The organism is Variovorax sp. GW821-FHT09B01, from assembly GCF_059418345.1.
In genome coordinates this window covers 1014514-1126522 of sequence record NZ_JBWKPQ010000001.1, presented here as the reverse complement: position 1 = coordinate 1126522, position 112009 = coordinate 1014514, and the positions used below count along the sequence as shown (strand labels likewise).

Here is a 112009-nt window from a genome sequence, read left to right as displayed (position 1 = left end):
GGAGCGCATCGCGCAGACGCCTTCGCTGTCGGGCAGCGACGTGCTCTGAAGCGCGTGCGGCTCAGGCCAGCGCCTTGAGCTGGAAGCCCGGCGCCCGCGCTTCTTCCTCGCTCAGCGCCACGCCCTTGGCCAGCAGCCGGCGCGCCAGCATGTGATCGCCCGCGCGGTTGAGGGTCTCGACCGCCGCGAGGCGTCCTTCGCGGATGCACAGCACGGTGGCGGCCGATGAAGCCGCATCGCGCAGCACCACGTGCGCGTCGTCGGCCGCGCGCAGCCCGGCGATCTGCAGCCTGAGTTCGCCCTGGTCGCTCCAGAACCATGGCACCGGGCCATGCGCCACCGTCTTGCCCGCGAGCCGCGCCGCCACGCTGCGCGCCTGGTCGCCGGCGTTCTGCACCGACTCGAGCCGGATCGGGCGGCCGCTGACAGGGTCGGGAAAGGCCGCCACGTCGCCGATGGCCGAGATCGCCGGATCGGAACTCAGCAGCTGCGCATCGACGCGGATGCCGTTGTCGACCGCGAGCCCGGCCTGCGCCGCGAGCTGCGTGCGCGGCTCGGCGCCGATGCCCACCACCACGAGGTCGGCCGGCAACGTCTCGCCGTCGGCGGTGCGCACCGCCGCGATCCGGCCTTCATGGCCCTCCAGCGCCGTCACGCCGCAGCCGAAGCGCAGCCGCGTGCCGCGGCCCTCGTGCGAGGCCGCCACGGCCTGCGCGCTGTGCGGCGAGGCGGCCCGCGCCAGCGCGCGATCGGCCACGTCGAGCACCGTCACGTCCAGGCCCAGGGCACGCGCCACCGAGGCGAACTCGAGCCCGATGAAGCCGGCGCCGACCACCACCGCGCGCCGGCTGTCCGCCAGCCGCTCGCGCAGCCGGTCGGCATCGGCCAGCGTCTGCAGGCTCATCACGCCCTCGAGTTCCGCACCCTCGACGCGCATGCGGCGCGGGCTCGATCCGGTGGCGATCACGAGATGGTCGTAGGCGATCGCCTGGCCCGACGTCAGCACCACGCGCTGCGCGGCGCGATCGATCAGCTCGACGCGGCCCTGCAGGCGCTGCACGCGCTGTTCCTCGAAGAAGCGCTCGGGGCGGAAGTGCAGGTCGCTCGCGCTCGCCTTCGCGAGCAGGTAGGCCTTCGACAGCGGCGGCCGCTGGTAGGGCAGGCTGGCCTCGTCGCCGACCAGCACGATGGCGCCCTCGAAGCCTTCCTGGCGCAGCGAGGCGCAGCACTGGAAGCCCGCATGGCCCGCGCCGACGATCACGACCTGCTGCATGGCGCGCGCATCGAGGTGGGGAAGAAGAGGGTGCGCACGCGCGTCCATGCGCTGCGATGCCGTGCGGCGTCGGGCCGCTTTTCAGGCGCGCTCGGGGCCTGGAGCGAGGGCCGGCCGCCGTCGGGCGCGTCGGTGTCGAGCTTGTAAGGGATCAGCCATTCCATCTGCGTGTCTCCTGCAGCGCGATGGTGGGCTCGGAGGGGCGGCTTGTCTGTCCCCGCTATAGGGGACGTGTGCGGCGCCTGGTGAGGATCTACTTGATTCGAAGGATGCCAAGGAACGGGCCCGTCTCAATACTTCCGCCGCAGAGCACCCGGAGGGGGCTTCAACTCACGCCTCGAGGCGGATAGGAGATCGAAAGCATGAGAACCCTGCAACATATCCGTCGCTGCGCATTCGCAGCGGCTGCGCTCGGGCTCGCTCTGTCGGCTGCGCTGGCCCAGTCGGCTGCGCCGGAATTTCCGGCGGAGGCCGTGTCACTGACGCCCGAGACGCTCAAGGGCCTCAACGGCAAGAAGTTCGTGGGCACGCGCGTGGACGGCACGGGCTGGACGATGGACTTCGGCCCCGACGACTACTTCCGGCTGGCGTACCGGCGCGGCGGCACCGGTGCCGGACCAGGTGGAGGCATCTTCGACGGCACGGTCCGGCTCGATGGCACGAAGCTCTGCCAGGACATGCGCAAGGCCCTCGAAAGCCGGTGCAACGAGGTGCGGGTGAAAGGCAACGAGCTGTTCTATCAGCGGGGCTCCAACGGCGAGATCGTGGTTCTCACGGCACAGTGAGATCCGATCCCGCTGGCCTGCGGTCCGGCGCACGGGGGCGCTGCTGCGTGACCAGGTTGCAGCGGCGCATGCACCGATGCGAAAACCCCGCCGGTCCTGGTCGCTGAATTCCTCGAGTCCCGGACGGCGATACAGCGCGATCGCCGTCGACGGTGCCGCCGAGGGCGCCGATCCCTCGTCCACGCTCGAGTGGGTCGAACTGCTCGCATCTCTCTTTCGACACCTCGGCAGTTTGGCCTGCCAGGCCAACCGAATCCAGTGGCCCCAGCAGGATGGCCGACCGCAAATGTCGGCAACGTCCCACGGATCGGGCCGCCGGGCGGGGGAATACTCCCCGGTCCAGCCGAGGGGGAACCGGCACGAACCCACTGTCCGAGAGAACAAAACACATGCCAGATCCCGCCGCCGAGTGGCTGTCCATCGCCAACCTGTCGGACGCCGATCACCGGCAGATGATCGATGCGGTCACCGACTACGCGATCTTCTTCCTCGATCCCGACGGCATGGTGCTGAGCTGGAATGCCGGTGCGCGGCTCGTCAGCGGCTACGAAGGTTCCGAGATCCTCGGGCGCCATGTCTCGATGCTCTATCCGGCCGAAGCGCAGCAGCGCGACGGGCCGCGCCAGGAGCTCGCGCAGGCACGCGAGGCGGGCCATTTCGAGGACGAGGGCTGGCGCGTGCGCAAGGACGGCACGCGCTTCTGGGCCAGCGTGGTCATCACGCGGCTCACCGGGCCCGACGGCACGGTGCGCGGCTTCTCCAAGATCACGCGCGACCTCAGCGAGCGGCGCCTGCAGGACGAACTGCTGCGCGCGAGCGAGGAGCGCTTCCGGCTGCTGGTCGAGGGCGTGAAGGACTATGCGATCTTCATGCTCGACCCCGCGGGCCACGTGATCAGCTGGAACGCGGGCGCGCAGAAGAACAAGGGCTACGAGGCGGCCGAGATCATCGGCCGGCACTTCTCGACCTTCTATCCGCCCGACGTGGCCGCCAGCGGCTGGCCCGCGCAGGAGCTGCGCAACGCGCTGCGCGACGGCCGCTTCGAGGACGAGGGCTGGCGCGTGCGCAAGGACGGCAGCCGCTTCTGGGCCAGCGTGGTCATCACGGCGCTGTACGACGCGGCGGGGCACCACAAGGGCTTCGCCAAGGTCACGCGCGACCTCAGCGAGCGCCGGCGTATCACCGCGCTGGAGGACGAGGGACGCCGCATGGCCACCTTCCTCGCGATGCTCGGGCACGAGCTGCGCAACCCGCTCGCGCCGATCTCGAATGCGCTCGAGCTGCTCAAGCGCGAGAAGATCGAGTCGCGCATCTTCAACAGCACGCGCGACATCATCGACCGGCAACTGCGGCAGATGACCCGGCTGATCGACGACCTGCTCGACGTCGGCCGCATCACCAGCGGCAAGATCCACCTCGAGGCCAAGCCGGTGCGGCTGCGCGACGTGATTCACGACGCGGTCGAGACGGTGCGTCCGCTGGTCGCGCTGAAGTCGCAGGTGCTCGAGCTGCAGGTCGATGGCGCCGACCCCTGGGTCACGGGCGACCGGGCGCGGCTGGTGCAGGTGGTCAGCAACCTGGTGCACAACGCCGCCAAGTTCACCGACAACGGCGGGCGCATCGAGCTGCGGCTCGGCGCCGGCCCCACCGCGCCCGGCGTCGCGGGCGCCAGCCCGATCGAGGCCGAGATCGTGGTGCGCGACACCGGCCCGGGCATCGCGCCGCAGGACGTCCACCGCATCTTCGACCTGTTCGTGCAGGGCGAGCAGGACGCCGCGCGTTCCAAGGGCGGGCTCGGCCTCGGACTGAGCCTGGTGCAGCAGCTGGTCGCGCTGCATGGCGGCCGGGTCAGCGTGTTCAGCAGCGGGCGCGCGGGCGAGGGCAGCGAATTCATCGTCAACTTGGCGGCCGTGGCCGAGCCGCTCGCGGGCGAGGGAACATCGGGCCGGGCGCCCGGCGAACGGCTGGTGCTGGTGGTCGACGACAACCAGGATGCCGCCGAGACCATGGCGCTGCTGATGGACGCGCTGGGCTATGCCAGCGCGGTCGTGCACGACGGCTTCGCGGCGATCGAGGCGGTCAAGACCGGCCGGCCCGACGTCGTGCTGCTCGACATCGGCCTGCCCGGCATCGATGGCCACGAGGTCGCGCGCCGGCTGCGCGCCGAACTGGTCGACCCGCCCGCGCTGATCGCCGTGACCGGCTACGGCCAGCCCAGCGACCGCGACACCAGCTTCGAGACCGGCTTCCTCGGGCACCTGACCAAGCCGGTGGACGTGGACCGGCTGGCGCGGATGCTGGAGCGGCTGTTCCAGGAGGAGCGGCCAGGGAGCACGACAGGCTGAGCCCGGCGCCTCGTCGGACGGCTCAAGGCGGTGGCTTGTAGCCCCGCGGCTTGCCGCGCACCATGAGTTCGCACACGGCCCAGACGATGGCCTGCCCGGTGGAGTGCTGGAGCGCGGGTTCCATGGCGGCCTCGGCCTCCGAGGGGGGGCGCACCATGCGTCGAACCACCGGTCCCTGGCTGGCACGTCCCGCGTAGCTCACGATGCTTTGGTCCGCGAGGCGTTCGCGCTGGCAATCGATCCGCGTGATCCGGACGTCGGACCCATAGGCACGACCGTCGGCGGTCCGATGTTCCTGTCCATAGTCGAACAGCAGGCTCGCGACGACATGACCGCCCGGCTCCCGCGCGGGGCCGTTCACGTCGAGGTAGATGTTGTCGCCATCCGGTGTCGGGTTGCCGACGCGGCGCCAATCGGTGGCAAGCGCATGGGGCACGGTGCAGGCGCAGGCGAGGGCCAGCGCGATGTGGCGCAGCCGGGTCGGTGAGTTCATCGCATCCTCCTGCGCGTCTTTTCTTCTCGGGGTTCCGCGGGGTCTGTCGCGCTCGAGCACCGGCCCTCAGCCGCCGCGCTTCACCAGCGTCATGAACTCCAGCCCCTGGACCTTGCTGGAGCGCATGTCGAACATCGACAGCACCGACTGCCCGAGCAGCGGCAGGCAGTCGGCGCAGGTGATGGCCTGCACGTTCTTGAGCTCGAAGCGGCCGATGCGGATGGCATCGATCACGATCGCCTTGGCGACGACCCGGCGGCCGTCGGCGGTGAACATCCTGACGCTCGGATCGACGACGCGGTAGGCCACCTTCGATTGCCGCAGCGTCTCTTCCGCCAGCGACAGCCGCGTGGCGCCGGTGTCGACCATGAAGGCCATGGCCTTGGCGTCGCCGAGGTTGACCGGCGCGAAGAAGTGCCCGCCGTAGGCCGGCAGGCGCAGGCCGGCGCGCTCCGGGGCCGCGGCGCCGCCGCCCTGGTCGATGGCGGTCTCGATGGCGATGCGCTGGCCCGCGAAATAGAGCGGGCTGCCGCGCGCCTGGGCCTGACTGTCGTAGGCCTGCAGCAGCGACAGGGCTTCGTAGGGCCGGCCGGCCGCGACCAGCAGGCGCGCGAGCCTGGCGCGCACGTCCACCAGCGCGGGCTGCGCCGCCAGCGCCTTGTAGGACCACGCGATGGCCTCCTCGCCGCGGCCCAGCTTCGAGAGGCTGTCGGCATGGAAGGCGAACAGGTCGTAGGCGCCTTCGCCGAGCGCTTCCGCGCGCTCGAAGTTCTCGACCGCCTGCTGGTGCTTGCCGCGCCGCGCCTGCGCCATGCCGAGGTTGGCGAGGCCGAGGGTATCGCCGGGCAGCAGGCGCACGTAGTCCTGCCAGTTGGCTTCCTCGCAGGCCAGGTCGGCTTCGCGCGCGCAGCGCCCGGCCTGGCGCCGGAAGTCCTCGGCGGTGAGGTTGTCCTTGTTGAGCCAGCGCTGCCAGTAGCCGCGGGTGGTGGCGATGCTCGCGAAGGACACGGCCGCCAGCACGAGGCAGGTCCAGGCGAAAACCTTGACGCCGCGGCGCTGGCTGAAGCGGTGGTCCCAGAGCGAGCAGAGCAGCACCACGACGAAGGGCCAGAGCAGGGCGCCCAGCGCGGTGCCGATGCGGAACGCGGGGGACATCGCTTCCGAGCGTCCGAAGAACAGCGTGGTGGCCTCGAGCGCCGCCAGCGAGAGGGCCGCCAGGCCCCACAGCAGCGGACCGGCCTTGCGCCCGCGCTCGCGGTCGTCGCGCAGGAAGCCCGGCTCCCAGCCGGGGGCCGCGGCTGCGATGTCTCCCGTCCACTGCGGTTCGCGCCGCGATCCCGTGTGCTCGTCCATGAGGTCCTCCCGAGGCACCGGCGTTGTGTGCGTGTTCCCGCGCGAGCGGGGGCCGGTTGCCGCAAAAATGTGTCGGAAAGTATACCTAGCCGGGGTGTCGCGGGCCTGGCATCGCGCCGGGCCCGAGCGGCCGGCGGTGGCGCGATCCGCGCCGAGAATCCCCGCATGGACCTGCTCAAGACCTTCGCCCTCTTCGTCGCCACGGCCCTGGCCGAGATCGTGGGCTGCTACCTGCCCTATCTCTGGCTGCGCCAGGGCCATTCGGCCTGGCTGCTGCTGCCCGCGGCGGTCTCGCTGGCGCTGTTCGCCTGGCTGCTGACCCTGCACCCGACCGCGGCGGGCCGGGTGTACGCGGCCTACGGCGGGGTCTACATCGGCGTGGCGGTGCTGTGGCTCTGGGCGGTCGACAAGGTGCAGCCGAGCGTGACCGACTGGGTCGGCGTGGGGGTCAGCCTGCTCGGCATGTTCATCATCATGGCCGGGCCGCGGCTGGCGCGCTGACGACTGGCAGGGGCATCGGATCGGCTGTAGATTCGGCTTTCGCTATGTCGAGTGGAATATGGCGAAATCCTGTTTCGCGGATGGCGGTCATACGCCGAAGCGGATCGCGCCAGCCGGGACCGCCGCGCAGAATGCCGGCCTGTCGCCTGCTGATCACCGAGGAACCCCGATGAGCCTGGATGCCGTTGTGCCCGTGGAGCCGCGCCGCGCCGCGAGCGAAAGTCCGAATCCGCCGGCAAGCGCGCTGCTGCACGTGCTCGGCGGCGTGCCGCGGCCGGCCGCGTTCGCGCGCGAGGCGCTCGAGCGCATGGCGCGCCACGACCTCGGCCCGACCCAGGTGCTGTGCTATTCGGGCCGCGCCGTGGCGCAGGTCGACAGCTATGCGGGCGCGCGGCTGGTCGACGTGCTCGATGCCTGCGGCTTTTCCGAGCGGCCGCGCTCGGAGCTCAAGCGCTGCGTGGTGGTTGCGCTCGGCGACGACGGCTACCAGGCCATCTTCAGCTGGAACGAGCTTTACAACAGCCCCATCGGCGAGAAGGCGCTGGTCTTGTATGAGAAGAACGGTGGCCCGCTCGAGCCGCACCTGGGCGCGCTGTGCCTGATCTCGGCCAACGACGCGCGCCTCGGGCCGCGCCATCTGCGCGGGCTGTCGCAGATCGCCGTGAAGATGCCCTGAGCCCCGGCCTGGAGCCCGGTCGCCGGGAGCGTCGACAATAGGCCCCAAGATTCAGGACAGGAGCTCCCCCATGAAAAACGTCACCATCCCCCCCGGTATCGGCGTGCGCAACGACGGCCCCTTCGTGCTGTTCGGCGGCGTCAACGTGCTCGAGTCGAAGGACCTGGCGCTGCGCACCGCCGAGGAGTTCGTGCGCGTCACCGGCAAGCTCGGCATTCCCTACGTGTTCAAGGGAAGCTTCGACAAGGCCAACCGCTCGTCGATCCACTCGTACCGCGGCCCCGGCCTCGACGAGGGCCTGCGCATCCTGCAGGAGGTCAAGTCGGCCTTCGGCGTGCCGGTGCTGACCGACGTCCACGAGCCGGCCCAGGCCGCACCGGTGGCCGAGGTGGTCGACGTGCTGCAGCTGCCGGCCTTCCTCGCGCGCCAGACCGACCTGGTGGTGGCGCTCGCCAGGACCGGCCGCGTCATCAACATCAAGAAGCCGCAGTTCCTGAGCCCGAGCCAGATGTTCAACATCGTCGAGAAGTTCAGGGAAGCGGGCAACGACCAGATCATCCTGTGCGACCGCGGCACCTGCTTCGGCTACGACAACCTGGTGGTCGACATGCTGGGCTTCGGCGTGATGAAGAAGACCACGGGCGACCTGCCCGTGATCTTCGACGTGACCCATGCGCTGCAGCAGCGCGAGGCCGGCGCCGCCGCCTCGGGCGGCCGCCGCGAGCAGCTCGTGGACCTCGCGCGCGCCGGCATGGCGCTGGGCCTCGCGGGCCTGTTCATCGAGGCCCACCCCGATCCGGCCCAGGCCAAGTGCGACGGACCGAGCGCGCTGCCGCTGCACCAGCTCGAGCCCTTGATGGCACAGCTCAAGTCGCTCGACGATCTCGTGAAGTCGTTCCCCGTCCTGAAGATCTAGCTTTCTTCAGACCGTCATGCGGGGCTGCGAGCATCCCCGCATGTTCGGCCCTCTCATCTCCATCGCGCTGACGGTGGAACAGCACGACACGAGCGAGTACTACTGGGTGCTGCTCGAATCGTTCGACGGTTCGCCCGAGTACGAGCGCCTGCTCGAAGCCGCGGCGGGATTCCCCACCTACCTCGATGCGCTCCAGGCCGGCTTTGCCGTGCTCAAGGGCCTGTCGGAAGACCTCGCGGTCGGTCCGCGCGACGACCGGCGGGCGCGGTATTTCTAGCGCTCAGCGCCGGACGTAGCGCGTGGCCGTGAGCGCCTCGGAGACTCCCGAGGTCTTGTGGTCGACGTAGCCGCGCTCGCGCAGCACCTGCCGGATCGCGCTGTCGCCGATGGAGGCGCCGCGCCCCTTGGGATGGACGATTCAGAGTCCGGGGCAGGGCAGCGCGGCATGCGCCTCGAGCGTGGCCGCGAGCTCTGCGTCGCTGCGGACCACGGCCACGACCGAATGGGCGGCCGCCGCGTCGTCGGTGCGCGCGCCGCGCAGCGCTTCGGTCAGCGCCGCATCGTCGACGCGGCCGAGCACGAACGCGGGCTGCGCCGGTCCCACGCCGAGCTTGGACGCGAGCGAGGGCGGCGGCGTGGCGATCTTCGTGGCCCAGCGCTGGCTCTCGGTGTCGCCGAGCGCCAGCGCGACCGCTTCGCCGTTCGCCTCGAAGCGCAGCTCGCCGGCCGTGGCCTGCACCTGCGCCAAGGCCGCGATCGCATAGCGGCGCTTGATGGCGCCGCGCAGGATCAGCTCGGTCGATTCGAGCAGGGCCTTGACCTCCGCCGATTCGTCGCCGACGCGCGCCTGGCAGGTCGCTTCACGTCCCATGTTCTGTCTCCATCCTCGTCTCCTGCGGTGGTGGGCGACGCATTATCCGGATGCGGGCCCGGGAGGCTGTGGGCATTTTCGAGAGGACAATCGCGGGAGCTCCCCCGACACCACCCCACGACCATGCCCCGCCTCGACGACCCCCTCCACGACGCCGAAATCGGCTCCCGCGACAGCACGCTCGACACCACCCGGATCGACGACGTGCGCATCGGCGCCGTGCGCCCGCTCATGACCCCCGCGCTGCTGCAGGAGCGCGTGCCCGTGCGCGACAACACCCTGGCGCTGGTCGAGGGCGCCCGCGCCGCGATCGCCGACGTGCTGCACGGCCGCGACGACCGGCTGGTGGTGGTGGTCGGCCCGTGCTCGATCCATGACCACGACCAGGCCATCGAATACGCGCAGCGCCTCAAGAAGGTGGCCGATTCGCTGCAGGACGACCTGCTGATCGTGATGCGCGCCTACTTCGAGAAGCCGCGCACCACCGTGGGCTGGAAGGGCTACATCAACGACCCGCACCTCGACGGCAGCTTCGCCATCAACGAGGGCCTGGAGCGCGCGCGGCGCCTGCTGCTCGAGCTGACCACGCTGGGCCTGCCGACCGGCACCGAGTTCCTCGACCTGCTGAGCCCGCAGTTCATCGCCGACCTGATCGCCTGGGGCGCCATCGGCGCGCGCACCACCGAGAGCCAGAGCCACCGGCAACTGGCCTCGGGCCTGAGCTGCCCCGTCGGTTTCAAGAACGGCACCGACGGCAGCGTCAAGGTCGCGGCCGATGCCATCCTCGCGGCCCGCGCGCCGCATGCCTTCATGGGCATGACCAAGATGGGCATGGCGGCGATCTTCGAAACCCGCGGCAACGACGACTGCCACGTGATCCTGCGCGGCGGCAAGGCGCCCAACTATTCGGCCGCCGATGTCGAGTCCAGCTCCCAGGCGCTGCTGGCCAACGGCCTGCGGCCGCAGGTCATGATCGACGTCTCGCACGGCAACAGCAGCAAGCAGCACCAGCGCCAGATCGTGGTGGCCGAGGACGTCGCGGCACAGATCGCGGGCGGCGAGCGGCGCATCACCGGCCTCATGATCGAGAGCCATCTCGAGGAAGGGCGGCAGGACCTCCAGCCCGGCGCGGCGCTCAAGCACGGCGTGTCGATCACCGATGCCTGCATCGGCTTCGCGCAGACGGTGCCGGTGCTCGAGGGGCTGGCTTCGGCGGTGAAGGCGCGGCGGCGGTTGGCGAAGGGTTGAGGGGATCCGGGCGCGTTGCCTGTCTGCAGTCTCGTTCGCACCTTGCATCCAGAAAACCGCGGGAGGAACCGTGCGCTTCGTCTTCGTCTTTCTGCTCGTCCTGCTGGGCGCCTGTCACAGCGCGCCTCGGGTCGAAGCGAGAAACTTCGAACTGAACCTGGCCGAGAACTGGATCGATACCGAGGTGCGTGGCGAGGGCGTGTGGAGCTTCATCTCGAAGGAGCCGCTGGCGTCTCTGGTGATTTCCGAGCACCTGGTCTCCGTGCGCGAGGGGCAGATCTACGCGGTCGCGGCCGGCGTGGTCCGCGAGCGGAAAAAGCTCGAACGCCAGGTGAGGGGCGGCCGCACGATCCATTTTCTCGACGACTCCGTCCGGATGAACGAGGACGAGACATCGGCGGAAATCTCCTATCTCGGTCGCATCGAGGGGAGCGATGAATACATCCACTACATCGGGTATGTCTCCCGCTTCCGCATCCACGGTTTCTGGGTGTCGGTGGAGACGTCCGACCCGCAGGCCGCCACGGCCGTTCTTGCGACGGTGTTGAAAGGCTTGAAGAGCAAGCCGTCCTAGGCAGGGAGTGCCGCCTCGACCGGTCGAGGCGGCATGCCATGATCCGCCAGGAAGAAGGGGTGGCTTCATGGAATGTCTAGAGGGAATCCGGATGGATCGACGACAACTGCTCATCGGCATCGCCGCGCTGCCTGTCGCCGCGTGGGCGGCGCCGCAGGGGGAATACGCTTTCGTGGACGCGAAGTCGCTGGCGCGTGTCGGCGAACCGCGGCGCGTGAAGCTGGCCGAGTCGATCGCATGGTCCCGCTCGAGCAAGAACACCGAGTACGGCCTGCTCGCGGGGGACTACGCGTACCTCGCCGACTTCGACGGCGGACGGCTGTTCTTCGGCAGCGACGCGTCCACCTACATGCGATCGCCCCGTGGCGAATACTTGCTCGCGCCCGGCGGGCTGTGGCTCGGCAACGGAGCCGCGCGGTCGCGCTTCCTCATCGTTCAGCGCGCCGATACCTTGCGCCGGGGCTCGAGCCTGGCGGCGGTGCAGGAGGCCACGCCGGGTTCGCCATGGCTTCCGCCCGGCCTGGCGCTGCTCGATGCCCTGACGCAATGGGCCAGCGAGGGCGTGGTCATGCTGCTGCCCGAGATCGAGGACGCGAAGGTGGAGGCGTCGCTTCGCGCGGCCTTCGAGTCCTGACCTCACGCCGCATGCCTTCATGGGCATGACCAAGATAGACGCGAGCAGCCGATATGCTCGCTCTTCTTTCTAGGGGAGTGATGGATGGGAGAAACCTGCCGCGTCTACGGCTATCTGGCCGAAGCAATGAATCCGGAAAGCGGTGGCGTGCCCTGGGAGGATCAGGTCGTCGCGATTCGGAGGTACAACGAAGCAGTCATCGAAAGTCTGCCTGCGCAGGACGACTGGCCCCCGTTGAGTCGCGGGATGTTCTCATTTCCTCCGGTGACAGATTTCATGGTTGCCTATGGGGGAAGGATGATCCATTTCGCGGCCGGGTTGAAGAAGGCCGACCATGAAGTCGATCGGTGGCTCGACAAGTTCGAACGCCTGATACATCGCTTGTACTGTGATCGCGTACGACTCCATATCGAGTTCGCCTGGAGCAACGCGCGCACCATGTCTTGGGACCAGAAGCGCAGATCCGTCTATGTGTTCGATGAAAACTCGCCACCTGCAATCGAATGGGAATTCAATACGTCAATGACGCCCAGCGAGCTCGAGATGCGGTGGCCGAATGGATACTCCCGCATGCAGAAGGAGTACTCGATAGGGTACGAACGAGCGAATACCTTGTTGCCTCTGATTGCATTCCTGGTCGTCGATCTTGGCCCGCAGCGGATTGAAGCAATGAAAGCCATCCGGTCCGTCTTCCATCTCAAGTATTCTGAAATCAAGGAATCGCCTTCGACGGCACCTCTCGTCGTTCGACCCCTCTTCGATCGGTTGAGCCCAGGTTTTCCGGATTCCCTGCTCCAGCTCCTGCTCAGGCTGAAGCAGTTGGGAGCATCTGCGAAGGTCTATCAACTGCCCGACGGCAAACGAGCGGATCGCTATCAGACCTTTCACGAGCTGCCTGTCGACCGCATTCAGGAGCTCATCCAGGACTCGAAAGTGCGCCAGGGAGGTCGCTGATATGGAACCTCGCAATCGCTCGATCCCGGCGGAGTGGCCCTTCGACCAACCCCGGAACTGCGCGACGATCTTCTCGAAGAGCGTCCTGGACCGGAGCCGTCCGATCCTGCGGGTTTCGCACGGCGACGATGACCACGGATGGCAGTTCCTGGACGGTGTGAGCGAAGCGATCGAGGACGTGGCGCTGGCGGGGCTCGGCCATGTCCTCGACATCGATCCGTCGATCGTCGAACTCGCCGACCTCGAACCCGGCTTTCAGGCCACGCGCGAGCGGCCCGGCGCGAACTGGGTCATCGAGAAGACGCCGCCGGACGAGGGCTGAGCCTTCGGCGGCGCTGCCTGGCTACCCGGCCAGTTCGACCGCGTCGGCGCGCTTGCCACCGGCCGGCGCGCCCTTCGAGAACGCATGGCTGCCAAGCCCCCGTGCGGTGACGAGGTGCGCGGCCCCGCCCTGCCCATTCACATCGACCAGGAACTCCGAGCTGAGCACCGGCGCGCCGCAGAAATCGAAGATGCCGTGGTCGATCTGCGTGCGCATCGCCTTGTCGTAGCCGTGCCGCGCATAGGTGCCGCCGTCCGCGCCGCCGATGCCGATCAGGTGGATCGGGAGGTGGCCGAGCCGCTTGCCGAGCGAGCCGTCGGGCCGCTCGTCGTAGGCCCAGCCGTTGGAGAACACGCGGTCGATCCAGCCCTTGAGCTGGCCCGGAAACGACCACCAGTAGACGGGATAGACGAGCACCAGCGCGTCGGCGCGGTCGATGCGTTGCTGCTCGCGCAGCACGTCGGCCGGCAGCGGCGCCTGCAGCAGGTAGGCGGTGGCGTCGGCCTGGCTGAAGGCCGGCTGGAAACCCTCCGCGGCGAGGTCGGCGATCTCGGTGCTGTGGTCGCCGGAGGCCTCGACGCCCTCGGCGAACGAGCGCGCGACGGCGTGCGTGAGCGACTGCGGGGAGGGATGGCTGACGACGATGAGGGCATGCATGGGGGTGGTTCCTTTGAAGCTGGGTGTAAACTACCTTTAGTAGTCTACGCTTCGTAGGTTACCTTTGGTAGTTTAAGGATGTCAAGCAACCCGACGAAACCGGCCGTGCAAGTCGCGGCGAAGAAGCGCCTGCCCAAGGAGGAACGCAACCGCCAGCTGCTGGACGTGGCGTGGTCCATCGTGCGCGGCGAAGGCACCGACGCGCTCACGCTGGGCTACCTGGCCGAGCGCGCGGGCGTGACCAAGCCCGTGGTCTACGACCATTTCGGCACGCGCACCGGGCTGCTCGGCGTGCTCTACGAGGAGTACGACGGCCGGCAGCACGCGCTGATGGACGAGGCCCTGCGGGTGGCGGCCCGGTCGCTGCCGGCCGTGGCCAAGGTGATCGCCGCCACCTACCTCAACTGCGTGATGGAGATGGGCCGCGAGATGCCGGGCGTGAGCGCCGCGCTGGCCGGCTCGCCCGAGCTCGATGCGCTGAAGAAGGAGCACGAGGCGTTGTTCCTCGCCAAGTGCCGCGATGCGCTGCAGCCCTTTGCCAAGCAGCCGCTCGCGCTGGCGGGCATGCGCGCGATGCTGGGGACGGCGGAGGCCGTGTCGTTCGCGGCGGCCGCGGGCGAGATCGAGCCGGCGGATGCGGAGCACGAGATCTACGACGCCATCGTGCGGATCGCGCGCAGGACCTGAGCCGCTCGCGCCGGCGCCCGCTCAGTCCTCTTCGAACACCGACGAGGCCTCGAGCCAGAAGCCCCCGATCATCCCGACCGTGAGGGCCCCGATGGCGCACCACAGGCTCAGGAAGGTGTGGATGTTGTAGTGCCCGGGACGTTGCGCCAGCGCGGCCGACAGCTCGGGCTCGACGATTCCGCCGAGGCCGCGCGCGGCCGCGAAGTCGAAGCCGGCGGCGCCGAGGAAATGGACCGCCACCAGCAGCGGCAGCATCGTGATGAACGGCAGCCAGGCACCGCGCACCTTGCGCCACGCCAGCAGGTAGGCGGCCAACAGCAGCACCGCGCCCACCACGATCGTGCCCAGCACCACGGGGCGTCGGGTCAGCGGCAGCAGCCAGGGCCAGAGCCACTGCAGCGGATAGAGCGGCCATTCCGCGTTCGGCGCCAGCCCGCCCGGCCGCGCGAAGGCCTGCCAGCCCAGCGCGAGCGTGGCGCGCCCCACCAGCGCCGAGGCACAGGCCACCGCCGCGATGCCGAGGCAGGCGATGCGCAGCGGCGAGCTGCGCGGTTGCGGCCACACATGCGGGGGCAGGGCGGGCATCGGCGGATCGCCCACGCGCCATGAGCGCGTCGTGATGATCACCGAGGCACGCGGGGTGGCCAGCTCGCCGCGCACCAGCCAGTCGGTCGCCAGCACCGCGAGCGCGAAGGCCATCGCGGCCGTGAGCCAGGCGCAGGCACCGGGCATCTCGACGAAGCCGAACGGCGTGAGCATCGGCAGCTCGCCATAGACGAGCCCGGCGCAGCCGTAGGCCAGCATGATCGGAACGCAGAAGATCAGGGCCGCGCGCGTCAGCAGCACGTCGCTGCGGGCCGGCTCGTCGCGCAGTGACTGGAGGCGCGACCATGCGCGGGTCAGGCTCATCGATCCCATCTTCGTCGGAGTGGTCGGGGCCTCGGCCGAGGCCCCTTTGGCGTCGACGTTAGCACGCCGCTTCGCCGTGCCCGGCCCTGAATCTAGGAGCACCCCGAGCTCGGCAGCTTGCGCACGATCAGCCGCGCCGCATCCACCGTCGTATCGCTGCGCAAGGCGCTGCCGAATGCCAAGAGGTAAGCAGTGATGGCGGCCTCCACCGCTTCGCCAGGACGGCACGCCGGGAGGTCCATGCGGCTGCAGAAATCCGCTGCTGCGTTCGGCATCGGGTTGTCGCGAACCATGTCCGACACATGGCTCAGGGCGAAGCGCGGCAGCGCCTGGGTCAAGGTCAACCAGCGTCGCACCACCTCGATCCGCGCGACGCGCTCGTAGGCCTCGTGGTCGGCGGGCGTCAGTTGCTCGAAGAACCGCGGGGCCAGCGTTTCGCCGGCCTGGGACACGGCGCGGAGCAAGGGCTCGTCCGCGGGTGTTTCGGCAGGCACGAGGCTGATGTTGCGCAGGCGCGCGGCTGCGCCGGGAGCCAGCGTCTCCAGCGTCGCGTCGACTTCCGCCCGCAGGCCCTGCGCGTCGGCCAGTCGCCCCACCCGTGCCAGCGGCCAGCCCCAGTAGCGCCCGGAGTTGACCTCGACGATCGCGTCGCTCGCCTTGACCAGCGCGACCTCGACTTCGTGCAGCGCCAGGCCCCGTTGAATCTGCGCCGAGCCGCGCACGGCGTCCCAGGACGCGAGCTCGTCGGCATTGAACACGTGCGTCGCCAGGACCGGCAGCACGTTCCGCAGCGCCACCGAGTAGGGTTCGGGCGGCAGGTCGGTGTGACCCTCGCCTGTCATCCAGTGGAAGACCTCGGTGCTGGCCGTGACCATCGCGGGCGCGGGTCGTTCGGGAAAGCGGGGATCGAACGCGGTGCAGCGTCCCAGCAGCAGCGTGCGTCGCGCATTCTCGTGCGCGACCAGCCAGACATCGATGCCGAGCGCGATGTTCTCGATCCAGGCGGCAGACCCGGCGAGGCCATGAGGCACCTGCACGGACAGGGCCTGTGCGCGCGAAGCACCGGGCAGCAGCGCGCCTGCGAGCAGCAGCATCGCCAAGGCCTTGCGAACGGGCGCCCGCACGATCGAGCGGCGCGCCGTGGCGCCGGCCGATGACAGGGTGGCGTGCTTCTTCATCTGTTTGGGGGGGCGCGCATGACGACGCGCGTTCGTTCGGGGGGCGTCATGGCGAACGGCAATGCTCGCCAGCGACGGATCACGGCGACACGATATCGCAAGCAGCGACGCAGCCGCCGGCCTGGCGCTTCATGAAATTTTCATGACAAAGCGCAGTCCGCCCCGCCCCGGACCGTCTTGTCTTCGAGGCCAGCCCCATCCGCGCGCCTCGACCCTGTTCGTCGGCGCATCGTGCGGCTGGGCCCACCTTGCTCCTGAAAGACCGCCATGACCGTTTCGTCCGCCAGACCCTCGCCGCGTGCCGCCGGAGCGAGCACGCGGACGTGGCGCTTCTGCGCGGCATTGGCCGTCGCGCTCGCGGGGCTCGCGTTCGGCGGGCCGTTGCAGGCGGCGATGCCATGGCCGAGCTCGGGGCTCGCGGAGCTGGTCAAGAGCTACGGGCCGGCCGTGGTCCACATCGGCGTGGAGCGGCCTTCGGCGCCGGCGCGCCGCCTCAGCGACCGCTGGCTGCTGCTGGTGCCCGGCGCGCAGCCGCAGCCCGCGGAGACCGACCAGGCCAGCCTGGGCACGGGCTTTCTCATCAGCGCCGACGGGCTGATCCTGACCAACGCACACGTGGTGGCGCGCGGCACGCAGATCACGGTGAAGCTGCCGGACCGGCGCGAGTTCCGCGCGCGCCTGGTCGGGCTCGACGCGGTGGCCGACGTGGCCTTGCTCAAGATCGATGCGAGCGGCCTGCCCACGGTGCGCATCGGCGAGCCCTCGAGCGTGGAGCCGGGCGACGGCGTGGTGGCGATCGGTTCGCCCTACGGCTTCGGCAACTCGGTGACGGCCGGCATCGTGAGCGCGAAGGGGCGCCTGCTGCCGGGCGCGGAGTACATGCAGTTCCTGCAGACCGACGTGCCGATCAACCCCGGCAATTCGGGCGGGCCGCTGTTCAATCTGCGCGGCGAGGTGATCGGGATCAATTCGCGCATCTACAGCCGCAGCGGCGGTTACCAGGGCCTCTCGTTCGCGATTCCGATCGACGCGGCCATGCGCATCAAGGACCAGCTGCTGGCCACCGGCAAGGTCACGCGCGGGCGCATCGGCGTGTCGGTGCAGGAGGTGGGGCAGGCGCTGGCCGACACCTTCCGCCTGCCGCGCCCGGCCGGCGCGCTGGTGAACTACGTGGAGCCGCGCGGCGCGGCCGAGACCGGCGGGCTGAGGCCGGGCGACGTGATCCTGGCGGTGCAGGGCCGCGAGGTGGTGCAGGCGGCCGATGCGCTGGGCTTCATCGCCGAACAGACGCCGGGCGACAGCGTGCGCCTGATGGTGTGGCGCGATCGCACGGAGCAGGTGCTCGAGGTGCGCGTCGACGGCTTCGAGACGCCGCCGCTGGCCACCGGCGCCGCGAGCGCGCCGTCGCGGCTGGGCTTCGCGGTGCGCCCGCTGGCACCGGCCGAGCGGCAACTGCTGCGCGTGGAGGGCGGCCTGCTGGTGCAGCGCGTGAACGCGGCGGCCTCGCGCGCGGGGGTGCAGCCGGGCGACCTGATCCTCGCGCTCAACGGCCAGCCCATCGACAGCGCCGAGGCGCTGGCGCAGCAGCTCGACACGGCCGACGGCACGGCGGCGCTGCTGGTGCAGCGCGCGGGCACGCGCATCTTCGTGCCGATCTGCACCCGCGCGGGCGAGCCGCGCTGCGGGTGAGCGGGAAGGGCGGGAAGGGCGGGAAGGGCGGCGCTGCGTGAAATTTTCGTGACAAACAACAGGTGCGCGGCGCCTCGACCGTTCTGGCACAGAGCCTTCACGACCGCCCGCCCATGACCGAGCCCCAGCCCCTCCCGTTCGCGCTTTTCCGCCAGCCCGCGCCCGGCTGCCTTCGCGCGCGGGCGGCATGGTGAGCGGCATCCGCGCGTGCCGCGGGCGCGGCGCTGTCACCCGAAGGTCATCCCGCCTGCCTAGCATCCGCCGCGCAACTCCTCACGGTGGACCCTTCGCAGATGCACACGCTCGCCGGCGCGCCCGGGCCGCTCCGCCGCGCACGGCCAGCCCCTGCCTTTCACGCCCGCCGTCTTCTGCTCGCGTGCTGGCTGGCCGTCATGGGCCTGTGCGTGGCCGCGGGCGCGGCGCGGGCCGAGGCCGTGCCAACGCTGTTCGACCTGCCGGGCGGTCCGCTCAAGGACGCGCTGGCGCGCTACGACGCGGCGACGCGCATGTCGGTGTTCTTCCCGTCCGAGCTGGTCGAGGGCCGCAGCGCCGCGCCGGTGCGCGGCCGCATGGCGCCCGAGCAGGCGCTGCATCGGCTGCTCGAAGGCAGCGGGCTGGTCGCGCGGCTGGTCGCGCCCGAGGCCTTCGTGCTGCAACCCGCGGGGCCGGACGACGCCGTGCCGCCCGAGCCCGTGCCGGCCGTTGCCGTCGAGCGCGGCTACGAGCAACTGCTGGAGTCGCGGCTGCTGCGCGCGCTGTGCGAGCGCGGCGACCTCGCGCTCGGCAGCTACCGCCTGGCGCTGCGCGTGCAGGTCGACGCCGGTGGCCGTGCCGCCCAGGTGCGGCTGCTCGACAGCACCGGCGACCGGGTACGCGACGGCACCATCGTCGAGACGCTGCGCGGTGTCGATGTGGGGCAGGCGCCGGCCGATCCGGCGCGGCCCTTCGTGCTGCTGCTGCGTGCGCGCACGGCCGACGCGGCGCCGGTGTGCCCGGGCACCGGCCGGACCGCGGCGCCATGAGCGCCGCCACGGGCCTGGCATGAGCGCCAACAGCCTCGGGGCGCTGCGCGAGCTGCTGACCCAGCGCTACGACGAGTTCAAGCGTCGCCTGACCTGGCGCCTGGGCTCGGTCGAGCTGGCGAGCGATGCGCTGCACGACACCTGGGTGCGGCTCGACGAGCGCAAGGAATCGTCGGGCCCGCTGGCCAATCCGGCGGCCTACCTGATGCGCATGGCGGTCAACGTCGCGCTCGACCGCATCGAGCGCGACGGGCGCTACATGAGCGCCGACGACATGGGCGCGCTGATGGACGAGCTGGTCGATCCGGCCCCCGGCCCCGACGAGGTGGCCGCGGCGCGCGACGAGATCGAGGCGCTGGTGCGGGTCATCGACGGCATGCCGCCGCGCCGGCGCGCGATCTTTCTCGCGGTGCGCGTGGACGAGCTGTCCAACCAGGCCGCGGCGGCCCGCTTCGGCGTGTCGGCGCGGCTGATCGGCCTGGAGCTCAAGCGTGCGCACGAGCATTGCATGGCGCACGGGAACAGGGAAAAAAAATGAAAAGCGTGCCGATTCCGTTCGCGCCGGCGGTCTAGTGGGTGAAGCCTTGCCGAACATGACACATCCCGGATCGATGCCCCCGCGCGAAACGACCGACGCCATCGAGCGCCAGGCGATCGCCTGGATGAGCCAGGTCGCGGCCGGTCGCATGACGCAGGCCGACGGCGCGGCGATGCGGCGCTGGTGCGAGGCCGACCCCGCGCACCGTGCCGCGCTGGCCGCGGCGCGCCGCCAGTGGACGCTGTTGGGTGCCGCGGGGCAACTGGTGGCCGCTCGCGCGCCGTCCGCGTCGCAGCCGTCGACGACCCCGCGCGCGCAGCGCGAACCGCGCTTTGCCCCGGGCCGGCGCGCGCTGTTCGGCGGCGCGCTGGGCTTCACGGCCGTGGCCGCCGCGGCCATGGTGCATCCGCCGCTGGGCCTGTGGCCTTCGCTGGGCGAGCTGCGCGCCGACCACCGCACGGGCATCGGCGAGCGCCGCAAGGTGACGCTGGCCGAGGGCGTGACGGTCGAACTCAACACGCGCTCGGGCATCGTGGTGCGCGAAGGCCGCGTGCCGCTGCAGGAGATCGAGCTGATCGCCGGCGAGGCGGCCATCGAGGTGCGGGACGCGCGCATCCGCACCGTGGTCGAAGCGGGGGCGGGCCGGCTCACGGCCCGGCCCGGACCGCTGGGCCCGCATGCGCTGTTCGCGCTGCGGCGCCAGGGCGCGCGCGTGGTCGTGGTCTGCCTCGAGGGCCGGCTCGAGGTGGCGCATGCCGCGGGCGGCGTGCTGCTCGAGGCGCACCAGCAGCTGGACTGGAACGAGCGCGCGCACGGGCCGGTCGCGACGCTCGCGGGCGCGGAGCTCGCGCGGCGCGTGGCCTGGCGCGAGGGCTACCTGCGCTTCGTCGACACGCCGCTGGGCGAAGTGATCGACGAGATCAACCGCTACCGCCCCGGCCAGGTCGTGCTGCTCGACGGGCAGCTGGCGGCGCGCCAGATGACGGGGCGCTTCCAGATCGGCGGGCTGGACCTGGCCATCGTGCAGATGAAGCAGTCGCTGGGCCTGAAGGTGCGTTCGCTGCCCGGCGGCGTGGTGCTGCTGGGCTGAAGCGGCGACGCGACGAGGGCCCGCCGCGCTGTCACGAAAGCTTCAAAAGAAAAGCTTGCCGATCGCGCGCTGCCCGGCGGTCTAGTCAAGGAGCGCTGTCGACCTGGAGGTCGCGGCGCGCAGGACTCGAACTGCGGCATTCACCTGACTGGATCGGCATCACATGAACACGCGTATTTCTCTCGGCGGCCAGCGTGCGGGCGCTCCCACTTTCTCGCTGCGGTTGAAGCCGCTGGCGCATGCGCTCGCGGCGATGCTCGCCGCGGGCGGCGTCATGCAGGGCGCGCACGCGCAGCGGGCCTTCGGGCCGGCCTGGTTCGCCAGCAAGAACGTGGCGCAGAGCATGGCTGCGGCCACGGGACGCATGCCCGACGGCACGCCCGCCGCGTCGCTGACGAACCCGCTCGCGCTGCAGCAGCGCGACAACGCCCAGCTGCGGCGCTCGATGGACAACCTGAACCTGGCCGCGCGCGGCATCGCGGCGCAGCAGGCGGCCCAGGACGCGGCGCGCCAGGCGGCGCTCGACGGCGGCTCGGACATTCCCGAGGGCCTGGCCGATGGCGGCCTGAAGGTCGACACGAACAGCCTCACGGCCGGCTGGCTCAACGCGCGCGCACCGGTGCAGACCGTGGCGAGCGGACGCACCGTGGTCGGCATCGAGCAGACCGACGAGAAGGCGATATTGAACTGGGAGAGCTTCAACGTCGGCCGCAACACCACGGTGCAGTTCGACCAGAAGGGTGGAGCAAAGCCCGACGGCAGCAATGCATGGATCGCGCTGAACCGCATCAACGACCCGAGCGGCCGGCCGAGCCGGATCGCGGGCCAGATCAAGGCCGACGGGTCGGTCTACCTGATCAACCGCAACGGCATCGTCTTCACCGGCTCGAGCCAGGTCAACACGCGCACGCTGGTGGCCTCGAGCCTCGCGCTGTCGGACAAGCAGTTCAACCTCGGCATCAACAACGCGCAGGTGTTCAAGGACGCCACGGGCCAGGCCAACGACTTCGCGATCCCGCAGTTCGGCGCCTTCGCCTCGGCCGCGCCCGACATCTACGGCAGCTACGTGCCCGGCAACGGCACGGCGCCCGACCGGCTCGGCGGCGTCGACCGCTTCGACCCGGGCGCGGCGCCCGGCGCGGTGCAGGTGCAGGCCGGCGCTCGGCTCGAGGTGGCGAGCGGCGGCAAGGTGATGCTGTTCGCGCCCAAGGTCCACAACGCCGGGCGCATCTCGGCGCCCGACGGACAGGTGATCCTCGCGGCCGGCGAGAACGTCTTCCTCAACACGGTCCGGAACACCACCGCCAACGGCACCATCGACGCCAACGCCATCCGCGGCCTCGACGTGGCCGCCGCGGCCGCGCCGGGCTGGGCCATGCCGTGGGCCTTCGTGAGCAGCGCCATCCGCACCGGCACCGATCCGTTCAACCCCGGCTTCGTCGAGGCCATCGCCCAGCACGTGCTGCCCGAGATGGCCGCGCGCGCCGAGGCGGTCGGCTACGACGTGACCAACAGCGGTATCGTGCAGTCCGAACGCGGCAACATCACGCTGCAGGCGCGCGACGTGCACCAGAACGGCGTGGCGCTGGCGACCACCGCGCTCAACAACCGCAGCGGCTCGATCCTGCTGCGCGCCTGGGGCCAGGGCACGCACATCTACGTCAACGACGACCCCAGCAACATCCTGCTGAGCTGGCAGGCCGGCACGCTGACGCTGGGCCAGGGCAGTGTCACGCGCATCCTGCCCGATGCCTCCGACACCAGCGAGATCGAGACCACCGCGCTGGCCACGCGCTACAAGCCGGGCGCCATCGGGCTGTACGGCCGGCTGATCGACGTGCAGGCCGGCGCGGGCGTGCTCGTGCCCTCGGGCACGATCAGCGTGGAGTCGGCTGCCAACCCGCTGCCGACCCAACTGCCGGGCTACCGGCCCGACAGCCTGGGCGACGGCAGCCGCATCTACATCGACAGCGGCGCCTACCTGAGCGTGGCCGGCCTGCAGGGCGCGGCGGTGCCGATGGCGCGCAACTTCATCGAGGCCGAGCTGCGCATCAACGAGCTGCGCGACTCGCCGCTGCTGCTGAACGCATGGGTGCGCGGCAAGAAGGTGATCGTCGACCGCCGCGCCAGCGGCGTGTTCGAGGACGGCCCGATGGCCGGCGTGCTGTGGGTCAAGGACGCGGCGGGCAACTACCTGCCCGGCAGCTGGGCCGGTACGCCACTGGGCGACGTGACCGGCTGGGTCGGCGTGGGCATGACCGACCTGAACGAGCTGTCGACGGACGCCGGCCGCATCACGATGCGCGCGGGCGGCTCGGTCATCACCCGCGCGGGCTCGCTGCTCGACGTGTCGGGCGGCTCGGTGCGCTACACCGACGGCCTCAACACCGCCACCAAGCTCATGGGCGCCGACGGCCGGGTCTACACCATGGACCGCGCGCTGCCCGACGGCAGCTACACCGGCATCGCCGGGCGCTACACCGACGGCCATGCGCGCTGGGGCGTGTCCGACAGCTGGAGCAGCGCGGTGATCGGGCGCGACAGCGTCGAGGCCGGCTACACCGAGGGCCGCAAGGCCGGCGCGGTGCAGATCTTCGCGGGCAGCGCGATGGTGCTGGAAGGCGACTACGCGGGCGGCGTGGTGGTGGGCGACCGGCAGCAGAAGCAGCCGACGAAGAACGCGGGCGGCGAACTGCAACTCGGTGGCGGCAGCGTCGAGGACCGACCGTGGTCGCCCAACCGCATCGTGATCGCCCGCGACCCGCACCGGCTCGAGGCCGCCTTCCAGGCCGGCTCGACGCTGGACAGCGCCTACGAGGCCCAGCCCGACCCCGAGGCCGCCAACCAGGCGATCGGCAAGGTCACCTTTTTGTCGGACGAGGTGCTCAGCCGCTCGGGCATGGGCCGCATCGTGCTCAACATCTCGGGCGACTACGGCTTCGTGCTGGAGTCCGGCGCCTCGCTCGACCTGTCGCCGGGCGCCACCTTCATCGCCAGCGGCGGCGACCGCTCGACCAATCCGATGCGCATCGACGGCGCCATCCGCGCGCCGGGCGGCAGCATCGTGCTCGGCACCATGGACGGCCCGCTGACCCTGGGCGCCGAGGCCCGGCTCGACGTCGGTGGCCAGTGGATCAACGCCTGGCGCGACGGCATGGCGCCCGCGCGCTGGGCCATGGATGGCGGCGCCATCGCGCTGCAGGTGGGCGAGCTGCGGGTCGACCCGGCCGCGGTGCTCGACGTGTCGGGCGGCGGCCGCGTCGACCGCGCGAAGAACGGCCTGCCGGGGCTGCGCGTGGGCAATGCCGGCTCGCTCACGCTGAGCGGGCTGACGGACAAGACCGACCTGTCGACCTTCGACATCCGCGCCTATGCCGCGGGCTCGGCCGGACGGCTGGTGCTCGAAACCAAGGCCAATGTGCAGATCGGCGGCACGGCGCCCGTGCCGGTCGAACCTGTTGAACCCGCCGAGCCCGACGCCCCGGCGGCACCGGGCGTGCTGGTGCTTCCCGCCACGCTGTACGCCGACCGCGGCTTCGGCGACGTCACGGTGCGGGTGACCGCCGCAGAGGGCGGTCGCATCGCCGTGCCGCAGGACATCGGCGTGTCGCAGTCCGTGAAGGGCATCGACCTGAGCGCCTTCGGCTACCGCGAGCTGGCGACCGGCGCGCGGCTGGCCAGCCTGGCACCTGTGGGCGAGCTGCGGCTCGAGGAACGTCTGCAGCGCGCACCCGCCTCGCTGAGGCTCGCGGTCGACAGCGGCTCGATCGACGTCGGCGCCGGTGCCGTGCTGCGCACCGACGTCGGCGGCGCGCTCACGCTGTCCGCCGTGGCGGGCGCGCTCACGGTGAGCGGCACGCTGGAGGCGCCCGCGGGGCGCATCGAACTCAACGGCAAGTCGATCGCGCTGGCCTCGGGCGCGCAGCTGCTGGCGCGCGGCGTGCCGGTGATCCGGCCCGATGCGCGCGGCTGGCGCACGGGCGAAGTGCTGCCGGGCGGCGACATCGTGCTGAGCAACGGCGTGACGGGCGCGGCCCTGGCGCTGGACCCGGGCGCGCGCATCGACGTCTCGGGCGCCAGCGGCGAGTTCGACGAGCCGACCTACCGGCGCTTCGGCGGCGCCGAGGTGCGCAGCGTGGTGCGCGACAGCGACGGCGGCAGCATCCGCCTGTTCGGTGCCGGCGTGGTGGGCTCGACGATGGTCGGCAAGGCCGGTGGCCCCACGGCCGTGGGCGGCTCGCTGTCGATCGTCGATGCCGGCGGCGAATCGGGCGGCGACCCGGTCGTGCTGCCGGGGCGCTCCTACTACTGGCGCGACCCCGTGACGGGCGCGATCAAGAGCTCGGCCTCCTACGCCAGCATTCCCGACCTCGACCTGTTCGACGAGTACGGCACCGAGCCGCTCAAGCTGACGGCCGCGATGCGCCTCGCGATCCTGGGCCTCAAGACCCAGGTGCAGACGGGCATGGAGGTGGTGGTGGACCTCGATGCGCCCGGCTCGGGCGGCATGAAGAATCCGTCCGAGGTGAACCCCGCCATCAGCGCCGCGGTGGTCAGCCTGCTCAACCGCTACTTCTATTCCGACGCGGCGGCCAGCAAGCACATCGTGATTCCCGATATCCAGGTCGCGCCGACCATCCGCATCGCGGCCGGCTCGCTGGGCGCGGGTGGCTTCGACACGGTCTCGCTGCAGTCGGGCACGATCACGCTGGGCAACGGCGTGGACCTCGGCGTGCGCGGCGCGCTCAACCTCATGGGCACGCTGACCAACGGCGCCACGGGCGGCAGCGCCCGGCTGTCGGCACCGCGCATCACGCTCGAAGCGCGCGCGCCCTACACCGCCGCGCAGTGGACCGACGCGGCAAAGCTGGGCGGGCAACTGACGCTCGAGGCCCGCCTGCTCGAGGTGGGGCGCGACGCGCTGGATGGCGCGGCGGGCACGCGCATCGCGGGCTTCGCGAACACGCTGCTGCAGGCCGACGAGATCCGCCTCGGCGCCGCGGTGCCGAGCCAGATCAACACCACGGACAGCCTGCGCGTGGGCCTCGACGTCGACGGCCAACTGGTGCTGCGGGCCGGCCAGGTCTACCCGGCCACGGCCACCACGGCGGTCATCCGCGCGGGCCAGTCGATCGCCATCGAGCGCCTGGGCGACGCGGGCGCGCCCGCGCTCTCGGCCGGCGGCACGCTGCGGCTGGAGGCGCCGGTGATCGACCAGAACGGCGTGCTGCGCGCGCCCTTCGGCGCCATCGCGCTCGAAGCCAGCGAGCGCCTGACCCTGGGCACCGACAGCCTGACCTCGGTGTCGGGCCGGGGCCTGGTGGTGCCCTACGGCACGCTGTCCAACGACGAGCACTGGCAGGACCCGACGCAGCGGCTGAACACCGCGCTGCCCTCCGACAGCGCGCTGGTCGCGCCGCCCGAGAAGCGCATCGCGATGAAGGCGCCCAACGTCGATCTCGCCAAGGGGGCGGTGGTCGACATCGCCGGCGGCGGCGACCTGTACGCCTGGGAGTTCGTGCCGGGCCCCGGCGGCTCGCACGACGTGCTGGCCACGCCGGGCATGTACGCGGTGCTGCCGGGCTACGGCAGCACCCCGCCGCCCAGCGGCACGGCGGCCGGCGAGCGCGTGTGGCTCGCGGGCGGCGGCGGCCTGGCCGCCGGCTGGTACACGCTGCTGCCCGCGCGCTACGCCATGCTGCCCGGCGCCTTCGCCGTGCAGACCACGGGCACGCCGTGGGCCGGCCCGGTGGCGGCCGGCGCGGTGGCGCCCGACGGCAGCATCCTCATGCAGGGCAAGGGCGGCAACGCGCTCGGCGGCAGGCAGGACAGCGTGGCCTCCGCATGGCGCGTGATGTCGGGCGCCACGCTGCGCCAGTACACCGAATACAACGAGGCCTTCGCCAACGACTTCTTCGCGTCCGACGCCTTCAAGCTGACGCAGTACCGCCTGAGCGGGCAGGACGTCGTCACGCCGCGGCTGCCGCGCGACGGCGGCGCGGTGGTGTTCGACGCCACGCAGCGCCTGACGCTGGACGGCACGCTGCGCTCGGCGCCCGACGCCGGCGGGCGCGGCGGGCTGGTCGACATCGCGGGCAGCCGCATCGCCATCGTCGGCGCGGCGCAGGACGCGGGCACGCTGCGCGCCGACGGCTACCTGGTGATCGACGCGGCCAGCCTGTCGGGCTTCGGCGCCGGCAGCCTGCTGGTGGGCGGCACGCGCACCGGCGACCCGCTGGGCACGCGCGTCGACGTGACAGCCACCGACATCGTGCTGCGCAACGGCGCGGACTCGGCGCTGACAGGCCCCGAGATCATCCTGGCGGCCACCGACCGGGTGGCGATCGACGCCGGCAGCGTGCTGCGAGCGGTTGGCAATGCCGGCAGCGGCACCAGCGACCTCGTGATGACGCCGCGGCAGGCCGCGGTCTACGACACCAAGGGCACGCCGGGCGTGGGCGACGACGTGCTGCTGACGCCCTCGCGCGACTGGGGCGCGCTGGTGCGCGTGGCCAACGGCGAGGCCATCGCGGTGCGGCGCGAGAACGTCGACATCGGCACCGGCGGGCTGGTCGGCATCGGCGCGGGGGCCGTGCTCGAGGGCGGCGCGGCGCTGCTGATCGATGCCACGCGCACCACCGAGCTCGCGAGCTCGGCGCGCATCGCCGGGCGCGCGCTGTCGGTGTCCTCGGGCCGCGTCGGCTTCGGCGGCGGCACCGAGGGGCTGGTGCTCGACGCCGCGGCGCTGGCGCAACTGGCCAACTCCGAGCGCCTCACGCTGCGCAGCTATTCGAACTTCGACTTCTACCGTTCCGTCGACCTGGGCGCGTCGGGGCTGCGCGCCCTGACGCTCGACGGCGCGGGCTTCGCGGGCCATGGCAACGGCGACATCGTCATCCGCGGCGATGCGATCGCGCTGGTCAATACCCTGGGTGCCGCCACGGCGGGCGGCACGGGCGGCGGCAGCTTCACGCTCGACGCCGGCACGCTGACCCTGGGCGCGGGCCAGAAGACCGTCTCGGGCTTCGCCGACGTGACGCTGGCGGGGCGCGGCCAGATCGTGGCCGAGGGCACGGGCGGCATCGACGTCGGCGCCAGCGCGCTCACCCTGCGCACGCCGCTGCTCACCGGGCGCGGCGGCGCGGCGCAATCGATCGTCACCACTGGCGCGCTGCGGGCACTGGACGGCGAGGGCGCGCCGGACGACCGCTCCGCGCAGGGCCTGCAGGCCAGCCTGGGCTCGCGCCTGAGCCTCAGCGGCGGCAGCGTGCGCTTCGCCACCCGCGCGGTGGCGCTCGGCGGCAGCGTCGACATGACGGCCACGGCCGGCGACGTGGTGCTGGCCGAGGGCGCGCGGGTCGACGTGGGCGGCTTCGCGAAGCAGTTCTTCGACATGGCGGAATATGCGGACGCGGGCCGCATCGGACTGTCGGCCGTGGGCGGCGACGTGCGCCTGGAGACCGGCAGCCGCCTCGACCTCGCGGCGCATGCCGCCGGCGGCAGCGCCGGCACGCTGACGCTGGCCGCCTCGGGCGGCGGCACCGTCGTGCTCGACGGCGCCATCGCCGCGCAGGCCGGCACGGGCGGCCATGCGGGCGCGTTCTCGCTCGACATCGCCGCGCTGCCCGATTTCGCGGGCTTCAGCCAGCGCCTGAACGAGGCCGGCTTCAACCGCTCGCGCCAGTTCCGCATCCGCCAGGGCGACGTGGTGCTCGCGGGCACGACCACGGTGGAGGACTTCGGCCTCACCACCGACCAGGGCCGCATCGACATCGTCGGCACGGTCGACGCGCGTGCCGCCTACGGGGGCGCGATCCGCATCACCGGCGGCAACGGCGTGGCGATGCAGCAGGGCGCGCGCCTGCTCGCGGGCGCCACCACCGAGTTGGGCAGCGGTCGGGTCACGCTCGAGGCCGCGGGCGGGCAGCTCGACCTGCGCGGCGGCGCGATCGACGTGGCTGGCGGCGACGCCGGCGCGGTGCGGCTGCGTGCGCAACGCAACGCCGCCAACACCGACCTGGCCGTGACCCGGCTGGCGCTCGAGGTGACCGGTGCGCGCTCGAGCGTGCTCGAAGGCGTGCGCAGCTACGACAGCGACCGCGTCGATGCCGTCAAGGCCGAGGCCGTCGCCGATGCCAATGCCTTCGCGGCCGGCGCCGACGCCGTGCGCGCGCGCCTGGGCACCGGCATGGCCGTGATGCCCGGCATCGAGATCCGCAGCGCGGGCGACCTCGTGCTCGGCAGCGACTGGAACCTGATGAGCGACTTCGCCGGCGCGCGCGAAGGCAGCCTCACGCTGCGCGCGGGCGGCAACCTGATCGTCGGCGGCCACCTGAGCGACGGCTTCGACCGGGCCGACCGCAGCGGCGTGCTGCAGGCACCGGCCTCGTGGAACCTGCGCCTGGTCGCGGGCGGCGACCTCGACTCGGCCAACGGGCTCGCGCTCAAGCCGCTGGCGGCGCTGGCCGCGGGGCAGGGCAACATCGTGGTGGGCAGCGCCAACACCAGCACCGACCCGGCCGTCGACAACGGCGCGGGCAAGCTGATCCGCACCGGCAGCGGCGACATCGAGGTGCGCGCCGGGCGCGACCTGACGCTGGCGCACAAGGACTCGGTGATCTACACCGCGGGCCGCAAGGACACCACGGCCTGGAGCGACTTCACCACCGCCCGCGCCGACGCGAGCTACGGCGTGGGCGGCGGCAACCTCGACATCGACGCGCACGGCAGCATCAGCGCGCAGCTGTCGGGCCAGCGCTTCACCCAGTGGCTCAACCGGCAGGGCAACCTCGACCGCAACCTGGCGTTCGGCCAATACAGCCTGGAGAACGGCTACGTCGACGGCCAGCCGGTTCCGATCATGGAGCGCGCGCAGCAGTCGAGTTGGTGGATCAACTACGGCGAGTTCCAGCAGGGCGTGGCCGCCTTCGGCGGCGGCAACGTCAAGGTGCGCGCGGGCGGCGACCTCGGCAACCTGGTGGTCGCGCTGACCAGCAACATGCGCATGCGCGGCGGCCGCACGCCGGGCGATGCGATGCGGATGGAGGTGCGCAACGGCGGCGCGATGACGGTGGACGCCGGCGGCGCCATCCGCGGCGGCCAGTACTACGTGGCGCGCGGCGCGGGCGAGATCACGGCCGGCGAGACCGCGGTCGGCTTCGACGTGACGGTCGCCAGGTCGGGCGCGCAGACCCAGGTGTTCCCGATCGCGCCGGTGCTCGCGCTCGGCGATGCGACGCTGAGCCTGCGCACCGCCGGCGACCTGCGCCTGCAGTCGGTGATCGATCCGCTGCTGGTGCGCTATGGCGACGGCTACGTGCCCGACAGCCCCAGTGGCCGGATGCGCGACTACGGTGCCTACATGAGCGGCTACACCGAGCGCAGCGCGCTCAGCCTGGCCTCGGCCGGCGGCGACGTGACGCTGGTCAACCAGGCCGTGTTCGCCTTCCGCGACCTGGTGCTGACCGATGCGACCACGCCCGCGGACGGCCTGGTCGGCATGGGTGCCAACCGCTACCCGGCATCGACGCACGCGGTGGCGATGAACGGCTCGCTCGATCTGCAGGGCCCGATGTACGTGATGCCCGGCAGCAGCAACGACGTGCGCCTGATGGCGCAGAAGGACGTGCGCTTCGACAACCGCAACTTCAGCGCGCTGATGGCCGTGGGGCGGGCCGAGTTCAACAGCACCTACCAGAACGAGCCGTACGCCGAGGTGGTGATGGCGCGCGCCACGCCCGCCACCATCCCGACGGCCTTCGCGCCGCTGGGCGGCCTGTACGGCGTGCAGATGGAGGCGCTGCTGCGCAACGACATCGGCGCCTACTTCCAGGGCACCCGGCAGGACTTCTATCAGAAGGAGGGCAACCCCGATCGCCTGGCGCTGGCGGGCGACTACGAGCCCAGCCGCATCTACGCGGCCGGCGGCTCGATCCTGGGCGCCGACGTGATGGCCAGCGAGCAGACCTGGCTGCGCGCCGGCACCGACATCCGCGGCGTGCGCCTGAGCGCGCGCAACGTGCATGCGAGCGACACCACCCTGCTGGAGGCCGGCAACGACATCCTGGCGATGACCTATGTGCGCACGCCCTATGCCTTCACCGACAACACCGGCAACGTGTCGGTGCAGGGCGCCGGCGCGCTGGTGCTGTCGGCCGGGCGCGACGTGTATGCCGACGACCTGAAGATCCAGACCCTGGGCAACCAGCGCTACGACGGCGCCAACCGCCCGGCCTTGCTGACGCAGGTCAACGGCCTGCCCGAGCAGGGCGCTTCGATCACCGTGATGGCGGGCATGAACCGGCCCGCGGCCTACGAGGCATTCAGCGCCGCCTACCTCGATCCGTCGAAGGTGGCGTCCATGCCCGAGTACCTGAAGGTGCGCGGCGACGACGGCAGCGTGCTGCCGCTGTACCTGAGCGACCTGGCCGAGACCCGTGCCGGCGGCCAGCAGAAGGTGGTGCGGCGCGGCCTGGTGTCGTACATGCTCGACATGACCGGCGAGAAGCTCGCGCCGCTCGAGGCCTGGGCCCGCTTCCAGGCCCTGCCCGAACTCGCGCGCCAGCAGTTCCTGCGCCAGGTCTACCTGCTCGAGCTGCGCGAGGCGGGCCGCGACCAGAACGAGCCCGGCGTGGAAGGCCTGCCGCGCAACGGCGGCTACAACCGCGGCTACGCGGCCATCGCCACGCTGTTCCCGGGCAGCGACTGGCAGGGCAACGTGGCGGCCAACAAGCTGATGCTGCGCACCATGGCCGGCGGCGACATCGACGTGCTCACGCCCGGCGGCGGGCTGCAGGTGGCGGCGCTGGGCGCCACCGTGCCCGACGGCTACGGCCTGGTCACGCTGGCCTCGGGCCACATCGGCATCTTCGCGAAGGACGACGTCACGGTGAACCGCTCGCGCATCCTGTCCTTCGTACCCGCGGCGACCGACCGCGGCAGCGACCAGATCCTCTGGTCGAGCGTGGGCGACATCGATGCCGGCAAGGGCTCGAAGACCGTGCGCGTGCCCTCGGCCGCCGAGGTCGTCACCGACCTCGACGGCGTGACCGTGGTGCGCGAGAAGTCCGACATGAGCGGCAGCGGCATCGGCACCGTGGGCGACGGCGACGTCGACCTGGTGGCACCGAAGGGCACGGTCAACGCCGGCGACGCCGGCGTGCGCGTGGCGGGCAACCTCAACATCGCGGCGCTGCAGGTGCTCAATGCCGACAACATCCAGGTCAAGGGCGAGTCCAGGGGCCTGCCGGTGGTCGTGGCCGTGAACATCGGCGCGCTCACGAGCGCGAGCGCCGCGGCGTCGCAGGCCGCCATGGCCGCGCAGGACGTGGTGCAGCGCGAGCGCGCCGCCGGCCGCCAGGCCCTGCCCTCGGTCTTCACCGTGCGGGTGCTCGGCTTCGGCAACGAGCCCCTGCCCGCGAACGAAGCCCCGCGGCGCGACGACAAGGCGGCCGGCGACGGCGGCCGCGGTGCCTTGCAGGTGGTCGGGCAGATGGCGCTGGACGCCGCTCAGCTGGACCAGCTGACGCCGGTCGAGCGGCGCAACCTGATGCGGCGCTGAGATGCGACGTGGAGGGCGGGGCGCGGCGTTCAGGGCGCGCCGCGCGGCGCCGGCTCGAACGCCGGCGGATCGAAAGCCGTGATCGCCGGCACCTCGCCGCGCCACAACGCCACCTCCACGCGCGCGCTCTGCGCCGCGCACCCTTGCGCCAGCTTCGAGCTGCCGACGTCGGGCGTCACCACGTTCGGATTGCCATGCTTCTCGAGGCTGCCCGGTGCCTGCGCATCGAGCGGGTCGTACCAGGCACCGGTGGCGATCTGCGCCACGCCAGGCCGCACATCGTCGGACAGCACGGCGCCCGCGAGGAAGGCGCCGCGCGCATTGAAGACGCGCACCACGTCGCCGGCCGCGATGCCGCGCTCGCGCGCATCCTGGGCATTGAGCGTGATCGGTTCGCGGCCCGCGATCTTCGAGGCGCGGCTCAGTGCGCCATGGTCGTACTGGCTGTGCAGGCGCGTCGCGGGCTGGTTCGACAGCAGCTGGATCGGCCCCTCCGGCGCCCCGGGCTCGAACCAGCGGGCATGGCCCGGGCAATCGTCGTAGCCGAAGCCCGCGATGCGCTCGGAGTACAGCTCGATGCGGCCCGAGGGCGTGGGCAGGGCATGCGCGAGGGGGTCGGCGCGAAAGGGCGCGAGCAGCACCACCGGTTCGTTCGCCACCGCGTTCGTGCGGCCGATGTCGATGCGGCCGATCTCCCAGAAGGCATCGAACGCAGGCAGCACCAGCCCGGCGGCCTCGGCACGCGGCCGCGAGCTTTCGTACAGATGCCGCAGCCATTCGCGCGCATCGCGGCCCTCGGTGTAGGCCGGCGCGATGTCCAGCCGCTCGGCGAGCTGCGAGAGGATCGTGTAGTCGTCGCGCGCCTCGCCCACCGGTGCGATGGCCGCATGCATCGCGACCATGAAGCGCTCGCTGCCCGCGCTGCCGATGTCGTCGCGCTCCAGCGTGGTGGTGGCGGGCAGCACGATGTCGGAGTGGCGGGCCTGCGCGGTCCAGTACTGCTCGTGCGTGATCACGGTCTCGGGCCGGCGCCAGGCCTCGAGGGTGCGGTTGAGGTCCTGGTGGTGGTGGAACACGTTGCCGCCGGCCCAGTACACGAGGCGGATGTGTGGGTAGTGGTGCCGGCCGCCGTTGTAGTCGAAGGGCGCGCCGGGGTTCAGCAGCATGTCGGCGATGCGCGCGACCGGAATGAAGTCGGCCACCGGGTTCACGCCCTGCGGCAGCCGCGCGCCCGAGAAGCTGCCGTGGCCGCTGCCGATGTAGTTCATGCAGCCGTAGCCCAGGCCGAAGCCGCCGCCCGGCAGGCCGATCTGCCCGAGCAGGGTGGCCAGCGTGACGGTCATCCAGAACGGCTGCTCGCCATGCCGCGCGCGCTGCAGCGAATAGGTGCAGTTCACCAGCGTGCGGCTGCGCGCCATGCGGCGTGCGAGCGTGGCGATGGCTTCGGCCGCGATGCCGCAGCGCTCGGCGGCCCAGGCCGGTGTCTTGGGCACGCCGTCGGCGTGGCCCAGGATGTAGTCGCGCACCTGGTCGAAGCCGACCGCGTGGCTGCGGCAGAAGGCCTCGTCGTGCAGGCCCTCGTCGATCAGCACGAAGGCCAGGCCCAGCATCAGCGCGGTGTCGGTGCCGGGGCGCAGCGGCAGCCATTCGGCAGCGGACACGGCGTCGAGGTCGGCGCGCACCGGGCTGAGGTTGACGAAGCGCGTGCGGCCCGAAGCCGCCATGCGCCGCAGCGCCGGCGCCACGCCGTGGTCGCTCGCGCCGCCGGGGCTCACCTGCGTGTTGCGCAGCGGCAGGCCGCCGAAGGCCACGAACAGCTCGCAGTGCTGTTCGAGCACGTCCCAGCTCGTGTGGTTCTGCAGCAGCGCGTCCATGCCGTCGACGATGTGCGGCAGCAGCACGCGGCCGGCGCCGAGGCTGTAGCTGTCCTTGCTGTGGACGTAGCCGCCGAAGGCGTTGAGAAAGCGGTGCAGCTGGCTCTGCGCATGGTGGAAGCGGCCCGCGCTCGACCAGCCGTAGCTGCCGCCGTAGATGGCCCGGTTGCCATGCGCCTGCTTCACGCGTTGCAGCTCCTGCGCCACGAGGTCGAGCGCCTCGTCCCACGGCAGCTCGACGAAGGCCTCGCGTCCGCGCCGGTCGCCGCTGCGGTGCCGCGTGGCGTCATCGAGGAAGCCGCGGCGCACCGCGGGGCGCCGCACGCGCGTGGGCGAATCGACCGCGCCGACCATCGAGGCGCCGATGGGCGAGGGCGCCGCGTCCCATTCGGCGGGCCGCATGGCCACGAGGCGGCCGTGCTCGACCACGGGGCGGTACACGCCCCAGTGGGTGGATGTCAGCGGCATGGGCCGGAACTCCGCGCGGGCCTCACAGCCGCGCGAGGTAGTCCGTGACCTTGGCCTTCTGCGGCAGGATCTTGCGCTCCGACAGCCAGTCGGAGGCCTTCTGGAATTCCTGGATGAACTTCGCGTCCTGCACGCCGCGCACGTCCCAGCGGCGCTTGAGCTTGACCAGGGTGTCGCGCACCGCATCGCTGTAGCCGGCGTCCTGCTGGTTCAGCGTCTCGGCCTCCACCGGATGCTCGCTGATCCACTTCGCCTCGGCCGCGTAGGCCGCGTTCACGGCGCGCACGATGGCCACGTTCTCCTCGGCGAACTTGCGGTGCGTGACGTAGGAGTTGAAGTCGATCAGGAAGTCGAGGTCGCGGCCCTCGAAGAAGACGTCGTGCGCCTTGTACTCGGTGCGCGCGATGTCCACGCCCGGGCTCCACATCGACCAGGCGTCGATCTTGCCCTGCGCGAAGGCCGGGCCGGCGTCGGGCGGATTGAGGTAGACGAACTTGACCTTGCTGCGGTCGATGTTGTGCTTCTCGAGCGCGGCCACGAGCAGGAACTCGCCGAGGCCCGAGCGGTTGACCGCGACCGACTTGCCCACCAGGTCCTGCACCTTGTCGATGCCCGAGCCGTCCTTGGCGATGATCGCGGTGCTGCGCGGCTCGACGATGGCGAACTGCGTGAACACCAGCGGCGAGCCCGCGAGCATGGCGGCCAGCGCGGGCGTGGTGCTGCCGCCGAAGCCGAAGTCGGCGCTGCCGCCGGTCACGGCCTGCAGCGAGGGCGCATGGTTGGGGAAGGGGCCGATCCACTGCACCTTGATGCCGTCCTTGGCGAGCAGCTTCTCGAACTCGCCGCGGTTCTTCGCCAGCGCGGGCAGGCCGCCGCGGCCCCAGGTGAGGCGCACGGTGTCGGTGTTGCGCGTGGCCTTGGCTGGGCTGGCGGCCTGCGCCTGGGCCAGGCCCGTGGCCAGAGCGCCGGCGCCGACGACGGCGGTCTGCAGGAAGCTGCGGCGCGAGGCCGCGGAGAACGAGGAGGTCATGGAGAGAGAAGGCCGGTGAGAAAGGAAAACGATGAAATAGGTTCAGGCGGGCACGCTGTCGGCCGCCACGCCGAGCTCGGCCAGCAGCGCCTCGCGCAGTGCCGTCGCATCGGGATGCGTGCGCCTGGCATTGGCCTCGGGCGACACGGCGTACTCGCTCGCGATCGCGCCGTCGCGCATCACGAGCACGCGGTCGGCCAGCGCCACCGCCTCGTCGACGTCGTGCGTGACCAGCAGCACGCCGGGCCGGTGCCGGCGCACGAGTTCCTTCACCAGGCCATGCATGCGGATGCGCGTGAGCGCGTCGAGCGCGGCGAAGGGTTCGTCGAGCAGCAGCAGCCGGGGCTCGCGCACCAATGCGCGCGCCAGCGCCACGCGCTGCGCCTGGCCGCCCGAGAGATTGCGCGGCCAGTCGTCGAGCCGGTCGCCGAGGCCGACCTCGGCCAGCGCAGCTTGAGCGAGCGCCTTGCCGGTGGCCTCGTCGAGGCCCAGCGAGACATTGCGCCAGAGCGAATCCCACGGCAGCAGCCGGTGTTCCTGGAACACCACCGCGGGCTGGCGCGGTCCGTCGATGCGCCCGCCGTCGATGGCATCGAGGCCGGCGAGCGCGCGCAGCAGCGTGGTCTTGCCGCAGCCGCTCTCGCCGAGCAGCGCGACGAATTCGCCGCGCGCGATGCGCAGGTCGAGGCCGCCGATCACGGTGCGCTCGCCATAGCGGCGCTGCAGGCCGTGCACGACGACGGCGGGGGCCTCGGGTTGCGATGCCGGAGCGCTCATCGACGCGTTCATCGACGTTCTCCGGCGGCGTAGTTGGGATGCCAGGCCAGCAGCCGGCGCTCGAGCAGCCGCGCCACCGCATCCGAGGCCACGCCGATGGTGGCGTAGACCACGATGGTCAGCACGATCACGTCGGTGCGCAGGAACTCGCGCGCATCCATCGCGAGGTAGCCGATGCCCGAGCTGGTGGCGATGGTCTCGGCGATCACCAGCGCGAGCCAGGCCACCGCGAGCGCATAGCGCACGCCCGCGAGGATCGAGGGCAGCGCGCCCGGCAGCACGATGCGCCGGATCAGCGTGGCATTGCTCAGGCCCGTCACGCGGCCGAGCTCGAGCAGCTTGGGATCGACCTGCCGGATGCCCAGCACGGTGTTGATGTAGATCGGGAACATCACGCCCAGCGACACCAGGAAGATCTTGCCGCCCTCGTCCACGCCGAACCAGACGATCACCAGCGGCAGCATGGCGAGGAAGGGAATGGCACGGATCATCTGGATGCTGCGGTCGAACAGCGCCTCGGCCAGCCGTGAGAAGCCCACCACCGTGCCGAGCGCGAAGCCGATCGAGCCGCCGATCACGAAGCCGGTGGCCGCGCGCAGCAGGCTGGTGCCCATGTCGCTGATCAGCCGCCCTTCCTGGATCAGGCCCCAGGCCGTGGCCGCCACCTTGCTGGGCGCGGGCAGCACGTGGATCGAGAGATAGCCGCCGCGCGCCGCCAGCTCCCACACCACCAGCACCAGGGCCGGCACCAGCCAGGAGATCAGCAGCAGCTGGTTGCGCGACAGCACGCGTGGCGCGCGGCGCGGCGGCAAGGGCTTGGCGGCCGGCTCGACGGCAGCGGGTGCCGTGGGCAGCGGGAGGTTGTCGAAGACGTGAGACATCGAGGCGAGGCTTTCCATGAGGGTCCCCGTGAGTCGGGAGCCGGCGCAGGCTAGCGTGCGCCCACCTGCGGGCCAAAGAACAAAAACGGATCAACGTATGCGGATTCCGTGCTTGCATTGCGCGCCCGAGGGCCAAGACTGGGGGCGCCCGTCCCCGGGGCAGCGCGTTTGCCCGTTGGTAACCCCACGCCGTGAGGCGGTTTATTCTTCCCACCATGACCCTGCTGCTTGACACCACCTTTCCCCGCACGCTGGTGCAACTGGTCGAACGCTTCGGCGCCCACCCGGTCACGCGCATCGAAGCCTGGCTGTTCGAGGACGCGCCCATGCGCCGCGCCGCCGAGCAGGCGCTCGCCGCGGCGGGCGTGCAGGCCGTGCTGCGCAGCGCCTACAAGCCGCTGGTGCATTTCTTTCTCGAGGAGTTCGAGGGCGATGGGGCGACCTCGATCGAGGTCCGCACGCCCGCGGGCCAGGGCCAGCGCTTTCGCCTCGAGGCCTATCCGCTGGCCGGCCTGCTCGGCGAGGGCGTCGCGCTGCGTTTCACCGAAGGCGAGCTGCCCGGCGAGCACCTCGTGACGGCCGGCGCGCGGCAGTGGCGCGTGTTCGCGCCCAACGATGCCACCGCCTCGCCCTGCGGCTGGCTGCGCGTCTGGGACGGCGACGCGCTGGTGCACGACGCCGCGCTGCCCACCGAGTTCGAGGCCGCCTGCGCGGCCGCGCTCGATGCGGTGCGCGGGCATGCCTGGCCCGACACGCTGCCGCTGTTCGACACGCTCGAGATCGCGATCGCCACCACCGGCATCGAACGCCGGCTGCCCTTCGGCGAGGAGACGATCGACACCTTCGAGGCGCTGCACGAGGACTGCTACTACGGTGCGCTCGAGTTCTTCAAGGCGCGCGCCGGCCTCGACGATGCCGACCGCACGCTGCAGCCCGGCCACATCGTGCCGCTGATCTCGCGCAGCGAGGACGACACGCGGGTCACGGTGCGGCTGGCCGCGCATCGGCGGGTCGACCCGCCCGTCGACACCGCCCTGGTGCTCGACAGCGCCGACCGCTCGCTGGCCCCGGTCGAGGTCGAGGCCGCGATGGCGCGCCTGCCCGGCGAGCGCTTCGGCGTGACCTCGTTCCAGAGCCGCCCGGTCGCGGGCCTGCATGTGCGCGGCACGCTGCCGGGCCTGGTGGTCACGGCCGGCCAGCATGCGAACGAGAGTTCGGGCGTGGTCGGTGCCCTGCGCGCGGCACCGCTGCTCAATGCGCTGCCCGGCGCGCACTATGCGCTGGTCGCGCTCGAAAACCCCGACGGCGCGGCGCTGCATCACCGGCTGCAGCAGGCCGACCCCACGCACATGGCGCATGCCGCGCGCTACACCGCGCTGGGCGACGACCTCGAGGCGCGCACGAAGCCGCCGTTCGGCGAGAAGGCGCCGCGGCTCGAGGCGATCGCGCGCACCGGCGCGCGCCTGCACCTGAGCCTGCACGGCTATCCGGCGCACGAATGGACGCGCCCGCGCGCCGGCTACGTGCCGCGCGGCAGCGAGCTGTGGACGGTGCCCAAGGGCTTCTTCCTGATCCTGCGCCAGCACCGGGGCCACGACGGCCTGCGCTTCCTCGATGCGCTCACGAAGGAACTGCAGTCGGGTTCGGCCGAGCTGGCCGCGTTCAATGCGCTGCAGCAGCGCATGTGGCATGCCCACGTCGGCGAGCTGCCGTTCGCGCCCATCAACGGCATCCCCTGCATGGTGATCACCGACGAGCGCTCGACCGTGCCGTTCACGCTGATCAGCGAGTTCCCCGACGAGACCGTGCGCGGCGCGGCCTTCCGGCTCGCGCACACGACGCAGATGCGGACCGTGCTGGCGGCGGCTCGGCTGTACTGGGACGGGCTGCTGGATTGAGCGGATGAAAGGCGCGGGAGCGCTCCATGCGCGCTGAGCGAGATAGCTTCTGCGAAAACTTTCGTTAGCCGCGAAGCCCTGAGCTTCGAAGATCGGCGCTGCCCGTGCACGGGTGTTCGCCCGGGCCTGCACGGCCGGCGCCGCGCGCGCCGACTCCTTGTCCTTTCTTCCAGGCGCGGATTCGTCCGCGCGGCTTTCTCACGTTCCTTTCCGTCGTCATGAAGATCTCCCTTGCCCTTGCTTCCCCGCGGCGCGCGCTGCCGCGCATCCTCCAGGCCGGCCTGCTCGCGGCCTGCGGCATGAACCTCGCGCTGGCCGCCGACACGCCGCGCCAGGGCGGCGAGGTGGTCTTCGGCGTGACCACCGATCCGATCTGCTTCAACCCGCACCGCTCGACGCAGCAGAACTCCTACATCCTGATCCGCAACTACATCGACTCGCTGGTCGCCAAGGGCAAGGGCGGCAAGTTCCTGCCCTGGCTGGCGCAGGAGTGGAGCGTCTCGCCCGACGGCAAGACCTATGCCTTCAAGCTCAAGCCGGGCCTGCAGTTCCATGACGGCACGCCGCTCGACGCGGCGGCCGTGAAGTTCAACTTCGACTTCGTGCGCGACACCAAGAACACCAATGCCGCCGGCGAGCTGCTCAAGTCGGTGGAGCGTGTGCAGGTGGTGTCGGCCAGTGAGGTGCGGCTGCAGTTGGCCCGGCCCGACTCGGGCCTGCTCGAATCGATCGCCAGCGTGCGGCTGGGCCTGATCTCGCCGAAGTCCCTGCAGTCGGGCGACGACCTGTGCGGCGGCGGCCCGGCCATCGCGGGCAGCGGTCCCTTCCTGTTCCAGAACTATGTGCGCGGCCAGTCGGCCGGCTTCGCGCGCAACCCGCGCTACCAGTGGGCGCCCGGCTATGCGGCGCACCAGGGACCGGCCTGGGTGGACCGCGTGACGGTGCGCTTCCTGCCCGAGTACGCGGTGCGCGCGGGCGCGCTGAGCTCGGGCCAGGTCGACGTGATCGAGGGCGTGCAGCCCACCGACGTGGGCCTGTTCAAGGACCAGCCGGGCTTCCAGTTCCTGGTCGGACCCGCGGGCGCGCAGACCTCGTTCACCCTCAACGTCAACTACACGATCCCGCCGGCCACCGACGTGCGCGTGCGCCGCGCGCTGCGCGACGGCGCCGACATCGACGCGCTGGTCAAGAGCGTCTACCGCGGCACCTACCGCCGCGCCTGGTCGAACATCGGCCCCGACAGCTTCTTCTACAACAAGGCGCTCGAAGGAAGCTGGGGCAACAACCCGGCCGCGGCCAACAAGCTGCTCGACGAAGCGGGCTGGACCGGCCGCGACGCCGAGGGCTTCCGCACCAAGGACGGCCAGCGCCTGACCATCGAGGTCGGCTATCCGCAGCCCTTCGTGCGCGACAACCGCGACGTGCTGATCCAGGGCCTGCAGGCGCAGCTGCGCAAGAACCTGGGCTTCGACCTGCGGCTGCGCTTCGTCACCGGCGGCGAGTGGGCGCAGCAGCTGCAGAAGGGCTCGTGGAGCATCTACCCCAACACCTACCTGCCGGCCGACGCGGCGCAGGAGCTGCAGGGCAACATCGGCGAGAGCGGCTTCATCCGCGCGGTGGCCGACAAGGGCGACAGGACGCTGTTCGGCTACATCAACGACGCGCTGGCTTCCACGAATCTCGAGGAGAAGAAGAAGCTGGTCGACGCGGCGCAGCGCCACGCGGTGGACCAGGGCATCATCGTGCCGCTGTTCTCGGCCAACTACCAGCTCGCGGCCAAGAGCCGGGTGCGCGGCCTGTCGTTCGAGACGCAGCTCGACTCGCCGTCGAACTTCCACGACGTGTGGCTGTCGGAGCGCTGAGCCCGTCATGTGGCGACTGGTGATCTCGCGGCTGGGCGCCGGCCTGCTGGTGGCGTGGGGCAGCGCCACCGCGGCCTTCCTGGCCCTGCATGCGCTGCCGGGCCGGGTCGAGGACATCCTGGCCGGCGACCTCGACTACCCGGGCCTGCGCGAGGCCATCGCGGCCGAGTGGGGGTTGGACCGCCCGCTGTGGGAGCAGTACCTGGGTTTCCTGGCGCGCATCGCCAGCGGCGACTTCGGCACCTCGTACGAGCTGCGCCAGCCGGTGGCGCGCGTGGTGATGGCGCAGCTGTGGCCCACGGTCGAGCTCGCGCTCGCGGCCGGCGTGCTGGCACTGCTGTTCGCGGTGGTGGTGGCCACGCTGACCTCGGGCCGCGGGCGTATCGCGCGCGCGGCGGCCTCCACGCTGGAGCTGGTGTTCGCCTCCACGCCGGTGTTCTGGCTCGGCATCCTGCTGCTGATGGCCTTCTCGTTCACGCTGCGCTGGTTCCCGGTTTCGGGCGCGGCCGACTGGCGCGCGCTGGTGCTGCCGGCGACCGCGCTGGCGCTGCCGACCGCGGGCCTGCTGGCGCAGGTGCTGCGCGAGGCGATGGAGCGCGCGCTCGAGCAGCCCTTCGTGGTCACGGTGCGCGCGCGCGGCCTGGGCGAGCTGCGGCTGCGCCTGCGGCACGTGCTGCGGCATGCGGCGCTGCCGGTGGTCACGCTCGGCGGCTGGATCATCGGCGGCCTGCTCGGCGGCGCCGTCATCACCGAGAAGGTGTTCGGCCGGCCCGGCCTGGGCACGGTCACGCTCAACGCGGTGCTGAGCCAGGACGCGCCCGTGGTGCTCGCGGTGGTGCTGCTGGCGGCCTTCATCCACGTCGCGGCGTCCACCCTGCTGGACCTGCTCTATGCACTGATCGATCCGAGGCTCAAGGCATCATGACTTCCGCATCCGAGACCGTCGCGCTGCCCGCGGGCAGCGCACCCGCGTCGAGCGCGCCGCGCCGGCGCCTGCCGCCGCTCGCGGTGCTGCTGTCGGCGCTGTTCGTCGCGCTGCTGGTGATCGCCACCGTCGCGCCGCGCTGGCTGGCGCCGCTCGATCCGCTCGAGGGCGACTTTCTCGCGGTGCTGCAGCCGCCGGGCGCCGAGCATCCCTTCGGCACCGACCGGCTCGGCCGCGACGTGCTGTCGCGCACCGTGCATGGCGCGCGCTACTCGCTGTTCATCGGCATCGGCGGCACGGCGATCTCGGTGCTGGCGGGCGTGCTGCTGGGCCTGGTGGCGGGGCAGAAGCAATGGCTGCTCGACGAGGGGCTGTCGCGGCTGTTCGACGTGATCTCGTCCTTTCCGGGCGTGCTGCTGGCGATGCTGGTGGTGGTGTTCCTCGGCCCGGGGCTGGCCAACATCGCGCTCGCGGTCGGCATCGCGGGCATTCCGAAGTTCGCGCGCGTGGTGCGCGCGCAGACGCGCATCGTGCGCCAGGCCGACTACGTGACCCATGCCTACATCTACGGCCGCAGCCGCGCCCAGGTGTTCTTCGGCCACCTGCTGCCCAACGTGCTGGTGGCGGTGCCCGTGACCGCCACCGTCTACGTGGGATCGACCGTGCTCGCGGCCTCGGGCCTGAGCTTCCTGGGCCTCGGCCCGCAGCCGCCCACGCCCGAGTGGGGCGTGATGCTGGCCGAGAGCCGCGACGTGCTGCGCGTGGCCTGGTGGCCCGGCGTGTTCCCGGGCGCGGCCATCACGCTCACGGTGATCTCGTTCACCGTGCTCGGCCACCATCTGCAGCGGCGCTTCGAGGGGAGGCTGGCATGAGCGATGTTCCGCTGGTCGACGTGGAAGGCCTCACGGTCCGCTTCGACACGCCCGCGGGCGAGCGCACCGTGGTCGAGGCGCTCGACCTGCGCATCGCGCGCGGCGAATGCGTGGCGCTGGTCGGCGAGTCGGGCTCGGGCAAGAGCGTGACCGCGCGCAGCCTGCTCGCGCTCGCGGGGCCGGGCGCGCGCGTGAACGCGCGCAGATTCCTGATCGACGGGCGCGACGCGAACCGCTTCGATGCCACCGACTGGCGCCGCCTGCGCGGCACCTTCGCGGGGCTGGTGATGCAGGACGCGCTGGTGTCGCTCGATCCGCTGCGCCCCATCGGCCGCGAGGTCGGCGAGGTGCTCGAGCATCACGGCCTGCTGCGCGGCCGCACCGCGGTGCGCCGGCGCGTGCTGGAAACGCTCGCGCGCGTGGGCATGCCCGATCCCGAACGCCGCATCGGCCAGTACGCGCACCAGCTCTCGGGCGGCTTGCGCCAACGCGCGCTGATCGCGGCCGCGATCGCGGGCCTGCCGCCGCTGATCGTGGCCGACGAGCCCACCACCGCGCTCGACGCGGCGCTGCAGAAGCAGGTGATCGAGGTACTGGCGCGGCGCGTTCGCGACGAAGGCAGCGGCCTGCTGCTGATCAGCCACGACCTGTCGGCGGTAGCGGGCATCGCCGACCGCGTGCTCGTGATGCGCCATGGCCGCGTGCTCGAGCAAGGCCCGGTGCGCGACGTGCTGTCGAGCCCGCGCCATGGCTACACCCGGCAGCTGATCGCGGCCGTGCCCTCGACCTCCTCGCGCGGCAGCCGGCTGTCGTCGGCGCGCTTCGAGGCGGCGGGCGAGGGCCCCGAGGCGCGGCTGCGCATCGTGCGCGAGCCGCTGCCGCCACGCACGCCCGTGCCGGCCGCGCAGGCGCCGGTGCTCGAGGTCCAGGGCATCGGCAAGCGCTTCGCGGTGCGGCGCGGGCTGGGTCCGCGCGAGGACTTCGTGGCGCTCGAGGACCTGTCGTTCTCGATCGCGGCCGGCGAGGTGCTCGGCCTGGTCGGCGAATCGGGCTCGGGCAAGTCCACCTGCGCGAAGATCGTGCTCGGCCTGCTCGAGCCCGACGCGGGCGCGGTGCGGCTGCTGGGCCAGCCGTGGTCGGGCATCTCCGAGGCCGCGCGCCGGCCGCTGCGGCCGCGGCTGCAGTACATCCCGCAGGACCCGTTGAGCAGCTTCGATCCGCGCTACCGCGTGTCGCAGGTGATCGCCGAGAACCTGCAGGGCCTGCCGCGCGCCGAGGTGGGCGCGCGCATCGCGGCGCTGCTGCAGCAGGTAGGGTTGGCGCCCGAGCTGGCCGAGCGCTTTCCGCGTTCGCTCTCGGGCGGCCAGCGCCAGCGCGTGGCGATCGCGCGCGCGCTCGCGGCGCAGCCCGCGCTGATCGTCTGCGACGAACCGGTGTCGGCGCTCGACGTTTCGGTACAGGCCCAGGTCATCGACCTGATCGCCGAGCTGCAGTCGCGCCTGGGCACGGCGCTGCTGTTCATCTCGCACGACATCAACCTCGTGCGCCACGTGGCCGACCGCGTGCTGGTGCTCAACCGCGGGCGGCTGGTCGAGCAGGGGCCGGTGGAGGAGGTGCTGTCGCGGCCCGCGCATGAGTACACGCGTTCGCTGCTGGCCGCGGTGCCCGAGCCGCTGGCCGCCTAAAGCGGGCGCTCAGGCCAGCACATCGACCGTCAGGAATTTCGCGAACCGCGCCGGATCGGTGCTCTTCTTGAGCACCCCCACCTGCTTGAGATCGACCGCATAGCTCTCGATCTCCTTCGCGAGGTCGAAGCGCCTGGCGTGGTGCGTGTAGCCGATGGTCGAGAGGATGCTGCCGAGGTCCTGTTGCGCCACCTTCGGGAACAGCTTGCTCACCGCGCGCCCGGCCTCGTTGGGGTTCTCGGCGATGAAGTCCGCGGCCTGGTGCAGCGATCGCACCACGGCCGCCACCTGCTGCGGATTGCGCTTCACCAGTTCGCCGCGCGCCGCGACGATGCAGCACAGCCGGTCCTTGAAGTCGCCCTTGAGGATGTTGGCGATCTCGAGGTAGGCGCCGGGGTTGCGCTTCTCGATCAGGTAGAGGTTCGGGTCCGAGTCGGCGATGACGTCGATCTCGCCCTTCTTCTGCGCGATGTCGAGCTGGTCGGCCGGGAACACGCGCCACTGCACGTCCTGGTCGGGGTTCACGCCGCGCCGCGCCAGCGCGGTCGAGAAGAACTGGCGCCCATAGCCCGCGGGACTCGAGACACCGATGGTCTTGCCCTTCACGGCCTCGATGCTCGCGATGCCCGAGGTTTTGGGCGCGAGCACGCGGATGCAGCCCGCATGCGCGGTGCCGACCACCTTCACGTCGAAGCCCGCTTCCAGCGGCTTGAGCCAGGCATGGATCAGGCCCAGCGAGATGTCGGCCTTGCCGGTGGCGATCGATTCGAGCACCTGGTCGACCGCGCCCGCGAAATTGATGATCTCCACCTTCACGTTGTTCTTCGTGAAGTAGCCGAGTTCATTGGCGACCACGATCGGGCTCAGGCACAGGCCGGTGCCGGTCCACGAGAGCGTGATCGGCTTGTCGTTGTCGGCGCCCCAGGCGCGGCGGCCCAGCAGGCCGAGGCCGGCGGCGCCGAGCGCGGCGGCGGCACCGCGCACCAGCGTGCGGCGGCTCGGCGGAAGCGGGAGGGAAGGCAGCGAAGCGGTCATCGAAGGAACTCCAGGCAGGGTGACATGCGAAGCCGTCGACCGTATCGGCGGGCCTGCGCCACGGCAACGTCGGAATGCGCATGTGCAAGCGCGTCGGCGGCGCGCGGCGCGGATCGATCCGCGCCTTCGTCGCGCAGCGAGATTGCTTGTGCGAAAACTTTCCTTTTCCGCCATGGCGCGGCCTTCGAAGATCGGCCGCAGCAAAAAACCGGCAACCGAAAAGAGAAAGCCATGCACACACGCAGTGTTCTTCGCGCCCTCGGCGCACTCGTCCTCGCCTCGACCGCGCTCTGGTCGCAGACCGCGGCCCTTGCCCAATCGCCGACCCTGCGCGTGGGCGTGCGCGGCGGCGTCGACGAGGAGATCTGGGAAGTGGTCACCAAGGTCGCCAGGCGCAACGGACTCGAGGTCAAGCCGGTGGTCATCACCGGCTCGGCCAGCCCCAACGAGGCGCTCAACAACGGCGACCTCGAGGCCAACTCGTTCCAGCACATTCCCTTCCTCAACGACCAGGTCAAGCAGCGCGGCTACAAGCTGGTCAGCGTGGGCAACACCTACATCTCGCCGATCGCCTTCTATTCGAAGAAGCACAAGGCCTTCAAGGACCTGCCCGACGGCGCCAAGCTCGGCATCCCCGACGACCCGAGCAACCAGACGCGCGCGCTGGTCGTGCTGCGCGACCAGGGCGTGCTCACCCTGCGCGAGGGCTTCGATCCCTTCAAGGGCACCGCCACGCTGGCCGACGTGACCGGCTACAGGAAGAAGGTGCAGCTGGTGGAGGCCGCCTCGGTGGTGCTCGCGCGCTCGCTCGAGGACGTGGACGCCTCGGCCATCGTCAACACCTTCGCCTACCAGGCCGGCCTGATCGCCACGCGCGACGGCCTCGCGGTCGAGAAGAAGGAGAACAACCCCTACGTCAACATCATCGTGGTGCGCGAGAAGGACAAGAACGCGGCCTGGGTCAAGCCGCTGGTCCAGGCCTACCAGTCGGAGGAAGTGCGCCAGTTCATCCAGACGCGGTACCAGGGTTCGGTACTGCCCGTCTTCTGAGCGCCGCGACGACGCCGGCACCGGCGCCGGCCCACATCGTCTTCGAGCAGGTCTCCAAGAGTTACGCGGGCGCGGCCGGCACGGTGGCGGCGCTCGAGGCGGTCTCGTTCGCCGTCGAGCGCGGCGAAGTCTTCGGCATCATCGGGCGCAGCGGCGCGGGCAAGTCCACGCTGCTGCGCACCATCAATGCGCTCGAGGCCGCGAGCGGCGGCACGGTGCGCGTCGACGGCGTGGACGTGGGCGGCCTCGACGAGGACGGCTTGGTCGCGCTGCGTCGGCGCATCGGCATGATCTTCCAGCACTTCAACCTGCTGTCGGCCAAGACCGTGCGCGACAACGTCGCGCTGCCGCTCAAGGTGGCGGGCGTGGAGCCGCGGCGCATCCGCGAGCGCGTGGACGAGCTGCTCGAGCTCGTGGGCCTGGCCGACAAGGCCGATGCCTGGCCGGCGCAGCTCTCGGGCGGGCAGAAGCAGCGCGTGGGCATTGCGCGCGCGCTGGTGCACCGGCCGCAGATCCTGCTGTGCGACGAGGCGACCTCGGCGCTCGATCCCGAGACCACGCAGTCGATCCTCGCGCTGCTGCGCGACATCAACCGGCGCTTCGGCCTCACGGTGGTGCTGATCACGCACGACATGGCCGTGATCCGCGAGGTCTGCGACCGCGTGCTGGTGCTCGACCGCGGCCGCCTCGTCGAGCTGGGCGAGGTGTGGCGCGTGTTCGGCAAGCCGCGGGCCGAGGCCACGCGCGCGCTGCTGCAGCCGCTGCTGCACGACCTGCCGGGCGACCTTGCCGCGGCGCTGGTGCCCGACGTCGAAGGCCTCGGAGGCATCCCGGACCGGCCGGCCCTGCGGGTGCTGAGCCTGGGCTTCGACGGTGCCGCGCGGCCGCGGGGCCTGCCCTTCGAGGCACTGGCCGCGCTCGGCCCCGGCGCGACCTGGCTGCATGGCGGGCTCGACCGCATCCGCGGCCATGCGCAGGGCCGGCTGCTGGTGGCCGTGCCGGTGGGCGCGGATCCTTCTTTCGACATCGACGCCGCGCGCCAGGCGCTCGCGGCCGACCGCATCGAGGTCCTGGGCTATGTCCACGCCGCAGATTGACAAGTACGTCCAGGCCTTCTTCCAGACGCTGCTGATGGTGGGCATCTCGGCCTTCATCGCGATCGTGCTGGGGCTGGTGCTCGCGGTGGTGCTCACGGTGACGGCGCCGCGCAACCTCTATCCGCGGCCGCGCTTCCACAAGGCGCTGTCGATCGCGGTGAACGTCTGCCGCGCGATCCCGTTCATCATCCTGCTGATCGCGCTGCTGCCGGTCACGCGCTTCGTGGTCGGCACCACGCTCGGCACCTGGGCCGCCGTGGTACCGCTGGCGGCCAACCTGATCCCGTTCTATGCGCGCATCGCGCAGGTCAGCCTCAACGACGTCGACGCGGGCCTGGTCGAGGCCGCGCGCGCCATGGGCTGCCGGCGCTGGCACATCGTGCGCCACGTGCTGCTGCCCGAGGCGCTGCCCGGGATCATCGGCGGCATGACGGTCAGCGTGATCGCGATGGTCAATGCCTCCGCCATGGCGGGCGCGGTGGGCGCGGGCGGCCTCGGCGACCTGGCGATCCGCTACGGCTACGAGCGCTACGAGACGCGCGTGATGTTCGAGGTGATCGTGATCCTGATCGCGCTGGTGTCGGCGATCCAGTTCGTCGGCGAGTGGCTGGCGCGGCGCGTCGACCATCGGCGCTGAACGCGCGCCGCATATCCATGCTCCGGAATGTTCTAAGCGAACGGAGCCCAGCTCGGCATCATGCGTGCAGCCGCCGCGGCAGGCGTCGCCGTTCTCCGATCCTGCGTTCCGGCCCGCCCCCGCTTTCCGCTTCCTCTTCTCCACCGCAGGCCGCCATCCCGTGTCCTCTTCTTCCGCTCCCCAGGGCACGCCATCGGCGGCCGATCCCTTCGCCGAGGACTTCGGCATCTTCACCGAGCCGGTGCTCGCGCTCGCGAACACCCTGGCCGCCAGCGCCGCCGAACGCGACCGCGCGGGCGGCACGGCACTGGTCGAACGCGCGCTGCTGCGCCGCAGCGGCCTGCTCACGCTCGCGATCCCCGCGGCCCATGGCGGCCAGCAGGCGGCCTGGCCGCTGATCTTCCGCATCCTGCGCCGGCTCGCGCAGGCCGACAGCTCGCTCGCGCACCTGTTCGGCTTCCAGCACCTGCAGGTGGCGAGCGTGCTGCTGTTCGGTTCCGAGGCGCAGCAGGCGCGCTTCCTCGGCGAGGCGGTGGAGAAGCGCTGGTTCTGGGGCAATGCCGTGAATGCGCGCGACACCCGGCTGCAGGCGGTGCGCACCGACGACGGCATCGAGATCGACGGCGTGAAGGGCTTCTGCTCGGGCGCCCCGGACTCCGACGTGCTCAACGTCTCGGTGGTGCTCGGCCCCGAGCCGACCGACCGGTTGTTCGCCGTGGTGCCGACCTCGCGCGCGGGCATCACGGTGCTCGGCGACTGGGACAACATGGGCCAGCGCCAGACCGACAGCGGCAACGTCGAGTTCCGGCGCGTGCGCATCGCGCACGACGAGATCCTCGGCCCGCCCGGCGTGGCCTCGAGCCCGCGCGCCACGCTGCGCAACCTGATCGGCCAGATCGTGCTGACCGAGATCTACCTCGGCAATGCCTTCGGTGCGTTGCGCGCCGCCATCGAGCACCTGCGCGCCCACACCCAGCCCTGGCCCATGGCCGGCGTGGATCGCGCCGAGGACGACCGGCTGCTGCAGCTGCGCGCGGGCGAGATGTGGTCGGCGCTGCAGGCCGCTACGGCGCTGTCGAACCAGACCAACGAACGCTTCCAGCAGGCCTGGGAGCAGGGCTTCGCGCTCACGGCCGACAGCCGCGGGGCGCTCGCGATCGACGTGGCCGCCGCGCGCACGCAGGCCGCGCGCACGGCGCTGCACGTCACCTCACAGATCTTCGAGCTGGTGGGCGCGCGCGGCACCGCCTCGAAGCACAACCTCGACCGCTACTGGCGCAACGTGCGCGTGCACACGCTGCACGACCCGCTCGACTACCGGCACCAGGGCATCGGCGCCTGGCTGCTGGCGGGGGACGTGCCCAATCCCTACGGCTATGGCTGAAGCCGGGCGGCGGACCGCCCGCCGCGTTCAGCTCTTGCCGACGCGATAGAAGGTCGGCGGCGGCGTGCCGTTGACCGCGAAGGCGCCGACCTGGCGCTCGCGGTAGACGCGCGGGTTGTGTGAGGAGATGGTGCGCGCGTTGCGCCAGTAGCGGTCCAGCCCGTGCGTGCGCAGCGTGGCCGAGGCGCCGAGTGCGTCGAACAGCTCGGTGCTCGCGTCGAGTACCAGGCGCGTGACGACCGAGACCGCCTGGTCCACCTCCACGTGCGCGGCGGCCGCGGCGGCGGCGCGCGCGTCGTCGGGCAGCGCGCCGTCGAGGTGCGCATCGTGCGCGCGCTGCAGCGCGCCGGCCGCCTGCAGCACGATCGCGCTCGCGCCATAGGCCGCGCTGCGGCCGCGGCCCACCACCTGCAGGATCTGCGGATCGTCGGACACGCGCGCGGCATTGCCGTGGCTGTAGCTGCGGTCGCGCTCGCGCACGCGCTGCGCGAGGTCGTCGCTCGAGGCGCGCGCGATGCCGGCCAGCGAGGCCAGGTGCACGGTCTGGAAATAGGGCGAGGCGTAGGGAAAGCGCAGCTTGCTCGGGTTGACCCACAGCGGATCGATCGCCACGTCCTCGAAGGTGGCGGTGCCGCTCGCGGTGAGCGCCTGGCCGAAGCCGTCCCAGTCGTCGAGCACCTGCACGCCCGCGGCCTGGCGCGGCACCGAGATCATCGTGGGCTGGCCTTCGTCGTCGTCGGCCACGGCGTTGATCCAGTCGGCGAACAGCGAACCGGTGGTGTAGAACTTGCGCCCGTCGAGCCGCAGCCCGCGCGGCGTGGCGCGCAGCCGGGTCGAGAAGGCGCCGACCTTGGCGTCGCCGGTCTCCGAGAAGCCCGAGCCCACGAGCTCGCCCGCGGCGAGCCGCTCGAGCCAGTGCGTGCGCCATGGCGACTCGGGTGCGAGCAGCACGTCCTCGGTGAAGCCGAAGTGCGCGCGCAGGGCGTTGACCACGTTGGTGTCGGCCGCGCCGAGCTCGGTCAGCAGCGCGAACAGCTCGACCAGGCTGGCGTCCGCGCCGCCGCGCTCGACCGGCAGGCGCAGCCGCGCGAAGCCGGCCTCGCGCAGCCAGCCGATCTCCTCGTGCGGCAGCTGGTGCGCGAGGTCGCGCGCCACCGCGCCCTCGCGGATGCGCGCGAACACGGCGCGGAACGGCTGCGCGAGTTCTTCGTAGCGCGCGCTGGGCGGTGCGCCCCAGGGATGGTCGATGGCGGAGGTGGGGAGCGTCATGCGGGGGAAGAGAGAAGAGGGGGAGGGGGAAGGCCGGCGCGATTCTGGGACGCGCATCGGCCGCGCGGAACGAACGATTGCGCACATCCATATGCGGCCCATATGCGGCTTCTCCCATGGCCGCCGCGCATGCCTGCCATGCGCGCTGTGCACCCCGTACGGCGCATAGACGAAGTTCGCAGAAGCACATGCGAAAGTCGAGGTTCACGCGCCGCGCACGGCGCGCAGAATGGCCGCAGCCCTAGTCTGCACACGCGCAGCCCGCCGGCCGCGCCATCCATCCCATGCCCCAAACCCCCCTCAAGATCGTCGCCCTGTCCGGCGGCCTGCAACGCCCCTCGCGCACCCTGGTGCTGGTCGAGGAGCTGATCGAAGGCATCGCCCAGGCGATCCCGGTCGAGAGCCGCGTGATCGAGATCGGCAACCTGGTGCCGCAGTTCGGCGCGGTGCTCTACCGCCCGCAACTGCCGGCCGCGGTCGAGGAAGCCCTCGTGGCCCTTGAGTCGGCCGACCTGGTGATCGCCGCCAGCCCCGTGTTCCGCGGCGCCTACAGCGGCCTGTTCAAGCACTTCCTCGACTTCGTGCACCACGATGCGCTGATCGACAAGCCGGTGCTGCTGGCCGCGACCGGCGGCAGCGAGCGCCATGCGCTGGTGATCGACCACCAGCTGCGGCCGCTGTTCAGCTTCTTCCAGTCGCACACGCTGCCGATCGGCGTCTACGCCACCGACCGCGATTTCGAGAACTACCAGGTGCACAGCGAACTGCTGCGCGCGCGCATCGCGCTGGCGGTCTCGCGCGCGCTGCCGGTGCTGCGGCAACTGCAGCCGCAGGCCGAGCGCGCCGCCGCGCCGCGGCCGCAGCTGCACGCCGTGGCCTGAAGCCGGGCCCCGGCGAGCAACTGCGGCCGCCGGAGGTCAATGCACCTTCGGAAAGCCGTGGCGCTCGGCCAGCAGCGCGAGGATGCGGCGCGTGTCGGTCACGAAGCGCAAGGCGCCGAGCGACTGCGCGTCGGCCGGTGCCGGCGGCTCGTCGCCGAACACCAGCACCGGCAGGCTCTGGTGCGCCTCGTCGAGCACCGCCACCACGGCCGCGCGCGGGCGCGGGAACGGCAGCCGGTGCACCTCGAGGCGCGCGGCCTGTTCGGGCGCCGAGGCCAGCAGCCCCTCGATGGGCAGGCCGTCGGGGCAAACGAAGGCATCGCCCGGGTGCTTGTCGTCGGTGAAGCCTGCCTCGAGCAGGAAGAGTCGGTCGCGGCTCATGCGAGAAATCCTTTGGAAGTCGGTGAAATGAAGAACCCAACGATGGAGCGAAGCCGCTCGCGGGCGAACGAAGAAAAGCACATGTGCATATCCGCATCGCGCGCTTGCGTTCCGGCGCCGGAGGCAGGGCGATGAGCGCGGACACGAGTGGTGCGGGCGCGCGCCGCCAGATGCACCTGGGCGCCTTCTTCTTCGGCGTGGGCCATCACCTCGCGGCCTGGCGCCATCCCGACGTGGACCCGGGCGCCGCGAGCCGCATCGAGGCGCTGCGCGAATGGACGCGCATCGCCGAGGCCGCGAAGTTCGACGCCATCTTCTTCGCCGACAACGTCGGCCTGCCCGGACCGCCCGACGCGGTGGTGGCGAAGAACGCGCTGTGGTATCCGCTCGATCCGCTGGTCACGCTGGCGGCGCTGTCGCAGTCGACCACGCACATCGGGCTGGTGGCGACCGTGTCGGCCACCTACCTGCCGCCCTACCACCTGGCGCGCAAGTACGCCTCGCTCGACCAGGTCAGCGGCGGGCGCAGCGGCTGGAACCTCGTGACCTCGGGCAGCGATTTCGAGGCGCGCAGCTTCGGGCTGCCGCAGCAGTTCGCGCATGCGCACCGCTATGCGCGTGCCCACGAGTACGTGAAGATCGTCAAGGGCCTGTGGGACACCTGGGAGGACGATGCCTTCGTGCACGACAAGGCGGCCAACCGCTTCTTCGATCCCGCGAAGCTGCACCGCGTGGCGCACGAGGGCGAGCACTTCACGCTGCATGGCGGGCTGCAGACGCCGCGCGCGCCGCAGGGCTATCCGGTGCTGGTGCAGGCCGGCTCGTCGGGCGACGGCCAGGACCTTGCGGCGGCCACGGCCGAGGTGGTGTTCACGGCCCAGCAGACGCCCGAGGATGCGCGTGCCTTCTACGCCGGCCTCAAGGCGCGGCTGGCCGCGCACGGACGCGGCCCCGATTCGCTCAAGATCCTGCCGGGCATCTCGCCCTTCGTCGGGCGCAGCCAGCAGGAGGCGCAGGAGAAGTTCGAGCAGCTGCAGGGCCTGATCGACCCGGTGCTCGGCGTCGGGCTGCTGTCGACCTTCCTCGGCAACGTCGACCTCTCGGGCTACGCGGTCGACGATCCGTTTCCGCAGGACCTGCCGGTCACCGAGGGCTGGAAGAGCCGCCAGGCGCTGTTCTCGGAGATGGCGCGCCGCGACGGCCTGTCGATCCGCCAGCTCTACGAGAAGGTGGCGGGTGCGCGCGGCCACTGGACCGTGGTCGGCACGCCCGAAGCTATTGCCGACCAGCTCGAGCACTGGTTCAGCACCGGCGCGGCCGACGGCTTCAACGTGCTCGCGCCGACGCTGCCGCATGGCCTGCGCGATTTCGCGCAGCTCGTGATTCCCGAGCTGCAGCGGCGCGGGCTGTTCCGCACCGAATACACCGGCCGCACGCTGCGCGAGCACCTGGGGCTCGCGCGGCCCGCGCATCCGGCGGCCGTGCCCGCATCGATTTCTTCCCACCGACACGCCCACGCATGAGCGAACCCACCGAATTTCTCTGGTACGTCCCCAACCAGGTCGTGGCCGGCCATCGCGGCGATGCCGCCGTCGAGGGCCACAACAGCCTCGACACGCTGACCCGCCATGCCCTGGCGCTCGAGGCGCACGGCTGGAAGGGCGCGCTGCTCGGCGCCGGCTGGGGCCGGCCCGACACCTTCACGGTGGCGACCGCGCTGGCCGCGCGCACCACCAGTTTCGAGCCGCTGATCGCGATCCGCCCCGGCTACTGGCGGCCCGCGCAGTTCGCCGCTGCAGCGGCCACGCTCGACCACCTGAGCGGCGGCCGCGTGCGCATCAACATCGTCTCGGGCAAGGACCAGCTCGCGGCCTATGGCGACAGCGAGGGCGACCCCGCGCAGCGCTATGCGCGCACGCGCGAGTTCATCCACCTGGTGCGCCGGCTCTGGACCGAGGAGGGCGTGACCTACCGCGGCGAGCACTTCGGCGTGGAGAACGCCACCGTGCAGCCGCGCATCGAGGTGCGTGGCGCGCGGCGCCATCCGACGATCTATTTCGGCGGCGCCTCCGAGGCGGCCGAGCGCGTGTCGGCGACCGAGGCCGACGTGCAGCTGTTCTGGGGCGAGCCGCGCGACGGCATCGAGGAACGCATCGAGCGGTTGAAGGCGCTGAGCCGCAGCCTCGACCGCGATCTTCCGCCGCTGCGCTTCGGCCTGCGGGTCACGACGCTGGTGCGCGACACCACCGAGGAGGCCTGGGCCGATGCCGAGGCCAAGGTGGCGCAGATGGCGCGCGGCGCGGCGCCCGGCGAGCCCGACCGCGCGCAGGCCGTGGGCCAGCGCCGGCTGCTGCAGCTGCACGAGCGCGGCGAGGTGCTAGACGACAACCTCTACACCACGCCCGGCAAATACGGCGGCGGCGGTGCCGCCACCACCTGGCTCGTGGGTTCGGCACAGGACGTCGCGCGCTCGCTGCGCAAGTACCAGGCGCTGGGCATCACGCACTTCGTGCTGTCCGACACGCCCTACCTCGACGAAATCCGCCGGCAGGGCGAGCAGCTGCTGCCGCTGCTGCGCGATGCCGCGGCATAACCAACCCTTCTTCATCGCCATGACCTCTGCTTCTTCCAATGGGCCCGGCCCGCGCTTCGGCATCTGGGCGCTGGTGCACGGCAGCCGCGCCGCGCTGCAGGACCCCGACGAACCCTACGACGCCTCGTGGCGGCGCAACCGCGCGCTGGTGCTCGAGGCCGAGCGGCTCGGTTTCGATTCGGTGCTGGTGGCGCAGCACACGGTCAATCCGCACGATGGCGAGAGCGCGCAGCTCGAGGCCTGGACGGCGGCCGCGGCGCTGGCCGCGCTGACTTCGCGCATCGAGATCATCGCGGCCATCAAGCCCTACCTCTATCACCCGGCGGTGCTCGCGAAGATGGCGCTGGGCATCGAGGAGATCAGCGGCGGGCGCTTCGCCATCAACCTCGTCAATGCCTGGAACCGGCCCGAGCTCGAGCGCGCCGGCATTCCTTTCGCCGAGCACGATGCGCGCTATGCCTATGGCCGCGAATGGATCGAGGTGGTGGAGTCGCTGCTGCGCGGCGAGCGCACGCGCTTCGCGGGCGAGCATTTCAGGCTCGACGACTACCGGCTGAGTCCGGCGGGCCTGCACCGCGCGCGGCCGCGCATCTACGTGGGCGGCGAATCGGAGCCGGCGCGCGCGCTGGTGGCCGATCGCGGCGACACCTGGTTCATCAACGGCCAGCCGCTGGCCGACGTGCAGGCGCTGATCGCCGACCTGCGGCGCCGCGAGCGACCGGCCGGCTGGGCGCCGTTGCAGTTCGGGCTCTCGGCCTTCGTGGTCGCGCGCGAGACCGACGAGGAGGCGCGCGCCGAGCATGCGCGGCTGCTCGCGCTCGCGGCGCTCGACGCGCCGCTGCGCGCGGCCAACAAGCCCCACATCGATCCCAAGGCCGTGATGTTCCAGACCGCGCAGAAGTCGCCGCGCGTGGGCTCGAACGGCGGCACCGCGGCCGAGCTCGTGGGCAGCTACGACAGCGTGGCGCGCCGCATCGAGGCCTTCCACGCGGCGGGCATCGAGCTGTTCATGCTCCAGTTCCAGCCCTTCGAAGCGGAGATGCGCCGCTTCGCCGATCATGTGCTGCCGCGCGTGGCCGGCGCGGCCGCGCGATCGTTCGCGGATGCCGCCCTGGCCTGAGAGCGTCCATTTCGAGAAAGAGAAGCGTCCCATGTCCATCGCATCTTCCGCCGCCATGGCCGGCCGTCACTCGGACCGGCGCCGCGCGCTGCTGCTGGGCCTGGCCGCGGCCGCCGTCGCGCCCGCTGCCGTGGGCGCGACCGATCCCGCGCTCGCCGCGCTGCAGTCGGCGATCGACGGCCCGCAGCGCAGCGCGGCCAACCGCGCGCGCGATGGTGCGCGGCATCCGCTCGAGACGCTGTCCTTCTTCGGCCTGCGGCCCGAATGGTCGGTGGTCGAGATCGCGCCGGGCGGCGGCTGGTACACCGAGATCCTCGCGCCCTTCCTGAAAGCCCGCGGCCGCCTCTACGCGGCCCATGCGCCGGCCGACGGCACGCCCGAGCAGCAGCGTGCCCGCGCGGCCTTCGCGAAGAAGCTCGCGGACGATCCCGCCCACTACGGTCGCGTGGTGCTCGGCACTTTGCCCACCGACCGCTTCACCGACATCCATCCGCCCGGTGGTGCCGACGCGGTGCTGACCTTCCGCAACATCCACAACTGGATCGCCGACGGCCATTTCGACGAGACCTTGCGCGCCTTCTTCGACGTGCTCAAGCCCGGTGGCGTGCTCGGCGTGGAGGAGCACCGCGCGCTGCCCGGCACGTCGTTGGCACGGACCATCGACAGCGGCTACGTGGCGCAGGACTTCGTGATCGCGCGCGCCCGCGCGGCCGGCTTCGTGTTCGACGGCGAGAGCGAGATCAACGCCAATCCGCGCGACACGCACGACCATGCGAACGGCGTCTGGGCGTTGCCGCCGACCCTGCGCGGGGGCGACGTGGAGCGCGCGAAGTACCTTGCCATCGGCGAATCGGACCGCATGACGCTGCGCTTCGTGAAGCCGGGGCGCGGGTCGGCGCGCGCCTAGGAAACGCGCGCAGCGATTCGACGAAGGGCGTGGGGCCGCCCTTCTTGTCGTCGCCGGCACCCACTGAAACCTCTTGCGGCGTTCTCTTACAAGAGAAACAGCGGCCGGGCTTACGCGGCGACGATGCGGTGCGTCACCATGAAGTCCCCTTCGGTTTTCGCATGGAGCCTCCCCATGAACCTCACCAGACTCGCCGTCGCAGCGGCCCTCGCCGCGGTTTCCATGTCAGCGGCTCTCGCGCAGAACCCGGCACCCCCGACGCCGGCGCCGGCAGGCGGGGTCGCCGCGACATCCAATGCGCAAGGTGGATTGACTTCCGATGAATGGATCGCCGCAGGCGCGGGCGTCGCCATGTTTGCCGCAGCCATCAGCGGCAACAACGGCAATTCGGGCGGCGGCTTCGGCCTGATCCCCGGAACCGGGACCACCGGCACGACGGGAACGACGGGGCGCTGAGCGCGAGGCGTTCGCAGCAGCTCAAGATTCGGCCTGTCCGGCCCCTTCGGCAATCTTGTAGAGCAGCCGCAAAAACGTCTCCCGATCCTCCGCGCCGAGGCCGGCGCACACCTCTTCGTCGATCGAGCGCAAGACCTGCCGACCCGGTTCGAGCAGTGCCTCGGCATGGGCGGTCAGCATGACGAGGCTGCTGCGCCAGTTGTCGGGCGAAGGCTCGCGGCGTATCAACCCGTCGCGCTCCATGCGCGCCAGCAACTGCGCCATGGTCGGCTGCTCGACGCCGGCGATCACGGCCAGTTCCTTCTGCGTGAGCTTCGCGCCGTCCTTCAAGGCGACGAGCACGGGCAACTGCGCCGTCTTGATGCCGAGCGGCGACAGCCGCAGTTCGACCAGGCGATGGATCATCCTCGCGACGCGACTGAGCGCCAGCGTCGGCATGGCCCGCGGTTGCCACGCTTCAGCCATCGATGGCACCTCTTGACATAGCATCCTATCTCTTTAACATAGGAGGCTATGTTATCAACGAAATCGATCCCATGAAAGCGCCACGCATTGCCATCGTCGGTGCCGGCCCGGGCGGGCTTTGCGCAGCGAACCTCCTGCATCGCGCGGGGTGGCCGGTCACGGTCTTCGAGGGCGATGCGGCGTTCGATGCGCGCGACCAGGGCGGCACGCTCGATCTTCATCCCGACGGCGGGCAACTGGCCTTGGCCAAGGCTGGCCTGCTCGAGGATTTCCTCGCGGTGGCGCGCCATGAGGACCAGGGGCAACGGGTGCTCGACCACGCGACCGGCGCGGTGCTGCGCGAGGAGATCCCCGAAGAGGGCACTGGAGACCGGCCCGAGATCGATCGCGTGCTGCTGCGCCAATTGCTGTTGCGGCCGCTGGGCGAGGGCGTGGTGCGATGGGGCGAACCCGTCGACGCGGTGCTGAGCGATGACAGCGGCGCTCATTTCCTGCGGCTGCGCGACGAGGTCGCAGGGCCCTTCGACCTCGTGATCGGTGCCGATGGTGCATGGTCGCGGGTGCGCTCGGCGCTGGCCGAGCAGCAGCCCACCTACACGGGCGTCACCTTCGTGGAGCTGTGGTTCTCCCAGGTGGACGAGCGGCACGCGGCGCTGAGCGAGCGGGTCGGGCGTGGATCGGTGTTCTCGCTGCACGACGGCGCGGGCCTCTTCGCGCAGCGCAATGGCGGCGGGGCGATCCGCGTCTACGCCGCCTTCCGCAGCCGTGAGTCGGACACCGATCGTCCGGACAAGGCACTCGCCGGCATCACCCTGGCCGAGCTGCGCACGCGCTTCGAAGGATGGTCGCCCGCCTTGCTCGACTTCATCGACAAGGCCGACCGGATCGCCGCCATCCGTCCGATCGTCGCGCTGCCGGTCGACTTCCGCTGGACGCACAAGCCCGGGCTCACGCTGCTCGGCGATGCGGCGCACGTGATGCCGCCGATGGGGGAGGGCGTGAACCTCGCGATGCTCGACGCCGCGGAACTGGCCGAGTCGCTGATCGGCGCCGCCGATTGGCGCCAAGCGACCGCAGCGTACGAACTCGCCATGCTGGAGCGAAGCAACAGGATCGCGAGCGAAACCCGCGAGGCCTTCGCGCAGTGGTTCTCCGCCGAGGGCGCACAGAGCCTGCTGGCGCACATGGACCAAAGGCGCGCGGGGGAGTGAGAGAGACCCCGCGCGCAAGCGCGCCTCAGGTGCGCAGCGCCGTCACCTCGATCTCGATCTTCATGCGCGGATCGGCCAGCCCCGCCGAGATCATCATCGCCGCGGGGCGCACCTCGCCGAAGTACTTGCGCAGCACCGGCCAGCAGGCCTCGAACTCGGCGCCGTCGGGCAGCACGTAGGTCACGCGCACCACGTCGCGCAGGCTGGCACCGGCTTCCTGCAGCGCCGCCTCGATGTTCTTCAGGCATTGCTCCGCCTGTTCGACCACGTCGTCCGAGATGGTCATGGTGGTGTAGTCGAAGCCCGTGGTGCCCGAGACGAACACCCAGTCGCCCGCGACGACGGCGCGCGAATAGCCGATCTGTTGTTCGAAGGTGGAGCCGGAGCTGATGAGCTTTCTGGTCATGGGGGCCTTTGCGAAATTGGTGGGTGGGGGCCGGGGACGGCGGCTCGACTCTACCGGCCGGGGACCAGGCCCGTTTTCCGCCGGGCTCGTCATCCTCTAAAATGAGAACCATTCTTATTAATCCGATGTCCCCCGTTCCCCGGGGCACCGGCCAGAGGTTCTCTTGGCGTTCACCGAAGCCGCATCCGCTCAGCCCGTCGAAGTCCTGTACAGCGACCACCATGGTTGGCTGCGCGGCTGGCTGCGCAAGCGCCTGGGCAATGCCTTCGACGCGGCCGACATCGCGCACGACACCTACCTGCGCATCCTCTCGACCGGCCGCGTGCCGCAGCCCGAGGAGTCGCGCCGCCACCTGACGCAGATCGCCAATGGCCTGGTGATCGACCTGTACCGGCGCCGGCAGATCGAGGCCGCCTACCTCGAGGCCATCGCCTGCATGCCCGCGGCGCTGGCACCCTCGGAGGAGGAACGCGCGCTCGCGGTCGAGGCGCTGGTCGAGGTCGACACCATCCTGCACGGCCTGCCGGCCAAGGCGCGCACGGCCTTGCTGCTGTGCAGGCTCGAGGGGCTGAGCTACCGCGAGATCGCGCAGCGGCTGAATGTCAGCGTCTCCTCGGTCGAGAAGTACGTCGCGGCCGGCCTGCAGGCCTGCTACCGGGTGATGCATGGCTGACGTGCGCATGAACCCGAGCCCCGCGCTGCCGGGTCCGCTCGATCCCGCGGTGGTGCGGCGCGCGGCCGAATGGATGGCGCGGCTCTGGTCGAGCGAGGCCAGCGACCAGGACCGTGCCGCTTGCGAGCACTGGCGCGCCCAGCACCCCGACCATGAACGCGCCTGGAACCGGCTGCAGTCCTTCGAGGACAAGCTCCATGCCCTGCCGCGCGAAGCCGCGCGCCACGCGCTGCGCGAGCCGGTGCGCACCGGTCGCCGCCGCGCGCTGCAATTGCTGGGGCTGACGGCCGCCGTCGGCGGCATCGCCGCGGCACTGCGCGGCACCGAGACCTGGCAGCTCGCCGCGTCCGACCACAGCACGCGCACCGGCGAGATCCGCGAGATCGCGCTGCCCGACGGCACGCGCGTGGTGCTGGGCACGGCCACCGCCATCGACCTGCGCTTCGACGCGCACGAACGCCGACTGGTGCTGCGCGCCGGCGAGATCCTGGTGACCACCGCCCCCGATCCCGCCGGCGCGCACCGCCCGTTCCGCGTCCACAGCCGGCAGGGCAGCGTGGAGGCGCTGGGCACGCGCTTCATCGTGCGACAGGAGGCCGAGGCCTCGCGCGTGGCCGTGTTCGAGGGCGCGGTGGCGGTGCGGCCGGCGCGCGCGCCCGAGGCCATGGTGCGCGTGGGCGCGGGGCAGGGCACCGTGTTCTTCGCCGACCGTGCGCAGGCCCCCGATGCCGTGGCCGACAGCGCGGCCGCCTGGACCCGCGGCGTGCTGGTAGCCGAGGACATGCGCGTCGCCGATTTCGTCGCCGAGCTGGCGCGCTACCGGCCCGGCGTGCTGCGCTGCGATCCCGAGGTGGCCGAGCTGCGCGTGACCGGCGTGTTCTCGCTGCGCGACACCGACCGCGCGCTCGAGAACCTCGCGCTCGCGCTGCCGGTGTCGGCCGCCTACCGCACGCGCTACTGGGTCACGGTGCGGGCCCGGTAGGCGGGCCGACGCCCGTGCCTGCGAACGGCGGCCGAAACTTTTTTCGTTTTTTTGCGTTGCCGCTTGAGGTTCCGCCTTTCTCGTCCGGAAGACATGGGAGCACCAGACATCTTCCGAACTGAAAGGACCCCCGTCATGGCGAAACGCCTCCCGCAGCGCCCCCTCCCTCCACGCAGTCCGAGGCGCACCGCCCCGATGACCGCGCCGAGCCGCCTCGCGGCCGCGCTCTGGATGGGGCTCGCGCTCGGCGCGACGACCGTCGGCCTCGCGCAGGCCCAGCCCGCGGGCCAAGCCGCGGCCGATGCCAGGCGCGGCTTCAACATTCCCGCCGGCCCGCTCGATCGCGCGCTCGGCAGTTTCGCGAGCGCCGCGGGCGTCGAGCTGTCGGTCGATGCCAGCCTGCTGCGCGGCCGCAGCAGCGCCGGCCTGGCGGGCAGCTTCACGGTGCGCGAAGGCTTCGCCGAGCTGCTGCGTGGCCATGGCCTGCAGGCCGTGCGCCAGGCCAACGGCAGCTTCACGCTCGATGTGGCACCCCCGCCGCCAGCGCCGACCGGGGCGGGCGAGGTGCAGGCCGGCCACGGCATGCTGCCCGAGGTGCGCGTGCACGACAGCGCGCCACCCGAGACCGCCACCGGCCCGGTGGTCGGCTATGTCGCGAAGCGCAGCGCCAGCGGCACCAAGACCGATGCCTCGCTGCTGGAGACGCCGCAGCTCGTGAACGTGGTGACGCGCACGCAGATGGACGACCAAGGCGCGCGCACCGTGGCCGAGGCGCTGCGCTACACGGCCGGCGTGCTGGCCGAGCCCAATGGCTTCGACGTGCGCTACGACTGGAACTACATCCGCGGCTTCAACACCTTCGGCACCCAGTGGCTCGACGGCCTGCCGCTGCCCGGCGACCCGGCCAGCTATGCGGTGCCGCGCATTCCGGGCTATGCGCTCGAGCGCGTGGAGGTGGTCAAGGGGCCGGCCTCGGTGCTCTACGGCAAGGCCATTCCCGGTGGCCTGGTGAACCAGGTGACGAAGCGGCCGCAGGCGGTCGCGCAGCGCGAGGTGCGGCTGTCGGCCACCCACTTCGGCGGCGCCGAGCTCGCCACCGACCTCACGGGGCCGCTCGACGAGGACGGCAAGTTGCTCTACCGGCTGATCGCGCTGCGGCGCGACGCGCACACGCAGGTCGACCTGGAGCGCGACCGCCAGACCATGATCGCGCCCAGCCTTACCTGGCGGCCGTCGGCCGATACCTCACTCACCGTGCAGGCCCACTACCAGAAGGACGATCCGCGCATGAGCCCGCGCTTCTACCCGGTGGTGGGCTCGCATGTGCCGAGCCCGTTGTTCGGCTACATCCCGCGCAGCCTGTACCTGGGCGAGCCGTCGACCGACAGCTTCAACCGCAGCTACAAGTCACTGGGCTACGGCTTCGAGCACCGCTTCAACGACACGGTCTCGGTGCGCCAGAACCTGCGCTACGGCCATGCCGCGCAGGACATGTTCCTGGTGCGCGTGCATCCCTTCAATGCCTACCGGCCCGACGGCCACACGCTCAACCGCGTCTCGGCGATCTCCGACGACGACATCCGCTCGCTCTCCGTCGACACCCAGCTCGAGGCGCGCCTGCGCACCGGCCCGCTCGCGCACACGCTGCTGGCCGGCGTCGACCACCTGCGCGGCAAGCTGTCCTTCAACTTCGCCAACAGCGCCATCGGCGTGCCGCCGCTCGACGTGCTGAACCCGGTCTACGGCCTGCCGGTCACGCGGCCGACCAGCTACACCAACTCGACCTTCCAGGCGGTGCGCCAGACCGGGCTGTACCTGCAGGACCAGATCCGCTGGGGCCGCGCCATCGCCACGCTGGGCCTGCGCCACGACCGCTCGTCCATAGACACCACCAACCGCATGCTGGCCTCGCGGCCGGTGGTGCCGACCGACGATGCCGCGACCACCGGCCGCATCGGCCTGGGCTACGTGTTCGACAACGGCGTCGCGCCCTATGCGAGCTATTCCACTTCGTTCCTGCCGGTCACCGGCGTGGACCGCTACAACCAGCCGTTCCGCGCGCAGAAGGGCCGGCAGTTCGAGCTCGGCCTGAAGTACGAGCCGACCGGCGGCTGGGGCTTCATGACCGCGTCGCTCTACCAGAACGACCTCGAGAACAGCCTCACGCCCGACCCGATGGACTCGCAGCGCTCGGTGCAGTCGGGCCGCCAGCGCCTGCGCGGCCTCGAGCTCGAGGCCAAGGCCGAGCTCACGAAGCGGCTCAGCATGATCGCGGCCTACTCGTACACCGACTCCGAGGTGCGCAGCAGCAACGACCGCAACCAGTTGGGCCGCCCCACGCTGCGCACGCCGCGGCACCAGGCCTCGGCCTGGCTCGACTACCGCTTCGAGAGCGTGCCCGGCCTGCAGGCCGGCATCGGCGCGCGCTACATGTCGGCCTACGACACCGCCGGCACCTACGACCCCTACCTGCGCGTGCCCGCGCTGTTCCTGTGGGACCTCGGCGCCTCCTACGACCTCGGCCTGCTCGGCGATGCCTGGAAGGGCGCGCGGCTGCGCCTGACGGTGGCCAACGTGTCGGACCGGCGCTATGTCTCGCACTGCCTGATGCTGGCCGGCTCGCCCTGCAACTACGGCGCGCGCCGCACCGCCACCGCCACGCTCTCGTACGCCTGGTGATGGCGGTGCTCGCGGGTCTTTGCACGGTGCTCGGCGCGCTGTGCGTGTACCGGGCCGCGCCGCACCAGCGGCTCGGCGGCGCCGTATCGAGGCCGCGCGCGTGGCGCGGCATCGGTGGCGTGCTGGTCGCGCTCGGTGCGTGGCTGTTCTGCCGCGCGCTGCAGCCGGCCGCCGGCCTCTTCAGCGCGCTCACGCTCGTGATGTGCGCGTGGATCGCGCTGCCGTACGTCACCGCGCTGCGGCGCTCGCCGAGCGAGGGCCGCCATGGCGCGCGCTGAGGACCGGAGCGGCGCGACCTGGTGCGCTCTCGCGCTCGCGGGCGCGCTGCCCGGCTTCGCGCTCGCGATCGCGCTGTCGGGCCTGTTCGCCTGGCTCGGGCCGGGCGGCATGGCGCCGCTCAACAAGTACCAGTTCAACATGTGGATCGTGCCGCCGCTGTGGCTGGGCATCTGCTCGGCGGTGTTCATGTTCCGCTCGGCCCTGCGTGCCTGGGCCTGGCTGGGTGGCGCCACGGCCGTGGCGGGCGCGATGGTGTTCGCCATCCGCCATCTCTCGGGCTGAGCCATGCGCGCCGACACCCTTCGCACCTACAAGACGGTTCACACCTGGACCGGCATCGTCGCGGGCCTCGCGCTCTTCATCGCCTTCTATGCCGGCGCCCTGACCATGTTCAAGGGCCCGCTCAACCGCTGGGCCACGCCGCCCGCCGTGGCGGCGGCGCAGTCGCCGGACGCAGACGCGCTGATCGCGCAGACGCTGGCCGCGCGGCCCGATGCGCGTGCCGATTTCACCTTGCATCGGGCGCGCCACGGCGCGCCCGAGCGCGTCGCGTGGAAGGCGCGCGGCGAGGAGAGTGGCTGGAGCGCCAGCTTCGCGCCCGACGGCACGCTGCGCATCGCACCTGACGCGCCAGCTGGCCTCGGCCAGTTCATCGACGTGGTGCACCGCACCGTCGCGCTGCCGGTCGACCTCGAGACCGGCACGCTGGTCATGGCCATCGTCAGCGCGCTCTATGCGCTGGCGATCGTCTCGGGCGTGGTCGTGCTGTGGCCGACGCTGGTGAAGGACTTCTTCGCCTTGCGCGTCGGGCGCAACCTCAAGCGCATGTGGCTCGACGCGCACAACGTGATCGGCATCGTGAGCCTGCCGTTCCATCTGGTCATGGCGCTGAGCGCGGTGGTGTTCGGCATGCACGACCTGATCTACGACGCGCAGAAGGCCGTGGTCTACGGCGAGCCACGCTTCGAGCAGATCTGGAAGGCCAGCGGCCCCTTCAGCGCGATCCGCCCCGATCCCGCGTCGGCCGCGCTGCTGCCGCTGCCCGCGCTCGAGGCGCGCGTGCGCGCGCAGGCCGAGGGCTTCGTGCCGCACACGCTGCGCTTCCGTGGTGCCGGCACGGCCGGTGCCGCGGTCTGGATCGCGGGCGACATGCCGTGCTGCATGACGCGCCAGGCGCAGGGTTCGTTCGTGCTGGTGAGCGCGGTCGACGGCCAGCTGCTGCACACCGAGTACCTGGCGGGGCAGCAATCGGGCTGGATGGCCTCGGTGTCGGCCTTCTTCGCGCTGCATTTCGGCGCCTACGGCGGTGGCACGGTGCGCTGGGCCTACTTCTTCCTCGGGCTGGCCGGGGCCTTTCTCTTCTATTCGGGCAACCTGCTGTGGGTGGAGTCGCGCCGGCGGGCCGAGCGCGGCGGGGTGCCCGTCGAGCAACGCCGCTCGAGCCGGTGGATGGCCGCGGGCACGGTCGGCGTGTCGCTGGGCTGCGTGGCGGCGCTGTCGCTCACGGTGGCGGCCGAGAAGTGGCTGTGGGCCTGGCAGGGCGAGGTGCTGGCGCCATGGCGCGAGCATGTCTATCGCGCGGTGTTCCTGGGCAGCGTGGCCTGGGCCTTCCTGCGCGGCGCTTCGCGGGGCGCCGTCGAGCTGCTCTGGCTGGCCGCGGCCGCGGCCTTGGCAGTGCCGCTGACCAGCATCGCCGGGTGGCTGCTGCCGTCCTCGGGGTTGTGGCTGCGCGCCGATGCGCTGGGCGTGGACGCCGTCGCGCTGCTCGGCGCTGGTGCCTTTGCCTGGATGGCGCTGCACACGGCGCGCCGCGTGCGCGAGGGGCCGGCGGACAGCGTCTGGGCGGCGCCTGCACCTCGGCCGGCAGGCTGAGCCCGGAACGCGCTCGCGCCGGGCGCGGCGACGGCGCGCTTTCCGCAGGCCCGCCACGCCGCTGTCCGACAAGCCCGGCATGCCCCCAAACTGTAAATTCCTGTGTCAGCGAACCGGATTCTTCGGTTATTTTCCCTGCCGACCCGGCGGGGCCCGGTCGCGACAACGAGGAGCAAACGCGTGAGGCATTGGTGGCTGGCGGCGGGTCTTTCAGTGGCGGGCAGCCTGGCATGGGCGCAGCCCGCATGGTTCACCGTGGTCGGCGATCCGCTCGACAAGGCGGCCGACACGGTTCAGGTCGACCCCAACCGCATCGCGGCACCGCCGCCCGCGGAAGGCGAGGCAGCGCCCGAGAAGCCGCTGATCGAGATGAACGTGCGCGTGAACCGCTCGGGCCCGCGCTTCAACTGGGACCGCGTCCCCTACCGCTCGTACGAATCGCGCGTGGTCTTCGACTGCCATGCGAAGAGCGCGACCTATGTGCAGGCGCGTTTCTATGCCGAGCCGCTGTGGCGCGGCGAGCCGCACCAGGTCGCCGATTACAGCGCGGCACCCAAGCCGATGCGTTTTCTCGACATGACGCCGAATCCGACGGCGCGGATCGTGCGGGCGGCTTGCCGGATGCGGGCGAGTTGAGCCAAAGAAAAAGGCGGCCGATGGGCCGCCTGTGCGAGGGTGAGGGGCCCCGGCTTACTTCGCCGTAGGCATCACGAACTCCGCCCCCTTCGGCGTGCTCTCGGGCCAGCGCTGCATGATCGACTTCTGCTTGGTATAGAAGCGCACGCCTTCCTCGCCATAGGCGTGCATGTCGCCGAACAGCGAGCGCTTCCAGCCGCCGAAGCCGTGCCAGGCCATCGGCACCGGGATCGGCACGTTGATGCCGACCATGCCGACCTGGATGCGGCGGCCGAATTCGCGTGCCACGTTGCCGTCGCGGGTGAAGCAGCTCACGCCGTTGCCGAATTCGTGGTCATTGACGAGGTCGATGGCGTCCTTGAAGTTGGCGACGCGCACGCACGACAGCACCGGGCCGAAGATCTCTTCCTTGTAGATGCGCATCTCGGGCGTGACGTGGTCGAACAGGGTGCCGCCCATCCAGAAGCCGTCGTCGCAGCCCTTGCCGGCCTTGGCGCCGTCGAACTGGCGGCCATCGACCAGCAGCTTCGCGCCTTCCTTCTCGCCCTGGGCGATGTAGCCGGTGATGCGCTCGTGCGCGGCGCGCGTGACGATCGGGCCCATCTCGGCCTCGAGGTTCTCGCCGTCGAGCACCTTCAGGGTCTTGGTGCGCTCGATCAGCTTCGGCATGATCTTCTCGGCCGCGTCGCCCACCAGCACCGCCACGCTGATCGCCATGCAGCGCTCGCCGGCCGAGCCGTAGCCCGCGCCGATCAGCGCGTCGACGGCCTGGTCGATGTCGGCGTCGGGCATCACCACCATGTGGTTCTTGGCGCCGCCCAGGGCCTGCACGCGCTTGCCGTGGCGCGCGCCGGTCTCGTAGATGTAGTTGGCGATCGGGGTCGAACCCACGAAGCTCACGGCCTTGACGTCGGGATGCTCGAGCAGCGCGTCGACCGCGGCCTTGTCGCCCTGCACCACGTTGAACACGCCGTCGGGCAGGCCGGCCTGCTTGAGCAGCTCGGCGATGCGCAGCGAGGGGCTCGGGTCGGTCGGGCTGGGCTTGAGGATGAAGGTGTTGCCCGCGGCGATCGCCACCGGGAACATCCACATCGGCACCATCACCGGGAAGTTGAAGGGCGTGATGCCCGCGACCACGCCCAGCGGCTGGCGCAGGGTCCAGTTGTCGATGCCGGTCGAGACCTGGTCGGTGAAGTCGCCCTTGAGCAGCTGCGGAATGCCGCAGGCGAACTCGACGATGTCGATGCCGCGGCTGACCTCGCCCTGCGCGTCGGTGAACACCTTGCCGTGCTCGGCGGTGATCAGGTGGGCCAGCTCGTCCTTGTGCTCGTTGAGCAGCTGCAGGAACTTGAACATCACGCGGGCGCGGCGGATCGGCGGCGTGTCGGCCCAGGCCGGGAAGGCGGCCTGCGCGGCGGCCACGGCGGCGGCGACCTGGCTGGCGTCGGCCAGGCCGGCGCGGCCGGTGACGGCGCCGGTGGCGGGGTTGGTCACGTCCTGCGTGCGGCCCGAGGTGTTGGCGACGGCCTGGCCGGCGATGTAATGGTCGATGGACTGGATGGGCATGGTGCGTGTCTCTCGTGTGAAAGGAGGCGGGAATGCGAAGGAATGTGGGGGGGGTCGAGGGCCAGTTTAGGCAGCGCGGTCGTCCTCGCCTAGACGCGAAGCTTGAACTTATTGTTTGCAATAGTGAACAATGGATCCATGAAGACCCAAAATATCGAGTCGCTCTGGACCCACCTGCACTGGCTCACGGTGCTGGCGCAGCAGGGCAGCTTCACGGCGGCGGCGCTGCGGCTCAACGTGAGCAAGGCGGCCATGAGCCAGCGCATCGCCGAGCTCGAGCGCGCGGCCGGCGCCTCGCTGGTGCAGCGCACCACGCGCAGCGTGCGGCTCACCGAGGCCGGCCAGCGGCTGGTGGAAGACATGCGCGGGCCCTTCGAGCAGATCGCCCACAGCTTCGAGGGCGTGCGCGACCTGGCCGGCGTGCCGCGCGGGCTGGTGCGCGTCACGGCGCCGGTGGCGCTGGCGCGCCAGCAGCTGGTGCCGCGGCTCGCGGCCTTCCTGCGCGCGCAGCCCGAGGTGCGCATCGAGCTCGACATGTCGGACCGCCTGAGCTCGCTCGCGATGGAGGGCTTCGACCTCGCGATCCGCCACACGGCCGCGCCGCCCGACACCCACGTCGCCTGGACCCTGTGCGACACCCGCTCGGTGCTGGTCGCGAGCCGCGCCTATCTGCGCCGCCGCGGCACGCCGCGCGAACCGCAGGCGCTGGCCGAGCACGACTGCCTGCACTACCCGCGCGCGCAGGAAACGCCGACCTGGCATTTCGAGGCGCGCGCCGCGGCCTCGAAGGCGGCGGTGCAGCGCATCACGGTGCCGGTGTCGGGGCCGCTGGTGGCCAACAACAGCGAGGCGCTGCGCGACGCGGCCGTGAGCGGCCTGGGCATCGCGCTGGTGCCCGACTTCAGCGCCCAGTCGGCGCTGCAGTCGGGCAAGCTGCAGGAGGTGCTGCCGCAATGGCGCTCGGTCGGTGCCTTCGGCGAGAAGCTCTATGCGATCCGTCCCTATGCCACCCATGTGCCGCGCGCTGTGGCCGTGTTCGTGGCCTGGCTGCGCGAGACGCTGGCCGAGGGCTTCGACGCGTGATCGAAGCACCGACAATGCAACGCCACGGCGCAGGCGCGCCGCACCTCCCTCTCTTCTCATGACACGTTTTCTTCACACGGCCGACTGGCAGATCGGCCGCCAGTTCGCGAGCTTCGACCCCGAGCACGCGCCGATCCTTGCCGAGGCGCGCATCGCCGTGGTCGAGCGCCTCGCAGCGCTCGCGCTCGAGCACCGGGTCGACGCGGTGCTGGTCGCGGGCGACGTGTTCGATGCCCAGACCGTGTCCGAGCGCACGCTGCGCCGGCTGTTCAATGCACTCGCCGCCTATTCCGGCCCCTGGCTGCTGATCCCCGGCAACCACGACGCCGCGCTGGCCGAGAGCGTGTGGACGCGCGCGCAGCGCCTGGGCGCGGTGCCGGCCCACGTGCACCTGCTGCTCGCGCCCGAGCTGCGCCTGTTCGAGGCCCAGGGCTTCGCGGTGCTGCCCGCGCCGCTCGCGCAGCGCCACACCTACAACGACCTCACGGCCTGGTTCGACGAGGCCGACACGCCCGCGGGCCTGCTGCGCATCGGCCTCGCGCACGGCAGCGTGCAGGGCCTGCTGTCGGAGGACATCGATTCGGCCAACCCGATCGCGCCCGAGCGCGCGGCGAGCGCGCGGCTCGACTACCTCGCGCTCGGCGACTGGCACGGCTGCAAGCGCATCGACGCGCGCACCTGGTACGCGGGCACGCCCGAGCCCGACCGCTTCAAGGACAACGGCTCGGGCCAGGCGCTGCTGGTCGAGATCGACGCGCCCGGTGCCGAGCCGTGTGTCACGCAGCTGCAGGTCGGCCGCTTCCGCTGGCAGGCCATCGCCGGCGTGCTGCAGGTCGCGAGCGATGCCGATGCGCTCGAAGCGCAGCTCGAGGGGCTCGATGCGCACGACGTGGTCGACCTGCGCGTGCAGGGCCGCATCGACCTCGCGGGGCTGCAGCGGCTGCAGGCCGCGATCGGCCGCGCGGAGGCGCGCGCGCGCCACCTGCAGGCCGACCTGTCGGCGCTGCGGCTCGAGCCCACCGACGAGGACATCGCCGGCCTGCGCGCCGACGGCTACCTCGGGGAGGTGATGCAGGAGCTGCGCGAGGCCCAGGCCGGCGCGGACCCGGCGCAGGCGCGCATCGCGCAGGACGCGCTGGCGCTGCTCGCGGCCGAACTCGCGCGCGGCGCGGCGGAGGGGGCCCGGCCATGAAGCTGCAGATCACCCGCTTGCGCGTCGAGCAGCTGCGGCGCTTTCGCGCGCCGTTCGAACTCGATGGCTTCGAGCCCGGCCTCAACATCGTCACGGCCGCCAACGAGGCCGGCAAGAGCACGCTGGTGCGTGCCATCCGCGCGGCCTTCTTCGAGCGCCACCGTTCCACCCAGGTCGAGGACCTGCGCCCCTGGGGCGAGGGCACGGGCGCCGCGCCGCAGGTCGAGCTCGACTTCCTGCTCGACGGCCAGCCGCACCGGCTCATGAAGAGCTTCCTTGCGAAGAAGCGCTGCGTGCTCGATGCCGGCGCGCGCAGCCTCGAGGGCACCGAGGCCGAGGACCACCTGGCGCAGCTGTTCGGCTTCTCGTTCGCGGCCAAGGGCGCGAGCCGGCCCGAGAACTGGGGCATTCCGGGTCTGCTGTGGGTGGAGCAGGGACGTGGCCAGGAACTCGACGTGAGCCATGCGCGCGATCACCTGCACGATGCGCTGCGCGACCCGGCCGGCGATGCCGCGGCGCCGCTGGCCGCGAGCGGCGGCGATGCGCTGCTCGACAGCCTGCGCGCGCAGCGCGACGAGCTGCTGACCTCGACCGGCAAGCCGCGCGCCGCCTATGCCGAGGTCATCGAGCAGGCCGCCGCGCTGCAGGCGCAGCGCGCCGCGCTCGATGCGCAGATCACCACCTACCGCGAGCAGGTCGACCAGCTCGCGCTGATGCGCCAGCAGCACCAGGCCGACGAGACGGCCCGGCCCTGGGACGGCCTGCGTGAGGAACTGCAAGCCGCGCAGACGCGCAACGAGTCACTGCAGGCCGGCCAGGCGCAATTGCTTGGCGACCGCGCGCGGCTGCGGCAGCTGCAGGAGACGCGCGACCTGCTCGCCAAGGCGCTCGAAGGCCTGGCGCAGCAGCAGGCGACCGCGCAGGCGCGCGAGCGGGCCGCCGAGGAGGCCGAGCGCCAACTGCGCGAGAGCGACGAGGCCGTGGCCCAGGCGCGCACGCAGGCCGATGCGGCGCAACGGCGCGTCGATGCAGCGCGCGAGGCCTGGCGCGCGGCGAGCCAGGAAGCGCAGCGGCGCGGCCTGCAGCAGCAACTGCAGCAGGCGCAGGCCGAGGTCGTGCGCCATGCCGAGAACCTCGCGCGCGCCGAGGAGGCGCAGGAGCGGCTCGCGGCCCTGCGCGCCACGGCTGCCTCCACACCGGCGATCCAGCCGGCCGAACTCGATCGGCTGCTCAAGCTCGAGCGCGCCGAGCGCGATGCCGACCTGCGCCGCCAGGCTGTCGCCACGCGATTGCAGTTCGTGCTGCCCGAAGGCCAGGCGCTGCGCCTGCAGGCACGCGGCGAAAGCCACGAGCTGCGCGCCAAGGGCGAACGGCTCGTCGACGCGCCCGCCACGCTGCACCTGCCCGGCGGCGGGCAACTGATCATCACGCCCGGCGGCAACGACCTCGCGGGCCTGGCGCGCCAGCATGCCGACGCGCGCGAGGCGCTGCAGGCCGCGCTGCGCTCGCTCGGCGTCGACGAGGTCGCGCAGGCCCAGGCGCGGCAGCGCGCCGCGGCCGACCTCGAGGCCCAGACCCGGCTCGCGCAGCAGGCACTGGCGATCGTCGCGCCGCGCGGCATCGACACGCTGCGCGGCGAGCACGCCCAGGCGCAGGCACGCCATGCGGGCGCGCAGGCCGCGCTCGAACGGCTGCCCGCACCGCCCGCGGGCGAGTTGCCCTCGATGGAAGAGGCCGAGGCCGCGCAGGAAGCCGCCGTGACGGCCGAGCAGGCGCTGCGCAAGACCCTGGGCGAGGCGCAGCGCCGCCAGTCGGCCGCGCAGGGCGCGAGCGAAGCGGCGCGGCGCGAACTGGCCGCGGCGCAGGCCACGCTGGCCGACCCGGGCCGCCAGCAGCGCCAGGCGCAGGCGAACCAGCAACTGCTGGCCGCGAGCGCCGAGGCCGATGCCCTGGCCGCGCGCATCGATCTCACCGAGACCGAATTGCAGGCCGCGCGACCCGACATCGTGCTGCAGGACATCGAGCGGCTGCGGCGCAGCATCGAGCAACTGATGCGCGGCCACCAGCAACGGCGCGAACAGCTGCTGGTGCTCGAGAGCGGCCTGCAGCAGGCCGGTGCCCAGGGCCTCGAGGAACAGCGCGAGGCGCTGGCCGGCCAGCTCGCGCAGGCGCAGCGCCGGCAGGCCGACCTGCAGCGCCGTGCCGAGGCGCTGTCGCTGCTGTGCCGCAAGCTCGAGCAGAAGCGGCAGGCCACGCTGACCCGGCTGCAGGCACCGCTTCAGGCGCGCATGCAGCACTATCTGCCGTTGCTGATGCCCGGCGCCACGGTGGAGATGGATGCGGGACTCGCGCCCGCCATGCTCACGCGGGCGCGCCTGGGCGGCGCGGTGGAGAGCGGTCAGTTGCAGGAATTGAGCTTCGGCGCGCGCGAGCAGCTGCGGCTCATCAGCCGCTTCGCCTATGCCGACCTGTTGCAGGAGGCGGGCCGTCCGACCTTGCTGATCCTCGACGACGCGCTGGTGCACAGCGATGCGCCGCGCCTGGCGCAGATGAAGCGCGTGCTGTTCGATGCGGCGCAGCGGCACCAGGTGCTGCTGTTCACCTGCCATCCCGAGGACTGGCGCGACATGGGCGTGGCGCTGCGGCCACTCGCCTGAAGAGCTCCGTGAGCGGGCCTTACTTGGCCAACCCGACCGGCATGCTCGCCAGCGAAATCTCTTCGGCTTGCATCTGCCCCGACGCCGGTGCCTGCGCCACGGCCGCCCGCTCGCGCTGCACCGCGAGGTAGAGGCAGGCCATCGTGACGACGACCACCACCAGCGACACGAGCACGGTCCACGTGGCGAGCGATGCCTCCTTGTGGCCGCCGCCATCCGCGATCCAGTTCTTTTGCGCCACAGCCATTTTGGGAACCTCCAGGAATATGGCCGCAATGATCGCGAGGGGCGCCGGGGGAGGCACGTCGGACGGCGCCGATGGCGCATGTAACTGAATGCCTCCTGCGGCTGGCGGCGGCGTGCTCAGTCGGCTGCGACCAGCTTGAGCCCGATCACGCCCGCGAGGATCAGCGCGATGCACAGCAGCCGCAGCGGCGCCGCCGAATCGCCGAGCGCGAGCACGCCGACGATCGCGGTGCCCGCCGCGCCGATGCCGGTCCAGACCGCGTAGCCGGTGCCCATCGGCAGGGTGCGCATCGAGAACGACAGCAGCACCACGCTCGACAGCCCTGTGGCGACCGTGAACAGGGCCGGCACCAGCCGCGTGAAGCCCTCGGAGGACTTCATCGCGAAGGCGAAGGCGATTTCCAGCAGCCCGGCGATGCCGAGCAGGGTCCAGGCCACGCTCAGGCCTTGGCTGCGGCCGCGGCTGCGGCCGGCGTGGCGCGGAAGGTCACGCCGAGGCGGTTGAAGGCGTTCATCAGGCCGATGGCATAGGTCAGGTCGACCAGTTCCTTCTCGCTGAATTCGGCGCTGGCGGCCTGGTAGTCGGCATCGGGCACGCCGGTGTCGGCCACGCGCGTCACCGATTCCGACCAGGCCAGCGCGGCGCGTTCGCGCGCGCTGAACACGGCGCCGGCCTCGTGCCACACCGGCACCAGCACCAGCTTGTCGACGGGCAGGCCGCCCTTGAGCAGGTCGCGCGAATGCATGTCGATGCAGTAGGCGCAGCCGTTGATCTGCGAGACGCGCAGGTAGACGAGGTCGACCAGTTCCTTGGGCAGGCCGCTCTTCTGGAGCGCGGCGTACACCCCGCCGAAGGCCTTGTAGCCTTCGGGCGAAACCTTGGCGTAGTCGATGCGATGGGTCATGACGGATCCTCTGGAAGCAATGTGCGTTGAATGAAGAACCGTATGGTGCCGCGGCTTGGTCTACTTCAGAAGAGCCATGATCCACCTTGCGTTCTAGGCCATGATCCGGACGCGGCGCTTCACATCAGCGGCAGGATCCGCCGTGCGAGCCGTTCGGCCGTGGCGGTGGAATCGACGTTCGTGAAGGCCACCATCAGCGCGGGCGCGATGTCCCGGTCGACGGCCCAGTCGGTCAGCGCCTCCGCGAACAGGCCCTCTTCGCGCATGCGCGCGACCAGCCGGCGGTCGGAGCGCCGGCCCTGCAGCCGCAGGATCAGGTGCATGCCGCCGGGCTGCTCGTCGATGCGCACCTTGGCGCCGAGCACGCGCTCGAGGCCGATGCGGGTGGCGTCGCGGCGCTCGGCATAGAGCCTGCGCATGCGCTGGATGTGGCGCGCGAAATGCCCTTCGGCGATGAAGTCGGCGACGATGGCCTGCGTGAGCTGCGGGCTGCCGCCCGCGAACATCGCCTGGGTCCGTTCGAAGCGCTCGACCTGCGCCTCGGGCACGACGAGGTAGGCCAGCCGCAGGCTCGGGAACAGCACCTTGCTGAAGGTGCCGGCATAGATCACGCGGCCGTCGCGGTCCAGGCTCTTGAGCGCGGGCAGCGGACGGCTGGCATAGCGGTACTCGCCGTCGTAGTCGTCCTCGACGATCCACGACTGGTTGCGCCGGGCCCAGTCGAGCAGCGCGAGCCGGCGCGGCAGCGACAGCGAGACGCACAGCGGGCTCTGGTGCGCGGGCGTGACCACCGCGGCGCGCGCCTTCGGGGCCAGCCGCAGGCCCTCGGCCACCACCAGGCCCTCGGCGTCCACCGGCACCGCCACGCCCGCGAGCCGCATCGCGGCCAGCAGTTCGCGCGTGGGCGGATAGCCGGGGTTCTCGAACCACACGCGGTCAGCGGGCTTGAGCAGCGCCTGCGCGACCAGCTCGAGCGTGTGGCGGTAGCCCGAGGTGAGAAAGACCTGCGAAGGCGCGCAGTCGATGCCGCGCGACACATGCAGGTAGGCGGCGATCCCGGCGCGCAGCGCGGGCAGGCCCGGCACGGCCGGATGCGTCATGTCGATCGGCTGCATCGCGCGTGCGGCGCGTGCGCCCAGCCGCGCCCAGATCTTGCGCGGGAAGACGTCGAGCGCGGGCAGGCCCATCTGGAACGGCAGGATCGAATCGGGCCGGAAGCTCGGCGTGTAGGGGCGGGCCGCGGGCGCCGGCTGCTCGCGCGCGACCGGCATGCGCGGGCGCAGGCTCGGCGACACCACCGTGCCCGCCTGCCCGCGCGCCTGGATGTAGCCCTCGGCCGCGAGCAGGCCGTAGGCGGCATCGATGGTGCCGCGCGCCAGGCCGAGTTCCTGCGTGAGCGCGCGTGCCGAGGGGATGCGATCGCCGGGGTTCAGCGTGCCGCTCGCGATCGCGTTGCGAAAGCGCCCGTAGATCTGCCGGTAGTAGGGCTCCGGCGACTTCGGGTCCAGCGGCGAGAGATGGGTGAGGGTCCCTGCGGCCATGGCGTGCTCGAGGAGAGAAGAAGGTGCGCGGGATCGTAGCACTGGGCCATCGATCATGGTCCATTCGAGATGTTGATTCATGGCTCTTCATGGCAGGCCATGCGATTCCTAGAATCGCCGCCATCACATCATGGGGAGCGAACGATGAACATCCTGCACCTGGACTGCAGCCCGCGCGGACAAGACTCCGAGAGCCGCCGGCTCTCGCACAGGATCGTCGAGCACCTTCGCAAGCAAGCGCCCGCGGCGCTGCTCGTGCGGCGCGCGATCGGCGACGGCGGCCTCGCGCACATCGACGCCAACTACGCATCGGGGCAGCACTCGGCCACGGCCGAGGTCGCGCCGCGCGGCGCGGTCGCGACTTCCGATGCCCTGATCGAGGAACTCGAGAAGGCCGACGTGGTGGTCATCGGCACGCCGATGCACAACCTGAGCCTGCCCTCGGTGCTCAAGGCCTGGATCGACCATGTGGTGCGCGCGCGCCGCACCTTCCGCATGACGCCCGAAGGCAAGGTCGGCATGTTGCGCGACCGGCCCGTGTTCATCGCGATCGCCTCGGGCGGCCGCTTCTCGGGCGAGCGGGCGCGGCAGCCCGATTTCCTCACGCCCTATCTGCGCGCGATCCTCGGCAGCATCGGGCTGACCGAACTGCACTTCTTCTCGGTGCAGGGCACGGGACTGGGCGAGGCGGCCGTGGCCGAGGCGAGGTCCGCGGCGGACCTCGCGCTCGCGGCGCACTTCGCGAACTAGTTCAGTCTCAGGCGAACATCGCGCGCGAGATGCCCGCGCGCCGCAGCATGGCCTCGAACACCAGCCGGTTCACCGGGCCGCGTCCCGCGACGCGCGTGGCCGGCACGGTCTCGAGGATCTCGGCGGGAATCGCACGGTTGGCCCCGCGGCCGGCATCGGACGCGAGCTGGATCTCGCAGGCGCGCTGCAGGGTCCACAGGCGGTTGAAGGCGGTCGGGATGTCGGGCCCCGCGGTCAGCAGCCCGTGGTTGCGCAGGATCAGGTGGTTGGCCTGGCCGAGCGAGCGCACCAGCCGCGGCTGCTCGTCGAGGTTCGTGGTCACGCCTTCGTAGTCGTGGTAGGCCACGTCGCCGTACATCATCGCGCTGTAGAAGTTGTCGTGTCGCAGGCCCTCTTCCTTCGACGCGACGGCGCAGCCCGCGGTGGTGTGCACGTGCATGATGCAGTGCGCATCGGGCCGCGCGGCATGCACCGCGCTGTGGATCACGAAGCCCGCCTTGTTGACCGTGTAGGCGCTCTCGCTTTGCGAGTTGCCGCCGATGTCGGTGCAGATCAGGTTCCGTGGCGTGACCTCGGCGTAGTGCAGGCCGAAGGGGTTGATGAGGTAGCGCGCTTCCGACCCCTCGCCGGCCTCGTCCACGCGCAGCGTGATGTGGTTGAAGATCAGCTCGGTCCAGCCGAGGTGGTCGAACAGCCGGTAGCAGCAGGCCAGGTCGAGCCGGGCAGTCCATTCGGCGGCCGGCATGCCGGCCGGCGCGGGGGGAGCGGGTGGGGCCGAGGCCGCATCCATCGTCATTCGTGTGTCTCCTGGGTTCTTCGTTCGGATCGGGAGGGTGTGCTGGTCAGTCGACGGTGGCGCCGGTGGACTTGATGACCGCACCCCAGCGGTTCACTTCCTTGTCGATCCAGCGCGAGAAATCCTCGGGCGAGCCGGCCACCACGTCGAATTCCAGCTCCCGGAGTTTCGCGCTGATCTCGGGCGAGCGCACGATCTTCACGATCTCGGCATTGAGCCGGTCGATCACGGGCCGCGGCGTGCCGCCGGGCGCGAGGAAACCGACCCACGACGTGGCGACGAAATCGGGGTAGCCCGACTCGACCATCGTCGGCACCTCGGGCACGTTCGCGAAGCGCTTCTCGCCCGTGGTCGCGATCACGCGCAGCCGGCCGTCCTTGACGAACTGCTGCACGTTGCCCGGCACCAGGAAGGCGCTCTGCACGTTGCCGGCCACGAGGTCGACCAGCGCCGGTCCCGCGCCCTTGTACGGCACGTGCGTGATGTCGACCTGCGCGGCCGACTTCAGCATTTCCATCGTGAGGTGCGAGGCGCTGCCCACCGCCACCGAGGCATACGACAGCCCGCCCTTGCGCGCCTTGGCCAGCGCCACGAACTCGGCCGGCGTCTTCGCGGGCAGGTCGGCATTGACCACCAGGTACTGCGGCGAGGTCACGGCCAGCGTGATCGGCGCCAGGTCCTTGCGCGGATCGAAGGGCATCTTGCGGAACAGCGTGGCGTTGATCGCGATCGGCCCGTTGTAGCCCACCAGCAGCGTGTGGCCGTCGGGCGGCGACTTGGCGACGTACTCGGCGCCGATGTTGCCGCCCGCGCCGGGCCGGTTTTCGACGATCACCGGCTGGCCCAGCGCCTCCTGCAGCTTCGGCTGCACCAGCCGCGCCACCGTGTCGTTGGTGCTGCCGGTGATCGGCACGATGATGCGCACCGGCTTGGTGGGCGCCCAGGGCGCGGCGGTGCTGGCGCCGGCCAGTGCGACAAGACCGAGCAGGCTCGTGAATCTCTTCAGGCGGTTCATGGCGTCTCCTTGGCGGGGCTACTTCTGCGGCGCGGGAATGGAGGCGATCACGCCCGCCCACTTGTCCGACTCAGCGTGGATGAAGCTCTTGAAACCGGCCGGCCCGAGGTAGCGCGGTTCGGCCGCGAGTCCGACGATCTGCGACTGCACCTCGGGCTTGGCGACCACGGCCTGGATCGCGCCCGCGAGCTTCTCGATCGCCTCGGGCGGTGCCTTGGCGGGCGCGAACAGGCCCATCCACGCGGTGGCCGAGTAGCCGGGCACGCCGCCCTCGGCGATGGTCGGAATTTCGGGCGCCACCGCGCTGCGCGCGGCGCTGGTCACGCCGAGCGCCACCAGCGCGCCGCTCTTGATGTGCGGATAGGCCGAGGTCAGGTCGACCACCGCCACCGGCAACTGGCCGCCGAGCAGGTCGGTCACCGCGGGGCCGCTGCCGCGGTAGGGCACGGCGACCAGCTTGAGCTTCGCCATGCTGGCCAGCAGTTCGCCCGCGAGGTGTTGCGCGGTGTACTGGCCGGTGGTGCCGTAGCTCGTGCCCTCGGGCGTGGCGCGCGCCTTCTCGATGAAGCCGCGCAGGTCGCGCAGCCCGGTCTTGGCGCCGGCCACCAGCACCAGCGGGATGTCGGCCACCTTCGCGACCGGCGCGAGCTGCTCCTGCGGCTTGAGCGGCGCGGCATCGGGCAGGTTCGGATTGACCACGATCGCGCCGGTGGCGCCCATGCCGATGGTGTAGCCGTCGGGCGCGGACTTCGCCACGCCGATCAGGCCGGTGGCGCCGCCGCCGCCGGGTTTGTTGTCGACCACCACGGGCTGGCCCAGCGCGGTGGAGAGTTCGCGCCCGACGATGCGTGCGATGCCGTCGGCCGAGGCGCCGGGCGCGAAGGGAACGACCAGCGTCACCGGTTTGGAGGGAAATGGTTGGGCGGTGGCAGCGAGGGCGGAAAGCGCGAGGGCGGCGCTCGCGAGCGCACGCGCGTTGAAGCGCGTCGAAAAGATCTTCATGGGGCTTGTCTCCGTGGGTTCTGGATGTCGTCGGCGGACGGCCGGGCTTCGATGGCCCGGTCCTGCCTGTCGCGTGTCGATGTCAGTCGGGCGCGAGGTCCTTGATGTCCTCGCAATGGATCAGCTCTTCGTCGCCCGCGGCGAAGTCGCCGCGCGGCGCGCTCAGGATGCGCAGCTGCACCCAGATGCCGTCGCCCATGTTCTCGACGATCTCGCCGATGGCGCCGCTGCGCAGTTCGAGCCGGCGGCCCGGCTCGAGGTGCATGATGTTCAGCATGAGCGGACCTCAGAAGAACATGGTGAGGTTCTTGGCCAGCAGCACGTTCTGGCCGAGCCGGATCTCGCGCCGCGCGAGCTGCCACCGGCCGTCCACGCGCCGCAGCACGTCGCTGCGCTTGCCGGCGAAGTAGTACTCCTCGTGCTCGCAGCGGTTCTGGTAGATCAGGAAGCCGCTGAGCACCGACACCTCCTGCTGGCCGGCCGCGTTCTCTTCGATCGCGGTGAGCTGCACGTTGGTGACGAGGCGGCACAGCCGCGACAGCGGTTCCTCGGCCCAGTGCACGCCGGTGAGGATCTGCTCGGCGCGCTTGGTCAGGGTCCACTTGCCCTCGTTGAACCAGCTCATGTCCTTCTCGTAGCGGGTCTTCTCGCGCGTCTCGTGCTGGCCGAACTTGACGTTGAACATCATCGGCATGAAGTACACGAGGTCCTCGGCCAGCGTGTCCAGCCATTCGCGGAATCGCCGCTGGTCGAGCATCTCGGCCTCGTCGTAGAGGAACTCCTCGATCTCGCGCTTGAGTTCGTAGTAGCGCGCGTCGCGCGGCGGCCTCGGCGGCGGGCTGGCGACGGCGGTCGGTTCGGTGAGGGTCTCGGTCATCGATGCGTCCTTCGTGGGAGGTTCGGTCAGGAATTCGGTGCGGGCGGGATCGGTCCGCCCTGGTTCGCGAAGCAGCCGACGTCGACCACCGTGCCCGAGACGGTGGCGGCGTCGTCGGACAGCAGGAAGGCCACGGCGTTGGCCAGGTCGCGCCCGGTGGCCGGGCGGCCCGCCACCGTGCCCGTGACCTTGCGGCCCGCGAACAGCGCGGCGTCGCCGCCCACGCGGCCCACGCTCATGCCCGAGACGATGCCGCCGCCACCGGGAATCGCGAGGTTCACGCGGATGCGTTGATGGAAGTGGTCGTAGGCCATCGCGGTGGTGAGCGCGAGCACCGCGCCCTTGCTGGCCGCGTAGGCCGCCATGTTGGGCTTGCCGTGGCCGGCACCCGAGCCGATGTTGACGATCGAGCCGCCGCCCTGCGCGGCCATCGCCGGGATGACGGCGCGCGAGGCGAGGTACACGCCCTTCACGTTGACGGCCAGGATGCGGTCGAACATCTCCTCGCTCGTGTCGAGCACCGTGCCGAGCGGGCCGATGGCGGCGTTGTTGACCAGGCCGTCGATGCGGCCGAAGCGCGACAGCGCGCGTTCGACCACGCGTGCGACATCCGCGGCGCTGGACACATCGGCCTCGAGCACCTCGATGCGCTCGGCCAGGCCCGCGGCCTCGGCCGCGGCGCGCACGCCCTCGAGGCCCTGCGCGGTGCTCGAGACCTGTGGCTGCGCGAGCCCGAAGGCCAGCACGCGGTGGCCGCGCCGGGCCAGTTCGAGCGCGATGGCTTCGCCGAGGCCGAAGGTGCCGCCGGTGACGAGGGTGACGGGCTGGTGCGCCATGCCTGTTGATTCCGCGGCCGTCATCCGGCGAAGCTCGCCGCGCCGGTGTCGTGGCGGCCCAGCAGGGTGTCCCAGTCGGCGCCGTCCATGTAGTCGCGCCAGCGGCGGTAGAACTGGCGCGGGTTCTCCTCGCTGACCTGCAGGCTCACGTTGCCGGGCACCGGGCCCTCGGTCGTGACCTTGCCCATCGACTGCTGGTAGTTGTAGGGGTAGCGCTTGGCGATCGTGCCGCGGCTGCCGGCGGTGGCGTAGTTCCAGTTCTCCATGTCGTCCTGCTCGGTCATGCCGGCCGGGCCCGAGTAGCGCATGTAGTAGGTGCGCAGGAAGTCCTTCACCTCCTGCGGCGCGTCGGCGTCGACCAGGAAGAAGCGCCAGGCCTCGGTCGACTCCGGCCCGTTGGGATGCCACACGCAGAGGTTGCGCGGCTGCTTGCCGTGGAACGAGGTGTTCGGATAGATGGTGCCGACGAAGGGCACCAGCCGGTTCTTCTCGGCGCCGAGCCGGCGCTTGCGCTCCTCGTGGCAATGGCGGAAGTACTCGGCGATCACCGGGTTGTTCTTGTAGGTGTCGACGAAGGGCGTGTCTTCCGGCAGCAGCGCGCTGTGCACGCCGTGGCCGGCGGGGAAGTTCACCCACAGGTGCTGCGCGTACTCGAGCTCGTTGTCGCGCCGGCCCTTCACGCCGACCTCGGCGCTCGGGCCGATGCCGATCAGGTCGACCGAGCGGTGGCTCACGTTGTGATAGGTGTCGCCGAGGAAGTTCTCGGCCGCGAACTTCCAGTTGCAGGGGATCACCCATTTCTGCACGCCCACCAGCACCTCGGAGCCGCCCTCGCGGCCGTCGCGGCAGTCGAGCGCGAGGTCGAGGTGCGCGCGCGCATCGCCCAGGTAGGTGAGGAAGTCGGGCGCGTCCTTGTCCCAGGTGGCCCACACCGTGCCCTTGTAGATCGCGAGCTGCGCGACCTCGATCAGCGACCAGTTCTCCTTCTCGAGGCAGCCGTCGTAGATGGCCTTGAACTGCGGCACGCCGAACAGCTTGCCCTCGGTGGTGTAGCTCCAGCTGTGATAGGGGCAGGTGAAGAGCTGCGTGTTGCCGTGGTCGTACTGGCACACCTTCATGCCGCGGTGGCGGCAGGAGTTGAGGAACACGTGCACCTTGTTCTTCTTGTCGCGCGTGAGGATCACCGACTCCGCGCCCATGCGCGAGGTGAAGTAGTCGCCGGGCTTGGGGATCTGGCTCTCGTGGCCCACGAAGAGCCAGGCGCGCGTGAACACCTTCTCGAGCTCTTCCTCGTACACGTCCTTGCTCGAGAAGATCTCGCGGCTGATCGTGCCCTGCTTGAGGTCGACCATCCGGTGATAGACCATCGGTGTCGTCGTCGTCATTCGTTGCGTCCTTGTCGTCGTGTGCGTCGGGTGGGGAATCGGAAAGTGGCGCTTCAGTTGAAGCGTTCGCAAAGCATGTCGGCGCGGGCCAGGCCGGCCGAGGCTGCCGCGCTGCGGCCGGCCTCGACCATCGGCGGCGGGCCGCACAGGTAGATGCGCGTGGCGGGATCGAGCGCGAGCGTGCCGATCAGGTCGGTGGCATAGCCGCCATGGCAGGCGTCGCCGGGCTCGGCCTCGGCGGCCAGGCGCACCTCGAGCGCCGGCAGCCGTTGCTTGAGCTGTTCGATCCGCTCGAGCGCGAACAGGTGGGCGCCGGTGCGCACGCCGAGCAGCAGCGTGGTCGGCTGCATCGACGCGCCTTCGCGCGCGGCGATCGCCTCGAGCATCGAGAGGAAGGGCGCGAGCCCGGTGCCGCCGGCCACGAACAGGCGTGGCCGCGGTTCCTGGCGCAGGAAGAAGCTGCCGCGCGGCTCGCTGAGTTCGAGCGTGGCGCCGACCGCGGCCGACTGCGCGAGCCAGCTCGAGAAGGCGCCGCCGTCGACCAGCCGCACGTAGAACACCAGCGTGCTGTCGCCCGAGGCATTGGCCATCGAGTAGGAGCGCCAGGCCTCGCTGCCCGCGGCGCGCAGGCGCACGTACTGGCCGGGCTGGAAAGTCACGGGCGCATCGACGCGGACCTCGAGCCGCATCGTCTCCAGCGCCACGCGCTCGAGCGCGCTGACCGTGCCTTCGATCGGCGGCGGCTCCTCGGCCGTGGCCTCGGAGAGGTCGTAGGGCAGTTCGATCACGCAGTCTTCCGCCGTGACGCGCGAGACGCAGCACAAGGTGGCGCCGTCCGCGCGATCGGCATCGGGCAGCACCGCGCGGTCGTAGTCGCCGAGTTCGACGCTGCCGCAGACCAGCTGCGCGGTGCAGGTGCCGCACTGGCCGTTGCTGCAGTCGGTCAGCAGGTTGAGACCGGCTTCGGCGGCCGCGGCAACGACGGTGTCGCCGGGACGCGCGTCGACGCGGCGCGTGCCGCCATCGGCGAAGAGCAGGGTGATCGCGACGCTGGCGCTCATCGGTGGTTCCTTCGGTGCGCCGGTCAGTCGACCTTGAGGTTGGCGTTCTTCGCGAGCGCGGTCCAGCGCGCGATGTCGGCGGCGATCTGCCTGCCGAAGGCCGCGCTGTCCACATGGCCCGGCTCCATGCCGAGGGCCTGCAGCCTCTTCACGGTGTCGGGCTCGGCCAGCACTTCCTTGAGCGCGGCGCGGATGCGGTCCGCCACCTCGGCCGGCGTGCCGGCGGGCGCCACCAGGCCGGTCCAGATCGGCACGTCGTAGCCGGGCGTGCCCGACTCGGCGATGGTCGGCACCTGCGGCAGCACGCTCGAGCGCTTCGCCGTCGTCACGGCCACGGCCTTGAGGCGGCCGGCCTGGATCTGCGGCAGCACCGCCGCGATGTCGAGGAAGCCGAGATCGACCTCGTTGCCCAGCAGTGCGGTGATGACCGGCCCGGTGCCCTTGTAGTTGACGTGCGTGAACTTCGCGCCGCCCTCGCTCGTGTAGAGCTCGGCCGCGAGCTGGAACGAGGACGAGGCCACACCGTGGTTGAGGCCGCCGGCCGGCGCCTTGGCCGCGAGCGCCTTGAGCTCGGCCATGGTCTTGGCGCTCGACGCGGCGTTGGTCGTCACCACCAGCGGGAACGAGCCCAGCAGCGCCACCGGCTGGAAATCCTTGACCGGGTCGTAGGGCAGCTTGCCGTAGACCGCCGGGTTCACCGTCATCGCGCCCGACGAGGCCACGAACAGCGTGTAGCCGTCGGCCGGCGCCTTGGCCACCAGCTCGGCCGCAATGATCGAGTTGGCACCCGCGCGGTTGTCGACCACGAAGGACTGCTTGAGCCGCTCCGAGAGCTTGACCGAGATCAGCCGGGCCAGGATGTCGTTGGTGCCGCCGGGCGCGAAGCCGACCACCACGCGCACCGGCTTGTCGGGGTAGGCGGCCTGCGCGGGTGCGGCCAGGGCTGCAAGAAAGAGGGAGGCGGCCGCCAGCAACGAGCGGCCGCGGAGGCGGGAAGGGGTGGCGGGGTTCATCGTGTCTCCAATCGCTTTTTTGATGGTTGATTGTCCGTTGTATGGACTGTGCGCTCATTATACGGACAAGATTCGATCGCGCAATCGGGCCGCGCCGGCGCGGCCGTGCGGCGCGGGGAGGGGATCGGACGGGAAGCGAAAATGCCGCGATGCAAAGCGACAACACAGGAGGGGCCATGGAGCCGAAGGAGAAGAACTCGGAGAACGTGCGCGCGGTCAACCGCGCCCTCGACATCCTTCTGGCGTTCACCAAGGACGACGCCGAGCTCACCGCCGGCGAGCTGCTGCAGCGCGTGGACCTGAGCCGGCCCACGCTCTACCGCATCCTCTACACGCTAGAGACCAAGGGCTTCATCGTCTCGGTCGGCGACCCGCAGCGCTTCCGGCTCGGGCCCTCGGTGGCGCGGTTGTCGCACGTGTGGACCGAGACGCTGGACCTGTCGGCGCTGGCCGAATCGATCATGCGCGGGCTGTGGAGCGAGACCCGCGAGACCGTCGCGATGTTCGTGGCGCAGGGCGAGATGCGCCTGTGCCTGGCCGAGATGCCGAGCCCGCAGCCGCTGAACTTCAAGCGCGGCGTCGGCTACACCGAGCGCATCGCGCGCGGCGCCAGCGGCCGCGCGATCCTGGCCTTCATGCCCGCGGCCGACGAGGGCCTCGCGCACTACACCAAGGACCTGAAGATCGACCTCAAGAAACTGCGCGCCGAACTCGAACGCACGCGCGAGCGCGGCTATGCCGTGAGCCGCGACGAACTGATCGAAGGCGCCGTGGCCGTGGCCGCGCCGTTCTACAACGGCCGCGGCGTCGCGGGATCGATCGGCATCTTCGGCCCGGCCGCACGCATCGGCGAGGGGCATGTGGAGGCGCTGGGGCGGCAGGTGGTCGCGGCTTGCGCGCGGCTGTCGCAGGCGTTGGGGGTGAAGGGGGCGGGGGAGGCTCCTTAACGTTAGCCTCTTTTTGTGTCCTGTTTGATGGACATTTAGGAGTTTTCTCCTCAAAATGTGGCGCATGCAGGACAAAATCCGGCTACCTATCGAGCTCGGCCAAGCCATTCAACGTGCGCGCAAGGAAGGCCGCCTGAAGGCGACCGACATCGCCGCGCGCTCCGGCCGCGCGCGCAACGTGCTCTACCGGCTGGAGCGCGGGGAGGACATCACCGTCGCGTCGCTGCTGGACATCCTGCGCGCCATGGATCTCACGATCCGCCTGGAGCGCCTGGGCATGCCCACGCTGGAGGAAGTCACACAGCGCTTCGGGCAGGACGAGGACGACGACGATGCTTCCTGACAAGATCAGGCAGCTCGAGGTCGAGATCGCCGGCGCGCCGGCCGGCCAACTGCTCAAGCATTCGATCTACGAGTTCCGGTACCTGGACAGTCGCGCGGAGCAGCCCTCGGTCGCGTTGCTCATGCCGCCGACCCGGCCGACCTACCAGGACGGCAATCTCTTCGCGGTGATGGACCAGAACCTGCCCGAGGGCGATCTGTACCTGCGGCTGCGCGCGATGTTTCCGAAGCAGGAGCTGACCCCGATGCACCTGCTCGCGGTGGTGGGGTCGAACGGCATCGGCCGACTGGGCTTCCGGCTGCCCGGGGCGCCGGCGCTCGCCGCGCCCCGGCTCATCGACCGCCAGACCCTGCTGGCCACCCGCTACACGCCCGAGGTGTTCGACGAACTGGTGCGGGCCTACCTGAGCACCGGCGCAGGCATCGGCGGCATGCAGCCGAAGATCATGGTGCCCGACCGGATCAGCGTTCCGGTGCCCACCATCATCGTGAAGGCGGCCGCGCCGTCCTACCCCGGGCTGTCGGCCAACGAATTCCTGTGCCTGACGGCGGCCGGCCACGCGGGCATCGAGACACCCACCTTCGACCTCTCGGACGACGGACAGCTGCTGCTGGTCGACCGCTTCGACATCGCGGCCGACGGCTCCCGCATCGCCTTCGAGGACATCGCGGCGCTGATGGGCCTTCGCGTGCGCGACATCCAGTCCGATCGGAAGTACCACGGGAGCTACCAGCGCATCGCCGAGCTGATGCAATACCTCCAGCTGCCGAGCGAGAACCTCGAGCGCTTCTTCGAGCAGGTCGCGTTCAGCGTCATGGTGCGCAACGGCGACGGCCACCTCAAGAACTACGGCCTGCTCTATACCTCGGCCGCCGACTGCCGCCTCGCACCGATGTTCGACGTGGTGACGACCGCGCTCTACCGGTACACGCGCTACGAAGGCGGACCCGAGCTCGAGGACCGCACGCTGGCGCTCAAGCTCTTCGCCGGCAAGGGCGGCACCAAGGCCTATCCGACGACCGAGGAACTGCGGATATTCGGCAGCAAGGTCTGCGGGGTCGCGAAGCCGGAACGCGTGCTCGCGCGAATTGGCGAGGGAATGGGCAAGACGCTGGACCTGGCGACCCGCGACCCGCGGATTCCGAAGGACCTGCTGGCGCAGATGCGAAGCATCTGGACCGATGGCATGGCCCATGCCAAGGCGCGGTAACTCGCTGAGAACGATCAACCTCCAGGCACAGGGGGAAGGCGGGCAGTGCCCGCCCGCCCCACCCGCATCACTGCCATGAGGCCGTCACAAACATCCGTAGGATGTCCGGACTCATACAAAGAGGGAGTTCGTGATGGCAGGGAGACGATGCGCTCCTCCGGCTTGGCTCGGAGTGGCGATGCTGCTGACCGCCTGTGGCGGCGGTGGGGGTGGTGGCGGGTTTCCGATGATCGCGCCGCCCGCGGCCGTGGCGCCGCCGGCCGCAGTGCCGGAACCGGCGCCGGAGCCCGAGGCCGATCCGATGGCGATCACGCCCTACACCTACCAACTGGGCGCGCAGGACATCAGCGATCCGAAGGCCCTGCTGGCGGAGCTGCACAGCACCCGGATGAGCGGCTTCCTGGTCTACCTTTCCTTCGGCATCCATGACCTGGTCAAGGGCGAGCAGAGAGCTCTCTATCAGAAGAAGGGCAACGCGGCCGGCTACGAGCATCGGATCCGGCCCATGAACGAGGCCAGGACCCTGGCCAGTATGCAGTCGCAGGGCGCCGAGGGCTATCGGATCACGGGCGACCAGTTCATCGAGACGGAGTTCAACGCGATCCTGAGCAAGGCCACCGACAGCAGCACGACCTACGAATTCGTCGATACCGGCATCGTGTCGGGGCTGGACGGTATCCCGTCGAATCTCCTGGCCACGTTCAACAAGCTGGGACAGCAGGGCTATTGCGCGTTCGATTCCATCTACCCGGATGGCAAGCTGGTGCTGGGGCGCGAAGTGCCCACCTCGGCGCGCTGCGTCTTCGAGCTGGTGCCCACGCGCGCGGAGGCCAGCCATCGCGAGAACGTGGAGCAGCTGAACGCGCAGGGCGCCAAGGGCGCGAAGTTCGTCACGGGACTCTCTTCGTCGGGCGAGCCGAAGAACCTGTTCGTCCGGGACGAAACCCAGCGCAGCACCTTCAGCTACCGCATCGTGGACACCTCGTCCTTCGAGGCGCCGACCGCGATCGAGTCGGCCGTGAAGGCGGTCGCGCTGTTCAACCAGGAAGGCGAGACCGGCGCCAAGCCCTATCGGGTATTCAGCGATCCCGGGGGACGGCCGTACACGGTCTTCATGACCGCCCGCGGCTGCAAGGGCCTGCTGTGCTGATCGCCTAGAGCGTCTCCGCCGGATCGAAATCCAGCTCCACCTTCGCCCCATTCGGATCGTGGCAGAACAGCTGCCAGGTCCCCGCGCCCGCCTGCTGCCGCAACTCGTACTTCACGCCCGCCGCGTCGAAGCGCGCCTTCACCGCGCGCAGGTCCTGCGCCGTGAAGGCCATGTGGTCGATCACGCCGGTGCGCTGCGCGGGCACGGGGCGGCCGAAGTACAGGTGCAGCACGGCCTGGGGCCCGCTGCCGTAGAGCCAGGCGCCCGGAAAGCCGAGGTCGGGCCGGTGGCCCACGCGCAGGCCGAGCAGGCCGGTGTAGAAGTCCAGCGTCTGGCGCTCGTCTTCCGCGGTGACGGTGAAGTGGTTCATGCCGACGATCACGGGCGTTCTCCTTGCATAGTGTTAACAGGCCCTAGGCCAGCAGAACCAAGGCGCCGATGCTGGCGCGCGATTCGAGGCGTTCATGGGCGCGCGCCGCGGCATCGAGCGCGAAGCGTTCGATCGGCGGTTTGCGGATGGCGCCGCTGGCGAGCGCATCCCACAGGCGCTGCGCGCGCTCGGCCAGCTGCGCGGGCGTGGCGACATAGTCGAACACCACGGGCCGCGAGAAGCTCAGCGACTTGGCGATCAGCAGGTCGGGCGGCAGCGCGGCCAGCACGCCGCTGGCCTGGCCGAGGCTGATCCAGTGGCCGCGGCGCGCGAGCGCCGCATGGTTCTCGGCACGCGCGGCCTCGCCGAGGCCGTCGACCAGCACGTCGACGCCGCCGCAGGCGCGCTGCACCGCATCGGCGAAGCGGTAGTCGCGCGTGACGATCACGTGCTCGCAGCCATGGTCGCGCGCGATGCGCGCCTTCTCCTCGCTCGAGACGGTGCCCACCACCACCGCGCCGAGGCTGCGCGCCCACGAACACAGCAGCAGGCCGACACCGCCGGCCGCGGCATGCACGAGGATGCGCGTGCCGCGCTGCACGCGGCCGAGGTCGCGCAGCAGGTAGTCGGCCGTGAGGCCCTTGAGCAGCAGCGCCGCGGCCTCGTCGTCCTCGACGGCCGCGGGCAGCCGCACCACCCAGTCCGCGGGCACCGAGCGCACGCTGCGGTAGGCGCCGGGCACGGGCCCGAGGTAGGCCACGCGATCGCCGGGAAAGAGGCCGCTGACGCCGGGGCCGACATCGATCACGCTGCCGGCCGCCTCCATGCCGGGCACGCCGGGCGCGCCCTCCGACACCGGCAGCATCGACGGCATCCAGCCGCGGCGCAGGTAGACGTCGAGGAAGTTCACGCCGATCGCACGCTGGCGGATGCGCACCTCGCCCTCGGCGGGCGCTGCCGCTTCGTCGTCGCGCGGCCGCAGGACCTCGGGGCCGCCATAGGCTTCGAGGCCCACGCTGCGCCGCGGCAGCGCGAGCGCGGCCGATGCGGCGATGCCCGCGGAAGACGTGGGCGCCCCGCGCTCGAGGTAGCGCCGCAGGTTCTCGAACCCCGCCTCGTAGACGCCGCGCGCCACCGTGTCGCGCAGCTCGCGCTCGCGGCCCGGCGGCGTGGCGAAGGTCGATTCCCAATGCCAGAAGGTGCGGTTGCCGTCGGTCACGGGCTTCAGGGTGACGGTGGCCACGTAGCGCTGCAGCGGCAGGGTGGCCTCGACGATGCAGTAGGTGCTTTTGTGTTCGCTGTCCGACAGGCTCAGCAGCTGCTCGCGGATGCGGTTGCCGTCGCGCAGCGTGAAGCTGCGCACGCAGCCCACCTGGTCGCCGCGCTCGTCGCCCTCGATGCGGCTGGCCTCCACCACCTCGTGCCAGTCGGCATGGCTGTTGAAGTCGCGCAGCACCGCCCACACGCGCTCGATCGGCGCGTCGATGACGGTGGAGCGCACGACCCGCTGCAGCATCAGCGTCCTCCGAAGTGCCGCTTCAGCGCATCGAAGCCGCCCTGGAACACGCCCTCGCCGATCGAGTCGGCCAGCTCGCGCTCGCGGTGTTCCTCGCAGTCGAACTCGGCGCTCCATTCGGCGAAGCAGCGCCCGCCGTCGGTCACCGGCGTGAGCTTGAGCGTCGCCGTGTAGTGGCTCACGCCCATCGGGCTCTCGAGGATCTCGTAGCTGCAGCTGTAGTCGTAGTCCGAGAGCGCGAGCAGCCGTTCGCGGATCATGCCGCCGTCGCGCAGGTGGAAATGGCGGATGCAGCCCACGCGGTCGGCCGGCTGGTTGTTCTCGATCCGGCTGTCGGCGATCAGCGGATGCCACTGCGGCAGGCCGTTGAAGTCGCGCACGCGCGCCCACACGTTGTCGGCGCTCGCGTCGATCACGCTCGAGACGTAGACGTTCACCATGCCTTATTCCTTGGGCGTGCCGGCGCCCAGCGCGGCACGCGCGCCGCTGCTCTCGTTGACCAGCTTCTGGATGTCGCCGCCCTCGATGCCGATCTCGCGCAGCAGCTGGTCGACCAGCGGTGCCTGGGCACGGAAACGCAGCGCCGAATTGACCAGCCCGTCGGCGAAGTTGCCGCCGCCCTCGGCATTGCGCGCCCCGCCCGAGGAGCCACCGAAGCCGTCGACCTGCAGGATCTTGATGCCCTCGATGCGCTCCATCGGCCGCACCGACTCGCGGATGATGCCCTCGGCCTTCTCCACCAGCCGCATGCGCAGGGCAGACATGCGCGCCTCGGGCGTGAGCATGTTGTGCGCCTCGTTCATCCAGCGCGCGGCCTCGGCCTCGATCTCGGCGCGCACGCGCGTGGCATCGGCGCGGATCTTCTCGGCGTCGGCATCGGCCTCGGCCTGGGCGCGCAGCGCGGCGCCGCGGTGCGCGCTCGCGTCGTGCTCGGCCTGCGCCGCGGAGGTCAGCCGCAGCGCCTCGCGCTCGGCGATCAGCGCGGCCGCGATCAACTCGATGGTCTTCTTGCGCTCGGCGCTCTCGACCTCGCGTGCCGTGAACACCTTCTCCTCGGCCGTCACGGCCTGGGCGCGCGCGGCCTCGGCTTCGGCCTGGGCCTCGCTCTGCGCCTTGCTCTCGCGCGCCACGGCGATCGAGCGCTGCTGCTCGGCCAGCTCGAGCGAGGTGCGGCGCTCGAGCTCGGCGCTCTGGATCGCGCGCTCCTTGCCGATGCGCTCCTCCTCGAGGGTCTGCTCGGAGCGGATGCGCGCCGCATCGATGCTCTGGCGCGCCGCGATCTGCGCGCTCTCGGCATGCTGCTCGCGCTGCGCGCGCTCGATCGCCACCTCGGCGCGCTGGCGCGAGCGCGCCATCTCGACCTCGCGCTGCTGCGTCAGCCGCGCATGCTCGCTCTCGCGGTCGATCTCCAGCGACAGCTTCTCGGCCTCGAGGTTCTTGTTGCGGATCGCGATCAGCGTGTCCTGCTCGACGTCGTTGCGCTGCTTCTTGCGGTGCTCGATCTGCTCGGTCAGCCGCGTCAGGCCTTCCGCGTCGAAGGCATTGCTCGGGTTGAAGAACTCCATGCCGGTCTGGTCGAGCTGCGTGAGCGAGGCGGCCTCGAGCTCGAGGCCGTTGTTGGTCAGGTCCTCGGCCACTGCCTCGCGCACCCGCTTGACGTAGGCGCCGCGCTTCTCGTGCAGCTCCTCCATCGTCATCTCGGCCGCGGCGGTGCGCAGCGCGTCGACGAACTTGCCCTCGACCAGCTCCTTGAGCTGCTCGGGTTCCATGGTGCGCAGGCCCAGCGTCTGCGCGGCCACCGCCACCGACTCGGCCTTCGCCGCCACGCGCACGTAGAACTCGGCGATCACGTCCACGCGCATGCGGTCCTTGGTGATCAGCGCCTTGTCGCGCCCGCGGCTGACCTCCAGCCGCAGCGTGTTCATGTTGACCGGGATCACGTCGTGCACGATCGGCAGCACGAAGGCGCCGCCGTCGAGCACCACCTTCTGGCCGCCGAGGCCGGTGCGCACGAAGGCGCGTTCCTTGGAACTGCGCAGGTAGAGCCAGTGCAGCAGCAGGACGACGATCGCGACCGCGATCGCCACCACCAGCAGCCCGAGGATGAAACTTCCGAATTGAGAACCTGACATGGATGTCGTCTCCTGGTTTATCGCGTGATCTGAACGAAGCGGCGCGTGGTCTCGGTCAGCGCCACCTCCGCGGGCAGGCGCTCCATCGAGCTGGCGCCATAGAAGCCGTCGCAGGCGGGGCAGCGCGCGAGCACGTACTGCGCATCCTCCGGCGTGGCGATGGGGCCGCCGTGAAAGAGCACGATCACCCCGGGGTTCACTTCCTGCGCGGCCGCGGCCCAGCGGTTGATCAGCGGCACGCAGTCGTCGAGCTTCAGCGACGTCTCGGCGCCGATCGCACCGCCCGTGGTCAGGCCCAGGTGGCAGACCACGATGTCGGCGCCCGCACCAGCCATGGCGCGCGCATCGGCCTCGCTGAAGACATAGGGCGTGGTCAGCAGGTCGAGGGCGCGCGCTCGCGCCACGAGCTCGACCTCGAGGCCGTAGCCCATGCCGGTCTCCTCGAGGTTGGCGCGGAAGGTGCCGTCGATCAGGCCCACGGTCGGAAAGTTCTGGATGCCCGAGAAGCCGAGCGCGATCAGCCGGTGCAGGAACTCGTCGGGGATCATGAACGGGTCGGTGCCGTTCACGCCCGCGAGCACCGGCGTGTGCTTCACCACCGGCAGCACCTCGCGCGCCATCTCGCAGACGATCTCGTTGGCATTGCCGTAGGCCATCAGCCCCGCGAGCGAGCCGCGCCCGGCCATGCGGTAGCGGCCCGAGTTGTAGATCACGATCAGGTCGATGCCGCCGGCTTCCTCGCACTTGGCCGACAGGCCGGTACCGGCGCCGCCGCCGATCAGCGGCCGGCCCGAGGCGATCTTGGCGCGGAAGCGCTCCAGCAGCGCGGTGCGTGAGATGCGGGTCATGGTGATGGGCTCCTCCTGGGTTGTTCCTGGCTCATGCCCGGCGCGCGCCGGGTGCGGCCCGCGAGACCTCGCGCCAGGCCTCGACCAGCGCATCGGCGAAGGCCTCGTCGTTGATGTGCAGCGGCAGCCGCTTGAGCTGGCGGTTCGGTCCCGGCCGGAAGCCGGCCTCGAGCGCGGCGAACAGCGCGCGGTCGGCCTCGGGGTCGTGGAAGGGCTGGCCCGGCCGGTCGATGGCCGAGACGCCGCCCTCGGGGATGAGGAAGCGCACCGGCCCGCGCATGGCGTTGAGCTTGGCGGCGATGAACTCGCCGATGGCACGGCATTCGTCGGCCGTGGTGCGCATCAAGGTCACCGTCGTGTTGTGGCGGTAGAGATTGCGTGCCCGGAAGCGCTCGGGCACGGTGTCCCAGGCGCCGAAATTCACCATGTCGAGCGCGCCGCAGGAGCCCACGTAGGGCAGGGCGTGGCGTGCGAACACGTCGAGCCGGTCGGGCCCGGCCGACAGCACGCCGCCCGCGATCTCGTCGGCCACCTCGGTGGTCGACACGTCGATCGCGCCCGCGAGCAGGCCCGAGTCCGCGAGCTTCTCCATCGACTGGCCGCCCACGCCGGTGGCATGGAACACCAGGCAGTCCCAGTCGTCCTCGAGCCGCCGCGTCACGGCCTGCACGCAGGGCGTGGTCACGCCGAACATCGTGAGGCCAATGGCGGGCCGGGTCACGGCCGACACGGACGCCGGATGCGCCACCATGCCGGCCAGCGCATTGGCCGCGTTCGACAGCACGCTCTCGCCGATGCGGTTGATGCCCTGCACGTCGGTGACCGAATACATCATGCAGATGTCGCTCGGGCCCACGTAGGGCCGGGTGTCGCCGCTGGCCATGGTCGAGACCATGAGCTTGGGCACGCCGATCGGCAGCGCGCGCATGCCCTGCGTCGCCATCGAGGTGCCGCCCGAGCCGCCGGCCGAGATCAGGCCGCCGAGGTCGCGCCGCGTGCGCAGGAAGGCCTCGAAGGCCAGGCCCATGGCGGCGGTGGCGCTGCCGCGGTCGCCGCTGAACACCGCCGACTCGCCCTTGGGATGGTGGCGCGCCACCTCGCGCGGATGCACGCTCGCGGTCGAGGGTTTGCCCGAGGTCGAGAGGTCGACCGTGACCACGCGCAGGCCCAGCCGTTCGATGCATTGGCGCAGGAAGAAAAGCTCGCGGCTCTTGGTGTCGAAGGTGCCGGCCACGTAGGCCGCGCGCACGCTGCTCGCGGCCACCGGGAAGTCGAACACCTGGCCCGAGGCGGCCGCGGGCTGCGCCGGTTCGGGCGCGGGCTCGGGCGGTGCGATCAGGCGCGGGATGTCGGCCGCGGGCGCGGCCGTGCCGCCGGCATTCCAGCGCGTGAAGCCGCGCACGCTGGCCGGCGCGAGGTCGTCGAGCGAGGGTGCGCCGTCGCCATGGGCGCGGCGCACGGTGTAGACGCGCGGCGCGTTGTCGCGGCCGTCGTCCTCGCCCATGCGCGGTGCCGGCTGCTCCGCCTCGGCCTCGTCGCCATGGCCGCCCGAGCGCACGCCCAAAAGCTTCTCCTGCAGCTCGCGGTCGGCCGCGAGTTCGGCCGCCGGCATCTCGCGCGCGATGCGGCCGTTGACCATCAGCCCGATGCGGTCGGCCACCGAGATCGCCACGCCGAGGTTCTGCTCGATCAGCAGCACCGCGATGCGGCCCTCGGCCGCGAGGTCGCGCAGCGCCTGCGCCACCTGGTCGACGATGACCGGCGCCAGGCCCTCGGTCGGTTCGTCCATCACCAGCAGCTTGGGGTTCAGCAGCAGCGCGCGGCCGATCGCGAGCATCTGCTGCTCGCCGCCCGAGAGCTGGGCGCCGCCATTGCCGCGCCGCTCGGCCAGCCGCGGGAACATCGCATAGACGCGGTCGACCTCGCGCCGGCGGCTGGCCACCAGCCGCAGCGTCTCGTCGACCGAGAGCGAGGGCCACACGCGCCGGCCCTGCGGCACGTAGGCGATGCCGCGGCGCGTGATCTCGTTGGGCGCCAGGCCCAGGATCTCCTCGCCGCCGAAGCGCACGCTGCCGCGCGCCGGCACCAGGCCGGTGAGCGCGTTGCACAGCGTGGTCTTGCCCATGCCGTTGCGCCCGACGATGCCGAGCACGCCGCGCTCCAGCGACAGGCTCACGCCCTGCAGCGCATGGGCGCGGCCGTAGTAGACGTCGAGGCCCTCGACCACCAGCGCGGTGGACCGGCCGGCCGCCGTGTCGCGATCGCCGCCGCCGAACCAGGCCATCAGTGCTTGCTCCCCATGTAGATCGCCTGCACCTGCGCATCGCCCTCGATCTCGGCCGGGCTGCCGGTGCGCAGCACGCGGCCGTTGTGCATCACCGTCACGCGGTCGACCACGCGCAGCGCGATGTCCAGGTCGTGCTCGATCAGCACGAAGCTCATGTGCGCGGGCAGCGAGGTCAACAGCGCCACCAGCTCGCGCCGCTCGGCCGGCGAGAGGCCGGCCGCGGGCTCGTCGAACAGGATCAGCCGCGGCGCGCCGGCCAGCGCCATGCCGATCTCGAGCTGGCGCTGCTGGCCGTGCGCGAGGTTCGCGACCTTCTCGTCGGCGATGTGCGACAGGCGCGCGCGCTCGAGCAGGTCCTCGGTCGCGCGCGTGCTGGCGTGGCCGGCGCCGGGCCGGCGGAAGCTGAAGCGGCCGCTGGCCACGCCGCGCACCGCGAGGAACAGGTTGTCGCGCACCGAGAGGTCGCGAAACAGCAGCGAGGACTGGTAGGTGCGCCGCAGGCCCTTGCGGATGCGGTCCTGCGGCGGCAGGTCGGTGATGTCCTCGCCGAAGAAATGGATGCGTCCCGCGGTCGGCGGGAAGTCGCCCGTGATGGCGTTGAACAGCGTGGTCTTGCCGGCGCCGTTCGATCCGAGGATGGCGTACTTCTGGCCCGCCGTGACCGCGAGCGAGACGCCGTCGATCGCGCGCAGCGCACCGAAGGCGCGCGTCACGCCGTCCAGGCGCAATGCGTCGCCCGACAGGAGCTGCGTGCTCCCGCCGTGCGCGGGTTGGGGCGTGCGCGAAGCGGGCGGTCGCAGCGTGGTGATCGTGGCCATCCTGGATGTCTCGAAGTGGGGTGGGCGCGCGGGGCGGACCCCGCGCGTTCGTACGACGGTGGTCGCCGGCCTCAGGTCCGGCAGTCCGGCACGTCGCGCGTGCCCATCCCCATCTTCTTGAACTCGGCCTCCGACAGCCCCAGCGTCTGCGAGATGTTCGGCACCGACTTCACGACCTTGTTGTAGAACGAGCCGTCGGGCGCCTTGCTCACTTCGGTGATGTAGGTCGTGCCCACGCCGTTGCGGTTGGCATCGATCTTCACGTCGCCGGCCGGGCCCTTGAAGTTGGTCTTCTGCAGCGCCTCGCGGTAGGCCTTCTGGTTGTTCGACAGGTCGCCCTTGACCGCGTCGAGCGCATCGAGCGTGGCCTTGGTGTTGATGTAGTAGAGGTAGGCGAACAGCGACGGGCTCGGGAAGCCGTCCTTGAAGCTGGCCTTGTAGTCGGCCACGAACTTCTTCCACTCGGGCGTGTCGATCGAGTCGGCCATCGGGCCCGCCGAGGCCGTGCCCAGCAGCGATTCGCGGCGCTTGCCCTTGAAGTTCAGCACCGTCTGGTCGACCGTGATCGAGCCGCCGATCATCGGCTTGTCGCCGCCGGCCTGCTCGTACTGGGTCAGGAAGTTCACCGCGTCGGAGCCGCCGAGCACCACCACCAGCGCATCGACGTTCTTCGGGATCTTCGCGATCACCGAGGCGTAGTCCTTGGTGCCCAGCGGCACCCAGGCCTTGTCGACCACCTTGCCGCCCTTGGCGCAGTAGCTGGCCATGAAGCCCTGCACCTGCGAGTAGGGGAAGCCGTAGTCCTCGGCGATCAGGAAGGTGCGCTTGTAGCCCTTGGACAGCGCATGCTCGCCCAGGCCCACCATCCACTGCGCGCCCTCGGTGTTGAAGCGGTAGAAGTTGGGCGCCGGGTCCTGCAGCGTCGCGGCCTGCGCGCCGGCCGAGCCGTTGATGAAGGTGACGTTGGGCTGCGTCTTCGCGTAGTTCTTGACCGCGATGCCCTCGTCGCCCGACAGCGGGCCGATCATGATCTGCACCTTGTCCTGCTCGACCGCCTTGCGCGTCGAGTTCACGGCCTTGTCGGGCGTGGCGTCCGACGAGACCTTCACGAACTCGATCTTCTTGCCGCCGGCCATGCCCTTCTTCTCCTTCAGCGCGAGGTCGGCGCCGCGCATGCCGTCCTGGCCCGGCGCCGCGAACGGTCCCTCGAGCGAGGCCAGCAGGCCGATCTTGAGGGTTTCCTGCGCCTGCGCGAGGCCCGCGGCCCCGGCCATCGCAAACAATGCCGCGGCGGCGACGATGCTGCGTCCGAACACCTTCTCGACTCTCTTCATGTCTCGCTCCTTCTTATCGCTGGTGAATGCGGCCTGAGCCACGGGTGGGGAAAGGTGCGCCCAGGCGCGTGCGCAAGCGATGCCACAGGCCCAGCAGTCCGTCGGGGGAAAAGAGGACGATCGCGAGGAAGACCCCGCCGATCACGAGATTGAAGCGTTCGCGGTCGACCAGGTCGATGGCGAAGTTCTGCAGCAGCACGAAGACGATCGCGCCGATGAAGGCACCGATGGGGTGCTTCATGCCGCCGAGCACGGCGATGATGAGGATGTTGATCATCGCGCCGATGCCGAGCGTGCCGGGCGAGATGCGGCCGTTGTACCAGACCAGCAGCACGCCGCCGACCGCGGCCAGGAAGCCCGACACCGCGTAGGCCGCGACCCGGTGCGCCGTGACGTCGAAGCCCAGCGCCTGCATGCGGCGCGGGTTGTCGCGGATGCCCTGCAGCGCCACGCCGAAGGGCGCGCGGATCAGGTGCTTGATGAAGAAGTAGCCCGCCACCGAGCAGCCCAGCGTGAGCAGGTAGAAGGGCACGGGCTCGCGCAGGTCGAGCCCGAACACGGTGGGCGCGGCCAGCTTGCTGAAGCCCTGGAAGCCGTTGAACAGCGTGTAGTTCTGCTGCGCGAGGTAGAAGAAGGCCACGCCCACGGCCAGCGTGATCATGATGGTGTAGATGCCCTCGGTGCGTACCGAGAGCCAGCCCACCGCGGCCGAGAACAGCGTGGCCAGCGCCAGTGCCACCAGCACCGCGAGCCACCAGGGCCAGCCCAGGCTGATCGCCGTGTTGCTGCTGCTGCCCACGATCGCGACCACGTAGGCCGCGAAGCCCGCCACCGTCATCTGCGCGAGCGAGACCATGCCGCCATAGCCGCCGAGGAAGGTCAGCGACAGCGCGATCAGGCCGAGCGCGAGCGACTGGGCGCCGATCTGGAAGGTGAAGAAGGGCGAGGCGACGAAGGGATAGACCAGCACCAGCAGCGCCACGACCAGATGGCGCCAGCGCACGGGGCGCAGCAGCCTGCCCAGCCAGCGCGGCAGCTCGCCATGGGCCGGCGGCGGCTCGGCGGGTTGCGATGGCGATGCGACCGCGCGCGGCAACGCGGTGACGCGCGCCTCCTGCGCGGGCATCGACCCGCCCGACTTCATGGCACGGCGCCACTGTGCCGCGCTCATGCGGCTTTCCCCATCAGCCCGCGCGGCTTGAAGGCCAGCGCGACCACCATGATCACGAAGGTGAAGACCACGCTGTAGGTCGGCGCATAGGCCAGGCCGAACTGCTCGGCCAGCCCGATCAGCAGCGCGCCGATGGCGGCACCGACCACGCTGCCCATGCCGCCGACGATCACCACCACCAGCGAGGCCAGCAGGTAACGCGTGTCCTCGCCCGGCGAGATCGACAGGGCCGTGCCGCCGACCACGCCGGCCAGCCCCGCGAGGCCGGCGCCGATCGCGAAGGTCAGCGCGAACACCAGCTGCACGTTGACGCCCGAGGCGGCCAGCATGCCGCGGTCGTCGACGCCGGCGCGGATCATCATGCCGATGCGCGTGCGCGCCAGCAGCAGCCACAGGCCCACGCCGATCAGCACCGAGGCCAGCAGCACCACCAGCCGGTAGGTCGGGAACTTCTCGACCAGCGGCAGCGTGGTCGAGCCGTAGATCCACGAGGGCGGATCGAAGGTGTAGATCTCGGCGCCCCAGATCCACAGCATCAGGTCGGCGAACACGATCGACAGGCCGATGGTCACCAGCGTCTGGCGCAGGTCCTGGCCCTGCATGTGGCGGAACACCAGCAACTGCATCAGCAGGCCCAGCACCGCGGCCGCGAGGAAACCCGCCATCACCGCGAGCACCCACGAACCGGTGTGCTCGCCGACGAACCAGCCCACGTAGGCGCCGAACAGGTAGAGCGAGCCGTGCGCGAGGTTCACGTTGCGCATCAGCCCGAACACCAGCGTGAAGCCGCTGGCCACGAGGAAGTAGAGCGAGGCCAGCGTGAGCCCGTTGAGCAGGGTCTTGAAGAACAGCGAGGCGTTGTCGGCCACGGCCCAGACCGCGAACACCGCGATCGGCACGCCGAGCACCAGCCACAGGGCCCAGCGCGTGAGTGCGGCGCGCGTCATGCGGCGCGCTCCCAGCCCCGGTCCCAGCCGCGCTCGGACGCGATCGCCGGTGCCTTGGCGAACTCGCCGTCCTTCATCACGGCCAAAATGCGCTTCGCATCGCGCAGGATCGAGAGGTTGGCCAGCGGGTCGCCGTCGACCAGCATCAGGTCGGCGAGGTAGCCTTCCTTGACGAGGCCGAGGTCGTCGGGCCGCATCATGATCTGGCCGCCGTACAGCGTGGTCGAGCGGATCGCCTCCATCGGCGTGAAGCCCAGGTACTTGACGAAGAACTCGAGGTCGCGCGCGTTCTGCGTGTGCGGCGTGAAGGCGAAGCCGTAGTCGCCGCCGGGCAGCACACGGATGCCGCGCTTGTGCATCTTGGCGAGCGAGACGCAGGCCGCGTCCCATTCGATCTGGTAGCCCATGTCGGCCGCCATCTGGTAGGTCACGCCATAGGGCTCGGCCTCGTGCAGCATGGCGTAGAGGATGGCGATGCCGGGCGCGACGAAGACGCGGTCCTTCGCGGCCTCGAGCATGTCGAGCGCCTCCTCGTCGACGAAGCTCGCGTGGTAGATCAGGTCGATGCCGTGGCGCAGCGCCTGCTTCACGCTCTCCGACGAGCGCGCATGCGCCACGCCGCGCTTGCCGCGGATCTTGACCTCGCGCATCGCCGCGGCCACCTCCTCGTCGAGCATCCAGGTGGTTTCCGAGGGCGACTGCGGCGTGAAGTTGTCGCCCGAGAGGTTGAGCTTGATCGAGTCGACGCCGTACTTGAGGAACAGGCGCACCGCCTTGCGCATCTCGTCGGCGCCCGAGATGTTCACGCCGAAGCTGAACTCGGGAAAGGGCAGGTGCGGCAGCGTCTCGTCGCCCAGGCCGCCGAGCACCGTGATCTCCTGGCTCGCCGCGAGGTAGCGCGGCCCGGGGATCTGGCCCGAGTTGATGGCGTTGCGGATCACCACATCGAGCCGCGGCTTGGCGCAGGCCGCGCCCACGCAGGAGGTGAAGCCGGCCTCGAGGTAGCGCTTCGCGACCTTGGCGCACCACAGCACGTGCTCCTCGAGCGGCATGGTCTGGATCGCCGCGAGCGTGGCGGCGTCGTTCCACGAGAAGTGCGTGTGGGCCTCGCACATGCCGGGCATGAGGGTGGCGCCCGCGCCGTCGATCACGGTGGCGCCGCCGGGCGCGATCGGCGCGGTGCTGCGGCCGACCTGGCGGATGCGGTTGCCGCGCACCAGCACGCTGCCGCTGTAGGGGTTCTGCCCCGTGCCGTCGAGGATGCGCACGTTGGTGAAGACGACGTCGGCCATGCGGTGCTCCGGTCGGGGTTCTGTGGCCGCGGGCGAGCCTAGGCGGCCCAGCGGGTGGGAGGTGCGACGCGCAGGCCCTGCGCCTGGCGCAGCGGCGGGGCGCGATGGAACTCGCCGTCCTTCATGACGGCCAGGATGCGCGACTTGTCCTGCAGCACCGTGATGTCGGCCAGCGGATCGCCGTCGACGAGCAGGATGTCGGCCAGGTAGCCCTCGCGGATGTAGCCCAGCACCTTGCCCATGCGCATCATCGGACCGCCCCAGGCGGTGGCCGACAGCAGCGCCTCCATGGGGCTCATGCCCACGTACTTCACGAAGTACTCGAGGTCCTTGGCATTGGTGCCGTGCGGCGTCCAGGCGAAGCCGTAGTCGCCGCCGGGCAGGATGCGGATGCCGCGCTTGCGCATCGCGCGCATGCTCTCCACCGCTGCGTCGAGCTCGCGGTGATAGCCCATCTTCGTGGTGACTTCCTTCGTCAGGCCCCACTGGCTCGCGTGGTGGCAGGTGTTGATCAGCCACGCGAGGCCGGGCGCGATGAAGTGCTCCATCTTGTGCGCCTCGAGCAGGTCGAGCGCCTCGCTGTCGGTGAAGCTCGCGTGGTAGATCACCTCGATGCCGTGCTTCACGCACTGCTTGATCGACCAGGTGGAGCGCGCATGCGCGGCCACGCGCTTGCCCCAGGCCTTGGCCTCCTCCACGCAGACGCGGATCTCCTCCTCGGTGAACTGGCTCATCTCGCTGGGCATGCCGGTGATCGACTCGCCCGAGAGATTGATCTTGAGCGAGTCGACGCCGTACTTGGCGAACATGCGCACGCAGCGGCGCATCTCCTCGGCGCCGCTGACCACCGCGCCGAAGGCGAACTCGGGCTGCGGCAGGTGCGGCTGCGTGGTGTCGCCGAGCCCGCCGGGCACGGTGATCTCCTGGCTCGCGGCCAGGTAGCGCGGGCCGACGATGGTGCCGTCGTTGATGGCGTTGCGGATCACCACGTCGAGCCGCGGCTTGGCGGTGGCGGCACCCACGCAACTGGTCCAGCCCATGTCGAGGTAGCGCTTCGCGACCTCGGCGCACCACAGGATGTGCTCCTCGGGCGGCATGCGCTGGATCGCGTCGAGGCTGGGCTGGTCGTTCCACGAGAAATGCGTGTGGGCCTCGACCATGCCGGGCATCAGGAAGGCGCCCGCGCCGTCGATGACCTGGGCGCCATGCACGGGCGCGGAGCGCGCGCCGTGCGAAGTCTTCACGACGCGCGCGATGCGGTTGCCCTGCACCAGCACGTCGCCGGTGAAGGGCGCCTCGCCGCCGCCGTCGAAGATGCGGACGTTGGTGAACAGCACGTCGGCCACGGTCAACTCCTCGCCTGCGCCGCCAGGAATTCGCGCAACTCGCGCTGGCACTCGTCGGGGCGCTCGACGGGTGTCCAATGGCCGCACTTCGGCAGCACCACCACGCGCTTGCTGGCGGCGCGGTGCAGCCGGTCGGCCATGGCGCGCACGGCCTGCGGCGGCGCCACGCCGTCCTCGTCGCCGGTCACCAGCAGCACCGCGGCCTCGATGTTCTCCACCGCCGCGGGCTGCGCGCCGGCCAGGGCCTCGCAACTGCGCGCATAGGCTTCGCCTTCTTGCCGCATCAGGCTCTCGCGCACGAAGGCCACCGCCACTGGCAGCCGCTGGCGCGTGTCGGCAGAGATCGCACCCTGCAGCAGCGCCTGCGTGATCTCGTGCATGCCGGCCGCGCCGCCGCGTGCCTTGTCGGCGCGGGCCTTCATCGCGGTGCGTGCAGCATCGGGCGGCGCGATCAGCGGGCCGAACAGCGCGAGGCTCGCCACGCACTTGGGATGTGCCGCGGCGATGTGCTGGCAGACGATGGTGCCCATCGAATGGCCGACCCAGTGCGCGCGCGCGATGCCCAGGCGTTCGCAGACCGAGAGCACGGTCGCTACGTAGCGCTCGATCGTGAGCGGCCCTTCGGCGCGCTGCGAGCGGCCGCTGCCGGGCAGGTCGATGCGCACCACGCGATGGCGCGCCAGCGCGGGCATCAGCGGCGTGTAGGTGTTCGAGCTGCCGCCCAGGCCATGCACGCAGACGACCACCGAGCCTTCGCCCTCGTCCTCCACCGCGATGCGGTCGATGAGCTGGAAGCTCATGCCAGGGCCTCGAAGCGGTTCTCGATGACGCCGATGCCGTCGACCTCGATGCGCACCGTGTCGCCCCGGCCCAGCCATTGCGGCGGGTTCAGGCCCATGCCCACGCCCGAGGGCGTGCCGGTGGCGATCACGTCGCCCGGATGCAGCGTGATGCCGCGCGAGCAGGTCTCGATCAGCGTCGGGATGTCGAAGATCATGTCGCGCGTCAGGCCGTCCTGGCGCAGCGCGCCGTTGACCCAGCCGCGCACGCGCGTGGCACGGCCATCCATCTCGTCGGCGGTCACGATCCACGGGCCCATCGGGCAGAAGGTGTCGAAGCTCTTGCCGAGGTCCCACTGCTGGTGGCGCATCTGCACGTCGCGCGCCGTGACGTCGTTGACGATGGTGTAGCCGAACACGTGCTCCATCGCCTGCGAGCGCGGGATGTCGCGCCCGCCGCGGCCGATGATCACGGCGAGCTCGGATTCGTAGTCGATCTGCACCGACACCGAGGACCGCGGCAGCCGCACCGGATCGTGCGGACCGATCACGCATTCGCCGAGCTTGCCGAACACGATCGGCCACGGATCGCTCTCGGGCATGCTGCTGCGGAACACCGAGCCCGCGAGTTCGGCCGCATGCGCGCGGTAGTTGCGCCCGACGCAGAACAGGCCGCGCAGCGGGCGCGGCAGCGGTGCGCGCAGGGTGATCACCTCGACCGGCAGCCGCGTGCCCGAGGGCTGCGGCAGCGGCTCGTTGCGTGCCAGCGCCTCGATCAGCGGCAGCACGCCGCGCGAGGCGTCGCCCACCGCCAATGGCGTGGCTTCCCGGCCGTCGGCCGAGATCGTGCCCGCATGGTTGCGGCCACCCCAACTCCAGCTTGCGAAGCGCATCGACTTTGTCTCCATATGGCCCCGAGGTCGTCGCGCTGTGCGCCGATCGCCTCGGTGGCTCCGGAAGTCATCTAGGGATTTTTGAGACTTGCGTCTCAAATCTGGGTGCGCGGATCATACGAGCCGTGTCACCATCTCCACAAGACGACTTCCGCATTTCCGAACCCCGTACAAACCCGATGGCAAGACTCAAGCACACACCGAGCGAGGCGCCGCGCGCGCCGGAACGCGGCGTTCGCGCCGCCACCTTCCGCCAGCTGCTGCAGGCCGCGATGGACATCATTCGATTGAAGGGCCACATTCCCTCGGTGGCCGAAGCGGCGGCGCGATCGAACGTGTCGCGCGCCACCGCCTACCGCTACTTCCCGAGCCGCAGCGCGCTGGTCACCGCGGTGGTCGACAGCTCGCTGGGCCCGGTGCGCCAGATGGCGTCGGACAACCCGAACGGCCGCGAGCGGCTGCACGAGCTGTTCTGCCAGACCTTTCCGCGCTTCAAGGAATTCGAGGCGCCGATGCGCGCCGCGGCGCAGCTCTCGCTCGAGCAATGGGGCCTCGAGCGCGCGGGCCTGCTGGCCGAGGAACCGTACCGGCGCGGCCATCGCGTGCGCATCCTCGAGCACGCGCTCGAGCCGATGTCGCCGCTCTTGAGCCCGCGCATGCGAGACCGGCTGCACCATGCCCTCTCGATCGTCTACGGCATCGAGCCCTACGTGGTGCTCAAGGACATCTGGGGCCTCGAGGACCGCGAGGTCGAACGCACCGCGCTGTGGATGGCCGATGCGCTGGTCGATGCGGCGCTGCGCGACTCGGCGGCGAAGCGCGCGGCGGCCGAGGCAGCGGCGGCATCGACGCCGCCCCCGGCGCCCGAATGGTTCGATGCGCAGTACAACAACCGCGCGCGCATTCCCGAGCATCCGTCGATCCTGAAGTTCTGGGCCGATGCATCGGCGCAGGCGCTGCAGCGGCCCGAGTGGATTCGCGACCTGGCCTACGGCGACGATGAGAGCGAGCGGCTCGACATCCTGCCGGCCGCATCGGGTGGGGGGAAGGCGCCGGTCTTCGTCTACATCCACGGCGGCTACTGGCGCGCGCTCGACAAGCGCGACCATGCTTTCCTCGCGCCGCCGCTGGCCGATGCGGGCGCCACCTTCGTGCAGCTCAACTATGCGCTGTGCCCGGCGGTCGACATCGAGCACATCGCGCGGCAGATGACACAGGCGCTGGCCTGGGTGCATCGCAACATCGCGGCGCATGGCGGCGATCCCGCGCGCATCGTCGTCGCGGGCCATTCGGCCGGCGGCCACTTGGCCACCATGCTGCTGGCCTGCGACTGGCAACGGGTCGAGCCCGACCTGCCGCGCGATCTCGTCAAGTCTGCGCTGCCGATCTCGGGCGTCTACGAGCTCGAGCCCTTGCGGCACGCGCCTTTCCTCGCGGCCGACATCGGGCTGACCGAGGCCTCGGCGCTGCGGCTGAGTCCGGCCGCCATGCCCGCGCCGAAGCAGGGCACGCTGGTGACGGTGGTCGGTGGCGACGAGAGCGAGGAGTTCCACCGCCAGGCCGAGCTGATCGCCAGCGCCTGGGGCCGCCGCGTGGTGGTGGGCACCGAGCGGCCCGCGAACCGCAACCACATGAGCGTGCTGGCCGATCTCGCGGACCCCGCATCGGGCACGCACCGGCAGGCGCTGGGCCTGCTCGGACTCGCCGATCCGGCGCGCTGATCCCCGGTCCTCGCGCGGGCCGCGCCACGGCGGGGGTCTGGAAGCCCCACGACGTGGCGCGCCCACGTCCGACAAACCACCGGGGGGCCTCGCGTCGTACAAGTTGCTCAACCTGCTTCAACTTCATTCCCAGGAGAGCCAACCGATGAGCGACAAGAAGCCGAATCCCGTGATCAATGCGGTGTCCAACGTCGTGGCGGCCCTGCGCGCCGATGACGACCAGATCGCGGTGGCCAAGGCCCACGAATCCCTCGAGCCCGAGGCGATCGAGAAACTCACGCCCGAGGAGGCACGCCGGCAGCCGACCGTGGCCGATGCCGTGAAGAAGCTGCTCGAGCAGCAGAACCGTTCGGCCGTGCCCGAGGCGCTGGTGCCGGGCGTGACCACGCGCGAGCTCACGGTCGATGGCGCCACCGGCCCGCTGGCCGCCACGCTTTACACGCCCGCGGGGCAGGGGCCCTTTCCCGTCGTCCTGTATTTCCATGGCGGCGGCTGGGTGATCGCCAACCGACAGGTGTACGACGGCGGCGCGCGCGGCCTGGCCGCGGCCGCGCAGGCGATGGTGCTGTCGGTCGACTACCGGCTCGCGCCCGAGCACAAGTTTCCGGCCGCATGGGACGACGCGCTCGCGGCCTACCGCTGGCTGATCGAGCACGCGGCCTCGTTCGGCGGCGACGCCTCGCGCCTCGCGCTCGCGGGCGAATCGGCCGGCGGCAATCTCGCGGTGGCCACGGCGATCGCCGCGCGCGACGCCGGCCTGCGCGCGCCGCGCCACGTGCTGTCGGTCTACCCCGTCACGCAGACCAGCCGCAACACCGAGTCCTACCTCGAGAACGCGATCGCCAAGCCGCTCAACCGCGCGATGATGGACTGGTTCTTCACCCACGTGACGCGCGGCGAGCAGGACCTCGACGACCCGCGGCTGTCGCTGGTCGATGCGCCGCTGGCCGGGCTGGCACCGGTCACCATCGTCAATGCGCGGCTCGATCCGCTGCGCAGCGATGGCGCGAGACTCGAGAGCGCCCTGATCGACGCGGGCGTAGAGGTCGCGCGCAAGGAATTTGAAGGCGTGGCGCACGAGTTCTTCGGCGCCGCGGCGGTGCTCGAGAAGGCCAGGGACGCGCAGGCTTTCGCGGGCGAGCGGCTGCGGCGGTCGTTCGCGCCCTGAGGGCCCGGGTCCACACGATGGCGAAAACACCATGAGCCTGACCGGTTACCTCGTCGAGGACAACCCCCTGATTCGCGACAGCCTGATCGCGACGCTGGAGGAGCTTGCGCCCGTGCACATGGTCGGCAGTGCGGAGACCCAGGCCGAGGCCGTGGCCTGGCTGCACGATGCCGATGGCCAATGGGACGTGGCCGTGGTCGATCTCTTCCTGCGCCACGGCACCGGTTTCGGCGTGCTGATGGGCTGCAGGGATCGCCTGCCGCGCCAGCGCATGGTGATCTTCTCGAACTTCGCGACCAAGGACATGCGCGAGCGCGCGCTGCTGCTGGGCGCCGATGCGGTGTTCGACAAGTCGACGGAGATCGAGGGCCTGCTGCGCTTTCTCGAGGAGACGGAGCGCGCGGTCGACCGGTCCTGAAGCCGTGCGCTACAGCGCCTGGATGTCGGGCAGCACCCAGGTGCGGTCGAAGTAGGCCGAGAGTGGGCCGAAGAGACGGAAATAGACGTACCAGGAATGTCCGGGCGTGGTGGGGATCCAGTTCTTCTCGAGGCCCGGCGCAGGCGTCGGGCCCAGCACGATGTCGACCGACCCATCGGCGTTCTTCGCCAGGTCCTGGCGCGAGGAGCGATCGACGATCTGCTGCGCGTTCTGGATCAGGCCGCGGGTCTGCGTGTCGTACAGCGTGACCGACCAGAACAGCCTGGCGGGCACGTCCGCCGGCACGCGCAGGCGGTAGCTGCGCGCGCCGTCGAACGGGGCCGCCTTCGCGTCGTAGTAGGCGGCGAGATAGGCCGCGCCGACGCCGGGCGTTCGCGTCAGCACGGCCGCCGAGGTGCCGGTGACTTCGTAGAAGAAAGCCGTGCGCTCCTCGAACAGCGTGCCGCCGGGCACGTCCTGCGCGTTGTCGAAGCCGGGCGCGATCAGGTATTCCCAGTGGGTGTCGGGGCGATAGCGCATGCCGGGGATGCGCTTGCGGAAGGCGATGGCCTTGGCCGTGGCCTCGCCCACGATCGCGGCCTTCTCCAGCACGGCCTGTTGCCGGGCATCGGGTGCGAAGGGGCGATCGGCGCCGATGCCGAGCGGCGCGAGCAGGGCGGCGAAGAAGCGGTCGCGATCCTCCACGGGCTCTCCCCGCAGCGCGTTCGCCAGCCGTTGCCAGTAGGCGAGGCCGCTCGGATGCGCCATGCTCGTCAGTTCGCCCTCGTGCTTGAAGCGCAGCAGGCGTGTCCTTGCCGCGGCAGGCTGCTGGCCGGGCGGATGGACGCGCAGGGCCGAGAAGACCGTTTCCACCTGCGCCAGGTCGGCATCGAGTCCGCGGCAGAACAGCAGGACCTTGAAGGTGCGCGATCGCAGCAGGTGCGCGCCGGCCGGCAGCTCGCCCGGCGCCTGCTGCCCTGGACCGAGCAGCACGAACACGGCGCCTCGGCCCGCATCGGGCCCGGTCATGCCGACATCGCACAGGGGTCGGTCCCACCAGTCGATCAGCGAGCCCGCGGTCGCACCCGGCGGATAGTGCAGCACCAGCGGTTGCCGCGAAAGATCGAAGAAGGCGAAGACATAGGGCGTGGTGACGTTCGAGCCGAGCATCGCGCTGACGTCGCGGTAGCCCGACACCCGCACGAAGTCGCCGCTGCGCGCGCCCGCGTTGTCGACCAGCATCTGCCGCGCGCTTTCCATGCCGACGGTCGGGATGGCCCAGAGATAGCTCATCACGGCGCTCTGGTGGTCGAGCGCCTGGTAGAGGTCGTCCACGGTGCGCGCCGTGGGCATGCCGAGCTCGAACTCGAGCGCGCCGGCCTGCGTGTCGACCGCGGGGTGCGTGCCCGCGCCCTGGCCGGTGCCCGCGGCCGTGGGTTTCGAACTCAGAAGCGCCAGGGTCGTGGCCAGCTTGAAGGCGCCTCGTCGATTCAATGCCATGAACATCGGTCCTCGAAAGCTTGCAGCCTGCGTCAGTCTGGAAAACGCAGCACGGCCTTGATGGTCCGGCCCTGCTCGCCGTCTTCCACGGCCTCGTTGATCTGGTCGAAGGCATAGAACCGGATCAGCTTGTCGAAGGGGAAGCGCCCCTGCCGATACAGCTCGACCAGCTTCGGGATGAACAGGTCCGGCACCGAGTCGCCTTCGCAGATGCCGCGGATCTTGCGGCCCAGCAGCAGGCCCCAGGTGTCGAGGCCGATCTCGCTGCCGAAGGCGGGTGCACCGATCATGCCGCACTCGCCCATGATCTGGATCGAGTCGACGGCCTGGCGCAGGGCCGTGAGGTTGCCCGAGGTCTCGAGCGAGAACTGCGTGCCGCCGCCGCCGGTGATCTCCTGGATGCGCCGCACCGGATCGGTGATCCGCGGGTTGACGACGTGGGTGGCGCCGAGCTCGAGCGCGAACTGCAGGCGCGCCTCGTTCGGGTCGACGCAGATGCGGATCGCGCAGCCGGTCACGTTGGCCGCGAGCAGCGCCGAGAGGCCGACCGATCCCGCGCCGTAGATGGCGATCGAATCGCCGGCCTGCGGGCGCAGCGAGTTGATGACCGCGCCCGCGCCGGTCTGCACGCCGCAGCCCAGGGGGCCCATGATCTCGAGCGGCACGTCCGACGGGATCTTCACCACGCTGCGCTCGGTGCCCAGGGCGTAGGTCGCGAACGAGGACTGGTTGAAGAAGGCCCCGTGCACGACGTCGCCGCCCTTGTGCATGGTGGGCGTTCCGTCCATGCGCGCGAAGCCGAAGTTGGCCTTGAAGAAGTGCCGGCAGTACATGGGCTTGCCGGTCTGGCAGGTGTCGCAGTGGCCGCAGAAGTTGCAGCTCATCACGACGTGATCACCGGGTTTCAGCTTGCTCACGCGGCTGCCGACCTGTTCGACGATGCCCGCGCCTTCGTGGCCGTACACCGCGGGGAAGGGCGCTGGCACCACCTGGTCCCGCGGCAGGGTGTCGGTGTGGCAGACGCCGCAGCTCTTCATGCGGATGAGCACCTCGTCGTCGCGTGGCGCCTCCAGTTCGATGTCCTCGAGGGTGAACTTGCCACCCTTCTCGCGCATGACGGCGGCTGTGATCTGCATGGGATGACCTCTTTGGATGTAGGGAGTGGGGAGGGCGGAGTGCTGCGTGCCGCGGGCTCAGGCCCTGGGGGCGAACCACGGGGCCGCCACCTGCGTCTGGATCGTCACGGCCTTGAGGTGCGTGTACATGTTGAGCGTCTCGTGGCAGTACTCGCTGCCGATCCCGCTCTCCTTGAAGCCGCCGAAGGGCGAGCCGCTCGCGAGGTTGAAGTAGTGGTTGATCCACACCGAGCCGGCCTGCAGCCGGTCGGCCGTGTCCCAGGCGTTGCGCAGGTTGCTGGTGTAGAGGCCGGCGGCCAGGCCGTAGCGCACGCCGTTGGCCTCCTCGATCATCCGGTCGTGGTCCTTCCAGCGGATCACGCTGAGCACCGGGCCGAAGATCTCCTCCTGCGCGATGCGCATGCTGTTGTCGGCCTCGAACACGGTCGGCGCGATGAAGTGGCCGTGGGCCTGCCCCTCGACGTCGATACGCCTGCCGCCGGTCATCAGCCGCGCGCCCTCGGCCTTGCCGATGTCGATGTAGTTCATCACGCGCCGGCCCTGCTCGGGCGACACGAGGTTCGAGAGCACGGTGTCGGGCGCGAGCGCCGCGCCGACCCGCACGCGCTCCATGCCGGCGACGAGGCGGTCCATCACGGCGTCGTAGACCGCGTCGTGCACGAACAGCCGGGTACCCGCGAGGCAGGACTGGCCGTTGCAGTACAGGGTCGCGAACATCGCGTTGTCGACTACCGCGTCGATGTCCTCGATGTCGGGAAAGATGATGTTCGGGCTCTTGCCGCCCAGTTCCAGCGACACCGGAACCAGCCGGTCGGCGCCGGCGCGCGAGATGATCCGCCCGACCTCGCTGCTGCCCGTGAAGGCCAGCTTCGCCACGCCGGGGTGCGCGGTCAGCGCGGCCCCGGCCTCCTCGCCGAAGCCGGGCACGATGTTGATGACGCCGGGCGGAAAGATCTTCGCGATGTGCCGGCACAGCTCCAGCGTGCTGAGCGAGGCGTTCTCGTCGGGCTTCAGCACCACCGTGTTGCCCGCCGCGATCGCCGGCGCGATCTTGAAGGCCGCCATGATCGCGGGCACGTTCCACGGAATGATCTGGCCGCACACGCCATAGGGCTCGCGCTTGGCGACCAGGTAGCCGCCGGGGATCGGGCGGCCGAATCCCTCGTGCGTGAGGGCCGCGGCCGCGAAGTAGCGGTACTGCGAGATCGCGAACTGGTGATCGAGGCCGGTCTCGAAGAGGCGCCGGCCGATGTCGATCGAATCGATGCGCGCGAGGCGCTGCTGGTCGGCTTCCACGGCCGCCGCCAGCTTCAGCAGCAGGGCCGAGCGCTCCTCGGGCGCGGTGGCGCGCCAGGCCGGGAAGGCCCTGGTGGCGGCCCGCACGGCCGCATCGACCTCGACAGCGCCGCAGCGCGCGATGCGCGCGATCTGCTCGCCCGTGCCCGAATGCCGCGCCTCGAAGGTCGGACCGTCGACCGGCTGGAACGCGTTGTCGATGAAGGCACCGTAGGTTTCGGAAAGACCGAGGTCGTGGATCGAGCTCATCAAGGGACTCCTGTGCATGGATGGATGGGGGCGCGACCGGCCTGTGGGGCACGGTCGGCTCGGCTGGCGCCAGTCTTCAGGAAGACGCGCCGCGCCGCGATCCGGAATGCGAAGCGCTATCCGCGATGCGCAGGACGAGGGCTCCGGGCGTTCCCGCATCGCGCCGCTCAGCGAGGGAGCGCGGGGGAGCGCACCCCTAGAATGCGGGCCCGGCGGCAGCATGCAGAAGCTGTCGCGCCGTCTGTGGAAGGGGCGACCATGCACTATCGGACCCATGATCTCGACGAAGCCATCCACGCCGTGGGCGCCGTGTACTGCCCGCACGAGCTCCACCTGGATCGCCGGGCCAAGGCCCTGGACACCCGGCTGAGCGCGACCGAGGCGAGGCCGCTGGCGCTGGTCCAGCTCGCCTACGGCGCGCGCGTGGAGGTCGACGCGGGCGAGTTCCCCGGCCTGTTCCTCTTCATGCGCTGCACCGCCGGCGAAGGCACCGTGTTGCAGGGCAACCGCAGCGCCACCTGGCGCGCCGGCACGACGATCCCCGTATCGGCCGGCCGGCCCACCCGTTTCGATTTCGGCGCCAGCTTCGAGCAGATCACCTTCCGGCCCGACACGGCGACGCTGGAGGCGTGCTGCGCCAGCCTCGTCGGCCG

Annotated in this window: 101 protein-coding genes and 1 pseudogene (2 of these 102 running past the window's edge); 53 read left to right on the top strand and 49 right to left on the bottom strand. The window is 71.0% G+C overall.

Going from position 1 to position 112009, the window contains the following annotated elements; all coding sequences use genetic code 11:
• Positions 1-49: the final stretch of an IclR family transcriptional regulator gene (locus tag AC07RV_RS04845; protein WP_057591224.1), read on the top strand. 794 nt of this gene lie to the left of the window's left edge; 49 of the gene's 843 nt are visible here — the last part of the coding sequence; its start codon lies beyond the left edge, outside the window; it ends in the stop codon at positions 47-49.
• Positions 50-61: 12 nt separating this feature from the next.
• On the opposite strand, the gene AC07RV_RS04840 is transcribed toward AC07RV_RS04845, so the two are convergent.
• Together AC07RV_RS04840 and AC07RV_RS04835 are read right to left on the bottom strand one after the other, a co-directional pair.
• Positions 62-1273, bottom strand: coding sequence for an NAD(P)/FAD-dependent oxidoreductase (locus AC07RV_RS04840; protein WP_296785826.1), 1212 nt, complete (start codon positions 1271-1273; stop codon positions 62-64).
• Positions 1258-1437, bottom strand: coding sequence for a hypothetical protein (locus AC07RV_RS04835; protein ID WP_296785823.1), 180 nt, complete (start codon positions 1435-1437; stop codon positions 1258-1260). The genes AC07RV_RS04840 and AC07RV_RS04835 overlap by 16 nt, the downstream gene beginning before the upstream one ends.
• Before the next feature lie 198 nt (positions 1438-1635).
• Here AC07RV_RS04835 and AC07RV_RS04830 point away from each other — a divergent pair, with 198 nt between their 5' ends.
• Together AC07RV_RS04830 and AC07RV_RS04825 are read left to right on the top strand one after the other, a co-directional pair.
• A complete protein-coding gene (locus tag AC07RV_RS04830; RefSeq protein ID WP_296785818.1) occupies positions 1636-2058 on the top strand; it encodes a hypothetical protein in 423 nt (140 codons plus the stop codon).
• A gap of 389 nt (positions 2059-2447) precedes the next feature.
• Positions 2448-4403, top strand: coding sequence for a hybrid sensor histidine kinase/response regulator (locus AC07RV_RS04825; RefSeq protein WP_296785816.1), 1956 nt, complete (start codon positions 2448-2450; stop codon positions 4401-4403).
• Positions 4404-4425: 22 nt separating this feature from the next.
• Here the strand turns inward: AC07RV_RS04825 and AC07RV_RS04820 are convergent, their stop codons facing one another.
• Together AC07RV_RS04820 and AC07RV_RS04815 are read right to left on the bottom strand one after the other, a co-directional pair.
• The gene (locus AC07RV_RS04820) at positions 4426-4896 is read right to left on the bottom strand and encodes a surface-adhesin E family protein (RefSeq protein ID WP_296785813.1); all 471 of its coding nucleotides are present in this window, start codon (positions 4894-4896) and stop codon (positions 4426-4428) included.
• 66 nt (positions 4897-4962) lie between these two features.
• A complete protein-coding gene (locus AC07RV_RS04815; protein WP_296785810.1) occupies positions 4963-6249 on the bottom strand; it encodes a retroviral-like aspartic protease family protein in 1287 nt (428 codons plus the stop codon).
• A 165-nt stretch (positions 6250-6414) separates the two neighbouring features.
• Between AC07RV_RS04815 and AC07RV_RS04810 the strand changes: the two genes are divergently transcribed.
• From AC07RV_RS04810 to AC07RV_RS04795, 4 genes are all read left to right on the top strand, one after another.
• Positions 6415-6750, top strand: coding sequence for a YnfA family protein (locus AC07RV_RS04810; protein ID WP_057591221.1), 336 nt, complete (start codon positions 6415-6417; stop codon positions 6748-6750).
• 169 nt (positions 6751-6919) lie between these two features.
• Positions 6920-7426 (top strand): hypothetical protein, encoded by a 507-nt coding sequence (locus AC07RV_RS04805; RefSeq protein ID WP_296785807.1) that lies wholly within the window; start codon positions 6920-6922, stop codon positions 7424-7426.
• A gap of 70 nt (positions 7427-7496) precedes the next feature.
• The gene (kdsA, locus tag AC07RV_RS04800; RefSeq protein WP_296785804.1) at positions 7497-8342 is read left to right on the top strand and encodes a 3-deoxy-8-phosphooctulonate synthase; all 846 of its coding nucleotides are present in this window, start codon (positions 7497-7499) and stop codon (positions 8340-8342) included.
• A 40-nt stretch (positions 8343-8382) separates the two neighbouring features.
• Positions 8383-8619: a hypothetical protein gene (locus tag AC07RV_RS04795; RefSeq protein ID WP_093352645.1), complete on the top strand. Its 237-nt coding sequence runs from the start codon at positions 8383-8385 to the stop codon at positions 8617-8619.
• A gap of 141 nt (positions 8620-8760) precedes the next feature.
• Here the strand turns inward: AC07RV_RS04795 and AC07RV_RS04790 are convergent, their stop codons facing one another.
• Positions 8761-9213: a hypothetical protein gene (locus AC07RV_RS04790; RefSeq protein ID WP_296785799.1), complete on the bottom strand. Its 453-nt coding sequence runs from the start codon at positions 9211-9213 to the stop codon at positions 8761-8763.
• 123 nt (positions 9214-9336) lie between these two features.
• Here AC07RV_RS04790 and AC07RV_RS04785 point away from each other — a divergent pair, with 123 nt between their 5' ends.
• The 5 genes from AC07RV_RS04785 to AC07RV_RS04765 all read left to right on the top strand — a co-directional run bounded on the left by AC07RV_RS04785 (position 9337) and on the right by AC07RV_RS04765 (position 12945).
• Positions 9337-10461, top strand: coding sequence for a 3-deoxy-7-phosphoheptulonate synthase (locus AC07RV_RS04785; RefSeq protein WP_296785796.1), 1125 nt, complete (start codon positions 9337-9339; stop codon positions 10459-10461).
• Between the two features lie 70 nt (positions 10462-10531).
• Complete coding sequence (locus tag AC07RV_RS04780; RefSeq protein ID WP_296785792.1) at positions 10532-11035, top strand: hypothetical protein; 504 nt, start codon at positions 10532-10534, stop codon at positions 11033-11035.
• Positions 11036-11102: 67 nt separating this feature from the next.
• Positions 11103-11669: a hypothetical protein gene (locus AC07RV_RS04775; protein ID WP_444814000.1), complete on the top strand. Its 567-nt coding sequence runs from the start codon at positions 11103-11105 to the stop codon at positions 11667-11669.
• A gap of 84 nt (positions 11670-11753) precedes the next feature.
• Positions 11754-12623: a hypothetical protein gene (locus tag AC07RV_RS04770; protein WP_296785787.1), complete on the top strand. Its 870-nt coding sequence runs from the start codon at positions 11754-11756 to the stop codon at positions 12621-12623.
• Position 12624: 1 nt separating this feature from the next.
• A complete protein-coding gene (locus AC07RV_RS04765) occupies positions 12625-12945 on the top strand; it encodes a hypothetical protein (RefSeq protein ID WP_296785785.1) in 321 nt (106 codons plus the stop codon).
• Between the two features lie 21 nt (positions 12946-12966).
• Here the strand turns inward: AC07RV_RS04765 and AC07RV_RS04760 are convergent, their stop codons facing one another.
• On the bottom strand, positions 12967-13602 hold the full coding sequence (locus AC07RV_RS04760; RefSeq protein WP_296785782.1) for an NAD(P)H-dependent oxidoreductase: 636 nt from the start codon (positions 13600-13602) through the stop codon (positions 12967-12969).
• A 78-nt stretch (positions 13603-13680) separates the two neighbouring features.
• Here AC07RV_RS04760 and AC07RV_RS04755 point away from each other — a divergent pair, with 78 nt between their 5' ends.
• On the top strand, positions 13681-14289 hold the full coding sequence (locus AC07RV_RS04755) for a TetR/AcrR family transcriptional regulator (RefSeq protein ID WP_296785780.1): 609 nt from the start codon (positions 13681-13683) through the stop codon (positions 14287-14289).
• Between the two features lie 21 nt (positions 14290-14310).
• On the opposite strand, the gene AC07RV_RS04750 is transcribed toward AC07RV_RS04755, so the two are convergent.
• On the bottom strand, positions 14311-15198 hold the full coding sequence (locus tag AC07RV_RS04750; protein WP_296785777.1) for a hypothetical protein: 888 nt from the start codon (positions 15196-15198) through the stop codon (positions 14311-14313).
• Positions 15199-15290: 92 nt separating this feature from the next.
• A complete protein-coding gene (locus AC07RV_RS04745) occupies positions 15291-16376 on the bottom strand; it encodes a hypothetical protein (protein ID WP_296785774.1) in 1086 nt (361 codons plus the stop codon).
• Positions 16377-16643: 267 nt separating this feature from the next.
• Between AC07RV_RS04745 and AC07RV_RS04740 the strand changes: the two genes are divergently transcribed.
• The 5 genes from AC07RV_RS04740 (at position 16644) to AC07RV_RS04720 (ending at position 32275) form a co-directional block, all read left to right on the top strand.
• Complete coding sequence (locus AC07RV_RS04740) at positions 16644-18065, top strand: trypsin-like peptidase domain-containing protein (RefSeq protein WP_256222928.1); 1422 nt, start codon at positions 16644-16646, stop codon at positions 18063-18065.
• 392 nt (positions 18066-18457) lie between these two features.
• Positions 18458-19087, top strand: coding sequence for an STN domain-containing protein (locus tag AC07RV_RS04735; RefSeq protein WP_296785769.1), 630 nt, complete (start codon positions 18458-18460; stop codon positions 19085-19087).
• 19 nt (positions 19088-19106) lie between these two features.
• On the top strand, positions 19107-19625 hold the full coding sequence (locus tag AC07RV_RS04730) for an RNA polymerase sigma factor (protein ID WP_296785766.1): 519 nt from the start codon (positions 19107-19109) through the stop codon (positions 19623-19625).
• 73 nt (positions 19626-19698) lie between these two features.
• Complete coding sequence (locus AC07RV_RS04725; RefSeq protein ID WP_444852459.1) at positions 19699-20715, top strand: FecR family protein; 1017 nt, start codon at positions 19699-19701, stop codon at positions 20713-20715.
• Between the two features lie 163 nt (positions 20716-20878).
• A complete protein-coding gene (locus AC07RV_RS04720) occupies positions 20879-32275 on the top strand; it encodes a filamentous hemagglutinin family protein (RefSeq protein ID WP_296785760.1) in 11397 nt (3798 codons plus the stop codon).
• Between the two features lie 29 nt (positions 32276-32304).
• On the opposite strand, the gene AC07RV_RS04715 is transcribed toward AC07RV_RS04720, so the two are convergent.
• The 4 genes from AC07RV_RS04715 to AC07RV_RS04700 are packed head-to-tail and all read right to left on the bottom strand — an operon-like array spanning position 32305 to position 37305.
• On the bottom strand, positions 32305-34617 hold the full coding sequence (locus AC07RV_RS04715) for a molybdopterin guanine dinucleotide-containing S/N-oxide reductase (RefSeq protein ID WP_296785757.1): 2313 nt from the start codon (positions 34615-34617) through the stop codon (positions 32305-32307).
• Positions 34618-34639: 22 nt separating this feature from the next.
• The gene (locus AC07RV_RS04710; protein ID WP_296785754.1) at positions 34640-35647 is read right to left on the bottom strand and encodes an NrtA/SsuA/CpmA family ABC transporter substrate-binding protein; all 1008 of its coding nucleotides are present in this window, start codon (positions 35645-35647) and stop codon (positions 34640-34642) included.
• Between the two features lie 42 nt (positions 35648-35689).
• The gene (locus AC07RV_RS04705) at positions 35690-36424 is read right to left on the bottom strand and encodes an ABC transporter ATP-binding protein (RefSeq protein WP_203206968.1); all 735 of its coding nucleotides are present in this window, start codon (positions 36422-36424) and stop codon (positions 35690-35692) included.
• Positions 36425-36432: 8 nt separating this feature from the next.
• The gene (locus AC07RV_RS04700; RefSeq protein ID WP_444814229.1) at positions 36433-37305 is read right to left on the bottom strand and encodes an ABC transporter permease subunit; all 873 of its coding nucleotides are present in this window, start codon (positions 37303-37305) and stop codon (positions 36433-36435) included.
• Positions 37306-37520: 215 nt separating this feature from the next.
• Between AC07RV_RS04700 and AC07RV_RS04695 the strand changes: the two genes are divergently transcribed.
• The 5 genes from AC07RV_RS04695 (at position 37521) to AC07RV_RS04675 (ending at position 44547) form a co-directional block, all read left to right on the top strand.
• Positions 37521-39203 (top strand): M14 family metallopeptidase, encoded by a 1683-nt coding sequence (locus tag AC07RV_RS04695; protein WP_296785747.1) that lies wholly within the window; start codon positions 37521-37523, stop codon positions 39201-39203.
• A 218-nt stretch (positions 39204-39421) separates the two neighbouring features.
• Entirely contained in the window at positions 39422-41065 is a 1644-nt protein-coding gene (locus tag AC07RV_RS04690; protein ID WP_296785744.1) for an ABC transporter substrate-binding protein, read from the top strand.
• A 7-nt stretch (positions 41066-41072) separates the two neighbouring features.
• Complete coding sequence (locus tag AC07RV_RS04685) at positions 41073-41990, top strand: ABC transporter permease (RefSeq protein WP_209539756.1); 918 nt, start codon at positions 41073-41075, stop codon at positions 41988-41990.
• On the top strand, positions 41987-42862 hold the full coding sequence (locus tag AC07RV_RS04680; RefSeq protein ID WP_296785740.1) for an ABC transporter permease: 876 nt from the start codon (positions 41987-41989) through the stop codon (positions 42860-42862). The genes AC07RV_RS04685 and AC07RV_RS04680 overlap by 4 nt, the downstream gene beginning before the upstream one ends.
• Complete coding sequence (locus tag AC07RV_RS04675; protein ID WP_296785738.1) at positions 42859-44547, top strand: dipeptide ABC transporter ATP-binding protein; 1689 nt, start codon at positions 42859-42861, stop codon at positions 44545-44547. The genes AC07RV_RS04680 and AC07RV_RS04675 overlap by 4 nt, the downstream gene beginning before the upstream one ends.
• A gap of 9 nt (positions 44548-44556) precedes the next feature.
• Here AC07RV_RS04675 and AC07RV_RS04670 read toward each other — a convergent pair whose 3' ends face one another.
• Positions 44557-45582, bottom strand: coding sequence for an ABC transporter substrate-binding protein (locus tag AC07RV_RS04670; protein ID WP_261211131.1), 1026 nt, complete (start codon positions 45580-45582; stop codon positions 44557-44559).
• A gap of 231 nt (positions 45583-45813) precedes the next feature.
• On the opposite strand from AC07RV_RS04670, the gene AC07RV_RS04665 reads away from it, so the two are divergent.
• The 4 genes from AC07RV_RS04665 (at position 45814) to AC07RV_RS04650 (ending at position 49750) form a co-directional block, all read left to right on the top strand.
• A complete protein-coding gene (locus AC07RV_RS04665; RefSeq protein ID WP_208510740.1) occupies positions 45814-46632 on the top strand; it encodes a MetQ/NlpA family ABC transporter substrate-binding protein in 819 nt (272 codons plus the stop codon).
• Entirely contained in the window at positions 46629-47729 is a 1101-nt protein-coding gene (locus AC07RV_RS04660; protein ID WP_296787036.1) for a methionine ABC transporter ATP-binding protein, read from the top strand. Before AC07RV_RS04665 ends, AC07RV_RS04660 begins: the two co-directional genes overlap by 4 nt.
• Positions 47710-48366 carry a methionine ABC transporter permease gene (locus tag AC07RV_RS04655; protein WP_296785734.1) on the top strand — a complete coding sequence of 219 codons (657 nt, stop codon included), beginning with the start codon at positions 47710-47712 and terminating at the stop codon, positions 48364-48366. The genes AC07RV_RS04660 and AC07RV_RS04655 overlap by 20 nt, the downstream gene beginning before the upstream one ends.
• A gap of 160 nt (positions 48367-48526) precedes the next feature.
• Positions 48527-49750 (top strand): acyl-CoA dehydrogenase family protein, encoded by a 1224-nt coding sequence (locus AC07RV_RS04650; protein ID WP_296785733.1) that lies wholly within the window; start codon positions 48527-48529, stop codon positions 49748-49750.
• A 27-nt stretch (positions 49751-49777) separates the two neighbouring features.
• Here the strand turns inward: AC07RV_RS04650 and AC07RV_RS04645 are convergent, their stop codons facing one another.
• Positions 49778-51019 carry an acyl-CoA dehydrogenase family protein gene (locus AC07RV_RS04645; RefSeq protein WP_296785730.1) on the bottom strand — a complete coding sequence of 414 codons (1242 nt, stop codon included), beginning with the start codon at positions 51017-51019 and terminating at the stop codon, positions 49778-49780.
• A gap of 284 nt (positions 51020-51303) precedes the next feature.
• Between AC07RV_RS04645 and msuE the strand changes: the two genes are divergently transcribed.
• Positions 51304-51900: an FMN reductase gene (gene msuE / locus AC07RV_RS04640; RefSeq protein ID WP_296785727.1), complete on the top strand. Its 597-nt coding sequence runs from the start codon at positions 51304-51306 to the stop codon at positions 51898-51900.
• A 36-nt stretch (positions 51901-51936) separates the two neighbouring features.
• Here msuE and AC07RV_RS04635 read toward each other — a convergent pair whose 3' ends face one another.
• Positions 51937-52281, bottom strand: a complete 345-nt coding sequence (locus tag AC07RV_RS04635) for a DUF3088 domain-containing protein (RefSeq protein ID WP_057591200.1) — start codon at positions 52279-52281, stop codon at positions 51937-51939.
• Positions 52282-52412: 131 nt separating this feature from the next.
• Between AC07RV_RS04635 and AC07RV_RS04630 the strand changes: the two genes are divergently transcribed.
• The 5 genes from AC07RV_RS04630 (at position 52413) to AC07RV_RS04610 (ending at position 57357) form a co-directional block, all read left to right on the top strand.
• On the top strand, positions 52413-53804 hold the full coding sequence (locus tag AC07RV_RS04630) for an LLM class flavin-dependent oxidoreductase (protein ID WP_296785726.1): 1392 nt from the start codon (positions 52413-52415) through the stop codon (positions 53802-53804).
• Entirely contained in the window at positions 53801-54874 is a 1074-nt protein-coding gene (locus tag AC07RV_RS04625) for an LLM class flavin-dependent oxidoreductase (RefSeq protein ID WP_296785722.1), read from the top strand. Before AC07RV_RS04630 ends, AC07RV_RS04625 begins: the two co-directional genes overlap by 4 nt.
• 19 nt (positions 54875-54893) lie before the next feature.
• Positions 54894-55994: an LLM class flavin-dependent oxidoreductase gene (locus tag AC07RV_RS04620; protein ID WP_296785719.1), complete on the top strand. Its 1101-nt coding sequence runs from the start codon at positions 54894-54896 to the stop codon at positions 55992-55994.
• 31 nt (positions 55995-56025) lie between these two features.
• The gene (locus AC07RV_RS04615) at positions 56026-56901 is read left to right on the top strand and encodes a class I SAM-dependent methyltransferase (RefSeq protein ID WP_296785717.1); all 876 of its coding nucleotides are present in this window, start codon (positions 56026-56028) and stop codon (positions 56899-56901) included.
• Between the two features lie 174 nt (positions 56902-57075).
• On the top strand, positions 57076-57357 hold the full coding sequence (locus tag AC07RV_RS04610) for a hypothetical protein (protein WP_296785715.1): 282 nt from the start codon (positions 57076-57078) through the stop codon (positions 57355-57357).
• Between the two features lie 21 nt (positions 57358-57378).
• Here AC07RV_RS04610 and AC07RV_RS04605 read toward each other — a convergent pair whose 3' ends face one another.
• The gene (locus AC07RV_RS04605) at positions 57379-57822 is read right to left on the bottom strand and encodes a MarR family winged helix-turn-helix transcriptional regulator (protein ID WP_296785713.1); all 444 of its coding nucleotides are present in this window, start codon (positions 57820-57822) and stop codon (positions 57379-57381) included.
• A 2-nt stretch (positions 57823-57824) separates the two neighbouring features.
• Between AC07RV_RS04605 and AC07RV_RS04600 the strand changes: the two genes are divergently transcribed.
• Positions 57825-59033 (top strand): FAD-dependent oxidoreductase, encoded by a 1209-nt coding sequence (locus AC07RV_RS04600; protein WP_296785710.1) that lies wholly within the window; start codon positions 57825-57827, stop codon positions 59031-59033.
• A gap of 25 nt (positions 59034-59058) precedes the next feature.
• Here the strand turns inward: AC07RV_RS04600 and AC07RV_RS04595 are convergent, their stop codons facing one another.
• Positions 59059-59439: a RidA family protein gene (locus AC07RV_RS04595; protein ID WP_296785706.1), complete on the bottom strand. Its 381-nt coding sequence runs from the start codon at positions 59437-59439 to the stop codon at positions 59059-59061.
• A gap of 163 nt (positions 59440-59602) precedes the next feature.
• On the opposite strand from AC07RV_RS04595, the gene AC07RV_RS04590 reads away from it, so the two are divergent.
• The 7 genes from AC07RV_RS04590 to AC07RV_RS04560 all read left to right on the top strand — a co-directional run bounded on the left by AC07RV_RS04590 (position 59603) and on the right by AC07RV_RS04560 (position 66560).
• A complete protein-coding gene (locus tag AC07RV_RS04590; RefSeq protein WP_093352567.1) occupies positions 59603-60112 on the top strand; it encodes a sigma-70 family RNA polymerase sigma factor in 510 nt (169 codons plus the stop codon).
• A 7-nt stretch (positions 60113-60119) separates the two neighbouring features.
• Positions 60120-61094 carry a FecR domain-containing protein gene (locus tag AC07RV_RS04585; protein ID WP_495338094.1) on the top strand — a complete coding sequence of 325 codons (975 nt, stop codon included), beginning with the start codon at positions 60120-60122 and terminating at the stop codon, positions 61092-61094.
• A 195-nt stretch (positions 61095-61289) separates the two neighbouring features.
• Complete coding sequence (locus AC07RV_RS04580; RefSeq protein ID WP_296785700.1) at positions 61290-63773, top strand: TonB-dependent siderophore receptor; 2484 nt, start codon at positions 61290-61292, stop codon at positions 63771-63773.
• A gap of 5 nt (positions 63774-63778) precedes the next feature.
• Positions 63779-64051 carry a hypothetical protein gene (locus AC07RV_RS04575; RefSeq protein ID WP_444814228.1) on the top strand — a complete coding sequence of 91 codons (273 nt, stop codon included), beginning with the start codon at positions 63779-63781 and terminating at the stop codon, positions 64049-64051.
• Positions 64038-64334 (top strand): hypothetical protein, encoded by a 297-nt coding sequence (locus tag AC07RV_RS04570; RefSeq protein WP_296785696.1) that lies wholly within the window; start codon positions 64038-64040, stop codon positions 64332-64334. The genes AC07RV_RS04575 and AC07RV_RS04570 overlap by 14 nt, the downstream gene beginning before the upstream one ends.
• A gap of 3 nt (positions 64335-64337) precedes the next feature.
• Entirely contained in the window at positions 64338-65924 is a 1587-nt protein-coding gene (locus tag AC07RV_RS04565) for a PepSY-associated TM helix domain-containing protein (protein WP_296785693.1), read from the top strand.
• Positions 65925-66104: 180 nt separating this feature from the next.
• On the top strand, positions 66105-66560 hold the full coding sequence (locus AC07RV_RS04560) for a surface-adhesin E family protein (protein WP_296785690.1): 456 nt from the start codon (positions 66105-66107) through the stop codon (positions 66558-66560).
• Positions 66561-66614: 54 nt separating this feature from the next.
• Here AC07RV_RS04560 and AC07RV_RS04555 read toward each other — a convergent pair whose 3' ends face one another.
• Positions 66615-68126: a CoA-acylating methylmalonate-semialdehyde dehydrogenase gene (locus AC07RV_RS04555; RefSeq protein WP_296785686.1), complete on the bottom strand. Its 1512-nt coding sequence runs from the start codon at positions 68124-68126 to the stop codon at positions 66615-66617.
• Positions 68127-68264: 138 nt separating this feature from the next.
• Here AC07RV_RS04555 and AC07RV_RS04550 point away from each other — a divergent pair, with 138 nt between their 5' ends.
• From AC07RV_RS04550 to AC07RV_RS04540, 3 genes are read left to right on the top strand one after another with little or no spacing between them, the layout of a single operon-like run.
• A complete protein-coding gene (locus AC07RV_RS04550) occupies positions 68265-69209 on the top strand; it encodes a LysR family transcriptional regulator (protein ID WP_057592669.1) in 945 nt (314 codons plus the stop codon).
• A 58-nt stretch (positions 69210-69267) separates the two neighbouring features.
• On the top strand, positions 69268-70401 hold the full coding sequence (locus AC07RV_RS04545; RefSeq protein ID WP_296785683.1) for a metallophosphoesterase family protein: 1134 nt from the start codon (positions 69268-69270) through the stop codon (positions 70399-70401).
• A complete protein-coding gene (locus AC07RV_RS04540) occupies positions 70398-73058 on the top strand; it encodes an AAA family ATPase (RefSeq protein ID WP_296785678.1) in 2661 nt (886 codons plus the stop codon). The genes AC07RV_RS04545 and AC07RV_RS04540 overlap by 4 nt, the downstream gene beginning before the upstream one ends.
• Before the next feature lie 19 nt (positions 73059-73077).
• On the opposite strand, the gene AC07RV_RS04535 is transcribed toward AC07RV_RS04540, so the two are convergent.
• From AC07RV_RS04535 to pdxR, 4 genes are all read right to left on the bottom strand, one after another.
• Positions 73078-73305 carry a hypothetical protein gene (locus AC07RV_RS04535; RefSeq protein WP_296785675.1) on the bottom strand — a complete coding sequence of 76 codons (228 nt, stop codon included), beginning with the start codon at positions 73303-73305 and terminating at the stop codon, positions 73078-73080.
• A gap of 116 nt (positions 73306-73421) precedes the next feature.
• A complete protein-coding gene (locus AC07RV_RS04530; protein WP_093352546.1) occupies positions 73422-73742 on the bottom strand; it encodes a DMT family transporter in 321 nt (106 codons plus the stop codon).
• 2 nt (positions 73743-73744) lie between these two features.
• Positions 73745-74209 carry a carboxymuconolactone decarboxylase family protein gene (locus AC07RV_RS04525; RefSeq protein WP_296785654.1) on the bottom strand — a complete coding sequence of 155 codons (465 nt, stop codon included), beginning with the start codon at positions 74207-74209 and terminating at the stop codon, positions 73745-73747.
• Positions 74210-74328: 119 nt separating this feature from the next.
• A complete protein-coding gene (gene pdxR / locus AC07RV_RS04520) occupies positions 74329-75750 on the bottom strand; it encodes a MocR-like pyridoxine biosynthesis transcription factor PdxR (RefSeq protein WP_296785651.1) in 1422 nt (473 codons plus the stop codon).
• A gap of 144 nt (positions 75751-75894) precedes the next feature.
• On the opposite strand from pdxR, the gene AC07RV_RS04515 reads away from it, so the two are divergent.
• Positions 75895-76500 (top strand): FMN-dependent NADH-azoreductase, encoded by a 606-nt coding sequence (locus AC07RV_RS04515; RefSeq protein ID WP_296785649.1) that lies wholly within the window; start codon positions 75895-75897, stop codon positions 76498-76500.
• Between the two features lie 7 nt (positions 76501-76507).
• Here the strand turns inward: AC07RV_RS04515 and AC07RV_RS04510 are convergent, their stop codons facing one another.
• The 9 genes from AC07RV_RS04510 to AC07RV_RS04470 all read right to left on the bottom strand — a co-directional run bounded on the left by AC07RV_RS04510 (position 76508) and on the right by AC07RV_RS04470 (position 84485).
• The gene (locus AC07RV_RS04510; protein ID WP_296785646.1) at positions 76508-77296 is read right to left on the bottom strand and encodes a class II aldolase/adducin family protein; all 789 of its coding nucleotides are present in this window, start codon (positions 77294-77296) and stop codon (positions 76508-76510) included.
• A gap of 46 nt (positions 77297-77342) precedes the next feature.
• Positions 77343-78311 carry a Bug family tripartite tricarboxylate transporter substrate binding protein gene (locus AC07RV_RS04505; RefSeq protein WP_296785641.1) on the bottom strand — a complete coding sequence of 323 codons (969 nt, stop codon included), beginning with the start codon at positions 78309-78311 and terminating at the stop codon, positions 77343-77345.
• An 18-nt stretch (positions 78312-78329) separates the two neighbouring features.
• On the bottom strand, positions 78330-79313 hold the full coding sequence (locus AC07RV_RS04500) for a Bug family tripartite tricarboxylate transporter substrate binding protein (RefSeq protein WP_296785639.1): 984 nt from the start codon (positions 79311-79313) through the stop codon (positions 78330-78332).
• Between the two features lie 82 nt (positions 79314-79395).
• On the bottom strand, positions 79396-79590 hold the full coding sequence (locus AC07RV_RS04495; protein ID WP_057592675.1) for a hypothetical protein: 195 nt from the start codon (positions 79588-79590) through the stop codon (positions 79396-79398).
• 9 nt (positions 79591-79599) lie between these two features.
• Positions 79600-80190 (bottom strand): 3-phenylpropionate/cinnamic acid dioxygenase subunit beta, encoded by a 591-nt coding sequence (locus tag AC07RV_RS04490; protein ID WP_203207008.1) that lies wholly within the window; start codon positions 80188-80190, stop codon positions 79600-79602.
• 26 nt (positions 80191-80216) lie between these two features.
• Complete coding sequence (locus AC07RV_RS04485) at positions 80217-81026, bottom strand: SDR family NAD(P)-dependent oxidoreductase (RefSeq protein ID WP_296785631.1); 810 nt, start codon at positions 81024-81026, stop codon at positions 80217-80219.
• A gap of 20 nt (positions 81027-81046) precedes the next feature.
• Complete coding sequence (locus AC07RV_RS04480) at positions 81047-82411, bottom strand: aromatic ring-hydroxylating oxygenase subunit alpha (RefSeq protein WP_203207009.1); 1365 nt, start codon at positions 82409-82411, stop codon at positions 81047-81049.
• A 53-nt stretch (positions 82412-82464) separates the two neighbouring features.
• Positions 82465-83472 (bottom strand): 2Fe-2S iron-sulfur cluster-binding protein, encoded by a 1008-nt coding sequence (locus AC07RV_RS04475; protein WP_296785621.1) that lies wholly within the window; start codon positions 83470-83472, stop codon positions 82465-82467.
• Positions 83473-83495: 23 nt separating this feature from the next.
• A complete protein-coding gene (locus AC07RV_RS04470) occupies positions 83496-84485 on the bottom strand; it encodes a Bug family tripartite tricarboxylate transporter substrate binding protein (RefSeq protein ID WP_296785620.1) in 990 nt (329 codons plus the stop codon).
• Positions 84486-84661: 176 nt separating this feature from the next.
• On the opposite strand from AC07RV_RS04470, the gene AC07RV_RS04465 reads away from it, so the two are divergent.
• The 4 genes from AC07RV_RS04465 (at position 84662) to AC07RV_RS04450 (ending at position 88135) form a co-directional block, all read left to right on the top strand.
• A complete protein-coding gene (locus tag AC07RV_RS04465; protein ID WP_296785613.1) occupies positions 84662-85432 on the top strand; it encodes an IclR family transcriptional regulator in 771 nt (256 codons plus the stop codon).
• A 64-nt stretch (positions 85433-85496) separates the two neighbouring features.
• Positions 85497-85775: a helix-turn-helix domain-containing protein gene (locus AC07RV_RS04460; protein WP_296785610.1), complete on the top strand. Its 279-nt coding sequence runs from the start codon at positions 85497-85499 to the stop codon at positions 85773-85775.
• Positions 85765-86985, top strand: coding sequence for a type II toxin-antitoxin system HipA family toxin (locus AC07RV_RS04455; protein ID WP_296785608.1), 1221 nt, complete (start codon positions 85765-85767; stop codon positions 86983-86985). Before AC07RV_RS04460 ends, AC07RV_RS04455 begins: the two co-directional genes overlap by 11 nt.
• 178 nt (positions 86986-87163) lie before the next feature.
• Positions 87164-88135, top strand: coding sequence for a hypothetical protein (locus AC07RV_RS04450; protein WP_296785605.1), 972 nt, complete (start codon positions 87164-87166; stop codon positions 88133-88135).
• 4 nt (positions 88136-88139) lie between these two features.
• Here AC07RV_RS04450 and AC07RV_RS04445 read toward each other — a convergent pair whose 3' ends face one another.
• The 15 genes and pseudogenes from AC07RV_RS04445 to AC07RV_RS04375 form a co-directional block, all read right to left on the bottom strand.
• On the bottom strand, positions 88140-88517 hold the full coding sequence (locus tag AC07RV_RS04445) for a VOC family protein (protein WP_208512416.1): 378 nt from the start codon (positions 88515-88517) through the stop codon (positions 88140-88142).
• A 31-nt stretch (positions 88518-88548) separates the two neighbouring features.
• Positions 88549-90021 (bottom strand): SRPBCC family protein, encoded by a 1473-nt coding sequence (locus AC07RV_RS04440; protein WP_296785597.1) that lies wholly within the window; start codon positions 90019-90021, stop codon positions 88549-88551.
• Complete coding sequence (locus tag AC07RV_RS04435) at positions 90021-90461, bottom strand: SRPBCC family protein (protein WP_057592685.1); 441 nt, start codon at positions 90459-90461, stop codon at positions 90021-90023. The genes AC07RV_RS04440 and AC07RV_RS04435 overlap by 1 nt, the downstream gene beginning before the upstream one ends.
• Before the next feature lie 3 nt (positions 90462-90464).
• Positions 90465-92153 carry a flotillin family protein gene (locus AC07RV_RS04430; RefSeq protein ID WP_296785594.1) on the bottom strand — a complete coding sequence of 563 codons (1689 nt, stop codon included), beginning with the start codon at positions 92151-92153 and terminating at the stop codon, positions 90465-90467.
• Positions 92154-92170: 17 nt separating this feature from the next.
• Complete coding sequence (locus AC07RV_RS04425; RefSeq protein ID WP_208512419.1) at positions 92171-93001, bottom strand: phosphoenolpyruvate hydrolase family protein; 831 nt, start codon at positions 92999-93001, stop codon at positions 92171-92173.
• Positions 93002-93032: 31 nt separating this feature from the next.
• Positions 93033-94250 carry a Tm-1-like ATP-binding domain-containing protein gene (locus AC07RV_RS04420; protein WP_296787033.1) on the bottom strand — a complete coding sequence of 406 codons (1218 nt, stop codon included), beginning with the start codon at positions 94248-94250 and terminating at the stop codon, positions 93033-93035.
• 537 nt (positions 94251-94787) lie between these two features.
• Positions 94788-95285: pseudogene (locus tag AC07RV_RS04415) on the bottom strand (ABC transporter ATP-binding protein); the annotation flags it as partial.
• Positions 95285-96106 (bottom strand): ABC transporter ATP-binding protein, encoded by an 822-nt coding sequence (locus AC07RV_RS04410; RefSeq protein ID WP_296785589.1) that lies wholly within the window; start codon positions 96104-96106, stop codon positions 95285-95287. The gene AC07RV_RS04410 and the pseudogene AC07RV_RS04415, both read right to left, overlap by 1 nt.
• 71 nt (positions 96107-96177) lie before the next feature.
• Positions 96178-97440: an ABC transporter substrate-binding protein gene (locus AC07RV_RS04405; protein ID WP_296785582.1), complete on the bottom strand. Its 1263-nt coding sequence runs from the start codon at positions 97438-97440 to the stop codon at positions 96178-96180.
• A gap of 13 nt (positions 97441-97453) precedes the next feature.
• Positions 97454-98611, bottom strand: a complete 1158-nt coding sequence (locus AC07RV_RS04400) for a branched-chain amino acid ABC transporter permease (RefSeq protein WP_296785579.1) — start codon at positions 98609-98611, stop codon at positions 97454-97456.
• Entirely contained in the window at positions 98608-99558 is a 951-nt protein-coding gene (locus tag AC07RV_RS04395; RefSeq protein ID WP_208512424.1) for a branched-chain amino acid ABC transporter permease, read from the bottom strand. Before AC07RV_RS04395 ends, AC07RV_RS04400 begins: the two co-directional genes overlap by 4 nt.
• Positions 99555-100850 (bottom strand): metal-dependent hydrolase family protein, encoded by a 1296-nt coding sequence (locus AC07RV_RS04390; RefSeq protein WP_296785574.1) that lies wholly within the window; start codon positions 100848-100850, stop codon positions 99555-99557. The genes AC07RV_RS04395 and AC07RV_RS04390 overlap by 4 nt, the downstream gene beginning before the upstream one ends.
• A 38-nt stretch (positions 100851-100888) precedes the next feature.
• Positions 100889-102196 carry a metal-dependent hydrolase family protein gene (locus AC07RV_RS04385; RefSeq protein ID WP_296785571.1) on the bottom strand — a complete coding sequence of 436 codons (1308 nt, stop codon included), beginning with the start codon at positions 102194-102196 and terminating at the stop codon, positions 100889-100891.
• A 2-nt stretch (positions 102197-102198) separates the two neighbouring features.
• Positions 102199-102996: an alpha/beta fold hydrolase gene (locus AC07RV_RS04380; protein WP_296785565.1), complete on the bottom strand. Its 798-nt coding sequence runs from the start codon at positions 102994-102996 to the stop codon at positions 102199-102201.
• The gene (locus tag AC07RV_RS04375) at positions 102993-103868 is read right to left on the bottom strand and encodes a fumarylacetoacetate hydrolase family protein (protein ID WP_296785561.1); all 876 of its coding nucleotides are present in this window, start codon (positions 103866-103868) and stop codon (positions 102993-102995) included. The genes AC07RV_RS04380 and AC07RV_RS04375 overlap by 4 nt, the downstream gene beginning before the upstream one ends.
• 179 nt (positions 103869-104047) lie before the next feature.
• On the opposite strand from AC07RV_RS04375, the gene AC07RV_RS04370 reads away from it, so the two are divergent.
• From AC07RV_RS04370 to AC07RV_RS04360, 3 genes are all read left to right on the top strand, one after another.
• Positions 104048-105589 carry an alpha/beta hydrolase fold domain-containing protein gene (locus AC07RV_RS04370; RefSeq protein WP_296785556.1) on the top strand — a complete coding sequence of 514 codons (1542 nt, stop codon included), beginning with the start codon at positions 104048-104050 and terminating at the stop codon, positions 105587-105589.
• A gap of 145 nt (positions 105590-105734) precedes the next feature.
• Positions 105735-106757, top strand: a complete 1023-nt coding sequence (locus AC07RV_RS04365; protein ID WP_296785551.1) for an alpha/beta hydrolase — start codon at positions 105735-105737, stop codon at positions 106755-106757.
• Between the two features lie 31 nt (positions 106758-106788).
• Positions 106789-107175 carry a response regulator gene (locus tag AC07RV_RS04360; RefSeq protein WP_093352478.1) on the top strand — a complete coding sequence of 129 codons (387 nt, stop codon included), beginning with the start codon at positions 106789-106791 and terminating at the stop codon, positions 107173-107175.
• A gap of 9 nt (positions 107176-107184) precedes the next feature.
• Here AC07RV_RS04360 and AC07RV_RS04355 read toward each other — a convergent pair whose 3' ends face one another.
• The 3 genes from AC07RV_RS04355 to AC07RV_RS04345 are packed head-to-tail and all read right to left on the bottom strand — an operon-like array spanning position 107185 to position 111356.
• The gene (locus AC07RV_RS04355) at positions 107185-108675 is read right to left on the bottom strand and encodes a DUF1254 domain-containing protein (RefSeq protein ID WP_296785543.1); all 1491 of its coding nucleotides are present in this window, start codon (positions 108673-108675) and stop codon (positions 107185-107187) included.
• Between the two features lie 32 nt (positions 108676-108707).
• A complete protein-coding gene (locus tag AC07RV_RS04350; protein WP_296785541.1) occupies positions 108708-109811 on the bottom strand; it encodes an NAD(P)-dependent alcohol dehydrogenase in 1104 nt (367 codons plus the stop codon).
• 57 nt (positions 109812-109868) lie between these two features.
• Positions 109869-111356: an aldehyde dehydrogenase family protein gene (locus AC07RV_RS04345; protein WP_296785538.1), complete on the bottom strand. Its 1488-nt coding sequence runs from the start codon at positions 111354-111356 to the stop codon at positions 109869-109871.
• A gap of 258 nt (positions 111357-111614) precedes the next feature.
• Between AC07RV_RS04345 and AC07RV_RS04340 the strand changes: the two genes are divergently transcribed.
• A protein-coding gene (locus AC07RV_RS04340) for an AraC family transcriptional regulator (RefSeq protein WP_296785535.1) crosses the window boundary here: on the top strand, positions 111615-112009 show its 5' portion. The gene runs 556 nt beyond the window's last position; the window shows 395 of its 951 coding nt (coding positions 1-395); its start codon is at positions 111615-111617; the stop codon falls past the right edge of the window.

Excerpts from the sequence above, each read along its gene's own strand:
- AC07RV_RS04760 (WP_296785782.1), bottom strand. The coding sequence starts at position 13,602 with ATGCATGCCCTCATCGTCGTCAGCCATCCCTCCCCGCAGTCGCTCACG.
- AC07RV_RS04515 (WP_296785649.1), top strand. The coding sequence starts at position 75,895 with ATGAACATCCTGCACCTGGACTGCAGCCCGCGCGGACAAGACTCCGAG.
- AC07RV_RS04465 (WP_296785613.1), top strand. The coding sequence starts at position 84,662 with ATGGAGCCGAAGGAGAAGAACTCGGAGAACGTGCGCGCGGTCAACCGC.
- AC07RV_RS04670 (WP_261211131.1), bottom strand. The coding sequence starts at position 45,582 with ATGACCGCTTCGCTGCCTTCCCTCCCGCTTCCGCCGAGCCGCCGCACG.
- AC07RV_RS04710 (WP_296785754.1), bottom strand. The coding sequence starts at position 35,647 with ATGACCTCCTCGTTCTCCGCGGCCTCGCGCCGCAGCTTCCTGCAGACC.
- AC07RV_RS04675 (WP_296785738.1), top strand. The coding sequence starts at position 42,859 with ATGAGCGATGTTCCGCTGGTCGACGTGGAAGGCCTCACGGTCCGCTTC.
- AC07RV_RS04470 (WP_296785620.1), bottom strand. The coding sequence starts at position 84,485 with ATGAACCCCGCCACCCCTTCCCGCCTCCGCGGCCGCTCGTTGCTGGCG.
- AC07RV_RS04395 (WP_208512424.1), bottom strand. The coding sequence starts at position 99,558 with ATGACGCGCGCCGCACTCACGCGCTGGGCCCTGTGGCTGGTGCTCGGC.
- AC07RV_RS04740 (WP_256222928.1), top strand. The coding sequence starts at position 16,644 with ATGACCGTTTCGTCCGCCAGACCCTCGCCGCGTGCCGCCGGAGCGAGC.
- AC07RV_RS04380 (WP_296785565.1), bottom strand. The coding sequence starts at position 102,996 with ATGAGCTTCCAGCTCATCGACCGCATCGCGGTGGAGGACGAGGGCGAA.
- AC07RV_RS04680 (WP_296785740.1), top strand. The coding sequence starts at position 41,987 with ATGACTTCCGCATCCGAGACCGTCGCGCTGCCCGCGGGCAGCGCACCC.
- AC07RV_RS04570 (WP_296785696.1), top strand. The coding sequence starts at position 64,038 with ATGGCGCGCGCTGAGGACCGGAGCGGCGCGACCTGGTGCGCTCTCGCG.
- AC07RV_RS04765 (WP_296785785.1), top strand. The coding sequence starts at position 12,625 with ATGGAACCTCGCAATCGCTCGATCCCGGCGGAGTGGCCCTTCGACCAA.
- AC07RV_RS04405 (WP_296785582.1), bottom strand. The coding sequence starts at position 97,440 with ATGAAGAGAGTCGAGAAGGTGTTCGGACGCAGCATCGTCGCCGCCGCG.
- AC07RV_RS04410 (WP_296785589.1), bottom strand. The coding sequence starts at position 96,106 with ATGGCCACGATCACCACGCTGCGACCGCCCGCTTCGCGCACGCCCCAA.
- AC07RV_RS04375 (WP_296785561.1), bottom strand. The coding sequence starts at position 103,868 with ATGCGCTTCGCAAGCTGGAGTTGGGGTGGCCGCAACCATGCGGGCACG.
- AC07RV_RS04730 (WP_296785766.1), top strand. The coding sequence starts at position 19,107 with ATGAGCGCCAACAGCCTCGGGGCGCTGCGCGAGCTGCTGACCCAGCGC.
- AC07RV_RS04490 (WP_203207008.1), bottom strand. The coding sequence starts at position 80,190 with ATGACCGAGACCCTCACCGAACCGACCGCCGTCGCCAGCCCGCCGCCG.
- AC07RV_RS04645 (WP_296785730.1), bottom strand. The coding sequence starts at position 51,019 with ATGACGCTCCCCACCTCCGCCATCGACCATCCCTGGGGCGCACCGCCC.
- AC07RV_RS04685 (WP_209539756.1), top strand. The coding sequence starts at position 41,073 with ATGTGGCGACTGGTGATCTCGCGGCTGGGCGCCGGCCTGCTGGTGGCG.
- AC07RV_RS04775 (WP_444814000.1), top strand. The coding sequence starts at position 11,103 with ATGGAATGTCTAGAGGGAATCCGGATGGATCGACGACAACTGCTCATC.
- AC07RV_RS04475 (WP_296785621.1), bottom strand. The coding sequence starts at position 83,472 with ATGAGCGCCAGCGTCGCGATCACCCTGCTCTTCGCCGATGGCGGCACG.
- AC07RV_RS04595 (WP_296785706.1), bottom strand. The coding sequence starts at position 59,439 with ATGACCAGAAAGCTCATCAGCTCCGGCTCCACCTTCGAACAACAGATC.
- AC07RV_RS04550 (WP_057592669.1), top strand. The coding sequence starts at position 68,265 with ATGAAGACCCAAAATATCGAGTCGCTCTGGACCCACCTGCACTGGCTC.
- AC07RV_RS04440 (WP_296785597.1), bottom strand. The coding sequence starts at position 90,021 with ATGCTGCAGCGGGTCGTGCGCTCCACCGTCATCGACGCGCCGATCGAG.
- AC07RV_RS04525 (WP_296785654.1), bottom strand. The coding sequence starts at position 74,209 with ATGACCCATCGCATCGACTACGCCAAGGTTTCGCCCGAAGGCTACAAG.
- AC07RV_RS04705 (WP_203206968.1), bottom strand. The coding sequence starts at position 36,424 with ATGAGCGCTCCGGCATCGCAACCCGAGGCCCCCGCCGTCGTCGTGCAC.
- AC07RV_RS04695 (WP_296785747.1), top strand. The coding sequence starts at position 37,521 with ATGACCCTGCTGCTTGACACCACCTTTCCCCGCACGCTGGTGCAACTG.
- AC07RV_RS04350 (WP_296785541.1), bottom strand. The coding sequence starts at position 109,811 with ATGCAGATCACAGCCGCCGTCATGCGCGAGAAGGGTGGCAAGTTCACC.
- AC07RV_RS04535 (WP_296785675.1), bottom strand. The coding sequence starts at position 73,305 with ATGGCTGTGGCGCAAAAGAACTGGATCGCGGATGGCGGCGGCCACAAG.
- AC07RV_RS04835 (WP_296785823.1), bottom strand. The coding sequence starts at position 1,437 with ATGGAATGGCTGATCCCTTACAAGCTCGACACCGACGCGCCCGACGGC.
- pdxR (WP_296785651.1), bottom strand. The coding sequence starts at position 75,750 with ATGGCCGCAGGGACCCTCACCCATCTCTCGCCGCTGGACCCGAAGTCG.
- AC07RV_RS04425 (WP_208512419.1), bottom strand. The coding sequence starts at position 93,001 with ATGACCCGCATCTCACGCACCGCGCTGCTGGAGCGCTTCCGCGCCAAG.
- AC07RV_RS04390 (WP_296785574.1), bottom strand. The coding sequence starts at position 100,850 with ATGGCCGACGTCGTCTTCACCAACGTGCGCATCCTCGACGGCACGGGG.
- AC07RV_RS04370 (WP_296785556.1), top strand. The coding sequence starts at position 104,048 with ATGGCAAGACTCAAGCACACACCGAGCGAGGCGCCGCGCGCGCCGGAA.
- AC07RV_RS04360 (WP_093352478.1), top strand. The coding sequence starts at position 106,789 with ATGAGCCTGACCGGTTACCTCGTCGAGGACAACCCCCTGATTCGCGAC.
- AC07RV_RS04720 (WP_296785760.1), top strand. The coding sequence starts at position 20,879 with ATGAACACGCGTATTTCTCTCGGCGGCCAGCGTGCGGGCGCTCCCACT.
- AC07RV_RS04345 (WP_296785538.1), bottom strand. The coding sequence starts at position 111,356 with ATGAGCTCGATCCACGACCTCGGTCTTTCCGAAACCTACGGTGCCTTC.
- AC07RV_RS04815 (WP_296785810.1), bottom strand. The coding sequence starts at position 6,249 with ATGGACGAGCACACGGGATCGCGGCGCGAACCGCAGTGGACGGGAGAC.
- AC07RV_RS04400 (WP_296785579.1), bottom strand. The coding sequence starts at position 98,611 with ATGAGCGCGGCACAGTGGCGCCGTGCCATGAAGTCGGGCGGGTCGATG.
- AC07RV_RS04770 (WP_296785787.1), top strand. The coding sequence starts at position 11,754 with ATGGGAGAAACCTGCCGCGTCTACGGCTATCTGGCCGAAGCAATGAAT.
- AC07RV_RS04500 (WP_296785639.1), bottom strand. The coding sequence starts at position 79,313 with ATGAAGATCTTTTCGACGCGCTTCAACGCGCGTGCGCTCGCGAGCGCC.
- AC07RV_RS04700 (WP_444814229.1), bottom strand. The coding sequence starts at position 37,305 with ATGTCTCACGTCTTCGACAACCTCCCGCTGCCCACGGCACCCGCTGCC.
- AC07RV_RS04655 (WP_296785734.1), top strand. The coding sequence starts at position 47,710 with ATGTCCACGCCGCAGATTGACAAGTACGTCCAGGCCTTCTTCCAGACG.
- AC07RV_RS04580 (WP_296785700.1), top strand. The coding sequence starts at position 61,290 with ATGACCGCGCCGAGCCGCCTCGCGGCCGCGCTCTGGATGGGGCTCGCG.
- AC07RV_RS04735 (WP_296785769.1), top strand. The coding sequence starts at position 18,458 with ATGGGCCTGTGCGTGGCCGCGGGCGCGGCGCGGGCCGAGGCCGTGCCA.
- AC07RV_RS04790 (WP_296785799.1), bottom strand. The coding sequence starts at position 9,213 with ATGGGACGTGAAGCGACCTGCCAGGCGCGCGTCGGCGACGAATCGGCG.
- AC07RV_RS04795 (WP_093352645.1), top strand. The coding sequence starts at position 8,383 with ATGTTCGGCCCTCTCATCTCCATCGCGCTGACGGTGGAACAGCACGAC.
- AC07RV_RS04555 (WP_296785686.1), bottom strand. The coding sequence starts at position 68,126 with ATGCCCATCCAGTCCATCGACCATTACATCGCCGGCCAGGCCGTCGCC.
- AC07RV_RS04820 (WP_296785813.1), bottom strand. The coding sequence starts at position 4,896 with ATGAACTCACCGACCCGGCTGCGCCACATCGCGCTGGCCCTCGCCTGC.
- AC07RV_RS04600 (WP_296785710.1), top strand. The coding sequence starts at position 57,825 with ATGGCACCTCTTGACATAGCATCCTATCTCTTTAACATAGGAGGCTAT.
- AC07RV_RS04455 (WP_296785608.1), top strand. The coding sequence starts at position 85,765 with ATGCTTCCTGACAAGATCAGGCAGCTCGAGGTCGAGATCGCCGGCGCG.
- AC07RV_RS04690 (WP_296785744.1), top strand. The coding sequence starts at position 39,422 with ATGAAGATCTCCCTTGCCCTTGCTTCCCCGCGGCGCGCGCTGCCGCGC.
- AC07RV_RS04750 (WP_296785777.1), bottom strand. The coding sequence starts at position 15,198 with ATGAGCCTGACCCGCGCATGGTCGCGCCTCCAGTCACTGCGCGACGAG.
- AC07RV_RS04725 (WP_444852459.1), top strand. The coding sequence starts at position 19,699 with ATGCCCCCGCGCGAAACGACCGACGCCATCGAGCGCCAGGCGATCGCC.
- AC07RV_RS04450 (WP_296785605.1), top strand. The coding sequence starts at position 87,164 with ATGCTGCTGACCGCCTGTGGCGGCGGTGGGGGTGGTGGCGGGTTTCCG.
- AC07RV_RS04510 (WP_296785646.1), bottom strand. The coding sequence starts at position 77,296 with ATGACGATGGATGCGGCCTCGGCCCCACCCGCTCCCCCCGCGCCGGCC.
- AC07RV_RS04755 (WP_296785780.1), top strand. The coding sequence starts at position 13,681 with ATGTCAAGCAACCCGACGAAACCGGCCGTGCAAGTCGCGGCGAAGAAG.
- kdsA (WP_296785804.1), top strand. The coding sequence starts at position 7,497 with ATGAAAAACGTCACCATCCCCCCCGGTATCGGCGTGCGCAACGACGGC.
- AC07RV_RS04785 (WP_296785796.1), top strand. The coding sequence starts at position 9,337 with ATGCCCCGCCTCGACGACCCCCTCCACGACGCCGAAATCGGCTCCCGC.
- AC07RV_RS04430 (WP_296785594.1), bottom strand. The coding sequence starts at position 92,153 with ATGTCAGGTTCTCAATTCGGAAGTTTCATCCTCGGGCTGCTGGTGGTG.
- AC07RV_RS04565 (WP_296785693.1), top strand. The coding sequence starts at position 64,338 with ATGCGCGCCGACACCCTTCGCACCTACAAGACGGTTCACACCTGGACC.
- AC07RV_RS04745 (WP_296785774.1), bottom strand. The coding sequence starts at position 16,376 with ATGAAGAAGCACGCCACCCTGTCATCGGCCGGCGCCACGGCGCGCCGC.
- AC07RV_RS04355 (WP_296785543.1), bottom strand. The coding sequence starts at position 108,675 with ATGGCATTGAATCGACGAGGCGCCTTCAAGCTGGCCACGACCCTGGCG.
- AC07RV_RS04810 (WP_057591221.1), top strand. The coding sequence starts at position 6,415 with ATGGACCTGCTCAAGACCTTCGCCCTCTTCGTCGCCACGGCCCTGGCC.
- AC07RV_RS04830 (WP_296785818.1), top strand. The coding sequence starts at position 1,636 with ATGAGAACCCTGCAACATATCCGTCGCTGCGCATTCGCAGCGGCTGCG.
- AC07RV_RS04460 (WP_296785610.1), top strand. The coding sequence starts at position 85,497 with ATGCAGGACAAAATCCGGCTACCTATCGAGCTCGGCCAAGCCATTCAA.
- AC07RV_RS04610 (WP_296785715.1), top strand. The coding sequence starts at position 57,076 with ATGAACCTCACCAGACTCGCCGTCGCAGCGGCCCTCGCCGCGGTTTCC.
- AC07RV_RS04630 (WP_296785726.1), top strand. The coding sequence starts at position 52,413 with ATGAGCGCGGACACGAGTGGTGCGGGCGCGCGCCGCCAGATGCACCTG.
- AC07RV_RS04505 (WP_296785641.1), bottom strand. The coding sequence starts at position 78,311 with ATGAACCGCCTGAAGAGATTCACGAGCCTGCTCGGTCTTGTCGCACTG.
- AC07RV_RS04485 (WP_296785631.1), bottom strand. The coding sequence starts at position 81,026 with ATGGCGCACCAGCCCGTCACCCTCGTCACCGGCGGCACCTTCGGCCTC.
- AC07RV_RS04585 (WP_495338094.1), top strand. The coding sequence starts at position 60,120 with ATGAACCCGAGCCCCGCGCTGCCGGGTCCGCTCGATCCCGCGGTGGTG.
- AC07RV_RS04495 (WP_057592675.1), bottom strand. The coding sequence starts at position 79,590 with ATGCTGAACATCATGCACCTCGAGCCGGGCCGCCGGCTCGAACTGCGC.
- msuE (WP_296785727.1), top strand. The coding sequence starts at position 51,304 with ATGCCCCAAACCCCCCTCAAGATCGTCGCCCTGTCCGGCGGCCTGCAA.
- AC07RV_RS04435 (WP_057592685.1), bottom strand. The coding sequence starts at position 90,461 with ATGGTGAACGTCTACGTCTCGAGCGTGATCGACGCGAGCGCCGACAAC.
- AC07RV_RS04365 (WP_296785551.1), top strand. The coding sequence starts at position 105,735 with ATGAGCGACAAGAAGCCGAATCCCGTGATCAATGCGGTGTCCAACGTC.
- AC07RV_RS04615 (WP_296785717.1), top strand. The coding sequence starts at position 56,026 with ATGTCCATCGCATCTTCCGCCGCCATGGCCGGCCGTCACTCGGACCGG.
- AC07RV_RS04540 (WP_296785678.1), top strand. The coding sequence starts at position 70,398 with ATGAAGCTGCAGATCACCCGCTTGCGCGTCGAGCAGCTGCGGCGCTTT.
- AC07RV_RS04625 (WP_296785722.1), top strand. The coding sequence starts at position 53,801 with ATGAGCGAACCCACCGAATTTCTCTGGTACGTCCCCAACCAGGTCGTG.
- AC07RV_RS04635 (WP_057591200.1), bottom strand. The coding sequence starts at position 52,281 with ATGAGCCGCGACCGACTCTTCCTGCTCGAGGCAGGCTTCACCGACGAC.
- AC07RV_RS04605 (WP_296785713.1), bottom strand. The coding sequence starts at position 57,822 with ATGGCTGAAGCGTGGCAACCGCGGGCCATGCCGACGCTGGCGCTCAGT.
- AC07RV_RS04805 (WP_296785807.1), top strand. The coding sequence starts at position 6,920 with ATGAGCCTGGATGCCGTTGTGCCCGTGGAGCCGCGCCGCGCCGCGAGC.
- AC07RV_RS04665 (WP_208510740.1), top strand. The coding sequence starts at position 45,814 with ATGCACACACGCAGTGTTCTTCGCGCCCTCGGCGCACTCGTCCTCGCC.
- AC07RV_RS04840 (WP_296785826.1), bottom strand. The coding sequence starts at position 1,273 with ATGCAGCAGGTCGTGATCGTCGGCGCGGGCCATGCGGGCTTCCAGTGC.
- AC07RV_RS04620 (WP_296785719.1), top strand. The coding sequence starts at position 54,894 with ATGACCTCTGCTTCTTCCAATGGGCCCGGCCCGCGCTTCGGCATCTGG.
- AC07RV_RS04545 (WP_296785683.1), top strand. The coding sequence starts at position 69,268 with ATGACACGTTTTCTTCACACGGCCGACTGGCAGATCGGCCGCCAGTTC.
- AC07RV_RS04825 (WP_296785816.1), top strand. The coding sequence starts at position 2,448 with ATGCCAGATCCCGCCGCCGAGTGGCTGTCCATCGCCAACCTGTCGGAC.
- AC07RV_RS04480 (WP_203207009.1), bottom strand. The coding sequence starts at position 82,411 with ATGACGACGACGACACCGATGGTCTATCACCGGATGGTCGACCTCAAG.
- AC07RV_RS04715 (WP_296785757.1), bottom strand. The coding sequence starts at position 34,617 with ATGCCGCTGACATCCACCCACTGGGGCGTGTACCGCCCCGTGGTCGAG.